Origin of the sequence: Paenibacillus pabuli NBRC 13638, assembly GCF_001514495.1 — a bacterium.
In the GTDB taxonomy this organism is placed as follows: domain Bacteria; phylum Bacillota; class Bacilli; order Paenibacillales; family Paenibacillaceae; genus Paenibacillus; species Paenibacillus pabuli.
On record NZ_BCNM01000013.1, the window covers coordinates 115,343 to 230,685 of the forward strand.

Consider the following 115,343-nt stretch of genomic DNA (forward strand, 5'->3'; position numbering starts at 1 on the left):
TAAGACGACAAGTACCCACCCATACTCCAATAATAATGATAACTCCAAAATTGACTCCCCCTTAGTATCCTTATGATGTACAAAAAAAAGGACCTTTACCATCGCTGGTAAGGTCCTTTATATTCACGAAAAGAGACCTTTACCCAGCATGAAAACTTGGTAAAGGTCTCGCTAACAACAAAATTGCTGCCAATAAAGCCGGGGATGTAATCCCGAACTGACGACTTTACTGTGAAAGCTACTCCCCTTTAACATCAGGAATATGTAGTTTTTAGTTGAAACGGGTTCAATAACCTGTTCTCATCATATTCATAACGATATGCAAAGTCAAGCTTTATTTGAATGTTTACGATCCAGTTTGCGAAAGACGAACCAATCATAGACGAAATTCCCCAGCGGGATAAACGAGACAAAAAATATAGCAATCGGACGGCGTAAACGCCACTTTTGCGTAGTATAAAGACTAACCATAAATAACAAATACATCAGAAATAAAAAACCGTAAATATTGCCAAACCATACGACCGCTTGAGGCATAATCCCCGCATCTCGTAATGGAAAAGCAACAAACAACAACAGCACATATGAAAGCCCCTGCAACCACAACATCAGTCGAAAACGCCCAAGTGGTGAATGTAACATCATTTTCCTCCTGCTTCTCATACACATGACAAATGACTTGCAACCTGTTCAGTATATCACAAAAAGGCAGTTCTCCCACGCTAACAGAGGTAGCATTTTATCCCTTCCATATGTTTTCCATTCAGACTCGTCGTTCTATTCAAAGATTTTAGTTCACGCCGATATTTCACAGGAGCCAAATCCACTCCAAACACATAGGATATATGACGAAGATTGTTACGAATGTGGGACAAGGAGGAGCCTGTTAATGAAAATAGCTATGGTAGCGCCTGAAAAACTGCCTGTGCCAGGTAACGGCTCAGTTGAAATCTGTATTCTGGGTATTGCTCGCGAACTTGCACTCCGTCATCAGGTGACGATCATCAGCCGTCAGATGCCAGACCTTGCTATGACAGAGCGAATCGATGGTATTACGATCAGACGCGTGCCTGCAACCAGCCCTGCCGAGTACACCAAGTCAGTCATCCGTTTGCTGAAAATTCACCCCTTCGATCTGATCCAGGTAGATAACAGACCTTATAGCATGGCTGCCGTTAAACGCGCTTTTCCCCACTTGCCTGTGGTCCTCTATCTTCACTCGTTAACCTTTGCACAACCCGGGTCTGCCAGATTAGCGCTGTTAAAACAAGCCAATTGGATTGGCATCAATAGTCAATCCCTGAAACAAAGGCTTGGTCGCAGATTTCCTTCCCTGAAAAGACGTATGGGTGTCATACCACTGGGCGTGGACCTGGGCCGCTTCTTGCCTGCAAATAAAGGAGAACAGCAGCTTCTGCAGAAACAATTCGGTATTTCGGGGCCATTCTCCATCCTTTATGTGGGCAGATTGATTCCCGGGAAGGGCGTGGATGTGCTGATTCGCGCAGTATCCCTTCTTCAGCGACATATACCCGTACAATTGATCGTTGTTGGCAGAGGACCTCAAGCATACGTCCGCAAACTTCGACAGCTTGCCAAAAAATTAAAGGTTGATACATCCTTTCGGGGCCAGGTCGCCCATGAACACATCGACGTTTTGTACCGGGCAGCCGATTGCCTGGTTTGTCCTTCACAGAAACATGAGGCCTTTGGCCTGGTTAATGTGGAAGCTATGGCTTCCGGACTACCCGTCATCGCTTCGGACAATGGAGGCATTCGTGAGATCATTACATCCGGAAGTAATGGATATCTGGTGAAACCGTATAACGATCCCCAAAGTTTCGCTTTCTACCTGTATAAACTGGCAGACAATCCTTCGCTCGCACGTTCTCTTGGAGAAGCGGGTCGTGTCCGTGCAGTTGAATATTTCAGTTGGGCCCGAACGGCCATCCAGCTTGAAGCGGCCTATACAAGGCTCATCCGCGATTAAATGTTGGTACATTTCGTGCATTTCGTACTTTTCGTCAGGCTTTTTCGCGTGACTGCCAATCTGAAATAAAGCGATCCATATGCGGAACAGGGACATACATCATTTCAATTAGCTCTACAATAATCATATCTTTCATGGCAAATTTCACTTTAGCGCAGGTCTGTTGGCGGAAAGCATCATAGATTGCTGAACCAGTCCAGCAGCCGTGTGGAGTAAGGTTTGGATGATTAACAATATATCCAACTGTCCCGATCGGAGGGACGACTACCTTAATCGCTTGACGGTCCAGCCGATTGTCGGGGTCTTTGACCAGAAACAGGGTATCACCTACATGTAAAGCTTCTACGCCATGATAATGTTCCATTCCATACATGGCTGCAAATAATTTGGTACTCATCACAAAAGCTCCTTTTACACATTTTTTCGAAATTTAGAAGGGGGCCGAAATTATTGATCCTCCTCATAGTGCTTCATCCACTCTATGAGTTGTTTACGAATTTCTTTCCGATATTCTCGGGGCTCAAGAACTTCCGCTTCGGGGCCAAATTGATATAACCATTTCAGAAATTCATGACTACTGTTCAGCGTAACTTCAAATAACAATCCACCATCTGCCATATCCGTCATTCGTGGACGAACAAACATCTCTTCTTCTTTTATGTAGGGGACCACTTTCTCTGTGAATCTTACTTTGAAATGAATAAGCTTATCCCCACGATCGATGGACCACGTGTTTTTCATGAACTGCGTTATATTGAAATCACCCTTAACAAAATGCGTATGGGTTGGTGTAACGTCCAGAAAGCGACTGACCCTAAACAAGTGGACTTTCTGCAGCAAGTGGCAATAACCAATTAAATAGAAACGCTGATCACGCGGAATGAGGTAATAGGGATCTATGTCCCTGACCGTTATTTCATTATTCATAAGTGTATGATACTCGGTTCGAATCGTTTGCTGGTCCAGAATGGCTTCAATAACTGGAATTAGCAGATTCGGATATCTTCCTTCTTCTCGATAGGCAGGAGTCCCCATACGAATAATACCCGCAATATTCTCTACAATGTCACTATTTCTCGTTTTTAATTTGGTATGAGCTGACATTACCTTATCAAAAGCTGAATCAAATTCAGCCGGAAGTTGTGAGGTATCCACTACGGATGGGAGCATAGAGAAGACCATCGCTTCCTGTTCTGTAAAGTCCAGAGGATACATGGCAAATTCGCCAATGAACCGATACCCTTTGCCATAACCCTCGTTCATAATAGGGGCAACCCTGTCCAAGATTCGGAGATCGCGATAAATCGTGCGCACAGTTGTACCGCATTTCACAGCCAATTCTTTGGCGGAAATTCCGGGATTCGCTTGTATAGCTTGAAGTATACGCAGCAGACGAATTAATTTCTCTGTCATGTAGTTTCTCCCCTTCGATATTTTATCGGCAAGGAAAACTAGTTCCTTTAGTACAGTACTAAATCTTTAGTCCCAAACTCATTTTCGCAATTTCACCTTATGTGTATAGTTCAATCGCACTTATTCGGCTTATTAAATATACATTCTCTTACTTGCTTGCGTAAAATATTAACCTCATGTCCTTATACCTACGTCTGAAAGCCTATGTAAATTTCAAATAAATAATAAAAAAAGCCTTGTCTCTTTGACCAGAGACAAGACTTTTTCGTTTGTTTAATGGTGCAGTTGCACTAATTCGTTCAACACATGGACCATATGATCACACAGATCAGGGATATCTCCCATCTGTTCTTCATTGACGCTTCGGTCAAAATGGACTTCAGCTGTGACATCGTACGTTGCTGGCTGTTCTTCAAATATATAATGAATGTGGTGCACCCTTCGTTGTTCCGGCCAGCTCTGCTGCAATACAGAGCTACGGCTCCTTAATAATCATGTTAAACCGCAGCCACAAACGACAACCCGCCTGCCCAACCGGTATCTCCAGAATCTCAGTTGCCAGTTCCTCTAGCGAGGTGCTCAGTACTACTTCACCTGTGACTTCTGGGCAATCTCTTAGGCAAAATTGCAACATGAACTCTCTCGACATGCCAGCCATCTCCAACCGATCCTTCCGATCCGTTATGGAAATGAGTTCATCCAGATTATCTAGATCATACAAGTGATTTTCAAAGCCTACTTTCAAATTGTCGTATATCGTTGGATCAAACATCAGCGAACCTGCTTTCTTGTGCAAATTGTACCTATAGCTATCATAACGAATAATACCGCTATGCAGCAATCTGTCATAACTCAAAACCACAATACATTCCATCGCATTGTCTTGGCTTCACGTAAGGAACATAAAAAGCCCGGTCGCCATGACCGGGCTTTCGTAAAAGTACAGAATATTGGACATTCTGATCCTCTATTCTTCTTTGGCTGTTTCTTCTTCTGGTGCCGGTACAGCTTCATCAGCAGAAGCCGTAGGCTCCTCCTCAGCTGCTTGTGGCGGCATCACGGAAGCGATGATGGAATCAGCTGACGTCACCAGAGTCAGGCCTTTATCCAGCTTGATATCTGCCGCCGTCAAGCGATCACCAATTTCCAATCCGCTAACATCCACCTCAATGGAGGTAGGCAGATCAGCTGGAAGCCCTTCGACCTCCAATTGCGTTTCCTGCGTCTGGAACACACCGCCTGCTTTGGAACCAGCTGCGGTACCTTGGAAGTCGATCGATACACTTACACTGATCGGCTTGTTCTTGGAAATTTGCAGGAAGTCTACATGCAATAGACGTCCGTTACGTTCTTGCTGATCCTTGATTAGAACCGGAACCGTTTTGCCACCCTCCACTTGGAGATTGAACATCTCGGAGCGGCCTGTACGTGCTACTTTCAGCATTTCCTTTTCATCCACATGTATCGCGGCGCCTTCCAGTCCCGGGCCATAAACGACAGCCGGAACGCGTCCGCCTTGTCTTAACAGGCGCAATGCTGCACCTTTCTTTTCAGTTCTTGGGGTTGCCGTAAGTTGAGCCATTTTTCCGTTGGATTTCATGATTGAACATCCTCCTTCAAGGGATCCTTACTTCATTTTTGTTAGAAGCTTAAGCTTCTCTTTTCGACCAGAATGGCCTTTGAATGCTGTGGCCGAATCTGGGGCCATATCTATATTTACCCCAATGATAGACCAATTCAAACACTGGCTTGTATCATTTTTTTATTTCCCCGGGCAAATGTATCATTTTTTTGAACAAAAAGGCAGCCGGAATACCTTCCGGCCACCTATAAATTATATACCTCTTAACCTCTGTATAAAGCTATTACCTAGCCAAATTTAAGCACTGTTACGATCTTCCTCTTCCTCGCTGTCGCGAATAACTTGCATCTGATCCGATCCACTATGAACGACAATCTGCACATCTCCGTCTTCAGGAATGATGTCTACATATCGATCGCCACAGGTATCCTTGGCCTCCCACTCGTTCAGCCGAATAATGAAGCCCAGATGTTGCAATCCTGGAGCCACGCGAAAGCGGGCTTCTGCTCCATGGCCCACTCGCTCCAGCGGAAAAGCTCCATCCTCCATGCCTGTGCCCCATACCCAGACATCCCATCCCTCATAACGCTGATCTTCCCGTTCATATCGGAGTGTGACAATACGCGAAATCGGTTTGTGGATCTTGATATACAGTGATGCCTGAATTCCACCAGCCTCCGCGATAATCTGAGTCGCCCCTGCTGCCAAAGCACGAACAATTCCTGCTGTACTCACAGCAGCACGATCTGGGTGAGTCGAGCTCCACCGTATATTCATGCCTTGCAAAGGCTGGCCGAATTGATCCAGAACCAGGGCGCGGAATCGACTGACACGTGTTGTGTACATCACAGATTCCCCAACGATCTCAATTCGTTCCGGATGGAGGTGGTCGACCTGCAGTGTACACTCTGTGGTGATCGTGCCGCATTGGACGCTAATGGTCGCTTCCCCGGTCTCCCCCGTGTGAATGGTTCCATCGGACTGAATCTCGATAACGTGCGGTTCCGAAGATCTCCAGGTCACAGAGGCGTTCTCCATCACATTACCGAAGCTGTCTTTTACCAATGCTCGCAACCCGGCAACCTCTCCGGAATTATATACTAGACGAGGCGCATGGATCTCAATTACAGCGGGCTCAGCACTCACAGCATACTCTGTGTCGTACAGTACCATCAAAGACCACCGTTCAACCAAAACAGCGCCCGTCACGGTCTCAATGAGGTCCGTACCCGCCTGATGATCATTCACCACGACATGCCAATTCCCTTCCGGCAGACTCACCTGCTGTTGCTGTCCTGTTCCGTTATAGATCACCACGATCTGATTCCAGGTATCCTGATTCGCTCCGTCCTTCAGGATAAATGCAATTACATTTCCTTCTGCACGCATGATGCGAAGATGATTCCGCACCTGCTCGGCGTTAATCATCCGAAAAGCAGGATGTGTGCGGCGCAGATGAATCAGGCCGCGATAATAGTCAAAAACAGGTCTGAAGCGAGCTTTGTTAGCCCAAGTGATCGTATTCACGGCGTCCCCGCTGCGATAGCTGTTGTGATCCCCGGCTTTGGATCTCAGCATCTCATCCCCTGCATGGAGGAATGGAATTCCCTGAGAGGTAAGCAAAATCCCTGTGGAGAGCAAGGAACGACGGACCATCTCATGATCAAGCACATCATCTGCATCAACATATCGATAGGGATCTGCTGCTTTTACCGCAGATTCGGCACTTCCGCCCTCTAGCGGCTGCCCGTCTCTCCATACGGGGAAGCCAAGAGCATGTCTGAGATTCATTGTTGTCGCGATTTTGTCCCAGAGATTTAGATTATCATGGGCTGTTACATAATTGACGGATTCCAGAGGAGAAGATGTAAAATCATCCAGCGCTCCGGCTACACCCATCGCAATCTCGTACTCCTTACCGCCTGCTCCGGTAACAAACCCTTTGCCAAAACCATCACTATCCCCTTTGATGGCACTGCGGAAATGATCATTAAAAACGGCAAATCCCTGGCCGCGCTGTGTTCCTTTTAACGTTTTCCGCTCCAGTGGTGAGTCTCCGCCTGTCCATGGTTCTCCGTAGATCATAAAAGCCGGATCAATCTGTTCCCGCAACTCGCGGGTTAGTTCATTCATCGTGTCCGTATCGATTAGACCCATCAGGTCGAAGCGAAATCCGTCCACATGGTATTCCTCTGCCCAGTACAAGAGGGAGTCCAGAATATATTTTCGCACCATCGGCCGTTCTGTAGCCAGTTCATTGCCTACACCCGAACCATTGCTCAGTGTGCCATCCTCGCGATAACGATAATAGTAACCTGGTACAATCCGTTCAAAAGGACCCTCATCTACGCCATACGTATGGTTGTAGACCACATCCAGCACGACGCGAATGCCTTGTCGGTGAAGAGATTGAACCAATGCCTTGAACTCTCTGATTCGGACCGCAGGATCACGCGGATCAGTCGCATAGGAGCCTTCCGGCACATTATAATGCTGCGGGTCATACCCCCAGTTGTATGGGACTCTGGCATTCAAGCCAACGTCCGTTGTTGTCGCCAATTCATCAACCGTCTGATAATCCGCTATGGGCAGAAGATGAACATGGGTGATGCCGAGTTCGACAAGATGGTCTACACCAATGCGGTTACCACCTCTGTCCGTCAGTCCCGAAGCGGTAAATGCTAAATATTTACCCTTATATGGAATTTCGGCATGGGGGTCGGAAGAGAAGTCACGCACATGCAATTCATATAGAACAGCATCTGCCGGACGCAGAAATACAGGCTTCACATCTTCTTCCCAATCCACTGGATGGGTTGTATTGGGATCGATTATAGCCATACGCTGTCCATTGGCCGATACTGCACGAGCATAAGGGTCTGGTGCCACTTCAACTTGCTGATCATCATGCATAATGTGATACATATAATAATGTCCTGCCCAATCCCCTTCAAGCTGTATACTCCATATTCCATCCGGGTCACGGGTCATCGACCTTTTCTGTCCGTCATCATGTTCGGTCACTTTCCCACTTGAATCGTAGCGGCCTTCGTTCTCAAAAATGAGTATGGATACCTGCTGTGCTGTAGGTGCCCACAGCTTGAATGTGCTTGCAGCACGAGTATATGATAAGCCAAGATCGTTGCCTTCATAACGAAAAGATGTCCATTCCGGCATCGTTCCCACCGCCTTTATATCCATTGATTTCGTGTTGTCCCGATGTTACGGAGCGAGACGTCATTTGTCAACACGGGGTTGTCTGTACTCAACATATCGGTTGAACAGAGGCTTTCAATTAGCATTTTAAATATACAATGCACATACTCATAGCAATCGCTTTCAAGATACAGCATATGTAAACAAGCGCCATAGATTGACAGCATTTGTACTGTCCTGATGAAAAAAAGATGCAGAACAGAAGAACACCCCTCGCTCCACAAGGGAGGAGGGGTTGAACAAAAAGAATCTCGTTACTCTACCAACTCATGTTAAGTTGGCAAGGTTCCCTATTATCTGTTCAGGCTTTAGTGCTGTACAAGTGATACAACTGTACAAGTGGTACGAATGATCATTCACCCGTGTACATAACCGTCATGGATAACGGGGGAACGCTGATCTGACTGTCATTGATCGTACGCAGCGTCTGTGTTCCTGCTTTTCCCTGCTCTACAACCACATTCCATGCACCACCGGAGGACACAGAGATTGTAACCGCCTCTTTGGCAGCATTGTAGATGATGACCAGCCGCTCCCATGAATCTCCGACAGCCTTGCCGGCCAATTCATAGGCCAACATCCCTTTTCCTTTTTCAAGCCATCGAACATGCTGCTCAATCTCTTCCCGGGTGCGAAGGCGAAAAGCAGGATGCTCGCGCCGGAGACGAATCAGACCACGATAATAATCGTATACAGGCTTAAACTGCTGCTTTTGCTCCCACCGAATGGCATTGACTGAATCCCCACTCTCATGACTGTTGGCATCGCCGTATTTGCTTCGCAGAAATTCATCTCCAGCCGCAAGCAATGGAACCCCATGGGAAGTCAATACGATGCCATTAGCAAGCAGACAGCGCCGGACCGTTTCGTTCTCCAGTATTCGATCCGGGTCAACGTGCAAATACGGCTTCGCCTGCTGTACAGCCTCTTCCACGTTGGCGCTGCCTTTCACACGACCATCCTCGCTATATGTGATAAATCCCAGCGTATCGTGCAATCCTTGTGTCTGGGCGACTTTGTCCCACAGGTTGAGATTATCATGTACGGTGACATAATTAATCGTTTCCGATGGGCCAGCCGTAAAATCGGTAATGGCTCCCCGTACGCCTGTCCATATCTCATCTTCCTTTCCCTCCGCTCCTGTAGCAAATCCGGTGCCCGTTCCATCGCTATCGCCTTTGATCGTTCCACGGAAGTTATCGTTAAATACAGCAAATCCGGCTTCACGCTGATCTCCCTTAAGTGTCATCTGATCCCCAAGTGGTGATTCCAGCGCTCCCCAGGGTTCACCGTACAAGAGGATGGAAGGAGAAACCTCGGCATGCAGTTCTGCTGCCAGCTCTTTCATCGTTGCCGTGTCAATCAGACCCATCAGGTCAAAACGAAACCCGTCCACATGGTATTCCTCTGCCCAGTACCGTACGGAGTCGATGATAAACTTGCGCACCATTGGGCGCTCCGTAGCCACTTCATTGCCTGTACCTGATCCATTGCTGTACGTGCCATCTGGATTCTGACGATAGTAATACCCTGGAACAAGTTTCTCAAATGAGCTCCCGGCGGTGTCATACGTATGATTGTACACCACATCCATGATGACTCCGATCCCCTTCTCATGAAGGGCGAGCACCATCGATTTGAACTCTCGAATTCTGGTCTCCGGCTCATCTGCACGTGAAGCATAGGAACCTTCTGGAACGTTGTAGTGGAGCGGATCATATCCCCAGTTATAACGTGAGCAATCGGAGGTCCCGTCATCTGCCTTCGATTCGTCCACTGTCGCAAAATCAAATACCGGAAGCAGATGTACATGCGTGATTCCCAGCTCAACCAAATGGTCGATCCCCAGCGTATTCCCGTATGAATCGCGCAGACCTGTCTCGGTAAAAGCCAAATATTTTCCTTTATGCCTCATGCCGGATGACTCATGGATCGAGAAATCGCGCACATGCAGCTCATATAAGACAGCATCTACCGGGCTCTCCAGTTCTGGACGAATATCCTCATTCCACCCCTTCGGGTGGGACTGTTCCAGCCTGACGATGACACCCATTTCTCCATTCATGGTCACTGCCCGTGCATAAGGATCAACTGCAATCTCCTGCCGTCCGTCATCAAAGGTGACCCTGTACATATAACGATAACTGTTCCATTCGCCTTCTAGCTTCAGGAACCAGATGCCCTGATCCTGCCTGTTCATAGGTATTTCTTGCTGTACCTCCTGATTCTTCGGTTCACTGGGAGTTCCCCCTGTTGAAGGTGGGTAGATCAGTACATCCACCTGCTTTGCGGCAGGCGTCCACACTTTGAAACTACAGGCTTGTGGTTCCATCGTGACACCCAGATCTCTTCCTTGGTATGTATCCTCCAAATCCCATGCTGCAGGCTTGTGATGGTCGTGAATCATGATGTGTACTCCCCTCTCGATGAGCAATATAATGGATGCGGAACGAATGCTCCTTACTTTTTATACCCCTTCTGTCCCCTAACCATAATCCCGGGGTGAAAAAGACCATAAAAAAACAAGCCATGCTTTACGTCGTTCTACGTAAAACACAGCTTGCTCCATTGTGCCCCTATCACTTTCCGTTCAGCTCCGCATACGATGCTTCCAATTCAGTGATGAGCTGGTCGCCACCCGATTTTCTCCAGTTTGCCACTTCCTGCTCCCAGCCGGCATCATCGATTTTGCCCATAATGTACTTGGTCTGCGCATCCCAGATCATCTGGTCCAGCTCCTGGCCTCGCTCGGTATAGATGGCAGAGGACAGGGTTAGCGCCGGATTTGGAATAGCATACTGCTCATTTTCACGCGCCATCTTCGTCCCCTTCATTCCAATCGGTACATCGACAAGCTCAGACACGTTATATCCTTCAACGCTTAGCAGATTGTCACGATAAGGCTTCACTTCACGCTGATATCCGTCGAAGTCCTTGAACTCGGTTTTGCCATCCGAAGTCTTCGTATAATGCACATCTTCGAGACCACGCAGCTGAAGCGTACTCAGCGGTTCGTCCATCAGTTGGTCCAGGAACGTCAGCACCTGTTTTAACTGTTCTTCGTCCGGTACGGAAGCTTTGGGAATGACGAGCATACCATAGTTCCCTGGTTCCCCGGCGATTCGAATGCCATCAGGTCCCTGGAATGGGGCCACATCAATCTCGCCATCAGCCACGTTTGGCGTCAGACGCTGCTGGAATGACTTTCCGTTCTGAGCAACACCGTTCAGCTTCATGGCTACGAGACCGGAGTCGATTTTTTTGTCCGCATCAGAAGGGTCCAGTGCCGGAAAATCACTGTTGATCAGCCCCTCACTGAACAGACGCTTGAACAGCTTCATCGTGTCCACATATTCTGTGGTCAGAAATTCAGGGGTAAGTTTGCCTGCATCGTCCATACCCCACTTGTTCACCCCTCCAATGCTTACAGCGATCCGTGTCAGCGGAGAGGATACACCTTCGTTGTACTTTTTGAACAGCACCGTTCCATACGTATCCTCTTTGCCATTACCATCAGGATCATCCTTGCGAACGGAGCGCATCACTTCATACCAGTCATCCAGCGTTTTCGGTACTTCCAGCTTCAGCTTGTCGAACCAGTCCTTTCGGTACACCATGGCTGTACGCCCGATGTCGCGGAAGTTGGGTACCCCGTATATCTTGCCTTCAATTTTGATATTGTCAAAATAAGCCTCGGATTGGGCAGACAAGTTTTTATAATCCTTCAGATAAGGTCCAATTTCCCAGAACAGCCCCGTTTTGGCTGCATTAAATGTTGTGGGCACATAATTCACGCGCATAATGGTTGGCATCTCGCCCGAAGCTACCATGACGTTCACTTTATCATCAAAAGCAGACTGCGGAATCCACTGTACACTGACATCCGTATTCGTATATTCCTCAATCTTTTGTTCAATCCCGTTCTCCTTGGCTGGCACATCACCAACCTGCATCAACGAAATCGAAATGGGAAGTTTGCCTTCCCCTGCCGCAGGCGCTTTTTCTCCCCCACACCCTGCAAGCAGTCCGGCGGACATTGCACCAACCACGACCAATCCGCCTAAACGGGACATCCGACCTTTTGGACTCATGAACCATCTCTCCTTTGGATAACCAAATTGTTCAGGGCGCATACCATGAATGCGCTCTCATAAATGTCTGAAGAAGGGAACTAGCGTATCGCCAGTTCCATCTCCACTCCTGCCAAAATAAATGGAGCTACCGATTTCGGATCATTAATCCGAATGGATTCAGTCACATAGTACTCGTATGACCCGTCTCGATACGGACTGCCACCCAGGCCTGCACCGCCGTTACATTGCGTCAGAGACAGTACGCCCTCCCGATCTGTTTGCAGCAGATGCTGCAGGAGACCCTGGTATCCCTTTTCTGCAATCGCCTTGAATTTGCCGCTCAGGTAACCCTTACGTACCCCCTTCGCCAGTGCATACACAAACATTGAGGTCCCCGAAGCCTCCAGATAGTTGCGTTCACGCCCGGGCTGATCGAGCAAATGAGGCCATAGCCCGGTTTGCTGATCCTGTACATGTACAAGCGCATTCGCTACACGTTCGAAAATCCCCACGATCTGACCCCGCTGCTCATGATCTACAGGCAGATGATCCAGTGTATCCACCACCGCCATCACATACCAGCCCATCGCTCGGCTCCATACATGCGGAGAGCATCCGGTTTCTCCCGAGCTCCAGCGCTGTTCCCTGCTTTCGTCCCAGGCATGGTACAACAGACCACTGCGTGAATCGCGTGTACGCTTCTCTACCAGCAGCAGCTGCAATGCCGCTGCGTCGAACCACTTCTCTTCGCCTGTTACCGCACCATACTGTGTAAGGAACGGAGTCGCCATGTACAACCCATCCAGCCACATCTGGAATGGGTAGATCTTCTTGTGCCAGAATCCGCCTTCACTCGTACGAGGCTGCCCCTTAAGCTGGATCATGAGCAAATCCGCGGCTTGACGATACTTCTCTTCCCCGGTTTTATCCAGCAACAGGAACAGCGATTTCCCCTGATTAATCTGATCCAGATTATATTCCTCGACTGCATAGGAGCGAATTGAGCCATCTTCTTGAATGAAGTTATCCATCAGTTCACGAATGTAATCGAAATATTTCTGTTCTCCGGTATGAGTGTGCAGCTCTTCCAGCGCTTTCAGCAGACAACCATTTTCATAATGCCAAGTAGGATACAACTCATGATTGCGATAACTTTCCATGAATTGTTCGGCCATCCGTACCGGTGTAAATTGTAAGGTTTCTTTCATGGAGTTCCTCCGCTTCCGGCTTTTTATTGAGCCTGTTTTTTGTAGTCTTCAGCATATTCCTCACGAATTTTGGTACCACCCGCATTAGCCCAATTCTCGATTTCCTGTTTCCAGCCATTTTCATCGATTTTGCCCATAATATATTTGGTCTGTGCATCCGCAATCATCTGATCCAGATCTGCTCCGCGATCGCCATAAGTAGGCGAGTATAATGTCAGCGCAGGGTTCGGCACAGCATGTTCCGCCAGCTCTTTGGCAAGATCCGTACCTTTCTCGCCGAGCTCAGTATCCTTCAGCTTCGGAACATTGTAGCCTTCAACATAAGGCAGGTTATCACGATAAGGCTTCACTTCACGCTGAAACGCATCGAAGTCGCTCATCTCCACCTGATCTTCGCCAGCTTTCTTGTAATGTTTGTCTTCAATGCCACGCATCAGCAGAGTCGCCATCTCAGGGTCCATTAATTTATCCAAGAAAGACAGGAGGTTCTTCAGCTCTTCTTCTGACTTTACCGTTGCTTTCGGAAATGCCAGAATACCGGAGTTACCCGTCTGTCCTGCCACACGATCTCCATTCACTCCCAGCAAACCTGCGATGTCTACTACGCCATCCGGGTCATTCTTGGACAGACGCTCTTGTTGGCTCTTTCCGTTCTGGGCAACACCGATACGCATGCCGACAACACCTGTATCATATTTCTTCTCCGCTTCTGTGGAGTCAAATACGGCAAAGTCCTGATTCAGCAGTTTCTCGCTATACAAACGTTTCAGCAAATCCAGTACCTGCATGTATTCCGGTGTCATGAATTCAGGCGTAAAGCTGCCGTCATCCTCTACCTTCCACTTGTTTGGTGCACCAAAACTTACGCCAAGACGCGTCGTGAAGGAGTATTGATCCTCATTATATTTTTTGAAAAGCATCAATCCGAACGTATTATCCTGACCATCTCCATCCGGATCGGAGGTCGACAGCGTTTTGATCGTTTCATACCATTCATCCGGCGTCGTCGGTACCTGAAGGTTCAGCTTTTCGAACCAGTCTTTACGGTAAATGACTGTCGCGCGAGCAATATCAGAGAACACCGGAACCCCGTAGATTTTGCCTTCCACCTTGATATTGTTAAAGAAACGCTCGTTCTGAGCCGACAGATTTTTATAATCCTTCAACAAAGGTCCAACTTCCCAAAATACATCATTACGCATGGCACTGGTCACGGTTGGGTTATACTGAACTTTCACAATTTTGGGCATATCGCTTGATGCAATCATGACATTAATTTTGTCATTGTAGGCCGAAGCCGGAATCCACTGAATGTCCAGTTTGGTGTTTGTGTACGCCTCAATCTTCTGCTGAACCTCATTGCCTTTGCTCGGCACATCTCCTACCTGTGCAATGGCGATGGACACATTCTGAACACCGCCCTCGGCAGCCTGACCTTCATCCGATCCGCATCCTGCCAGTAAGCCTGTTATCAGTGCAAGTGAGCTCAGGACAGCTACGGCTTTCTTTTTTGTTGCTTTCATCCAACGAAAACCTCCCTTTTATATGCAATGATGACCATTCTAAGATCCAAAACATGTGCAAACTAACCTTTTACCGAACCCAGCATCACTCCTTTGGCGAAGTGCTTTTGCAGGAACGGATACACGAGCATGATTGGAATAGTGGAGAACACGATTACGGCCATGCGAATGGTGAGCGGCTGAATCTCGGTCTCTTCGATACTGGTATCCCCGATCCGGCTCTGAGCCAGGATGACTATTTCCCGTAACCACACCTGTACGGGCCACTTTTCACTATCGTTGATATAAATGACTGCATTGAAGAAGCTGTTCCAGTGAGCCACCGCGTAAAAGAGAGAGAAGGTTGCCATTGCCGGCATCGACAAGGGCAGAACAATTCGGAACAATACGCCCACATCGTTACAACCATCTATTTTGGCGGCATCCTCCAGTTCGTCCGGTATGGCCTGGAAGAAGTTCTTAAGTACGATCAGGTTAAACGCGCTGATTGCGGTAGGCAGCATCAGGGACCATAACGTATCGGTTAGATGCAGGGATTTGACGACAAAGTAGGTTGGAATCATCCCGCCGCTGAACAGCATCGTGAACAGTACCCCCAGCAAGATGGGCTGACGTCCACGCAAATATCTTCTTGAGAGCGGATACGCCATGAGCGACGTGAACAACAAGTTAAGCAGTGTTCCAACTACGGTAATATAGATCGATACACCCAGGCTGCGAATCAAGGTGTCTGTTGAGAAAATGTAGCGGTAAGCGGCAAGTGAGAATTCTTTTGGGAAAAGAATGAATCCTCCCTTGGCCACTTCATGAGGGCTGGTAAACGATACCGCCAGTATATAAATGAACGGGATGACGGTTACGATTCCGATCAACAGCAGCAAGCCATGATTGACAATATCAAAGATTCGGTTGCCCCACGTTTTATCCTGTTGCATTTTAAGGTTCACTCCTGTCTGGTGAAGAACGTCCGCTGCCACGCGTTAGTAGACGCCTTCCTCCCCGAATTTTTTGGCCATCGTATTGGCACCCAGTACAAGCGCCAGCCCGACGACTGATTTGAACAAACCGACAGCAGCACTATAACTGTACTGTGCCTGTGTGAGACCTTTCGTGTAGACATAGGTATCAAATACCTCACCCACATCCCGATTGGTCGGCGTCAGCATCAGGAAGATCTGTTCAAAGCCTGTATCCAGGAAGTTGCCCAGACGCAGAATGAGCAAAATAATGATCGTGCTACGGATAGCAGGCAGCGTGATGTGCCAGGTCTGACGCCAGCGATTGGCGCCATCCATCCGCGCAGCTTCATAGAGCTGTGTGTCTACGCCGGATAGGGCTGCAAGGAAAATAATGGTTCCCCAGCCCACCTCTTTCCAGATGGATTGTCCGACAATCATCGTTCGGAACCAGCCAGGCTCAAGCAGGAAAGCCACTTTTTGTCCCGTCAGGTTATAGAGCAATTCATTAATGGCACCGCCTTCAGTTGTGAACAGCATGTAGAACACACCCACAACAACCACCCAGGAAACAAAGTGCGGAACATATACCAGCGTCTGTACAAAGCGTTTGAACCGTTCACGGCGAACTTCATTCATCATGAGCGCCAGCACAATGGGCAGCGGGAAGAAGAACACCATGTTATAGATGGCCAGTAAAAATGTATTCCGGAATAAGGTCCAGAACTGCGGTTCTCCGAAGAAACGCTGGAAGTGCTTGAACCCTACCCAGTCACTGCCCAGAATGCCCTTGTACGGCGTATAATCCTGAAAAGCCATCGTAATGCCATACATCGGTATGTATTTGAAGATAACAAAGTAAAGCACACCCGGTATCAACATAATGTAGAGCCACCGGTTTTTGATGATGTCCCTCCACAGCACGTTTTTGTCACTGCGGGTAGCGGGCCGTGTCCGAGCCGCCGTTTCGGCTTTCATAGTGTCTTCCTCCCCACTTTGGAAACGATTACAAAATATCACTTCCTGAATTCATGTCTTCATTGTGGAGGATAAACGGGTAACTGGCTATCGTCTCGTTTTAGCTTCTTAATTTTCCTTAAGCAGCAAGGGTTTAGAGCATTTTTGAATGGGGACAATCTCCTTCGATGAACCGTATTTAACCCCGATATTCCCGTCTTAACTCTGCTCCATTGATGCAACGTAGCGCCATCTGGAACATAGAAAAACCTGCCTGCCATAACAGGCAGAGCAGGCCTTTCGTTTAACGCTGCTGTTCCCGATATTTTCCGGGAGTCGTTCCTGTAATTTTACGAAATGTGCGGATAAAAGCGGTAGGGTTCGTGTAATTGAGTTTCTCGGCAATCTCCGATATTTTCAGGTTGGTCGTCTGCAGCCAAGTCTTGGCTTTTTCCATACGGTATTCGGCAAGGTATTCGGTAAAGTTCACTCCGGCCTCCTTCTTGAACACACGGCTCAGATAGACCGGATGAAAATTCAGTTCTTCTGCGCAGGCTTCCAGCGATAACTCGCGATCATATCGCTCCTCGATCAGACGTATCATGCGCCGGGCAATATTCAAATACTGTGATTCCTCCTGCTCGCGCCAGAATCGAATGACAGGTTGAAATAAACATTTGCGGAACCAATTCGTCATCTCATCCAGTGTAGACAACTTCAGCAGTCGTGCCATGGAGGCCTTTTCGCCCAATACTTCAGCGACATCCCCTCCCTGCTCCTGAACGAGCTGGTACACACGAGATAACAGTTGAACCATAATTACGGGGTACTCGCTGAAGTGCAGCTTCTTGTCTGCGAGCAGACCCAGATATTGCGTAAAGTACGCATTGGTTTTCTCCTCGTCTCCTTGCTTGAGCGCAGAAGCCAACTGATCTTCAATCATCCTGAGCTGTGTATATAAGGCTGCCTCCGTCTGACCTCGCGGTTGAATATCCTCATAATGCAAAATAATGCGGCTGCCCAGACTTACCCTGCCCTGAAGGGCCTCCCGGCTCTCCTGGTAAGCTCTTGGTGAATCTCCTATCTTGGCATAGGAGCGGCTAATGCCGATACTTACAGGCAGATTGAGATAGGTTACAACCCGTTCACGGATCAACTCGGCCTGGGTATGCATCCATTCTTTGACCTGTACTTCATCAACCAGCGCTGACGCAAGTACCGTAACCTGGGCATCATCAAGCATAACAGGGGCAAAACGAATCTCCGATGACAGCAGTTCACCCACCATATTGTTTAATGCAAACAACAGCAGGTCCCGGTCCTGCTCCTCATATCTTGTCCCTTCAAGCGTATCGATCTGAAGTGTCAGCACGCCCAGCCTGGCCCATGATGTAGGAAAATCGTACAGGTCACCCTGATACCTGAAGTCTTCTTCCGATATTTTGCCTGTAAGCAGTTTGGTCATAAAAAACTCCTGTAAATGAATATGCTGGCCCTTCATCTGTTCCCTCATTGTTTTCTCCGAACTAAACAGGGTAGACAATCTCTCTTCGATGTAGATAAATTCATCCTGGCGTCTTCCCGACGGAGCCAGTGGTGAATCCAGTCCCTTGGTAAACTGGAGCAGTCTGGATATCGGAGAATACATCCGGCGACTGCCGTAGATGGCGACCAGTCCCGTCATACATAACATGATTAGTGTGGCTACACCCGTAACCAATGCAATTTTTTGCGACTGAGCGGTAATCTGCCCCAGGGACACCACGGATACATATAACCAGCCGTTGAGCGGCGACTTTCTGTAACTCACCGCAACCTGACTTCCCTCCACCTCAGCGTTGAAGAATCCTTCCGCTAGACCTGTCGACTCCACTTTTTCATTAATTTCCTGGTTGAGCGTATCGTATTTCCCGTCTTGCTCCATGTCATTGAGAAAATACTTCTGATCCCGATCGAGTACATACATATCTCCCGAATTCGGATTTCGACTTAGAAATGTGCTAAGCTCCGCATCAGCCAGATCGATCACGAGCAGACCTTTAGGTTTCACATTCGTAGGCACCATCGGAATTTTGAACACCATGCTCACCACATTGTCTGATGAGATAAGGGTAGGTGCGGGTTCCTGTGCTGCTTCGCTCATCCCTGCAGACACCGGCACACTTTCTTTGGCTGAGCTCCTATTTTGAGTGACCCAGAATAAGCTGTTTGTATATTTTAAATAGGAGCCAATGCGGTCCCGAATACTGAAATCATCCACTTTCCCAAATGACCGCATGGAAACGACCCAATCTTCATCCAGATTGACAAGATAGGCCTGATCGATATTCGTAACCGCTTGCAGATTGTTGAAACCGGATGTCAGATCTCTTATTTCCTGAAATTCGCTACTATCCAGCGGTTTCTTCATCGCTTGTAATACCAGTGGAGAATTCACATATTGGATGGACGACAATTGCAGGCTGCGCAATACTTGTTCCACCCGCATTTGGGTCTGATGCAAAATCTGCAGATTACTCTCACGCACCTTCTGTTCAATATCACGCGAAGCAATGGAATACGAGACCGAACCAATCACAATTACCGGAAGGGCTCCAAGGATCATGGTAAAACAAAGCAGACGCAGCAAGTATTTAGGCAAAAAGAGCATCCCCCTTTGTATGTATTTTGCATTTATTTAAGCGAGAACGCTTTCGGAATAGACTTCCGGTGTAATGCAAAAAGGTTGTATAATATCGCTTTCATTGGATTAATTTACTATTGTTATTTTAAAACCCATTGTTATTCAAGTCCACTATTTATTCTTGAAGGTTGACTTCAAGGTAATTTCCAGTTTATATTGGTTGCATATTCCTCAATCAAAGGAGAGATTTTGATGTCGGTGAGCGTTCTTAACTAACCAAGTTTCATATTCAGGAGTTTGGCCTTCGATTCACTTGTGCCTTATGGCATACGTGTATTTCATGATGCGCCATAACCCTGTACTTAGTTAAGAACAGCGGATATCATAAATCGCCTCCGGGATTGTACGTGTCCGGGTCTATTTCCGCGCTGTGTTCAGCGTGGATTTTTTTGTATAGACCTGTAATGGGCCCTGCTTTCCCCTACGTTAAGGGCGGAGAATGAACGTTTGTTCATTCTCCGCCCTTTTTGCGTTTTCAGGAATATGCTTCATTGCTTAACCCGTACTTCCATCTTATTTTCCAAGGAGAGATCAAGCATGAATGAAAACACGTTAAACAGTCTAGGTTACCCCCAAATCCAAAAAAATCTTGCAGCCTGTGCGATAACCTATTTAGGCAAACGTTATGCAAGAGACATGAAACCGATGGTTGACGCCCATCTGATTCAAATGCGTCTGGAAGAGACGGCTGAAGCAGCAGCTTTGATTCGCTTTGGTGCCAGCGTACCCATTCCTTCGCTGGAAGGGATGGAAACCATTATGGATCTGCTGGGCACCGGTTATCTATTCAGTGAGCGTGACTTCAGCCACCTCGCCCAATTTCTGCGCAGCTGCGCACAGCTTATGAAGTACATGGAAGGGAAATCCGAAGCCGCTCCCACGGTCAGCCGTTATGCTTCATCGATGATGGGAATGGATTCCCTGTTAAGCGAAATTGAACGCTGCATCCACAGTGGACGCATACAGGATCAGGCCAGCAAAGAATTGGTTCGAATCCGCAAAAAAATGACAGTGAATGAAGAACGCATGAAGCGCAAGCTGGACTCTTTGGTAAGTAAACACCGCTCCATCATGCAGGAGAATGTCATTAGCCAGCGCGGCGGAAGAACCGTGCTCCCTATTAAGAAGGAATTCCGGAAGCACGTTAAAGGCAGTGTGCTGGATGAATCGGGAAGCGGTCAAACGGTATATATTGAGCCGGCTGAACTAGTAGGATTGCAGATGGAACTGGCCTCGCTGCAAGCCGAGGAATCACGGGAGGAAATGAAAATTCTGGGGGACTTAACCTCACTTGCAGAGTCCTATAGCCGCGAGATCGCACTAAATACAGAAACGATAGGGATTCTGGACTTCCTGTTTGCCAAAGCGAAATATGCAGCGACGATGGATGGTCGTATGGTATGTGTTAATGCTGACGGACGGGTTCGGATACAGAATGCCCGCCATCCGTTTATGGGTGCATCCATGGTTCCCCTTGATTTTGCAATCGGTCAAACGTATTCCTCCCTCATCATTACAGGGCCGAATACGGGCGGCAAAACCGTAGCCCTCAAAACCTTGGGTCTGCTCACCCTGATGATGCAATCCGGATTGCTGGTGCCCGTCGCTGAAGGTGGCGAGATGGCTGTGTATCATGAAGTCGCCGTTGATATCGGTGATGGACAGAGCCTGGAGCAGGCACTCAGTACCTTCTCTGCTCATATCCGCAATATGATCGGCATCCTGGAGCAAGCCAATTCAGCAACGCTTGTGCTTATCGATGAGATGGCTTCAGGCACAGACCCGGGTGAGGGTGTGGGTCTCTCCATCGCCATGCTGGAGGAGCTGCATCACCGCGGAGCTACAGTGGTTGCCACAACCCATTTTGGCGAAATTAAACACTTTGCGGCAGCTACGCCGGGTTTTGAGAATGCCCGGATGGAATTCGATACGGTCACGCTCCAGCCTCTCTATCGACTGCGGATTGGTGAAGCCGGGGAGAGCTACGCCTATTCCATCGCACTGAAACTGGGAATGCCACAGCGCATTATTGAACGCTCCAAAGTCGTTTCAGATCAGGGTGTCTCGCGGCATGTGTCTCCCAACCTCACTCCATCCGTGCCCATTGTGAACTCTACGCCATCACAAAAAAGCAGCACGACAGAGCAAGAGCACATGAATAAAACAAAAAACAGGTTGGGACCTATCAACTCGTCTATACAAACTGGCACAAGAAAACTGTCCGAGCAACCTGCAGCATCGGAATCCTCTGCCCCTGCCAAAGCATTCCGTAAAGGAGATCGTGTGTATGCTGCCTATCTAAACCAGTCAGGGATCGTCTGTGATCTGGAGGACAGTCGTGGAAACATCGGAGTTATGCTGCGAGGACGTAAAGTCAAAATTCACAAAAAACGCCTGACCCTGCATATATCCGCACAGGAACTTTATCCAGGCGACGACTATGACCTCGACATTGTACTGGAGACCAAGGAAAATCGGAAGAAACGCAAACTGATGAGCCGTAAACATGTGGAAGGATTGATGATTGAATTACCACCTGAAGAATAACTACAACATTGGTATAATGGGTTGAGTTGGAATAGCGTATTTAGTCTATCGATCGTTAGTGGTTGATTTATCACAAGGGGGAAGAAGGCTCGTATGTCTGTTGAGCAAAATACCAACAAGATGACTCCTGATGTTCTTGTATGTCCATTATGCGGAGAAGCCAATGGCTGTTCCTACGCCGCAGGCCGTCCTCATTCGGAGTGCTGGTGCAACCAGGCCGTGTTCCCCGAAGGGGTGTTTGACCCCATTCCAGCAGAACTGCGCAGGAAGTCCTGTATATGTAAGTCATGTTTGGATACGTATAAAAAGAAGACAGAACAAGAAGAAGAGCCCCACAGTTAACCCTGTGAGGCTCTTCTTCTATCGACATTGCATTGTATTGAAGTGAAGATCAGTTACTTCTGCATTTGATGATAGTGCTCTACAGCCTGTTTCAGTACAGGATGGTTCTCGTCCATGGACGTATACTGGCTGAGTGCTGCTTCAATCCCTTTTTGCTGGATCGTAGTCAGAAGTTCCACCGCTTCCGGGTCTTCGGAAACGTCAAACTTGCAGGCAGCTGCCATACCCATCGCCAAATGTGTCGTCTCCGTTCCATACTCGTAAGCCTGGAGAGCCGGGCGAACCAGACGGTCGTTCGGGGACAGTTTCCGCAACGGCGAACGTCCTACACGAGTTACCTCATCCGTCAGATGCGGGTTAACGAACCGTTCCAATATTTTGGCGATGTACAGCTGGTGATCATCCGCATTGAATCCAAAACGCTTCACCAAAACTGCTCCGGTTTCCTGCAAGGCCCCATATACAATGGATTTGACTTTTTCATCGGCAATGGCCTTCTGAATGGTATCATACCCGTTCACATATCCAATATAGGCTGCAATGCAGTGTCCCGTGTTTACGGTAAACAGCTTGCGCTCGATATAAGGCTCCAAATCATCAACATACATTACACCCTCAATCGGCTTGAACGCAGGAGCCATTTGTGAACGGTCAACAACCCATTCATAGAAAGGCTCTACCTGTACATGCAAGGGATCTTCATGATGCTGAATCGGAACAATCCGATCTACGGCTGAATCCGGGAAATACACATACTGATCCGCAAGCAGGCGAGTACGCTCATCAAGCAGACCATATACATGTTCTTTCAACTGAGTGCTGGCTCCAATTGCATTTTCACAGGCAATAATGTGAAGGGGCTGGAAGACATTGCCCGTTCCCAGTCTGGACGTAAGTCCTTTGGCAATACCGGGAGCAATATGTTTCAAAATGCCCACACCCACTGCGGTTGTGATCAGTTCAGCTTCTGCAACGTTCTGGGCAACGGTATCCAGATTGGTTCCATCGATCGCACTCACACCCGTAACTGTCTCCAGATCCTTGGCCTCGTTAGCCAGCTCAACCGTGTACTCTCCTCGCTGCTCTAGAGCCGTAACCAACTCCTGGTTAACGTCCGAGAAAACGACATTGTAGCCTGCACGGGACAGAATCAAACCGATAAAGCCACGTCCAATGTTACCTGCTCCAAAATGAAGGGCCTTCATAGTTCCATTTCACTTTCCAAAATAGTAATGACTTCTTCAGCGGTTTGAGCATGACGCAAAGCTTCCATGTTCTCTTCCTCGGCGCAGATGACTGCGATGCTGGTCAGAATCTCCATATGTTCTCCGCCCTGAGCGGCGATCCCAATCACCATATACGCTTTCTCTTCCCCAAAATCAACGCCCTGCGGGAACTGAATAACCGATATGCCTGTGGACAGGATAAATGATTTGGATTCCTTCGTACCGTGTGGAATCGCAAGTCCGTTGCCGACATATGTGGAAACAATTTCTTCACGTTCCAGCATTTTGTCAATGTATTCAGCAGTGATATGCCCCGCATCCTTCAAAATTTGTCCTGCCATACGAATCGCTTCGTATTTGTCCTGAGCCGTTGCATTCATGATGACTTTATCTTTCGTTAACATACTCATGTTTGTATACCTCCAATTTCTGTTTTGCTGCGGTAAAATCCCGCAAGCTCTTGGGATAAGTAATGAATAAGATCATCCCGGTTCCCTTTTTCAAGTAATGTAATCATTTCTTCCTGCAGCAATAGTGCACTGATCTCACTTAGTACCTCCAAGCTTTCCTTGGACAGCTCCCTGGGCCCAAGCATCAAGAGCACGTGACTGACACCTGCCGGGTCATCCGGCGTGCACAGAAGCGGCTCTGACAACTGGAAGAGCGTGATCGAAGGCCTGTAGATGCCATCACTGCGTGTATGGAACAGCGCGAGGGATGTCCCCGGAATTTTCTGGCTTCCAATCGCTTCACGCTCCTCCAGCAGCCTGGCGATCTCTTCTGGATTATTCAACACACCGGATTGATGCAAAACATTGCACATGGCGTAGGCCGTTTCCAAAAATCCAAACTCCTGATTATCCAGCGGGAACACCTGAAACTTGCCGATAATCTGTACAATTTCAATCAGAGTGGCTTCCAGTCCAACTGGATCGGAAATCCGTCCTGTTGTCCTTGAATCTGCTTTAGATGGGGGACTATGTTCCCGCTGAAGCGTCGTTGTCCTGATGAAGTGCCTTAAACGTTCACTTTCTTCAGCCGTTAGCAGTGGGCTTACCTTGTAGTATTGATGTTTATCCATTGGCAGATCCACAGTAGAAAGAACCAGATCATAATCCGTCTTCGGTATACGTGCGGCTTCATACCAGGACACGCTGTCCACAATCCGAATTTCGGGAATTTCCTTGGACAGACGGCTCGATAACATCCGTGAAGATCCGATCCCGCTGGTACAGACGACGACAGCCCTGATTTCACGTTTCAACACCCGCAGCCGTTCAATGGAAGCACCGAAGTGCATCACTAGAAATCCAATCTCCTCATCCGGCACATCCGTATTGGGCCAAGCAAAATGGACCGCTTCCTTTACATCCTCAAACAGTGATTCATAATCCTTGCGGATCTGCTGAAGCAGCGGATTACGGATTAGCTGCCGCCCCTTCATTCGTTCCAGCACCGGCTCCATATGGGCAATCAGACCTTCACGGAGCAGACGATCCTCATGGAACGAATAATGAGTTTTCTGCTGCATCCGATCTGTGAGGGAACGAACCATGTCGAGTAAGACCAGATCGTCTACGGGCAGCAGACGCGAGGAATGAATCGATTGCTCGATTTCAATCAGCAGCCTGTGAAAATAAGCCTGCTCTTCGCTCACAAACGCCATCCCAAGCTGGGCAGATAGAACACTGCACAAACGGGAAGCTAAATATTCCGGCACCTTCCGCTCGTCTTGCAGAGGCATTCCGACGTCTTTTTTGTCTTGTTGAGTACTCCGCCCTATGCCAAAGCCTTTGCGAATCCGCACAACCGCTACAGACAATTGGATCAGCAGCTTCATGTATTGGCGCTCCGGTATATTTTCCAACCACTCAATATCCGGCTGCCATAACGCGTTTTCGACCGTAAGTACATCCTCATGCCCTATCATTTCCAGAAGTTTGCTGCTTACTTTGGAAACTCCCTGCTCCGCCTGTCTACCGAACAAATCGGATTCATCCAGATATTCAAGAGCGAGCGCAGAGATAGCCATGCGATGAGCCAGCTCGCTTCCATTGATCTTGACCCCATATCCACGTCTGCGAACCAGCTTCAATCCCGCCAGCTGAATGCGTGGCTCCAGATCGTCCAGATCATTGCTTGCCGTAGACACGGTTACCTTCAGATCTGAGGCCAATGCAAGCAGCTTCACAGGCTCGGATTCATCAAGCAAAATACAAAGCATGAAGAGTTTACGCTCTTCAGGCGTAAACTCCACATATTCGTTAAGCTCAAGTTGTTGACGCAATACGGCCAAATCATCGGAACCGGGATCAATTCGAACCCCGGTTCCCGATTTTTTTTCCAATCTCATGCCAAGGGGCTCAAGCCATTGTTCAATCATCTGCAACTCTCGATGTACGGTACGAGTGCTTACTTTGACCGCAACAGCTATATCGCCAGCAGTTACCTCATGAGGATGCTCCAGCAGGAACTCCACGATCTCACGCTGTCTCCTTGTAATATTACTCATCAGGAGTCGGATTTGAGGCGCTCCACCAGTGCCTCATATTCAGGACTCTTCAGGAAGTTATCGATGGAAATATGCTCTGCATTTGGAGCCACGGATTTGGCCCGGTCTGTCAATGTTTTCTGTGTGATGACGATGTCGGCATCTTGTGGAATCTCACTGATCGCCGTGTTGGTTACAGCGACATCCACACCGGCTGCCTTCATTTTCTTCCGCAGAATCGAGGCACCCATGGCACTCGAACCCATACCTGCATCACAGGAGAATACAATTTTATTGATATCCGTTTTTACTGCCGAAGAAGCAATATCGGCTGCACGGTCAGCTTCACGATTGTCTTTATCAACGGTGAGGTTGCCCGTTTTGCCCTGATTTTTCATATCTTTCATGCGGTTGGAAGCACTGTCCAGATCTTCGTCGTCCTTCTGTTTACCCGTTTTGAGCAGTATGGATGCTACGAGGAACGAGATGATCGCAGCTACGGCTACTCCTGCAAACATGCCAAGGTATCCACCCCTAGGTGTTAACAACGAGTAAGCAATTATACTTCCCGGTGACGGTGCTGATACCAAACCAGCTCCAGTTAGCATAAAGGTCAATGTACCCGCTACACCACCAGCCATCGCAGCCAGAATCAGTATCGGTCTCATCAGAATGTAAGGGAAATAAATCTCGTGAATCCCGCCAAAGAAATGGATGATTACAGCACCTGGAGCAGAAGATTTGGCTGATCCGCGACCGAAGAAGCAGTATGCCAGCAAAATGCCGAGTCCAGGTCCTGGATTGGATTCGAGCATAAATAATACGGATTGACCCAATTCTCTTGCTTGATCCGTAGCAATTGGTGTCAGAATACCATGGTTGATCGCATTGTTCAGGAATAATACTTTTCCTGGCTCAATGATCAGATTGACCAGCGGGAGAAGACCGGCATTCATCAAAACTTCTACCCCGGCCGATAACACCTTGCTAATCGCTTCAACGAAAGGCCCGATCCCTTTAAGGGCCAGAAGGGCCAGAATCCCACCAATAATACCGGCAGAGAAGTTGTTAACCAGCATCTCAAACCCGGATTTGATTTTGCCATCGACAGCCTTGTCAAATTTCTTAATAACCCAGGCTCCCAATGGTCCGGCAATCATAGCGCCAAGAAACATGGGAATGTCACTGCCGACAATAACCCCGATGGTCATAATCGCACCGACTACACCACCACGTTGGCCGTGCACCATGGTACCGCCTGTGTAACCGATCAGCAAAGGCAGCAAATATTTGATCATTGGATCAACCAGCAACGCAAAATCTGCGTTAGGGAACCATCCTTTTGGAATGAACAATGCCGTAATTAGACCCCAGGCGATAAATGCACCCATGTTCGGCATAACCATACCGCTCAGGAAACGTCCAAACTTCTGAACGCCCACCCGTATTCCTCCGCTCTTTTCGGACTTTGCGTCCACTGAACTCATATCGAAAACCTCCTCAACATATTAAACCTTCATCCCACTGAATTTCTGAAAACGATGATCCAGACGAACAAAGTACAAATCTGAAATAAATCTTCATTTCACAACCATATCGTAAATGAAAACGGTATCTTCTACAACGAAATGAAAACCTACTTCCGTCATGAACGTTGATGACAAGATTTAAATTTGAAGGATAGTCTAATTGGCTTAACCTTGTAGAGGCAATGAAAAGTTATATCTCTTTCACGTATCATACCCACGAAGAACCGCTTTTTAATGACAAATAAAATGTAAATATATGCTATATCGTTGCTGCGTTAATAACAGCAAAAAAGGCGCAGTTCCTCATCTTGGTTCAGATGAAGCAATTGCGCCTTAACTATGGTTCAAATGATCAGTATCCCTACTCAGATATATATCAATTGATTTATTTTTTTGAAATTAAATAGACAATCGGATCAAGCTCTGACTGAGCTCCTCAGCCTGGAATTCGCAAAAATATTATTCCGTATGTTTGCGATACGCATCCGCATTCATCAGTGTGGATAGTGCTGCTGTCAGGTCGCCTTCAACTCGAATCTCAATCATCCAGCCTTCCTCATACGGAGAGTTGTTGACCAGCTCCGGGGAATCCTGCAATGCATCATTTACAGCAATAATCGTCCCGCTAACAGGTGAAAACAAATCCGAAACCGTCTTGACGGATTCAATCGTTCCAATGCTGTCTTCCGCTTTTACATCCGATTCAAGGTCAGGCAGTTCCACAAACACAATGTCACCCAGCTGATGCTGCGCGAACTCGGTAATACCAATTCGTACGGTATCCTCCCCTACGGTTTGCACCCATTCGTGCTCTTCACTGTACAGGAAATCACTTTTCAATTCGCTCATCGATATCCGCCTCGCTTTTCATTAATGAGTGCATGCGTTTCTTTGACCTTAACCTTTTTCCCAGAACATAGCGTATGATATTTTAGATTCAAATGTCAAGATACCTTACAATTTATTTAATATTCTTCCTTATATGCCTGTAACTCCAATGGACTCTCCCTACATATAATGGTGAATATTTGAAAAGTAAGCGCACCCTTTATAAATATACGAACATTATAAAATTAATTTAAAATATCATTCGTGTTTTTTATCAATTTCAATGATATCGTTCTTGACATCAATAGTCGATTCAGGCTTTAATGAGAGTAGTAAATGTTTATATTGGTGTATGCACTACCCGCGGATGAATGTAAAGGGAGAGATTACCCTTGACACCCGAATCAGGGTGACATGCGGTAACGCCGAAGGAGTAAACCACCGACAAGCGGAGGTGAATCTCTCAGGCAAAAGGACTTTTACGGGACGCAACTCTGGAGAGCATCTATTCGCCCTGTGCGGGCGTTATGATCACCCAAGGGGAAACCTGCTGCATCAGGCGGCGGGGTAACTCTCAGGTACCAAGGACAGAGCCTTAGAATACAGCGTGCTTCTGGCATGCCGGTTCTTTGGCCTGTCCTTTTCTTTTTTCCCAAAAAAACGAAAACAGGTTATAGAGCGGCGCTGCCTATAGCGTCCTTCCCATACTTTTATAATCAAATATGATGCCAGATTCATTGATCCACGGTTATACACTCGGCCGGTTGACGGCCTATGACGAGGTGATTGGATGTCCGATTTGCTTAGAACCCCACTCTTTCCACTCTATCAGCAATATGAAGGCGTACGATGCATTGATTTTGGCGGCTGGGAGCTCCCGGTACAATTCAGCGGAATTCAGAAAGAGCATGAAGCGGTGCGAGAACGTGCCGGATTATTTGACGTATCCCACATGGGTGAATTCACCGTACAAGGTGAACAGGCGGAAGCTTTTTTACAGCACATGACCACCAATGATGTAACAACAATCGTTCCTGGTCAGGCCCAATATACGTTAATGTGTTATCCGGATGGCGGCGTGGTCGATGATCTGCTGATCTATAAACTGAAAGAGCAGCATTATATGCTGGTGGTTAACGCCTCCAACATCGACAAGGACTGGGCATGGCTGCAACAGCACATGACGCCAGGCGTAACCATGACCAATGATTCGGAGCATACGGCGCTGCTCGCCCTGCAAGGTCCGCTGGCAGTGGACATTCTCGGAACAGTGACAGACACCGATGTATCTTCGATTGAGCCTTTCCGTTTTGTGCAGAATGCGAAGGTATGTGGTGTTACATTGCTGTTATCCCGCACCGGATATACCGGCGAAGACGGCTTTGAGCTCTACGTTCCTGCGGAACAGGCCGCTGCAGTCTGGAACGGATTGATGCAGGCCGGAGAAGGTCACGGACTCGTTCCGGCAGGACTGGGTGCCCGGGATACGCTGCGCTTTGAAGCCAAGCTTCCCCTCTATGGGCAGGAGTTGTCGGCAACCATCTCGCCGCTGGAGGCTGGTGTTGGCATGTTTGTGAAGCTGGATGCCGGGCCGTTTATCGGACATGAAGCCTTGTCGCAGCAAAAAAAGGATGGACCTGCTCGCAAGCTGGTTGGCATCGAAGTGCTGGAGCGCGGCATTCCACGCCCTCATTATCCGATTTACGCTGAAGGCGTACAGATTGGTGAAGTGACCACAGGCACCCAATCGCCTACACTCAAACGCAATCTGGGGCTGGCCTTGATTGACAGCCAATATGCTGCACTGGGTACCCCGCTGGAGATTGAAATTCGCGGCAAGAAACTGAAATCCGAGGTCGTGAAGACCCCTTTTCATAAACGGACACGCGCACCAAAGACACCTACTCAAGGAGCTGATCAAGCATGAGCAAGCATCGCTACATTCCCATGACCGAGCAGGATCAAAGTGCAATGCTGGCAACCATCGGCGTGGAAACGATTGAGGATCTGTTCCATGACATACCACAGGAAATTCGCTATCAGGGTGAACTGCCTGTTTCCTCCAAACTGGATGAATATGCACTGACACGTCATATGTCGAAGCAAGCGGCAGCCAATGCCAACTTCGAGACACACGCCAGTTTCCTGGGCGCAGGCATTTATGATCACCACGTTCCTTCCGTCATTAATCATGTCATCTCCCGTTCCGAGTTCTATACAGCTTATACACCTTATCAACCCGAGATCAGCCAAGGAGAATTACAGGCGATTTTCGAGTTTCAATCCTACATCTGTGAGTTAACAGGCATGGCTGTAGCCAATGCCAGCATGTACGATGGTGCGACTGCATTTGCGGAAGCAGGCAATCTGGCCGCTGCGGCAACCCGCCGCAAACAGCTGATTGTGTCACGTACCGTGCATCCCGAGTCCCGTCAGGTATTGCAAGCTTATGCTCATGGCCTCAATCTGGAAATTGTCGAGATTGGATATCAAAACGGTGTAACAGACTGGGATGCCCTGCAAGCCGCCGTGTCCGATGACACCGCAGCCGTCATGGTCCAGAGCCCGAATTTCTTCGGCGCCGTGGAAAATGTAAAACAGGCCGCAGACCTTGCGCATGCGCACAAGAGCCTGCTCGTGGTCAGCGCCAACCCGCTATCGCTGGGTCTGCTGGAAGCCCCAGGCAAGCTGGGTGCTGACATCGTCGTTGGTGACGCACAGCCCCTTGGCATCGCCGCTTCACTCGGCGGCCCAACATGCGGATATTTCGCCGTATCCCAGGCTCATATGCGCCGGATTCCTGGCCGAATTGTAGGCCAGACCACGGATCGCAATGGCAAGAGAGGTTTTGTACTCACGCTGCAAGCACGGGAACAGCATATTCGCCGGGAAAAGGCGACGTCCAACATCTGTTCCAACCAGGCTCTGCTTGCGCTGAGCGCCTCTGTCTATATGTCCATTATGGGTAAACAAGGCATGATTGACGTCGCTGATTTAAATTTGCAAAAGAGCCATTATGCCCTTAACACACTTACCGCAATTCCAGGCGTCTCTCTGACATTTACTGCACCTACATTCAATGAGTTTGTCATCCAGATGCCTGAAGGAACAAATATGGAACCACTACAGCTGAAATTGCTCGATGCGGGTTTCATTGGTGGCTATGAACTCGGACGTGATTATCCAGAGCTCGCCGGACATATGCTGATTGCGGTTACTGAACGACGCAGCAAGGAAGAGATCGACGAATTCGCACGTGTATTGGAGGGATCGCTGTGACTCAGGAAACGACAACAAAGACAACAAAGACAACGACGACAACTTCAGCAACAGGCCACTCGGAAACAGTAAACTCAGTCTCCACTTCGGGCCAAACTGAAACAGTTACGAACATCTCTGCCCAAGCTGCCTCTCCAGCACCGGTGCAATCATTGATTTTTGAACTCAGCAGTCCTGGTCGGGTCGCGTATTCCTTGCCAGAATGTGACGTTCCCCGGCAAGCTGTCGATTCGCTGATTCCCCGGGAAATGCTGCGGTCGGAAGCAGCAGCGTTGCCTGAGGTTTTTGAAGTTGATGTCATTCGCCACTACACTGCCTTGTCTCGTCGTAATTTCGGGGTAGATAACGGATTCTATCCGCTCGGCTCTTGTACGATGAAATATAATCCGAAGATTAATGAGGATGTCGCCCGTTATAACGGATTCGCGAAAATCCATCCATATCAGCATGAATCCAGTATTCAGGGTGCACTTGAACTGCTCTACACGTTGCAAAATGACCTTGCAGGCTTGACGGGCATGGATGCTGTTACGCTGCAACCTGCTGCTGGTGCACATGGCGAATGGACCGGGCTCATGATGATCCGTGCCTACCATGAAGGTCGTGGTGAACAGCGTACAAAAGTCATCGTTCCTGACTCTTCTCATGGGACCAACCCGGCAAGTGCAACCGTAGCAGGTTTCGAAACGGTAACGATACCATCCCGCGCAGACGGTCTGGTAGATCTGGACGCACTTCGCGCAGCAGTTGGTTCGGATACCGCAGCGCTGATGCTGACCAACCCGAACACACTCGGACTTTTTGAAAAAGACATTCAGGAGATTGCCTCCATCGTGCACCAGGCAGGCGGCCTGCTGTACTACGATGGAGCCAACTCCAATGCCATTATGGGCATCACCCGGCCTGGCGATATGGGCTTCGACGTGGTGCATCTGAACTTGCATAAAACAATGAGTACTCCCCACGGCGGAGGTGGACCTGGTGCCGGCCCGGTTGGCGTGAAGAGCCGCTTGATTCCATTTCTGCCGAAACCGATGGTCATCAAAAATGATGAGGGCATATATGCGTTGGATCGCGAAGGCGATCAATCCATTGGCCGGGTTAAAGCGTATTACGGCAACTTCGGTATTCTGGTGCGTGCCTATGCCTACATTCGTACCTATGGACCTGAAGGCTTGCGCCGGGTATCTGAATGTGCGGTACTTAACGCCAACTACATGATGGCCCGTCTCGCACCTTACTACGAGATTCCGTATCCTGGCGTGTGCAAACATGAATTTGTGATGTCTGGCCGGGGATTGAAGCAGTATGGTGTACGCACACTGGACGTCGCCAAACGTTTGCTTGATTTTGGATATCACCCGCCAACCGTATACTTCCCGCTGAACGTGGAGGAATGCATCATGATTGAGCCGACGGAAACCGAGAGCAAAGAAACACTTGATGGGTTCATCGATACGATGATTCGCATTGCCAAGGAAGCAGAAGAGACACCTGAACTGGTACTCAATGCTCCTTATGGCACACCGGTTACCCGTCTGGATGAAACTACAGCAGCCCGTAAGCCTGTTCTGAACTGTGCTTGCAGTTAAAACCTGACTATCACCGAATCGTCATTTTCAATAACAGTTTTACTCCTTTTTTGAACCCATACAGTCGATCATAAAGACAGAGCAGCAGACGTATAAAGTGTGTCTACTGCTCTGTCTTCTTTTATTGGTCCCGTCCGTCCGTCTGTTGTTTGCTCCTGCGCCAACTTTCCACCAAGTGAAGGTCTATTCCTTGATCTTCAATGCGATTCTCCCAAATAAGAACATCTATTCAAAAGCAAAAAAGCCGACATCTGCTGTAACAACAGATGTCGGCAACATGGCTGCACGACTGCAGCTTTTTTTATCGGAAAAAGAAACCCTTAAAATCGGGTGGAAACCCCATAAAATTACATTACGCTTGAATGCTTTGAACCAATTCAACGACTTGCTCAGCTGTTTGCATATCCAGTGCTTTGGCAGCGAGCTCTTGCATATCTGCACGAGACAGCTTGGTGATCTGACTGCGAGCTGGCAGAATGGATGTTGCGCTCATGCTGAACTCATCCAGTCCGAGACCGAGCAGCAATGGAATTGCTGTTGCGTCTCCGGCCATCTCTCCGCACATGCCAGCCCATTTCCCTTCACGATGCGCTGCATCGATGACCATTTTAACCAAACGCAAAATGGCAGGGTTGTAAGGTTGGTACAGATAGGAGACACGCTCGTTCATACGGTCAGCAGCCATCGTGTATTGAATCAGATCGTTCGTTCCGATACTGAAGAAATCAACTTCCTTGGCAAACTGATCCGCCAGAACTGCAGTCGAAGGAATTTCGACCATGATTCCCAGCTGGATGCTGTCTGATACCGCGATACCTTCAGCTACCAGTTTTTCCTTCTCTTCGAGCAGGACTGCCTTCGCTTCACGGAATTCGCCCAGTGTTGCAATCATTGGGAACATGACGCGCAGGTTACCATGTACACTCGCACGCAGCAAGGCACGCAATTGTGTACGGAAAATATCCTGACGGTCCAGACACAGACGAATAGCACGGAAGCCTAGGAATGGATTCATTTCTTTTGGCAGATCCAGATATGGAAGCTCTTTGTCTCCACCAATGTCCAGCGTACGAACAACAACAGGTTTGCCTTCCATTTTTTCCAGTACCGCTTTGTAAGCATTATACTGAATGTCCTCGGAAGGAAGCTTGTCTCTGCCCATGTACAGGAACTCGGTACGGTACAGACCTACAGCCTCGCCGCCGTTCTCCAGAACACCTGTAACATCATTAGGCGTGCCAATATTGGCAGCCAGTTCTACATGGACGTTGTCCACCGTTACCGTTGGCTCGTCACGCAGTTTTCTCCACTCTGCACGTTGTGCATCATACTGTTCCTGTTTGGCACGGTATTCAGCAATAACGTCATCTGTAGGATTAACCAGCACATGTCCATCCAGACCGTCAACGATAATCATATCGCCTTGTTTCGCTTGAGCCAGAATGTCCTTGGTTCCAACGACAGCCGGGATTTCAAGCGAACGAGCCATGATTGCCGAGTGAGAAGTACGTCCACCAATATTGGTTGCAAAACCTTTTACGTATTGACGGTTCAGTTGAGCCGTGTCGGAAGGCGTCAGATCCTCCGCAAGCACGATCACTTCTTCACTGATCTCAGCTGGACTCATGAATTCGATACCAAGCAAGTGATTTAGCACACGTTTGGTAACGTCACGCATATCCGCAGCACGTTCCTGCAGGTAAGCACTCTTCATGTTTTCGAACATTTCGATAAATTGCGTTGCAGTTTCGTTCAATGCGAATTCCGCATTAACCATATCATCGGCAATTTTCGCTTTTACCGGATCAATCAGTTCCGGGTCATTCAGGATGAGCAAATGCGAAGCAAAAATCTCAGCTTTTTTCTCGCCAAGCTCTTGTAAAGTACGCTCTTTGATCGCCTCGAGCTCAGCCTGGGACTTGCCCAGAGCCGAGTCGAGTTTCGCGATCTCTGCGTCAACGTCGTTGATTTGGCGTTTTTCTACAGAGTAATCGGGATGCTCCAAGATAAACGCCTTGGCGATAGCAATACCCGCCGAAGCCGCGATCCCGGAGACATTAAGCATTAATTTCGCCCAACCCTTCGTTAACCATAACATCAGTCAAAGCTTGAAGAGCTTCAGCTTCTCCTTCGCCTTCAACGATGATGTTGATGGTGTCGCCTTGTTCCAAACCAAGGGAGAGAACACCCAGGATGGATTTCAATGTTACTTTTTTACCGTTAGCTTCTGCAAAGGATTCTGCACCTTTAAATTTGTTTGCTGTATTAACCAGGGCTGTCGCCGGACGTGCGTGGATACCATCTTCGTCTGTAATTCTGAATGTTTGTTGCATTACAATCATCTCACTTTCAGTAGTTTGGTTTAGGCATTGCATATATTTACACTTGCTTGCCATTATGATTACACTTCTTATTTTATCTCAATAATTGGCTGATCGCCAACTTTGAGCACACCACTCTTCTTGAGGGTGACGGTTGAACCTTCTGGCAGGTTGGTGAAGATGACTGGTGAAATGATCGAAGGAGCGTTAGCTTTGACATACTCCAGATCCACTTCCATTATTGGCTGTCCAGCCGATACCAGATCGCCTTCCTGTACAAGCACGTTAAAGCCTTGACCTTTCAGCTTCACCGTGTTGACACCTATATGAACAAGCACTTCCTTGCCACCGTCAGACATAATGCCCACGGCATGTTTACTTGGAAATACATTAAACACTTTACCATACACAGGGGATGTTATTGTGCCATCATGTGGCAGAATTGCGAATCCGTCACCTGTCATTTTCTCGGCAAACACCGGGTCAGGAACGTTTGTGATATCCATCAATTCCCCATTTACTGGCATGACGATATCTTCAGCAATAATGCGCTCACCTTCTGCTCCCTGTGCTTTCTCCTCTTCAGGAGTTGGTTTTACATCGGCAGCTGGTGTCGGTGCCGGTGTTCGCCCTGCAATGATATCCTGCATCTGCGATTTGATTGTATCTGAACGTGTACCGAAGATGGCCTGAACATTATTACCCACTTCCAGTACGCCAGATGCACCCAATTGTTTCAAACGATCTTTATTTACATTGGATTTCTCATTCACTTCAATCCGCAAACGAGTAATACATGCATCCAGATGTTTGATATTCTCCTGTCCACCAAAAGCGGCCAGGATATTGTGAGGCAGATCATCTGTCGATCCTGAACTTCCACCAGATACTGTCTCAGGTGTAGCCTCTTCACGTCCTGGTGTTTTGAGATTGAATTTGCGAATAATGAACCGGAAACCGAAGTAATAGATCACCGCAAGAATTAAACCTACGATAATCACGTCCCACCAAGGTGTACGATTCGGAATGATCCCGAAGATCAGGAAGTCAATGAATCCACCGGAGAACGTCATCCCGATTTTGACGCCAAGAATTTGCATCGTCATGAAAGACAAACCTGCAAAGATACAGTGTACTGCAAACAAAATTGGTGCCACAAACAGGAACGAGAACTCCAGCGGCTCTGTAATCCCTGTCAGGAACGAGGTTAGCGCTGCTGAACCCATGATCCCAGCAACATATTTTTTGTGCTCCGGTCTTGCTTCATGGTACATCGCAAGCGCCGCTGCTGGCAAACCGAACATCATGAACGGGAATTTACCGACTTGGAATGTTCCCGCTGTGAGAGCAACGCCATCACGCAGCTGGCTGAAGAAGATCTTCTGGTCACCGCGAATAACATCTCCGGCCTTATTCACATACTCACCAAATTCAAACCAGAATGGGGAGTAGAAAATGTGATGCAAACCGAATGGAATCAGTGACCGTTCCACAACTCCGAAAATGAACGCCGATAACGTCGGACTTGTATCTACCATAAAGTGAGATATAGCATTCAGTCCATTTTGAATCGGAGGCCAGATGATCACCAGAAGTAACCCGATTAAGAGGGAAACGACTGAAGTGATAATCGGGACAAAGCGTTTACCTGCAAAGAAACCGAGGTAAGACGGCAGTTCGATTTTGAAAAATCGATTGTAACATAGCGCGGCGGCAATACCTATGATAATACCTCCGAACACGCCTGTACTCAATGTAGGGATACCCAGAATGCTGGCATAACCAGGTACATTGCCGATCATGGCAGGAGTAACACCTACCGCAGATCCTAATGTAACATTCATAACCAGGTAACCGATGATGGCCGCAAGACCTGCTACGCCTTCGCCTCCGGCCAGGCCTACTGCAACGCCGACGGCAAACAGCAATGCCAGATTATCAAATACAATCTGACCTGCGTTCATCATGATCGTGGCAATTGAATTTACCCAAGGGGTATCCAGTGCCGTTACATATTGCAAAAAGTCTGGATTAACAAGCATGTTGCCAATTCCGAGCAACAAACCTGCGGCTGGTAGAATCGCGACCGGCAACATAAGCGCCTTACCTACTCTTTGCAATACACCAAAAAGCTTTTTAAACATCGCTTCGTATTCACCCTTTCGTCTAAGATTATATGTTGTGATGCAAGCAAGGGGAAAAACAAAAAAGGCATGAATTAATAAAGTGAACTGTGCCAACCTTCGGGTATAGCATACCCTGTATAAGGTAAGAACAATCACACTCTAATAACTCATGCCTGATCGAATCAGTAACACGTCGCTTATGTTTATTCAGTTGCTTGATTACGGAAACCATTGTAGCACCACTTCAAATTCTGTGCAAGCCTTTACACAAAAAATCTTAAATTGAAATTCCACCTGTGGAAATATTTCACTTGTTGTCTTCTTCTTTCCTTTGATTCAGACGCTGCAAATGAATCGTCAGATACCCCACCTCGGCAGGATATACCGGAAGATTCAGTCTCTTCTCCATGACTTTCGTCAATTTCCATGCAAGCGAGTACATTTCAGGGTATTCCAGCTTCAACAGAGAATCCAATTTATGAAGTTCTTCGACTTTGTCTCCCCGACGTACACGCTCAAGGGCAAATCGAAGATGGGTCAACAGACGGGAGTAATCGAGAGATTCCGTTTCAAATGAATAGTCGAGCTGGTCAGAAACCAGATTCACCAAATCGGTGATTAATTGAGAGTGTTCACGCACTTGAGATATATTCTGATTGGTCATCGCACTATAAATATGGAGTGCGATAAAGCCAATCTCGTCCAATCCCAAATCCACACCCAATTTCTCCTTAATCAGTCGAACAGCGTACTCTCCCATCCGATATTCGTCTGGATATATCTCACGGGTCTCATATAAAAAAGGATTCTGTATGACAATTCCCTGTTCCTTGCGCTTTAAAGCAAAAGAAATATGATCAGTCAAAGCAATATGAATATGTTCGTTGAGCGGAACGTCCGTGCGCTCTGCAATATACGTAATGACTTCGTTAATAATCTCGATCAACGCCTCATCCACCTGTGGAAGAAGCTGTTTGTACTGCTCCTGCTCCTGCTGATTTCTCAAAATGAACATCTTTTCCACAGCCATCAGTGGAATAAGGTCATTGGTTTTCCGGTTGAAGCCGATACCTTTACCAATCACGACGACTTCCCCATGCTCAGGATGCTGTGCAATAATTACATTATTATTTAGCGCTTTGTTTACATGCAGGCTGCTCAATGTTTGCACCTCTTTTTTTCACACCATCATAGGCATGATTCACTCACACCCTAGTAAAAACGAAAAGACATCCGGAGCAGGCAAATCGCGCCGGACGTCTCGCTTAAAAAGTAACAAAAATTCGCCTTAAGGTCAATAGAGCATGAGTGCATGGTGAGACGATCTCTTACTCGTCAACGCCAGCTCTTTCCACAATCTTATCGATTATGGACGGGGTGGTTACAGGTTCACTTTGCTGAACGGCAACAGGGACTGTTGTTTTGGGCTTGGTCAGACCCTTAATCAATTGCTCCACATCAATGCCGGAGACGCTTTTGAGCATCTCTGGAGCCGTTGCCATGAGTTCGGTAACGTAGTTGCTTACACGGGCCGCGCCCTCACCCTTACCTGTGTCCACAACGGTCAACTTATCAATTGCGGAGATCGGTTCCGCAATTTTACCAGCAAGTTCAGGCAGCATTTTGACGATGATATCGAGTACGGCAGCTTCGCCAAACTTTTGGAACGCCTCGGCCAGTTTTTCCTTCGCTTCTGCTTCCGCCAGACCCCGCAAACGAATAACCTCTGCATCCGCTGTACCTTTGGCACGCTCTGCATCCGCCATGGCCTGACCTTCGAGACGCTTCTGCTCGGCAGTAGCCTTCGCATGCGTTTCGATGGAATATTGCACTGCTTCCGCTTCACGCATTCTTTTTGTTCTATCAGCTTCGGCTGCCTGCTCAACAGCATAACGATCCGCTTCTGCCTTTTTCTTCACTTCAGCATCATATTGCTTCTCACGTACAATAATTTCTTTCTCTTGCAGATCAATCTCACGTTCCTTACGAACGAGTTCCACCTTCATCTCTTCTTCCACCACGGTTTGTCTCGCACGTGCTTCGTGGATATGGTACGCCTGATCCGCTTCCGCTTTGGCTGTATCCTGATCCCGCTTAAACGTCGCTACTTTCAGTTCCTTCTCTTTTGCTGCTTCAGCGATATTCGTATCACGCAGCAGCTCGGCTTTTTGCCCCTGCTCTTCCGCATTGGCCTTCTGAATACGTGCATCCCGCATCGCTTCCGCTTCCGCAATCTCAGCATCACGCTTGACGGCCGCTATTCTCGGTTTACCGAGGGCATCCAGATAGCCTTGTTTGTCACGAACATCTTTGATGGTAAACGAGACAATCTGCAGTCCCATTTTTTTCAGATCTCTGGCTGCTACACCTTGAACCTCTTGTGCGAAGCGATCGCGGTTACGATATACTTCTTCTACCGTCATTGTTCCGAGGATGGCCCGCAAATGCCCCTCCAGAACTTCCTGCGCTTCGCCTCGCAACGATTCCACAGGCTTACCGATAAATTGTTCGGCTGCGGTAGCGACGTCTTCTATAGAGCTTCCGACCTTGATAATGGCGACCCCATCGGCAATAACCGGTACACCCTGTTCCGTGTATACTTCCGGTGTAGAGACGTCCAGCTTATGAGACAACAGTGAGATGAACTCCGATTGCTGGAACACGGGCAGAATAAATGCGCCGCCTCCACGAACAATTTTAATTTTTCGTCCTGAGTCATCATCGGAAATGTTTTTGCTTCCAAGGAATGAACCCGTCACGATCATCGCTTCATCCGGCCCAACCGTTTTGTACCTTGCCCAGAAAGCTAAACCCAGAATCAGAATAACACCTACCACAACTGCAGGAATCAACAATACATCCCAATCCAAATTCAAATCCATTCCACATCTCTCCCCTTATTCATTCATGAGTGTTTACACTGCTAACGGTTAAACTACCTTAAACATCTTTAAGTACATCTTCATCCCATTCCGACACACGCAGCACACCCTCTGTTACATCCACCACTACAACACGCGCTCCCACCGCAATGGGACGATGTTCAAAGCTGGATGCCGTGTGAACGGTATTACCGGAAGCAATTTTGATCATGACTTCACCAAACCCTTTTTCCGGCACCGGAATGGTGATCTCACCAATTTTCCCAGACAGCTCTTTCATTGAAAAGGCAATGGAGACATCACTGTTACGCATCGGTTTGATATAAGCAAAGAATACCAGCATGGCTGCAGCTATACCTATAAGCAGGGATAGTATCAGTGCCGACATGGCAGTCATAGAGCTGTAACGTGTCAGCATAATGCCAGCCCCGCCAAACGTTGTAATGGAACCGGCAAGCACAACGGGTTTGAAAAAATCAAGGCCCGGCAATTCAAAGGCCCCATCCAGCAAACCGTCAATCAAGTCACCTAGCACAAGGCTGACGACCGCAAATATTGCACCTCCGATTAGACACCCCCAATAGATGGACTCCATATCCCGTTCCTCCTCTCTTCTGCCGCAATTCCATACTCACTGGGCATTCCTCATGTAAATAAATACGTAGCAAATGCCAAAATGTTTCAAAATCTTTCCTCTAATGTATTCTCAGCCCGATAATGGTTATTTTCAATATATTCTTCACTTATTGCTTCGTTTTTCTTTATCTTGTGCGATTATGCCACGCAAAAAAAAACCGCAGGTTTCCCGGAAAGGAAACCTGCGGTTCCAAGACATGATAAGTCTCAATGTACTTGATGTTAGAGCGAAGCTTTATAGATGGATACGACATCTTCGCGTTGCAGTTTTTTGAAGTTACCAAACGGTCCGAACAGCATCGCTTTGTCTGCCATGACGTCGATTTGGCTGTCATCGATATCGTAGTCAGCCAAACGGTTAGGTGCCCCAATGGATGTCCAGAACCGGCTCAACGCTTCAATGCCTTCCTCTGCGATCTGTTTGTCCGATTTACCTTCTGGGTTCACTTCGAACACATTGATCGCCAGACGTTTGAAACGATCCACATTTACGTCCAGGTTATGTTTCATCCAGTGCGGGAACAGGATCGCCAGTCCTCCACCGTGTGGAATGTCGTACACAGCGGATACCGCGTGCTCGATGTTGTGTGTCGCCCAGTCCCCAGCAAGACCCATGTTCAGTACACCATTCAATGCCATTGTTCCGCAGTACAGAATCGTTTCACGCAGTTCATAGTTCTCGAGATCTTCGACCAGACGAGGTGCTGCATCCATGACGGTACGCAAAATTGTCTCACAGAACCCGAGTTGAACCGGTGTGTTGGCATCCAAGTGGAAGTAATGCTCCAATACATGGGACATCATATCCACCATACCGTATACCGTTTGGTCCAGAGGAACGGTATATGTATTTACCGGATCAAGAATGGAGAACGCAGGGAACGAATACGCGCTACCCCAGCCCAATTTCTCCTGAGTGTCCTGGTTCGTGATCACCGAACCCGAGTTCATTTCCGAACCCGTTGCAGCCATCGTCAAAACGGTACCGAGTGGAAGAGCGTCTTGTGCAACGGCTTTGCGCTGAGCAAAGTCCCACATGTCGCCATCATATTTGGCACCCACAGCAATCGCTTTGGAACAGTCCAGCACACTGCCACCGCCTACAGCGAGGATGAGGTCAATGTTGTTCGTTTTGCAGAGGTCTACGCCTTTATGCACAGTCGAAAGACGCGGGTTCGGTTCAACACCCGCCAGTTCCGTAACTTCAGCTCCGGCTTCCTTGAGCAAGCCGATCACCTGATCGTACAAACCGCTGCGTTTGATACTGCCGCCGCCATATACAAGCAGAACCCGTTTGCCGTATTTCGGTACTTCGGTTTTCAGTGCTTCCAGCTGACCTTTACCGAATATCAATCGGGTTGGATTGTAAAATTGAAATGATCTCATATCTATGTCGCCTCCAATGGAGTTTAGAATTTTTTAGTGCAGCTCCAATTATAGTACCCCGATTATATAAAAACAAATCGATAGCCACTCACTTTATATCAACCCGTTGATTTGCAAGTGGGCACGGAACATTTCGCTGGTGGAAGGCTGGTTTTCCTTATCGACCCTACGGTCTACGAACCGTTTCCATTTCACAGGTCAACACAAACGAAAACACCAGCCCAAGTAACGGGCTGGTGTTTGCTGTGTTACATGTTTATTCCGTATATCCCATGCTGCTTACAAAACGACGGAAAGCTTGGCGTCCTGCCTCATCATATTTATATACGCCTGCATGCTCCAGAATCTCGGCAAATTTCAAGCCGACTTCTTGCTGCACAAGCGCAACAGCTTGCTCCTTGTTGAGGTTGGGACCGAAACGTTCGATCATTTCCACAGCCCAGCCCAGATGTTTGTTCAATACATGTTCGGAAGCTTTGGCCGCCTCGGCAAGCTTGGTATCTCCAGCGAGAATATCCGCGATGCCGTCGAGTTCTTCTTTCAATCGACCTGGCAGAATTGCAAGACCCATCACTTCGATGAGTCCAATATTCTCTTTCTTCAGATGATGCATTTCACGGTGCGGGTGGAAAATCCCTTCGGGATGCTCATCATTCGTGCGATTGTTCCGGAGCACAAGGTCCATCTCATATCCACCATCCGCACTGCGACGAACGATTGGAGTAACCGTGTTATGCGGAACCTGTTCTCCATCAACCTCACTGAACGCCTCGATCTCCACTGTAGAATCGCTGTATATCTTCCACGCTTCATAAACGGCATTCCCCGCTTCGAGCAACTCGGCCGGATCATGTGATGCCAGGCGTAATACGGACATTGGCCATTTCACAAGACTGAGCGTAAGTCCCGGTGAATCAACGTGGCGGAATACCGCCTCCGGCTTCGCATTTTGAATGGCAAAGGTATGACGTCCACCCTGGAAATGGTCATGAGTCAGGATGGAGCCACCAACGATCGGCAGATCGGCATTGGAGCCAATAAAGTAATGCGGATACTCCCCGACGAAGGCCAGGAGCCTGCGCAGGGTGTCCTTGGTCAATTTCATTGGCACATGATCGTGATGGAAAATAATACAGTGCTCGTTGTAGTACACATACGGCGAGTATTGGAAGAACCACGGCTCGCCGTTCAATTCCAATGGAATGACACGCAGGTTTTGACGAGCCGGATGGTTGACCCGACCGGCATAGCCCACATTTTCACGACAGAGTTGGCATTTCGGATACACCGGAGGTGGAAGCAGTTTCGCCATCGCGATTTCTTTCGGACTTTTCTCCGGCTTGGACAGGTTAATCGTAATCTCCATATCGCCATAAGCAGTATCCTGTGTCCAGTACACATTCTTGGAAATACGGTCCATCCGAATGTAGTTGGATTGAATCGAAAGCTCATAAAATTGAGACGTAGCCGCCTCGATGCCTTCGGTCTGCTCCGTATAGCGGAATGCGCGCACCACCTCGGATGGACGGGCCATCAATTGCCCCATAATTTTCGCATCAAGCAAATCACGGTACGTATCGGTATTTTCAGGGATAAGACCAATTTCAAAGCCATAATCAATCAGGGTATCCAGCAACGTTTGGGGTCCGTCCAATACCGTCTCATTCAATACTCCTGCATAAGGCTCGGAGAATCCGAACTGTTCCAGCAGCAGATTACGGCTGTAATCCCGATCTGCTTCTTCAATCAGTTTGTTGTGCAAGGCAAATGCTACCAGACGTTCAATGGCATGCAGTGCTTCCTGCTGCTCCGGTGTCCGCTCTGTGGCACCTGCTGCAATATGAGTCTGTGACATATCGATGTTCGCCTCCTAGTTTTTTCCGTAGCCGTCAGGGTGAGACTGATGCCAGCTCCATGCGCTTTGAATAACATCTTCGAGATTCGTCCACTTCGGGTTCCAGCCCAGTACGGATCTTGCTTTGGCAGACGATGCCACCAGTACAGCTGGATCACCTGCACGACGTGGTTCCTGTACAACCGGGATATCGAGTCCGGTTACTTTCTTCGCTGTCTCGATTACCTGTTTGACAGAGAAGCCTTGACCGTTACCCAGATTGAACACGTTGCTGTTCTCGCCTTTGCGGAGATAATCCACGGCCCGCAAATGTGCATCCGCCAGATCACTTACGTGGATATAATCACGTACACAGGTTCCATCTTCCGTCGCATAGTCGTCACCGAACACAGCGATGTGAGGACGTTGTTTCAACGCCGTTTGCAGCACAAGTGGAATGAGGTGGCTCTCTGGCTGGTGATCTTCACCAATTTTACCCCTATCATGCGCTCCGGCTGCATTGAAGTAACGCAGGGACACGTATTTGATCTCTTGTACTTTATCGAACCACGACATCATGCGCTCCATCATCAGCTTCGTTTCACCGTAAACGTTCGTAGGCTCTGTACGATCACTCTCTTCAATGGGCACTTTCTCCGGCTCGCCATAGGTGGCAGCAGTTGAGGAGAAGACAATGCGACGTACATTCGCTGCATTCATCGCTTCCAGCAGGCACAGTGTGCCAAACACGTTATTGTCATAGTATTTCACCGGATCTTTCATGCTCTCGCCGACTAGTGAGTTGGCAGCAAAGTGAATGACTGCATCAATGGAGTTCTCCGCGAAAAGCTTGGCCAGCAGCTCCTTATCACGCAGGTCCCCTTCATACAATTTTCCGCCCAGCAGAGCTTCACGATGCCCTGTCTGTAAGTTATCCAGTACGACAACCTCTTCGCCCCGCTCCAACAGAGCCGCTACCGTATGAGAACCAATATATCCTGCTCCACCTGTCACCAAAATTGCCATCTTACTTCGCCTCCTTCAATTCTTTAACGCCGTCGCCTACTCCGCATACATAAAACTCGCCTTTGAGATTGGTACGTGCTTCATATGCCGCTCCCACTTCGCTTACAAAACGCTCCACATCGTCCTCGTGAACAAGGGATACCGTACATCCGCCAAATCCTGCTCCGGTCATGCGTGCACCAAGTGTTCCCGGAATTCGCTGTGCTTCCTCTACCATCACGTCCAGCTCTTCGCAGCTCACTTCATACAGATACCGAAGGGATTCGTGAGAAGCGTTCATCAGCTTGCCGAAGGTTTCCAGATCGTTAGCACGCAATGCATCCACCGATGCAAGTACACGTGCATTCTCTTCGACTACGTGCTGAGCACGCTGTCTTACCTTTTCATCCTTGATGTGATCTTGAAGTGTGATGAACTGTTCAGGTTTAAGTTGCGCCAGATAGTTCAGCGCAGGCAGTTGTTCTTTTAAAATGGCAAGTGCCTGCTCACATTGGGAACGACGCTCGTTGTAGGCCGAGTCCACCAAACCGCGCCGTTTGTTCGTATTGCCAATGACCAGCTTGTAGGCGCCGGTACGGAATGGAACTTTTTCATATTCAAGGGTGTCACACATCAATAGAATTGCATGATCCTCTGCACCATTCGCTACAGCAAACTGATCCATGATGCCGCAGTTGACACCAACGAACTCGTTCTCCGCCTTCTGGGACAGAAGCGCCAGCTGAACCGTATCAATATCCGTTACGCCTTCCAACGACTGGATGGCAAATCCGGTGAGAACCTCCAGCGATGCAGAAGAGGAAAGTCCTGCGCCGTTTGGAATCTCCCCGTGGTAGAGGAAGTCGTAACCTTTGGTTACCTTCACGCCTTTGCCTTGCAGCTCTACCATGACGCCGACAGGATAATCTGTCCATTCCCCTGTTTTCTCTTTGCCAATGGAGGACGTATCGAGCGATCCTTCATAAGACATATTGGTGGAAGCCAACTGCAACTTGTTGTCCTCACGCTCACGAATAATCAAAGTGGTACCGAATTCAAGTGCTGCCGGAAGCACGTATCCACCGTTATAGTCGATATGCTCACCGATCAGATTTACCCGCCCAGGGGCATGGAACACACGGATATCCGCTCCACTCTCTCCGTACTTGTCAATAAACTTTTGTTTCAATTCATTGATGTTCATTGCTGCTGCACCCCATCTCATGGTTGTTAGTTTTCTTAATGTTATTATACAAGAAAGCGGTCCCCCTTGAAATGAAGCCATGTGTGTTACATATGGATAAATGTGACCTTTCGACGTATAATGAATGGAACATCAAGGAAGGAAAGGAATGTCATCATGACTGAACAACGTATGGAAGGTATAACAGAACATCCGATAAAACATCATCCGGAAACCTCTGGCAAAAGTGGAGCACTCAGCTACTCGGTTGCCTCCAATCCCGTTTATTATGAAAAAGGGGCTTTGCATGTCCTCTTTGCAGGCGCAAGCCAGACCCTTCCCGGTCACGCCCTTGGACCGAAGCTATATGATTATTATCTGTTGCACTATGTTGAAAAAGGAGCCGGTACGTTCCGCACCGAACTGCATTCCTACGAATTGTCCGCAGGAGATTGTTTCCTCATTCAACCGGGCCAGCTCGTAAGCTACCAATCCCATGCCCGTCACCCTTGGCAATACCGCTGGATGGCCTTTACCGGCACTCAAGCTGCTCAGCATACGGAAGAAGCTGGATTTCGGCCAGAAAAATCCGTATTTCATGCCGGTCCATCCTGCGGAATTTCGGATTGGTTATCCGTGATGCAGACGGCTTTTGCCGAGCGGAAAGAGAGTTCTCATTTTACATCACTGGGTACGTTATATATGATTCTAGCCGAGGCACAAAATCACCTTTCTCAAGGTCAAACCTTAATACCGGGTGAATCTTCAATACGACGAACTGTGAAACAGATGATTCAATACATGTCTACCCAATATGCCTACCCTGTCTCGATCGAGCAAATGTCAGCCAGCCTTGGCTATAACCGTGCGTATCTGTCCCGCATTTTCAAACAGGAAACCGGGCTTTCCCCTGTCACCTACCTGCTTAAACTGCGGATCGATAAATCACGCCAGCTGCTGCGGGAACGTCCTGATCTGTCCATTGAACAGGTATCCGCCTCTGTCGGACTTCTGGATGCACTGTATTTCTCGAAGCAGTTCAAACGATTTCACGGCGAAGCTCCCAGTCTGTACCGGGAGAACATTCTTGCCAGACCGCAAATACAAGGGACACACAAAGCCCCCTAAACAATTGATGATCCCCATACCGAAAAAGGGAAGCTCTCTTTCCTTCATATAGATTTAGAACTTTGCATATACGTTTCAGTTTGCTGATTCAAAGACACGCACGCTTATGATTTATGCAATTGTTCTGAAAAGAAACGATAAAAAAGGCACATCCCGCCAATATGGCTAAGATGCACCTTTGTAACTTTATTTATTTGTTATTTATCCACAGGTTCCGGACTCAATATCGATTCGATCCGTTCCAGTTCCTCTGTGGAGAACTCCAGCTGGCTGAGTGCAGCCACATTCTCTTCAATCTGGGCAGAACGACTTGCACCGATCAGCGCAGAAGTTACCCGGCCATTACGAAGTACCCAAGCGAGAGCAAACTGGGCCAGACTCTGGCCGCGTGCCGCCGCAATCTGGTTGAGTGCACGAACTTTGCGCAGCGTCTCTGGCGAGATGTTGTTCTCATTCAGAAAGACAGAAGGTCCCTTGGCTCGTGAATCTTCTGGAATGCCGTTCAGGTACTTATTGGTCAGAACACCCTGCGCCAATGGGCAGAATGCGATGCTTCCTGTTCCATACTCATCAAGCACGTCCTGTAACCCATCTTCAATCCAGCGATCCAGCATCGAATATTTCGGCTGATGAATCAGCAAAGGTGTCCCCAGTCCTTTGAGAATTTCCGCTGCCTGCTTCGTCTGCTCAGCAGGATAGTTGGAAATCCCCACATATAGGGCTTTACCGGAACGAACAATATGATCCAGTGCCATCATCGTTTCTTCGAGAGGTGTTTCCGGATCATAACGATGGGAGTAAAAGATGTCCACATACTCAAGGCCCATGCGCTTCAGACTCTGATTTAGACTGGATACGAGGTATTTGCGGGAGCCCCATTCACCATAGGGTCCGGGCCACATATAGTAACCGGCTTTGGTGGAGATGATGAGTTCATCCCGGTATGGCTTCAGATCCTGTGCCAGTACCTGACCGAATAACTGCTCTGCTGAGCCTGCCGGTGGGCCATAATTGTTGGCAAGGTCAAAATGCGTAATGCCCAGATCAAACGAACGGGTAATCATGCTTCGGCCGTTCTCCGCGTTATTAATACCGCCAAAATTATGCCATAATCCGAGTGAAATCGCTGGCAGTTTCAATCCTGAACGCCCAACACGGTTATATTTCATTGTTTCATAGCGTGCTTCGCTGGCTACGTAGACCATCATGAATCCCTTCTTTCCCCAGGTTCCGCCTCTTGTACCCGGTCCGTATGCCGGAGAATGCGGTTATTCAGACAAACGTTCACTTCCATATTAATCAAGAAGCTGGTCCACCCTGTTCATTACCTCACCGATCGGGTCTGTAATCAGCAAATCAGCCTGCCGGTCGTAGGCCGTAGGCGTAGCATTAAGCAAGACCGTATGTTTTCCCTGAAAATACGTAATCAATTGTGCAGCAGGGTACACGGTAAGTGAAGTTCCTCCGACTAACAACAAATCTGCTGCAGACAGAGCGTCCACCGAACGATATAATATCGTCTGGTCCAGCTCCTCTTCATATAACACGACATCCGGCTTGATCACGCCACCGCATGCAGTGCAACGAGGAACCTTCTCTTTTGCCGTAATAATATCATTTAACGCATAGAACCTTTTGCAATCCATACAAGCGTTGCGATGGATCGAACCATGTAGCTCCAGAACATTGCTGCTGCCAGCCTTCTGGTGCAGCCCGTCGATATTCTGGGTGATGACCGCCTGAAGTCTTCCTTCCTGCTCCAATCTGGCGAGCAATTGGTGGCAGCCGTTAGGGACCGCATCGGGATGAAGCATTTTACCTCGATAAAAATCATAAAAAATATCAGCATGCTGGTCAAAAAAATGTCTGCTGAGCAGCTCTTCCGGCGGGTAGGGTGAATGCTGTTCAGTCTGGTACAAGCCAGCTGCAGAGCGGAAGTCGGGAATCCCGCTTTCCGTTGAAGTTCCGGCCCCTCCAAAAAAAACAATGTTGGAACTTTCCTGAATCCAGGCAGCCAGTTGTTCCGCTCCGTTCATCCTCTCTCCTCCTTTTGCGAGATCAACCCTGTGAAAAACGTTCAGAGGTGATCTTCAGCTCATGATAATTCTGAATGATAACATCGGCGTCATGTAAGTAGTCACTTCCCTCGACTAGTGGACAGAAACCAATTCGATAGGACACCCCAGCGTTTCGTCCCATCTGCATATCCCCATTGCTGTCACCGATCACGACAGCCTGCTTAGGATGAATATGTAACTCACTGCAAGCCAGAACTGCAGCCTCTCCATCCGGTTTTCCCCGGCTTACCCGGTCACTGCCTACGATGGATGTAAAATAAGATCGGATTCCCATCCAATCCATATGCTCTTCCGCAGCAATCGTGCTGTCCGAAGTAACAACTGCCAGAGGAATACATGCCTCCTGACAGCTCTGCAAAAAGGCAATAAGTCCGGGCATCGGTTCAGCCCTTTTTCGCTGTCTCACCTCATGCATGGCTGCACTGGAAAGATGGCGGATCGTAGTGATGGCTTCGTTCCATGGCATTCCCGCTGCGTACAACTGTCCAGCAAGCAGCCCGTTGCTCTCGTCTACTGTGGCAATGGCCAGCGGTCCCTGTAGATCATATCCGATAAGATGGCCTTCACGATCGCGAACGGTGCCCAGAACTTGCTCACGCTCCACCGTGAACGAGGCGCCGAGCTCTGTCAGCTTTGATTCCAACTGATTCAGCAAAGACTCTGCCCACGGGCCCCACAGCTGGAGGAAATCGAGCAGCGTGCCATCCTTATCAAACAGAATCCCTCCGCACGGTACCTGCTTACCACGAATGTGAAGCATGGTCATTCATATCCCCCCAGTTGCCCGATCCGTTATAGATAGGTGCCCTATAGCGTTAATGGGCCTTTACTTGATCGTGTTGAGCCAGCCTTGAATCGTCTTCACTGTCTGGGAAAGCTGCTGCTCCCCACTGACTCCAGCTTCGCCATCTCCACTCTGGAGACCATAATCACCAAATTGGGAGTGATTCCCGCCCTCAATGGTGTAATACACCGTATCTTCCGGCAGGTACGCACGGCCACTCTGGTACTTCGTTGCATTCACAACTTCATCATTGGTCCCCAGAATGGACAAGGCTGGAATTCCTAATGACTTCACACTGCCTTTTTCATCCGGATAGGATGCGAGGAAAAAGATGCCCTGAAGTGCATCCGGGTGGGCTGCGGCATAACGTGCAGCCATTGATCCACCAAGTGAATGACCTCCCATAACAAATGGTTCATCCGGATAGGCTTTAAAAATATCATCTGCCAGATTCTGCTTCAACACCGCGAGGTTAACCGGCATTTTAGCAATAATGGTATGGTGCCCGGCTGCTGCCAGTTCATGAGCAAGTGGTGCATAACTTTCAGGCTTAACCAGTCCGCCTGGATAGAATATAACACTTGGCCCCGCAGGTTTGTCTGGCACAAAGTCAATCCAATTTTCCTTCTCATCCACAGTCACCGGATTGGCTGTCTCCATGGCCGCCTGAGCCATCTCCTGTGGTCCGTAAGGGGTGAACAGCTTCCAGGCAACAAATCCACATCCAATGACAATGAGCGCCAGAAGAACGAGCAGGAATTTTCCGATGCCCCTCTTCTTGCGCCCTGTATTATATCGATTTCTCAACTTTCATCACCTTTCTACGCTTCCGCAGGTGCCACGGCTCGCAGAACGGGAGCCTTCATTCCTGAGGCTCCCCTTCTCACAACTTCATCGCTATTCGGCCTTGGCCTTGCGGTAAGCATCCATATATTGTTCCGCTTTGCGGCGGACACAGCTCAAGTCCCCCGTCTTCACAGCTTCCGTTGTCAGATCAGATCCGATACCTACAGCAACGGCGCCTCCTTTGATCCAGTCACCCAGATTGGACAGGGATACTCCACCCGTAGGCATAAAATTCGCTTGCGGCATAGGCCCCTTCATCGTTTTAATAATGGAAGGATCGTAGAGATTACCCGGGAAGAGCTTCACAATATCCACGCCAAGTTCCAGTGCTCGCTGCACATCCGCAATAGTCATCACGCCTGGCAATATCGGAATGCGGTACAGGTTGCAGATTTGCACCGTATCCGGATTCAGAGAAGGACCTACAACAAACTCGGCGCCAGACATGATCGCAGCCCGGGCTGTTTGAGGTTCAAGCACGGTTCCTGCCCCGATAATGGCAAATTTCTCTGGATCTTGTGTGTTCCAATGGTATACACGGCTTAATTTCTCAATGGCTTTGAGGGCACTTGGCACCGTCATGGTGATCTCAATGACCTTGATGCCGCCCGCAATGGCTTGTTCGGCCATGGCAATCACCTGGTCAGCGGAATCTGCACGCAGAACCGCAACGACCCCATTATCCGTTATTTTTTGCAGCAGCTGAAGCTTCTTCATTTCATTCTCTCCCTTGTCAATGTGGTTGTGTATTACAAGCCTTACATTAATGAACGAAGATGAGACATATATGATATCAGCAGCGACTAGCGCTCAACATGTGCTACATTGTTCAGCTTGGCCTCGACCTGCTTCCACGTCGGGAGCGCCTCCCAATCACCAACAGCCTGTATAACCATGGAACCGGTCAAATTTCCGAGCCGGGTCGCCTCCTGAGGAGAATACCCTTTGATAAGGCCGGATAAAAAGCCCGCACAGAATCCATCTCCTGCCCCCACCGTATCCAGGACATGATCCGCCTTGAAATACGGAACTTCCGTTAGGGTACCATTCACCAATACGTAGGTCAAATCAGGGCCACCTTTCACGATACAGACCGCATTCATGGCGGATAAACGCTCTAACACTTTTTGATCATTATCTTCGTTATACAGAAGTTTCATCTCATCCAGTCCCGGCAAGAAATAGTCTGCCTGCTCAGCCAGACGCAGCAGGACAGAACGTGCTTCCTCAGCAGACCACAGTTTAAGACGCAGATTGGGATCAAAACTCACTTTCACACCAGCCTGCCTGGCTATATGTATAGCAGCTTCAACCGTAGCAAGTCCCGATGCGCTGATCGCCGCGGTAATGCCTGTAACGTGGAGGATTTGAGCACCTGCAATATAATCCGCGTCCAGGTCTTCAGGCGTCATCGCACTTGCAGCAGATAACTTCCTATAATAATGTACCGAGGCTTTCCCGGAAGCGTTCTCACGAATCATCAGACCGGTCGGCTCCTTGTCGCTTATCCTTGCTCGTGATACATCTACACCTTCACCACGAATAGCCTTCATGATCATGTTTCCCATCGGATCATTACCCAGGCGCCCAAACCAGCCGCTGGTATGCCCAAGCCGGGCTACACCAATTGCCAGATTACTCTCCGCGCCACCAAATGACTTGTCTAATGTCGCCGCATATTCAAGACCTCTTGTATCCTTTGCTGTCAGCAAACCCATGCTTTCACCAAACGTAACGATTTCAGGGCTTCGGCGGGTATTCGTCGACATGACTTCTTCCCTCCTTATATTTACAAATTCTCATCTTCTTTAACCATTGTCATCCTCTATGCAACCGTTGTCAATCCCGGAGCGTTCATTTTGTTGTCACAGTTTTGAGAAAGGATAGCGCTTTCCTATGTGAAATATATCACAATGAGTGAGTCACATCCATATTACCCTTATTACAGATACAAACGACTCTTGCCAAGGGGTCAACAAGGGGGTTACAACATGACCAAACCGACAACCATTAGGGAAGATCAGGATTCATTTTTTTACAACCTGCGTTTTATGCTTATTGTCTGCGTACTTGTTGGTAATGCGCTGGAACCGCTTATTACACGTTTTGCAGGAGCGGAAGCTCTGTTCCTGTGGATATATACATTTCACATGCCGCTGTTTGTGTGGGTAACTGGTTACTTTGCCAGACACTCCCTTCAGGGTACAACCGGGCGCAATGTGCTTAAACAAATTGCCATGCAATATGTTCTTTTTCAAACCTTGTATGCATTAATGGATTATACGGTGTTTCACACACCCCATATGCGTTTGTCTTTTTTTGCTCCCTACTTGTTATTGTGGTTTTTGGCCAGCCATTTCTGCTGGAGACTGCTGCTCCGTCTTACGTTATCTTGGAAGCCATTGTATCGTTTGATTGCGTCTGTCCTGCTTGGTATCATCGCCGGGTATTTGCCGATCGACGGATTCTGGCTTAGTTTTAGCCGAACCTTTGTTTTCCTGCCTTTCTTTATGATTGGTTATGACTACGGAGGATCGATTCGCTCCCGATTGCAATCAGGCTTGGCCCGCAGCGTGGCAGCTTCATTATCCGCTGGACTTCTGATTTGGATTGCTCTCGGGGGGCTGGAAATTTCGGCTGGCTGGCTGATGGGCAGTATGACTTATGCAGAGCTTGGTCGTCATGAGTGGTATGCCGGAATCTACCGACTGGGGATCTACGCACTGGAAATCGGTTCAAGTGCATTATTTCTGGCCTGGGTTCCTTGCTTGACATCCAAATTGACAGATCTGGGACGACGCACCCTTTATGTTTTCCTGCTCCATGGATTTCTCATTCGTCTTACGATCTGGTCGGGAGTCTACAATTATATGGAAACCAGTTTATACATTCCGATCATTGTATCCATTGCGTTAATGTTTGCTATAGTACTCGCTCATCCAGCGATCCGCCATGCCTTCCGGCCTCTCATTGAACCAGACATCTCCCGCTTTCACTTTAATCGCCAAAGGGGGTTGAAACGTTCAGCATCCTGATTCAGATAAGCTGAGGCCCTCTCTTTCCCATCAAAACCGACTTGTTTCAGGCTGGAAATGTTGTGGTAAGTAGCATTACGCGTTACAACAAACAACTTATGATATAAGGAGTGATTTGTAATGGCACGTCCACAAACGTCTGAACGCAAAATGAGTCGCGAGGAAGCAGGCAGATTGGGTGGCAGGGCTACATCCAAAAATCATGATCGAAGCTTCTACCAGATGATAGGAAAAAAAGGTGGAGAAGCTACTTCAGATGCGCATGACTCCCATTTCTATAAGGAAATTGGACGCAAGGGCGGAGAAGCCACCTCTGAAACGCATAATAAGGAATTCTATCGAGAGATCGGACGTAAAGGCGGTAGCAGTTAGTATGTCTTGACTCTCAATGATGTAACAGTAGAATGGGTGCGTTAAACCCGGGGCTTCGTTCCACTAATGGAATGAAGCTTCTTTCTATTGATTGTAGAAATATGACGGCGGTTGTGATAGACTCTATAGAAAAACCGGGTTGTTCACGGGTTTAAAGCACCAAAGAACTTCACAAACTACGGGAAGCTCGAAGCCGGCAATGTCGGTCTATTTTTTAGAGTACGGATGAAAATAAACGACAGATGCACTGCCATTTATATTTCCATTCATGTTGCTCAATATTATATATTTGGGGGGAAATACACCATGTCAGCCAAGAAGATGCGTTCCGATATGATCAAAAAAGGTTTTGACCGTGCACCGCACCGCAGTTTGCTCCGCGCAGCGGGCGTTAAAGAAGAGGACTTTGGCAAACCGTTTATTGCCGTATGTAACTCATACATTGATATCGTGCCAGGCCATGTCCATCTTCAGGAATTCGGTAAAATTGTAAAGGAAGCTATTCGTGAAGCCGGCGGCGTTCCATTTGAATTCAACACCATCGGAGTAGACGACGGAATTGCTATGGGACACATCGGTATGCGTTACTCGCTGCCGAGCCGCGACATTATCGCGGATTCTGTGGAAACGGTTGTATCTGCACACTGGTTCGACGGCATGGTATGTATCCCGAACTGCGATAAAATCACGCCCGGAATGATGATGGGTGCACTCCGCGTGAACATCCCTACCGTGTTTGTCAGCGGCGGACCGATGAAAGCAGGTCGTGACAGCAATGGTAAAGCGCTGTCCCTGACTTCTGTATTTGAAGGTGTCGGTGCCTACCAAGCAGGTAAAATCGATGATAAGAGCCTGCTTGAGCTTGAACAATTCGGTTGCCCAACATGTGGCTCCTGCTCCGGTATGTTCACAGCAAACTCCATGAACTGTCTTGCTGAAGCGATGGGACTGGCTATGCCAGGTAACGGAACGATCCTCGCCGTTGCTCCTGAGCGTCGTGATTTTGTTAAACAATCCGCGACACAATTGATGGAACTTATTAAAATGGATCTGAAACCACGTGATATCGTTACTGTAGAAGCGATCGATAACGCGTTTGCACTGGATATGGCGATGGGTGGATCTACGAATACAGTACTGCACACGCTGGCACTGGCTCATGAAGCGGGCATCGAGTATCCAATCGAGCGCATCAATGAAGTAGCTAACCGCGTTCCGCATCTGGCGAAACTTGCACCTGCTTCCGATCTTCACATCGAAGACGTTCACAATGCAGGCGGCGTAAGCGCAGTGCTGAACGAATTGCTCAAGAAACCAGGCGCGATCCATGGGGATTGTATCACCGTAACAGGTAAAACTATTCGTGAGAACGTTGAGGGTCAAGAGATCCAGGATACCAACGTCATCCACCACCTGGATAACCCGCATTCGGAAAAAGGCGGTCTGGCTGTATTGTTCGGTAACCTTGCACCACAAGGCGCCATCATCAAGGTGGGTGCAGTTGATGCTTCGGTTGGTGGATATCACAAAGGTCCTGCCATCTGCTTTGACTCCCAGGAGCAAGCGCTCGAAGGCATTGCTAACGGCAAAGTAAAAGAAGGACATGTTGTTGTTATCCGTTATGAAGGACCAAAAGGCGGACCAGGTATGCCTGAGATGTTGGCTCCTACATCTCAGATCGTAGGTATGGGTCTGGGTGCCAAAGTCGGTCTGATCACCGATGGACGTTTCTCGGGTGCATCCCGCGGAATCAGTATCGGACATATTTCTCCGGAAGCAGCTGAAGGTGGTCCAATCGCCTTTGTTGAAGAAGGAGACATCATCGAGCTGGATCTGAACAACCGTATCATCGAATTGCACATCAGTGACGAAGAGTTCGAACGTCGTCGTGCTGGCTGGAAAGGTTTTGAACCAAAAGTAAAAACCGGTTACCTGGCCCGTTATTCCAAGCTGGTGACTAATGCAAGCAATGGCGGCGTACTGAAAATTTAATTCAAGGGCATACTATCCGGAATTTTAAGGGGTATGCTAACAATAAAGGGTTGCTCTTCGCCAATGACGGCTGAAGGGCAACCCCTTTTTTTTAGTTTCGTTCAGGTACGAGATCGTGTTCGGGAACCAGCAGCTCCTCGGGGGACTGCTCTATCGTCTCCACCGTCGCTGCTACCAGTGCATGCTGTCCGTAACGTTCAAGCAACACGTCCATGGGCATGGCAATCATTTTGGGAACCAATTGTTCGGAACGCTGCTTTAGACGTTTTGTCCCCGCTGGGTGAATTACACTCAGCAGAAGTTTCAGGTACACCTTAGATGCAGAGCTGAACGGCCCAGGAGCCAGTTCCTTTACCGTAAATCCGAACTTCTCCGGTCCGCGGTTAATCATGCTAACACCATACAGGGCCTTGGCTGATCTCAGTTCAGGGTCGAGTACGACCTTACTTGCCAAATCAGGCAATTGCTGTTCCATGGCCCGAATCATGCGAATAGCCAGATGCATACTGGATCGTGAAGTCATTCCCAGATCAAATAATTTTTTATTATCAAAATGAAGTTCAATTACTGGATCTCCGTTCTGAATCACATGACCATTATTCATTTCGACCAATGCTCCGTGATACACACGCGAGCGGAAATGAAGCATCGGATCATCTGGTGAAGCTGTTTGCAAATGGTACACCCAATGAAATAACTTTTCCCAGCCCAGCCATAAAGCGACTACCATTCGCTTCCAAAGTGACAAATGGGTCTGTGGCTGACTTGCGCTCTTAGGTTCGCTCACCGTAACGCCTCCCATCAACGTATCGACGCGCACACTGTGTAATCCCTGCCTGTCTGCTTCCTTCAATACGACTTCCAGCGCCTGAAGCATCTGCTCCGGCGCGTGTACATCAGCGCCGAGGGTAGTCCCTCGATCATGCAGTAACATGACCTCTCCGCCCCTTAGCTCCTTCAGCATTCGTTCAGTCAATTTCTCAGCACCGACACTGCTCCTCCAGTCCTCAAACATGGAAGACCACAGTACAATACGACGTTCTTTTTTACTAAAAAAATCAAACAGATTCATAATCCCCCACGGTGGACGATAATAACAAGTTCTTACCCCTGTAACCTCTTGTATAAGCTGCCCCGTCCGTTGGATCTGATCTTTCACCGTGCGTGGGCGCATTAACCAATTGGTTTTGTGAATATAATTATGAATTCCAATAAGATGACCTTCCTCATGTATGCGCTGAATGAGCTCGGGATGGCGGGCTGCGTGTTCCCCGACTACAAAGAACGTGGCCTTCGCTTCATGCTGACGGAGCAAATCCAGTAACCTGGGCGTGTATTCCGGATCTGGACCATCATCAAAGGTTAAGGAAAACTCCGTCTCACTTCTCCCTCGTCTGAACACACGAAAACCGAAAAGTCTGCTAACCAAACTTGGAATAAAGGCGTAAAAAGATGAAATGTACAATAACCACAGTAATATACTCTGAAGTAAATTTGTCATGCTACAAACTCCCCGCTTCTCTTGCTGAATTACCGTACCAAAGAGCACTAACCAAAATAAACCGCCTTTAATTTTATCACAATTCAAACTTTTCTTGAATCCTCTTTTCCCAAAAACTTAGCTATCGTGTACAATAAATGCATCCTAATCTTTATTGGATTTATGCAAACTGCTCACCTTAACGACGTATAAAGGAGCCCTGCCCATGCTGCCGCTTTACAAAAAATACGGGCGCACCGTCTTTGACATTGCGCTGCTCGTGTTAACTGTGTATTTCATCATGTACGGTTTCAGTCGATTATATCAATTGGCTGCACCAGTTTTTCTCTCATTTATAGTGTATTGGATGATCGAACCTCTGGCAAGATTTCTGCATCGCAAAGGATTGCCCAAAACCTTAGGGGCCGCCATTTCTGTTTTGTTGTTTCTAGCAACGATCGTTGCTGCTTTTTTTGGATTGGGACTAATCATCGTATCCCAGATATCTAACTTGCAGGATAATTTCCCTTATTATATTGAAATGGTCCAACGTGAATTCACCAATCTGGTTTATTTCATTCAGGATAAGTCGGATGCTTTGCCTGACGGAATTACCGACAAGGTTAATGACTATTTTGCAACTTTAACCGGATTTCTCTCCAAATGGGTAACCAGCGGTGCGCAAATCGTCATCGGTTTTCTGAGTTCATTTTCTTCATTTATTACCAACTTCGGGATTGCTATTATTCTCGCGTTCTTTCTTAGTATCGAAATTGAGTCCTGGCGCAAATTTGCCCGGGCCAAAACGCCAAAAACGTTGAAGCTGGCTCTTGAATTTATGCGTAATCACGTGTTCAAGACGATCCGCTCCTATTTAAAAGCCCAGATGATTATGATGCTAATTACATTTGTATTGATTTATGCAGGCTTGCTGATTCTGGGAACCTCTAATTCCTTCACCATCGCAGCAATCTGTGCTGTTTTTGATCTCGTGCCTTTGCTGGGTGTTCCTGTCATATTCATTCCATGGATTGTGTATCTGTTCATTGTGGGGAATAGCACTCTTGCGATTGGCTTAATCGTAGTACTTGCCGTAACCATGCTGACACGCCAACTCCTGGAACCGAAAATCTCGGGTAACTCGATCGGAGTATCATCCGCATACTTGATGCTTTCCTTTATGTTGATCTCACTCTCCGTCTTTGGTCTGGCTGGCGTAGTGCTGTCTCCGGTGCTGCTGATCCTGCTCAAGGAACTGCTGCAGCAAGGATACCTCCAGCAGTGGATTCACCTGCCAAAAGATGAATTTGAATCCTCCCCGTTAGTTATGGACACACCGGTTAGTACAACCTCTAGAAGGAATGCCGAGGCTCCGGTGCAGGAAGCTGTTCCTGATGAAAATCACGAGGATTCAGCCAAATAATCCATCACTTTCCTGAACATTTCGGTTGCTTGATGACGGCTGTTCGGAGCAACGTTTTGGACAAGGACAGCTACAGCATATTTCGGTTGATGCGTTGGTCCATACCCGATGAACCATTGATGATTCCGTTTCTCTCCGCGCTGCTGCACCTGTGCAGTACCTGACTTCCCTGCTACTTGCCATCGTGCATGTTGCAGGGATTTTCCTGTTCCCTCACTCACGACCTTCCTCATCCAGGACAACAGCTGATGTGCTGTTGCAGGAGAGATCTGTCCTGCTGCCGAGGGTGAGTCATGCTGCGGGATTTCCAGCATCGTATCACCGTCGGCATATCGGATACGCTGAACGAGACGCGGAGCACTTACCTTACCCTCATGAAGGAGTGTAACGATCAAGTTGGCCGCTTGCAACGGGGTCACCAACACGTCCCGCTGACCGATAGCTGTCTGTACCTTTGCACCTTCATTCTGAGGTGAGACTGAAGGAAGCCTTACTCGTCCTGCCTCTTCATGGTCGAAATGCTGTAATACCGACATTCCGGCGACCTGCTTCCCCTCCCAACCTACAGGACGCCCTAGCCCGAGTGCATCCGCCATACGCTCCAGCTGCTCCATACTGAGCCGGCGGGCCGTTTCAGCAAATACAATATTGCAGGACTCGGCAAATCCCTGCTCCAGATTTAATTCCCCATGCCCATGTTCCTTCCAGCAGGACAGGCCATATTTCCCCCACTCGCCACCGCAATGGAAGGTCTCCCCTTTGGATACTGCTTGATATTCCAGCGCTGCTGCGGCTGTAACAATTTTGAATATGGAGCCTGGTACTGCCCCTTTTACAGCACGATTCGCCCAAGCCGTTTGGTTGGGGTCCACATGCTGCGGATTGTAGAACGGAAGTGAGACCATAGCCCGTACATCGGCATTGGCCGCATCCAGTACAACGATTGCTCCTTCTTTCATATCGGAGTTTTGCACAATGTGCTCGATTCCCTGTTGAATCTTTGCGTCAATTGTCGTCTGTGCACGCAAGGGATAGTGTGTATTGGATGGTGCAATCACGCGGGGCTGGATCGTCGCAATAACCTCTCCTGAACCTGTAACCATACGTGATACCAGGGTAGGTCCTATACCCTTCAACAAAGGTTCCAATGTTCTCTCCAGCCCAGCTGCTCCTGATTTCATGGCAAAAGGCTGCTTCACCTCATCCTTATGACCTGCCTGCGTATTCAGAGACCCCGGCCGTTCAGCAAGATAACCTAACCATTGCATGCCGGTATCACCCTGTCCATAACGTGTCATCATGGGGTATATACTCGCTCCGTCTACCTGCAATTCACGCAGCCTGGCAACCTGAGAATCGGTCAACGTGACGGGCTGGCGTGCACCCGCTGTCCAGAAATGGGGTGTATCTCCCTGGTTCCATTCCTCTTGTAACAATTTCACATTTGTATGTAATAGTGCTGCCATTTTTTTAACTTCAGAATCCGCCCTTGTGGAGGGATATGAGTGACTCGATTGATTGGTATGTGGGAAAAAAACCAGCCCCCATTCCAGCTTGCCCGTTAAGGGCTGACCTTTGTAATCGGTAAATTGTCCCCGCCCAGTATCCAGTACAACCCCTCGTTCCCGCTGTAATACGGACATTTCACGGACGGTACGTTGGAAGCCTGGCATCGTACGGTTAACCTGAACGATCTGAACCCAAGCCAAACGAATCATAAGCAAAGTAAATATACCTGTCAGAAGAATACAAGCAATATAAAGCCGCCGTTTCAGTTGCAGATGCATAAGAACTCACCCTTCAACGTTTTGGCATAGTATTCTTCATTCAAGCTGGGATTATCCGGTAATGACAAGAAAACCTGTCCCATAAGGGGCAGGTTTCTCAATGGATCAGATTTGTGTGGTTTAGACCGTAAAGCGAGACAACGTATCTTTCAATTCCGTTGACACATTCTCCAGTTTTGCAGACAAGTTTACCAGTTGATTACTGATATTTTGCTGCTCACTGCTCAAAGAAGCAACTTCCTGGGATGTTGCTGAAGATTCTTCAGCTACTGCACTGACATTGCTCATCGCTTCGGACAACGTTCCTTGAGATTTATTCAAATCTTCGATTGAACCTGTGACCATGCTCAGGCTTTCTACAAATGCACCCATTTGCTGTTGTACTGAAGCGAATATGACGTTGGTATCTTTCACCGCATCCATCTGTTCTTTGAACAACGGATACGCTGCAGACAATTGATCAACCGTCTCATTCATCTCGGTCATGATCTTGTCCGTAATATCTCCGACCATATCAATGGATTGTCTGGATTGTTCAGCCAGCTGACGAACCTCATTCGCCACCACCATAAATCCACGGCCTGCTGCACCGGCACGAGCTGCTTCAATCGTTGCATTCAATGACAAAATGTTGGTCTGTTTTGTAATATTCTGCATGACATCAAGCACTTTCAGAACGGATGACGTACTCTCTTTCAGTGAATCAACTTTATTGACGAGGGCACCGATCATCTCTTCTGTCTTCTGCGTTTTGGTCATCAACTGATTCAGATGATGTGTTCCAGTCTGACTGGATTTCTCGACATGACGGGCTGAATCGCCCATCTGTTCGTTGGCAGTGACGACACTCTCCATCTGACGGGAGATATTGTCGGTCAATTCATTTCCACGTTCAGCCTCGGTTGCCAGACTGCTTGCACCGCCGGCAATTTCTTCTGTAGCCACGGCAATCTCGGAAGCAGAGACAGCTGTTTTCTTGGAAGCACTGCTAAGTTCAGAAGCAGTATCAAGTACTTCTTGCGCAGAACGGTTGGTTTGCTCAACCAGCTTCGTAATCTGTTCCATCATGAGATTGAATGCAGCTGATAATTGACCAATCTCGTCCTTGGATGTATAAGCTGTGCGCACTTTAAGATTTCCTTTAGCACCTTCCTGCATCAGATCTTTCAGGCTACCCAATGGACGTGCAATCATGCGTACCATCCAAATACCGATCAGTACTGCAATAGCGGCATCCACGAGTGCCATCCACAATGTCAGGGTCAGAATGCCTTTGGCATCTTTCACCAACATGGAAGTTGGAATCATTCCGATCAATTTCCATTCGGACGTATCCATAGTGCTGTATACTACCAGCATATCCGTTGAATCTCCATCCACAGTGTATTCTGTATTGGCACTGCCGGATTTTTCTGTTAACTCTTTGATAAATGCCAAGTCTGTGTCTTTTCCTGTATTATCAGCAATCGTTGATGCTACAACTTTATTGTCCGGAGCGATCAGTTGAAGTACTGATCCTTCTCCCAAATCAAGAGATTTCAATTGCTGCTCCAGAACTTCCAGCTTCAGTTCAATGATTAATACATAAGACTGGGTTGTCCCTTGCAAGTTTTTCATCGAACGGGCGATGCGGAACGTTGGTGTGCCACCATCTTCTTTGGCTTCAGTTGGAAGCCAGCGATATCCGCCTGATTGAATTAGCTCATCATACCAGGCCTCCTTACGAATATCGCCCATAGATGAACTGCTGCTTCCTGTACCCATAGTAGATCTTGTTTCGTCCGTGGGCACAAGATAAATCGCTTCCATAGATTTATTCGTAAATGCAATGTTAGACAATTGCTTATTGATCGAACTTGAATTGATAAACGTATCATAGGCCGATAAATTTGTATCAGACATCTTTTGCAGCAAAGACTGCATCTCTGGATCAAAGAAAATTTGTGTTGATGTATCTACAAACCGCTCCAGGATAATGTCCATTTTTTGCTTCGTTTGTTCAATCGTTTCCTGATTCGCTCGGGAAGCATTTTTCTCAATCGTACTTTTCGCTTTAGAATAGGATAATAGGCCTAAACTAACGACAAAAATCATAATGCCCGCAAAAAAGATCAAAAACAGTTTAACGCCTACCGATTTAATCGGGTTAGCCTTCTTAATTTGCTCTAACGTTGTTCCCCCGACATTCTTCCAGTTTCGATTTTTCCAATCGTTTTTGGTCTTGTTCCACCCCAACTTCAGCTTCCCTGAGTCCAATTTAAAGGACTTTCTGCCTGGAGTATCCCCTGTCTTACGTTTCTCTACTTTTTCTTTCTTTACTTTTTGAACCTTCTCGGGCTGTACCTTCTCAGGTTTTATCATTTCTTCCCCACTGTCTTTCTGCTTCTTTTGAACCAATCCCATTCACCTGCCAGTAATTTACTTGTTGGATTTTCTTTCTCTCCCCTATAAATATGTAGTATTCGACAGCTTTCTCCTTTCCCCTCTCAACTTTCCAAAATTTATTACAACTTTTTTCCTATTTTTCTATAAAAAAAAGACCCCCATATACCGATATACGGAGATCAAAATTCGATACTTTATAACATTATTTTGTTTATTCTTAACACTATTTTGTTGAAAACTAGGTATTAAAGCCTACTTCTTTTTTCTCATCATATCGAAATAGGAAACCGGTTGATCCACCTTCATTTTGATACGCTGTAGCGGGTGACGGGCTGCATCGAGTACGTTGCCTTCTTCATCCTGCAATTCCCCAACCACCTGTTTGAAAAAGTGGCCTCCGGGACCGAAAAATTCGATCTCCTGTCCTGGTTTGAAATGATTGCGTTGCTGAATGGTTGCCATTCCTGTAACTGCATCATAGTCCATAACCAATCCGGCAAAGTCGTAAGGTACCGCTTTTTCCTCCGGTTCATAGATATGATCCTCATGATCCGGTGTATCATAGAAAAATCCGGTATTTAGTGGGCGATTCGCTGCCTTGTTCATTTCCTCTACCCACTCAGGCTTCAATTCATAGTTCTCCGGATCAGCCATATAAGAATCAATCGCCTGACGATACACATTAACCACGGTAGCCACATAGTGGATCGACTTCATGCGTCCTTCGATTTTAAAACTGTCCACCCCCACATCAATTAGCTCCGGGATATGACCAATCATGCACAGATCCTTGGAACCCATCGAAAAGGAATTGTCCTGCTCCTCGAACAGAGGCAGCTGATTCTCTCCCAATTTGAATGGTGCAGGTGCCTGCATTTGCATTCCTTCTTCGCTGACCCAGACGTTATCTTCCCGGGCATCTTCAAACAGATCATACTTCCAGCGGCAGGATTGGCAGCACCCTCCCCGGTTGGAATCACGGTCGGTAAAGTGGTTGGACAACACACAGCGTCCCGAAAATGACGAACACATGGCTCCATGAATAAAAGCTTCGATCTCGATGTCCACGTTAGCCTTGATCTCTTCAATCTCTTCAAAGCTTGTCTCCCGTCCGAGAACCACCCGCGGAAGACCTTCATCCTTCCAGAACTTCACAGCTTGCCAGTTCAGGGTCGATTGTTGCGTACTCAAATGCACTTCCAAACCCGGGACAGCGCGCTGAGCCACTTCTATAATTGCCGGATCGGCTACGATAATAGCTGCGATTCCTGCATCATACAAGCTCTGGAGATAGGCTTGAATCCCCTCGATATCTTCATTATGAGCATAGATATTGGTTGCCACAAATACCTTGGCACCATACTTTTTGGCAAATTCCACACCTTCACGCATTTCTTCAAAGCTAAAGTTATCCGCATTGGAACGTAGTCCATATGCCTGTCCACCGATATACACTGCATCTGCACCATAATGGATTGCAAATTTAAGTTTTTCCAGATTGCCTGCCGGAGCAAGTAACTCCGGTTTGTCCAGACGGTTACGTTTACCCGAGAACTTCCGCTGTACCGCCACTGTTTCCATGTCGTTCACCTCGTTTATTAATACACCTGTTCTTTATAGAAAAATCCAAATGACAACTCCCGTTCAGGGTCCTGCAATTGGCGAACCTCATCCAGCCATTCTTCACAAAATGCATAAGCATCGGCATCAGCTGCATAACTGTCCAGAGATGTACGGTATGCACGTACAACAGCTTCGTTATACGCAAGCGGTTTTAATATGCCTTCAATTTTGAAGCTGTGTACCCCGGCCTCCATCAACAGATGAAGATCCTCGAGAATACAGATATCCTCCGAACTCATGATATGAGTTCCGTTCACATCTTCATAGATCGGAAACTTCTCATCCCGGCGTTCAGCCTCAATCAGAAATAAACCACGCTCTTTACCCAAGTTTCCTTCTACCGGACGCCCCTGATGGGCCATATAACTTTGTACCAAACTCCGTTTGGAATGATAAATGTTCGTCATCCCATGCACCTGCACCTGAGCTTCCACCTTTAGAAATGGAACCATCTCTGTCAGCTCGTCCATATTCAGCTCCCGAGCAAGCACAACACGACTCGCGCCTTTGGTTCCCCAGTAGTTGGCTGTTGCATAGTTGGTTGATGTCATCTCAGCGTTCCAGTGCAGCTGAATATGCGGAGCATACTCCTTAATAGCGGCGAGCACTGATGGGTCGTTGAACTCCACCCCATGAACACCGATTTTACCCAGTGCCTGAACATATTCCGGCAACTCTTTTAGCAGCTCGTTGGACATCAGATTGTTCATGGATACATAGACGCGAGCCTGATGCTTGGCTGCTATGGCAACCACCTCGGCTGTCTCTTCCATACTGAAGCTACCAGGAAGACGCATGCCGAAGCGATCATCCCCAATTAACAAAGCGTCTGCTCCTGCCTGCAGCAGCGCTTCCGCTTCTTTCACATTTGCCGCCGTAACGAGCAGTTCATGTTTCGTACTCATATACATCCCCTCCGCTTATTGCGCAGCCTTACTTTTGGCTATATTTTGCTGATGTTCCTTATACGTTTTGGCAAACAGATGTCCGAATGTACCATCTTTTTTGGTCACATAGAACAGATAATCTGAAGCTTCAGGTTCCAGTGCAGCCTCAATGGATGCCAGACTTGGACTTGCAATCGGCCCCGGTGGCAGGCCTTTGTTCAGATACGTATTATAGGGACTTTGCACCTTCAGGTCCTTGAACAGCAATCTGGCCTTGGGCTTATCCAACAAGTACTGGACTGTCGCATCAATCTCCAGTTTCATGTCCTGGTTGATCCGATTATAGATCACGCCAGCAACCAGCGCGCGTTCCTGATCCACCACAACTTCTCTCTCCACAAGCGATGCAATGGTTAACACTTCGTGCAAAGACAGATTTCTCTCCTTGAGTTTGGCCGCCAGATCAGGAATAGAATCAACCTTCGTCTGGAATTCCTCAAGCATTCGCTGCATGACCTCTTGAGTCGAACTTCCCTCTTTCAATTCATACGTCTCAGGGAACAGGTATCCTTCCAGCACATATCGCAGTTCTTCATCCACCGGAATGTCCTTCATCATGTCGATATCAAAAGCAGTTGGATCATTCGCAAGCTTAATAAATTCATCCCGATTCACAATTCCGTCAGCAGACAGTTTGTCCGCCATTTGCAGTACCGTGTATCCCTCAGGGATGGTAAACTTCACCATCGATTCCGGCACAACTTCACCGTTATTCAACTTATTAATCAGCTCATCGTATGTCACGCCTGGATTCAAGGAATATGTACCTGCCATAAAATTTGATCCTTGTTTCTTCCATTTCAGATATCCCTTAAACGCTAACCCACTTCGAATCAACCCTTCTTGCTCCAGCTGGTCCGCAATTTTGGAAGTGCCTGATCCGCTCTTGATCTCGAACACAACCGGTTCGGTGGATGCTTGTACCGGACGCATCATGCTCCAGACATATACCCCTGCTCCTCCGGCAGCAATCACAATGACTAGCAGAAGGACTACAATCGCTTTCCCTTTCAAAAAAGACACAACTCCTTTACACAACCAAAAAGAGCGGACTTCTCCGCCCTTCCGGTTTCTTCAATTTGAAGCTGATCAATCTTCGTCAATGGGTAGTGTACACTCGTCATACAATTCCGAAATGTTCTCCCACTCATCATCATCGTCAATCGTAACTAATTCCGGCATGATCTGGCCTTCACTTCCCGGCAAAACCCGCAGAAGTTCAACTTCGTCATACGGACGGAGTGAACTGCGGAGCACCGCATACTGCTGACCTTTCACTTCAAACTCGGCCAGTAAGTCATACGGATGTGATTTACCGTTCTCTTCTTCCAGCTCAACATGAGCACCAAAAGCCAGACGCAGCGAATCTGTCCATTTCAAGTCTTCGCGGCTATATTCTGTCATTTTAGTTCGCTTCCTCTTCATCTTCTGCAAGAAATGTATTAAACGTCTCCTCGACGATATCCCATTCGGCATCATCTTGGATGACGAAAAGTTTAATGTCATCGCCCTCTTCTTCATAACGGAATGCATAGACATCCGTCTCTCCATCTTCGGGTTCAACTGGAGCAACCATCATGTACTTGGCCTCCGAACCGTCCACTTCGAATTTCATGATGACTTCAAATTCCTCTTCATTACCCTCGTCATCCGCAATGTAAATAATCTCCGATTCTTCTTCCATACCCAGTTGATCTTCAGTCATTGTTGATCCCCCTCACCTTTTACTATTGGCATCCAAATAATTTTGCAAAATCAAGCTTGCGGCCATTTTGTCCACAACCTGCTTGCGTTTTTTGCGACTGACATCCGCTTCGAGCAGTGTTCGTTCAGCTGCAATGGTTGTCAGTCGTTCATCCCAAAGGTGAACAGGTAAATTCAGTTCGCCCCGCAGGCGTTCGGCAAAAGCGATGCAGATTTCACCACGCGGTCCTACGGTGCCGTTCATGTTTTTGGGAAGTCCGACCACAATCTCGCTGATCTCATGCTCACGCACAAGCTCCGCGATCCGAGCGAACTCACCTTCATCCCGGCGGCGTTCAAGTACTTCCAATCCCTGGGCAGTCCAACCGAAGGCGTCACTAGCGGCAACTCCGATTCTTCGGTCCCCATAGTCCAAACCTAATATTTTCATCCATGCTCTCCCATCCTCAAGCCTGCTCAGGTCGATTAATATTCGCCTTCTCAAGCTTCAGGCTGTCTTCTGTCGGTTCATTTCCCGCTGCCTGCATGGCTGCATCACAGCGGAAGCGATGTACATTACCGGTGATTGGCCAGATAAGAACGAACAAGCTCTTCAATCAGCTCATCGCGCTCTTTTTTACGGACCAGACTGCGTGCATTGTTGTGACGAGGGATATATGCGGGGTCTCCAGAAATCAGATACCCGACAATCTGGTTAATAGGATTATACTCCTTATCCACCAGTGCATCATATACCGTAAGAAGAATCTCTTTGGATGATGCTTCCTGCTCGTCGGCTTTCACATTAAATTTAACCGTCTTATCCATGGAGTCCATTGATGGCACCTCGCTCCTGCATGAACATGGGGACCATGTCCTGCCGAATTGATTTCTGCTTATATAATAACATATTCTGACTGCCACAAGTAAACAAAGGATAAGCCAATTGTGTTTTTTGCTTGTCCTTTACTGGCTTCCGCTTGCTGCATCATTCGATTCCACTCGCTCTTGGGTACAAAAATTGGACGGGAAGAAGCATCCCGATCCAATCTCCGTATAAACGAATAGAACCTTTTCGAACTACATTTTGGCTTTTAACCGCAACTCGTTCGATTTATGCAGTATGCTCACTAACCAGTGAAACCGCCAATTTCAGTGCTTCATCCAGCTTGGTCGCGTCCTTGCCTCCGGCTTGCGCCATATCAGGACGTCCGCCACCGCCACCGCCGCATACTGCCGCAACTTCCTTAACGATTTTTCCTGCATGCAGCCCTTGTTTCACCTGTTCAGCAGGTACAGCCACTACAAAATTCACTTTGCCATCGGCTGGAGCACCCAATACGAGTACAGCATGAGGCAATTTCACTTTTAATTCATCAGCTACTGTACGCAGGGCATCCATGTTCGGAGCATCAACACGTGCGGCAAGCAATTGTGTATTTCCTGCTTGTACCACTTGATCTGTCAATGCGCCTGCTTCCATGGCACTCAGCTTGCTTTGCAGTGATTCAGTCTCTCTGGCTGCTTCCTTCAATTGCTGATTCAGACCTTCGATGCGTTTAGGCACGTCAGCCACATTCGCTTTGAGCAGAGATGCTGATTGTTTCAGCAATTCAAGTTGACTTTCTACATACAGATACGCGCCACGGCCAGTAACAGCCTCGATCCGGCGTACGCCGGAGCCAATTCCGCTTTCGCTCACCAGCTTGAAGATACCGATCTCTGATGTATTGTTTACGTGACAGCCGCCACAAAGTTCCAAACTATAGTCTCCAACTTGAACCACACGTACGATATCGCCGTATTTTTCACCGAATAAGGCCATTGCGCCCATTTCTTTGGCTTCATCAATAGCTTTCAGTTCAATATTCACATTCAGACGATTCCAGATCTGTTCGTTTACCTGACGCTCGATCTCTGTTAGTTCTTCAGGCGTAATGCTGCCGAAGTGCGAGAAGTCAAAGCGCAGACGTTGAGGCTCTACAAGTGATCCTGCCTGATTGACGTGCGTTCCTAGCACATCCTTGAGCGCTTTGTGCAGCAAATGGGTAGCGGTATGGTTTTTGATAATATCGCCACGTTTGGATGCATCCACTTCAGCATTAATCACTTCACCCACACGCAGCTCTCCGGACTCTACCGTCACCAGATGCACGTGTTGCCCCAGCGGAGCCTTGAACAGACCTTGTACTTTTGCCGTTACCCCAGCTCCTCGCAGCAAGCCCTGGTCACTCACTTGTCCGCCACTTTCCGCATAGAACGGAGTCTTGTCCAAAATGACCTGGCAGGTCTGACCTTCGCTTACGGAGTCTACCAGCGCATCGCCGGCAACAATGGCTACCACTTTCGCTTCCGTCAACAGGTCATTATAACCAACAAACTCGCTTTTAACCTCCAGATCGGCAAGTGGTCCACCTTGAACCTTCATGCTTTCGCTTTCCTGACGGCCAGCACGTGCACGATCACGCTGCTCTTGCATGGAAGCATCGAATCCTTCACGATCTACGGTCAAGCCATGCTCTGCAGCGTAATCTTCGGTCAGGTCAAATGGGAAACCGTATGTGTCATACAGTTTGAACGCTTCCGGACCACTGATTACCGTGCGACCTTCGGATTTGGCTCCAGCACTGATGTCTGCCAGAATAGCCAGTCCGTCGCTAAGTGTTTCGTGGAAGCGCTCCTCTTCCGTTTTGATCACTTTGGCGATAAATTCTTGCTTGTCCACCACCTCTGGGTAATACACTCCCATCACTTCACCAACGGTTGTTGTCAGTTCATACAGGAATGGACGGTCGAGTCCCAGTACTTTTCCGTAACGTACTGCACGACGGAGCAGGCGGCGAATCACATATCCGCGTCCTTCATTGCTTGGCAGAACGCCATCACCTACAGCAAAGGCTACCGTACGAATATGGTCGGCAATCACTTTCAGTGCAACGTCAATCTCTACGCTGTCATTATATTTCACACCGGCAAGAGCCGCTGTTCTTTGAATCATCGGTTGGAACAGATCGGTATCAAAGTTGGAATCCACATTTTGCAGAATGGATGCAAAGCGCTCCAATCCTGCGCCAGTATCAATATTTTTGTTTGGAAGCGGTGTGTAGCTGCCGTCCTTGTTATGATTGAACTGGGAGAACACCAAATTCCATACTTCCAGGTAACGTTCGTTTTCTCCACCTGGATACATCTCTGGATCATTCATGTCATTGCCATAAGCTTCGCCGCGGTCATAGAAGATTTCGGTACAAGGTCCACAAGGGCCTTCGCCAATATCCCAGAAGTTCTCATCCAGTTTGATGATACGCTCAGCAGGCAGTCCCACTTTTTCGTTCCACAGTTTGAAAGCCTCTTCGTCTTCTGGATATACCGTCACCGAGAGACGTTCCGGATCGAAACCGATCCATTCTTTGCTTGTGAGAAATTCCCATGCCCAGGTAATGGTCTCTTCCTTGAAGTAATCTCCGATGGAGAAGTTGCCGAGCATTTCGAAGAACGTGTGGTGACGGCGAGTTTTACCGACATTTTCAATATCGTTTGTACGAATACATTTTTGGGAGTTTGCCAGACGCGGATTCTCTGGTTTCTCCCGACCGTCAAAATACGGTTTCAACGGGGCCATGCCCGCATTAATCCACAGAAGGGATGGATCATTATGAGGTACGAGCGATGCGCTTGGCTCAATTTTGTGACCTTTACTTGCAAAAAACTCGATCCATTTAGACCGGATTTCACTGGCTTTCATACGTAGTGCCCCCAATTAATTATAATAGTCCGGTGCATATTGCCCCGGGGTTGATAACAAAGTAAAAACAAACACAAAAAACGCCCCTGAATAGTCAGGGACGATTATAATCGCGGTACCACCCTGGTTACTGCTGCTCATCCCTTGCTGCGCGGATAAACAAACAATCTCCTCGTTGATGCGAAATAACGGTCGCTCCCGGCAGGGTTGTCCTGCACTCCGAAATCAGCTTTCCGCCGCTTCCACTTTCAAGACTCTTCCAGCCATCGGGCTCAGATTACATCTGATCCGAAGAAGTCTATTCTCTGAGGAAAGGAACCCTCGGCGTACTTCATTTCATCATCGATTTTTCATTCTAAACATACCCCTCCATTATATCGATATGCCTGTAGGGTGTCAACGCAACCTCGCGGATTGCAGCACTGCATCATTCAGTCGGTTCTTCGTTTGATGTAATACGCAAAAAAGTGCTGCACAATAACTTTCAGAACAGCAAAGACCGGCACCGCCAGGATCAGACCCACAATGCCCGCCAGTTCACCTCCCACAAGCAGCGCGAAGATAATCGACAATGGATGCAAATGCAGTGTCCGCCCCACCACTTGTGGGGAGATGACGTTACTCTCCAGCACTTGGCAGAGTGTGTTCACAATGACAACAAAAAGCACCATTTTAAACGATACTGTCGAAGCCATAATCACTGCAGGAGCAGCTCCAAGAAACGGGCCCAGATAGGGAACGATGTTAAACACGGCGACAATGCTGGCAAGCAGCAGTGCATAAGGCATATCAATGACGATGTAACCAATGTAGGCAAAGATGCCCACAATCACACAGACAATAAATTGTCCGCGAATATAGTTTCCCAAGGCTGTATCAATCTCTTTCATTACGGAGACAATGGCTTTGCGCCGTGAGCGAGGAAGATAAGCCACAATCGTACGCTCGAACACCTCAAAATCTTTTAACATATAAAAAATGAGAAATGGCACGATAAATACGTTGAACAGGACATTAATGGTTGTCCCGATATTATCCATCAGCGTCGTTATCCCCTGGGTAAGCCGATCCTCCATCTGAAAAAACCAGCTGTTCATGCCTGTGCGCACACTTGGCGGCATTAATTTGTGATCCATATTGTTCATCAAACTCTGGGCACGCATCGACAGCTCAGGCATATGCTCGTTCAGTTCCTCCAGCTGTTCAATCAACACCGGAATGACATTCATCAGGATGACCCCGATACAAGTGAGAAAGAAAGCATAGATTAACAGCACAGCGATAGTCCGAGGGACTTTACGCCCTCCCAGCATGCTTACAATTGGATTGAGCACATAGGATATGATGAGAGCCACGATAAAAGGGGCCAATACGGTTTTCAAAAATCCATATATATGAAGCAGCAATGGCCGCAGCAGCCAGATAAAATACAGGATAATCAATCCGAGTAGCAGCCAGATGGCATAACGGAACAGCTTGTTCTTGGTTAATTGCTCCACTTGTATCTCTCCCTTTTGGACTGGCTCTGAAAGTCAGTATATGTAAGGAAGAGAATATTTATTAACGATTTAAAAAAGCGCCCCCTTCATCATGAAGGAGACGCATCTTGTGATCCGAGATCGCATATATTCATACAAGTCCCTTGAACCACTATGTAACCGCAGCTATATACATCAGCCATCTTTTCATGACAGCATTCCATAACAGATTTTGTCATGAAACCGCATATAGAAGAAGTTATGCCGCTTACTAAGAAGAAGCATGAAGATGTGGAAAGTCTTGCGGCAGCTCTTCCCCGAAGAACAGATCATCAAGGGAACTAAGCGTGCCGTCTTCCTCCACTTGGTACACGGACATTTTCTCACCGTTCACTGTTAGTTCGATAAAGCATCCCCAGCAATAAAACTGGTGAGAACCGATTTTCCCAATATCTTTGGAACTACAATTTGGACATTTCATATTCATTCACCTATCCATTAACAGAATGAATGGCATTTTCCAAGCGTTGTTCACTCAGCGGCGGCACCATAATGGCACTTTCTCCGATGGACATATCACTTGTACATGGCAGCCATTTGCGGCCCTCAATCAAATCGGACACAAAACCGTCCGTAATTTCAATCCCTATTATTGTATTTCCCAACTCCTGGTCAAAATAAACATCCGAGACACGTCCGAGCAGCAAACCTTCTTCGGTGAGCACGGACATCTCCTTCAATTTAGTCTGGCCGAGGAGGTACGTGTGTTTTATGTCGTCGGCTCCCGTCTTGCGGACAGCCTGTTGATTACGGATCATGACGGCATCTTCGCCGTAGGCAACGATATCTTGCCACTGCACGATTTTGACATGACTGGTAAACAGGCCTTTGTTTTCAAGTTCAATGCCTTCAATTTTCCAATCGTCATTCACAATGAAATCCTGGATTTTACCGACCTGCTTCCCATCCTCAACGTCAAAAACGGCAAGTCCGATCATTTCCTGAAGCTTCATCGCAGGGTCCCCCTCATCTTCTTATCATTAAATAGTCGCGGCGCTATTGCTAGGTATGCCCAAAGTTGATGAGTGGCAATCAGGCGCCGTCCATCAAAACCGCTTCTATCCAACCGATGAAATGGAACTGCTTCCCTCCTTCTGTTCCATGTGCAAAGAGCCCCTTAGGGTCTATTACGCAGTCGTCCAAGAATGGTTCCAATTTTTTCGGCGGTTATCATGATTTCTTCCGTAGTATTACCCAACCCCCAGCTAAAACGAATCGCCGAATGTAAAAATGTCTCAGGCAGATCCATCGCTTTCAGCACATGGGATACTTCAAGGGAACCGGAAGTACATGCCGAACCGCTCGCAACAGCGATACCTTCCATATCCAGGTTCATGAGCATCGTCTCAGTGGACACTTCCGGAAAGCTGATGTTCAGGATATTGGGCAGCGTATATTGTGGATGTCCGTTGACGTGGAAACAGTTCGCTCCTACCTGCTTCTCCAGTTGTTCCAGCAGCAATGATCGTAAAGCCAGATCATGTTCACGACGCGCCCCGAATTGCTCTCCTGATATTTTCAATGCCTCCGCAAACCCCGCGATGCCCGCGATGTTCTCGGTACCTGCCCGGCGTTGTCGTTCCTGAAGGCCACCGTGTGATCTGGCTTCCAGTACGATTCCGCGCCGCACATAGAGTGCACCCACACCTTGAGGCCCATTAATTTTATGAGCAGAGAAACTGATCAGATCCACAGGCAGTTCCTTGCAGGAAATGCCCTGGGTGCCTAGAGCCTGAACAGCATCGGTATGGAACAAAATATCATGCTGACGGGCAAGCTCACCCACCTCGCGTATAGGCTGAATCGTGCCCACTTCGTTGTTGGCATACATCATGGTAATCAGTACTGTATCTGGCCGAATGGCATCTTCCAGCTCTTCCAGACGTATTCTTCCGTATTCATCTACAGGCAAATAAGTTACGTCATAGCCTTGTCTCTCCAGCTCCTGGCAAGTATGCAGTACCGCATGATGTTCAATGGCCGTTGTAATGACGTGCCGTCCCCGTTCTTTTCTCGCTGAAACTGCGCCAAATATCGCCAGATTGTCACTCTCCGTGCCGCCTCCGGTGAATACGAGTTCATCAGGGAAACAACCCAAAGACGCCGCAATGACATCCCTTGCTCCGCTGACGGTCCGTTTGGCTTCCCGCCCGAAGGCATGGATACTCGATGCATTGCCATATTGCCCTGTCATAACCTTCATCATCGCTTCCGCGACTTGTGGGTGCATAGGTGTCGATGCGGCGTGGTCCAAATATATTCTTTTCATTGATTTCACCCCGTTATATGTTGGAATTCTATCTTTTCATGATGTGTAAATTGGAAATCAAAACGGATGCTCAATTGTCGCATCTTCGTGTATAATGTTATATATCCATTTCCAAAAGGAGAGATAGACATGAGCGATCCCGTTCTCAGTCAGATTCTGAATCAGCTTCAACAAATGGACAAGCGTTTCGACAACATTGATGGCCGTCTTGAAAAGATCGAAGACAGGCTTGACACTATGGATGGCAGACTCGATACCATGGATGGCAGACTCAATACCATGGACGGCAGGCTCAACGTCATCGAGGAACAAACCAAAAATATTCCACTACTGCAACAGGCCGTTCTGGAGACACTGGAAATTTCCAAACGTCTCGAAACTTCACAATTTTCTTATGAACGTAAAGTAACTACTGAATTGAACATTCATCAGCACAGCATTGATATTTTGAACCGTCGTCAATTGCGTATAGAAGCAGATATAGAAACACTCAAACATCGTTAGAATCTTGAACTTCTGACTACATCGTTCCCGTTCTCAACCTCGAAAACTGTGTATTCTTAAGTTCATTATTACATACGCCTATTCATTTCAGGTTATCGTTTAGAAGTGGAAGAATTACAAAGTAGCTTGTTGCATGGCTAAAGCCCCCAATATGGGGGCTTTAGTGTGTCATCTGTGATGCTCATCATCAACGATGTTAAATATAGAACATGTAGGAGTCTTTTTGCTCCTGATCCTGGAATGTAATCAGATCCTTCAGCGTTGTTGAATCCAGTACTTCTGCAATGCTGTCACGGATGCGCAGCCACAAGTCACGCTTCGCTGGATCATCTTCCTCCGTGAAATCCACTGGAGAGATTGGACCTTCCAGTACACGAATGACATCCCCAGCAGTTACGGTAGCAGGATCCCCTGCCAGGATGTAGCCCCCGTAGGCGCCCCGAATACTTTTAACCAGTCCTGCATTACGCAGGGGAGCAATCAATTGCTCTAGATAATGTTCCGAGAGCTGGTTGCGCTCGGCAATACTTTTCAAAGATGTAGGGCCTTCGCCTATTCTGGCTGCCAGCTCCATCATGATTGTGAGGCCATAACGGCCTTTTGTCGATATTTTCAAAGGAGGCACCTCTTTCCATTTTCAAAAAAACAAGTTGTAAAATATTAAATAACAGGATGTGGTCCAAGACTGCTTTCCAGAAATCCGCCACAGCGGGATATGAAAAATACAGACCAAGTCCTACTAATCCTCCGTATTCCGATCATAACCCTCAGCTAATGTTAACATATCTGCATGCTTTATGGAAAAGAAAGATTGACGATATTCCAAAAATGTACGCCTGGAGTGGACACTATCCAAAGTTGGCCGGGTGTATCGTAACTTGAGTCCGGTTATGCTAGAATAAGAAACGAAACACATTTATATATAGAAATGGTGATAACGATGTCCAAAACAATTGAAAATACACGGGTCGTCGTTGGCATGTCCGGAGGTGTCGATTCTTCCGTCACGGCACTGCTGCTGAAGGAGCAGGGTTACGATGTCATCGGCATTTTCATGAAAAACTGGGATGACACAGACGAGTTCGGCCACTGTACCGCTGAAGAGGATTCAGAGGACGTACGCCGGGTTTGCGAACAGATCGGCATTCCATACTACACTGTCAACTTCGAGAAAGAGTACTTTGATAAAGTATTTACCTATTTCCTTGATGAATATAAGTCCGGTCGGACTCCAAATCCGGATGTCATGTGTAATCGCGAAATCAAATTCGGCGAATTCCTGAACAAGGCACTGGATCTCGGCGCTGACTATGTGGCTACAGGCCACTATGCCCGCCTCATTGAAGAAGATGGAACGTTCAAGCTGCTGCGCGGTGTGGACAGTAACAAAGACCAAACATACTTCCTCAATGCACTGAATCAGAACCAGCTGTCCAAAGCCATGTTTCCGATTGGTCACCTTCCGAAACCGGAAGTGCGCAAGATTGCAGAAGCAGCTGGCCTCTACACCGCGAAGAAAAAGGACAGCACAGGTGTCTGCTTCATCGGCGAGCGCAACTTCAAAGAGTTCCTGAGCAACTACCTACCTGCCAAAGGTGGAGACATGGTTGACATTGCGACCGGTGAAGTCAAAGGCCGTCATGACGGTCTGATGTACTACACACTTGGACAACGTCAAGGGCTTGGCATTGGCGGTTCCGGTAATGGTGAACCTTGGTTCGTGGCTGACAAGGATCTGGAGAAAAATCAACTGCTTGTCGTTCAAGGCGATGCACATGCCAGTCTGTACTCCACCGGTCTGACTGCAACAGGTGTAAACTGGATCGCAGGTGCAGCACACATGCCTAATGTGCCATTCCGTTGTACCGCAAAATTCCGCTATCGCCAGCCGGATCAGGGTGTAACCCTGACATGGCAGGAAGATGGCAGTGTAGATGTACAGTTTGACCAACAGCAAAAAGCGATTACGCCTGGTCAAGCCGTTGTGTTTTATGATGGAGATGTATGTCTCGGCGGCGGAACGATCGATCAGGTTCAAAAAGTGCCTGTGCCGGCGCTGCAATAGATTCAATAACAGAAATGAATCCATCCCCATATGGATTTTGCACAATACCCTGTATTCCTATAACAAAAGCCATCTTTCATGTATACCATGACGGATGGCTTTTTTCCTTCTTTTCCCTGCAAAAAAAATAATTATTTTCACTTATGCAGCCAGCCACACCCCTGCAAAAGAGGCTGCAACCCCCATCAGTACCGAACTGGTGACGTATATAACTGCTCTTAAGTAACGTTCCTGCCCCATCAAACCAATGGTTTCATATCCAAACGTAGAGAATGTGGTATACGCTCCGCAAAATCCAGTACCCCCTATCACCCAGAATACGTCCGGGATTGAAGCTGACTGATGCCAGCCATAGAGCAATCCAAGTAACAGAGAACCACTGATATTAATGACCCACGTCCCCCAGGGGAAGGCCGCTCCTAGCGAACCGGATATCCATCGCCCCAGACTGTAGCGAAGCACCGCACCCAACATTCCTACAAGACCTATCCAGATAATCAAGGTGCAGCACCGTCCTGCATCGGTTTATTCAGCATTCGCTGTCCAACCTTAATCCCCAATGCACACAGCAGCAGCCCTGCAAGTAAACTCACAACGAGGTATATAGCAGCCTTACCCCACATCCCTCCTCCAGATAAACGGACCATATCCAGAGTAAAGGTGGAGAATGTGGTAAGTGCACCAGTAAACCCCGTACCAATCGCAAGGCGAAGTTGAGGCGTTATTTTGCCTGGAACAGCTATGGTGAAGAACCAACCCAAAAACAGGCTCCCGATCGCATTGATCAGCAGCACTGCCCAAGGGAAGCCATCATTAGCAGCTGGCATCGATAACTGTACCCCATATCGGCATAACGTACCCAAAAGTCCACCGATTCCAATACAGAATATTTCTTTCATCGTTCAAGCATCTCCCGGGTCATCGATCTTACAGCTCTCTGCGCCGCTGCTGATTTAGACGAATCTTGGATTCATTGCCTTGTTCCGTTGCTTCATAGAAAATGCGGCGTGAGAGCTGTTTCGGTAAATATTCCTGCTTCACGTAATGGCCCGGATAATTGTGCGGGTATTGGTAGCCTTCATGTCCCAGCTTCACTGCACCGGAATAATGGGTATCTCTCAAATGAAGAGGGACCTCAGCCGATTTCACCTCATCAATGGCATTCATCGCTTTCGAGATCGCAGTGTACACCGCATTGGACTTCGGACTTTCAACAGCAAACAGGATTGCTTGAGCAATGTTCAGCTTGGCTTCAGGCCAGCCATTATTGCGATAAGCATCCAGTGCCCCAATGGCTTGGGTCATCGCCTGCGGATTCGCAAGCCCAATATCTTCACTGCTGGCCGCAATCAGACGACGGATAAACGTCATCGGGTCCATGCCTAGCCTCTCTACCGCATACAAAAACCAGAACAGTGCCGCATCACTGGAACCCCGGATGCTTTTATGAAATGCCGACAATACATCATATTGCGTCGATTCATCTGCCTTTACAATCGGACGACGGATAGATTCTTCAGCTACACCGAGTGTAATGTGAATCGAGCCATCCTTCTCTGGCGGTGTAGTCAGTGCAGCAAGTTCCAAGGCGTTCAGCGCACGCCGAATATCGCCATTCGCCATCGTCGCAATATGCTCCAATGCCTCGTCGTCTGCCTGCAGATCCATGAAACCCAAACCTTTATCTGCATCCGTCAGTGCCCGGCGCATCGCAATCAGCGAATGCTCTTTGTTCAAAGACTCCAGTTGAAACAGCGTGGAACGGCTCATCAGGGCCCCATTCACATAATGAAAGGGGTTCTCTGTCGTAGCGCCGATAAAAATAATCGTGCCCTTCTCTACGGCGGGCAGCAGCGCATCCTGACGCGAACTATTAAAGCGGTGCACCTCATCAAGGAACAAAATGGTTTTTGTTCCGTACAACTGTTTGTTCGTTTGCGCCTGCTCGATGACTTCACGTACATCTTTGACGGAAGCATCCACCGCATTCAGACGGACGAACTGCCCTTGGGTATGCTGGGAAATGATATGTGCCAGGGTCGTCTTGCCGCATCCCGGAGGACCATATAACAATATGGACGAAATCTGATCAGCCTCAATAGCGCGCCGAAGCAATTTTCCCGCTCCTATAATGTGCTCTTGCCCAATATATTCATCAAGCCGCTCTGGCCGCATACGGTCAGCAAGCAGTCTTGCCTGAGGTTCTGAATCTTGCTGAAACGAAAATAAATCCATTGCTCATCACTTCCTTAACGGATTGCCTTAACTTGTTCCTTCATCATCCTGATTAATTGCTGTTCTCTATCATATCATACTCCCGCGGCAGCATACCCATAAATGCGCCAAGCGCACTGCTGACAAAGGCATCCTTGCGAGTAATAAAACGAGTCATCATACGATTCATGCCGACCGGGAGTGTGTGCTTGCGCAGTAATCCATTTTCGATCTGATGCCGAATGACAATCTCGGGTAACAGCGAAATTCCCATGCCGGACGTGACACCGCTAATAATCGCTTCTAGGGTTCCAAATTCCATTATGACCGGACGGCTTACCCCGCTGACCGATAACCACTCCTCCAAAATCTGACGATAGGAACATCCCATGCTGTAGACCAGTATGGGTTTGCTTGTGAGTTCTTCATCCATAGGACCCATTCCGGAGGAGACAATGTATAGTTCCTCGTCGAATACGGGAGTAGAAGCAAGATCAGGGTGATCACATGAACAGCCTATAAAAGCCCCTTCCAATTCATACCCAATCACCTGGTCCATAAGCATTTGGGAATTGCCTGTAGTCAAAGATAAGGAGACCGCCGGGTGTTGTTTATAATATTTTGCAAAAAGCTCAGGTAAGCGTACCGCTGCGGCAGTCTGTGTGGAGCCAATGCGTAGTGACCCAGTAGGTTCAATGGTAGAACTCAACGCTTTACCAGCCTCATCGAGCAGGCCTACAATTTTATCCGCGTACGTTAGCAGCATCTCACCTGCTGGCGATAAAGTCATTCCCCGATTATGACGGATAAACAATCGTGTTCCTACCTCAGCTTCCAGATGTCTGATCCTTGCTGTGACATTGGACTGAACGTAACCGAGGCGCACCGCAGCCCGGGTCAGATTCCCTTCCTGTGCAACACATTGAAATATTCTTAAATCCCCGCTCTCCATTGTAAACCTCCCAACTAGGACTGTATCCATTCAGATATCATTTGAAATGATGGCTAATCCATTAACAATCATTATACAGTACAGCTGCTGCGAGCTACAATCGGGGTAGATCAGAACATAGCCAAACACAGTAGCTTCCTATTCGCTGAGTTTATTGAAGGAGTGTTAATAATGATGAACTGGATGAACACCGTGGCTTTGGTAACCGGAGGCGGTACGGGTATAGGTCGAGCTACCAGTATACTGCTCGCTAATTATGGAGCTACCGTTGCCGTTAATTACTCTCGTTCCCAGGATGAAGCTGAAGAAACTGTGCAGCATATTTTGGATGCGGGAGGTTATGCTTTTGCAGTTCGGGCTAATGTGGGTTCCGATGTCGAGGTTCGCCAGATGATTGCCGCTATTACTGAAAAAGTCGGACCTGTAACTGCACTTGTAAATAACGCCAGCATTACGCATCATATCCCGATGAAGGATCTGGAATCTGTTACGGATGAAATATGGAATGAGCTATATGACGTCAATGTAAAAGGCATGTTTTACTGCGCACGAGCAGCCGCAAAAGGAATGCAGCAGGCAGGCCAAGGAGCAATCGTTAACCTCGGCAGTATTGCTGGCAGCACAGGATCAGGGTCCTCCCTTCCTTATGCAGTTTCCAAAGCAGCAGTGCACGGCTTAACCAAGTCTTTGGCACATGCGCTATCTCCCGATATCCGGGTTAACGCCATCATTCCGGGTGCGGTCGCGACCCGTTGGTGGGCAGGAAAGGAAGAACAGATGCATCGTCTGGGCGGTGAGTTATTGTTGCAGCGAATAGCAACTAGCGAAGACATCGCACATATGATATGCGCCGCACTGGATCAGCCGTCCATGACCGGACAACTGATTACAGTAGATAGCGGTCAGACGTTATGAGCATGTCGAGAAGTCAAAGGGAGGAAGCCTGATGAAGCCTTTAAAATATACGTTCCTGATCATCGTCACCACGCTCATCATGGGAACCTCTTTTCCCGTAGGCAAAATCGGTATGATGTATGCACCTCCCTTTTTATTAATGGGACTTCGCTATATATTAGCTGGAGCATTACTTGCCTGGATCATCAGAAAACGCCCCATGCCTGTGGGCTGGAAACAGTGGATGCAAATCGCCGTAATCGGTCTGTTCCAGTCGGCGGGAGTGATGGGCTGTGCCTACTACAGCATGAACTGGATCAGTTCGGGGGAATCTGCCATTATTACGTTTACCAACCCCTTGCTTGTCATCATCCTGAGTGCTGCTCTATATGGTGTTTCCTATCGTTTTAGCCAATGGACCGGCGTGATTCTCGGATTTGTCGGAGTGGCATTGACCTTTGGTTTCCATCTGAGCTTGAGTCCTGGGACGTGGATTGGGTTTGGCGGCGCTGTCTGCTTTGCTGTATCCACGCTGCTCATTAAGCGCTGGGGAGCTGCTCATGATACGTTTGTGCTCACCGCTTACCAGATGCTCGCTGGTGGCACGGTACTGCTTATACTGAGCCTCTTTACAGAGCAACCTCATTTTATCGTCAATACCACGTCCATCGTTGTCCTGGTATGGCTGACGATTTTCTGTTCCATCATTCAGTTCACACTTTGGTTTTATTTGCTGCAAAACACAGATCCCGCTAAAACCAGTTCCTTTCTTTTTCTGGCGCCGCTGTTTGGACTGCTGTCGAGCTTCGTCTTGTTGAAAGAGCATGTCGGCTGGATCGTCGGTGCTGGGGGGATAATGATCTGTCTGGGCATTTTCCTGGTTAACCGTCATCCCGCAAGTCATAACTCAGCTTTGGATAAAGCAGGTGTCACCACACACCGATCTGCATCTTAATCCGGCAGACCGAGCAGCATCCAACCGCAACCAAAACTGCAAATACATCGGGTTAGGAATTCACAACAGACCGCACAAAAAAAGCATGGCACTAACTTTATAAGCGCCATGCTTTTCTCATATTGAAGCTATGTTCCACAAACAAGTGTTCACTCTGCCTCGCTGTCAGGCCAACCCTGAATGGCAACGGACTCGCCCTCCGAATTGTGAGTTGCAGCAGCATAGCCCGGCAATGGGCCGTCGTGGAATAACCACAGTTCGTGCAATGCACGTGTACAGCCAACGTACAGCAGTTTCGCATCACCCGCATTGCCCAAATAATGCTTCTCATCGGCATCCGCTACAATAACTGCATCAAACTCCAGTCCTTTTGACAAATAGACAGGTAAAACGGAGTGTCCGCCGGTGTACTGTTTTTTGCCGCCATCAATCAAGTTCAGATCCCAGCCTGCCGCCTGGAGTTCATGATGAAGCTCCTTTGCCTCATGGAGGGTACGGGTCAGAATGGAGACTGTGCGGTAGTCTTTAACCGTTAACAGCTTCAGAGCCTGTTCAAGGCTGGCTGTGCGCCCTTCACTACTGTATGCCAACGTCCGTACAGGATCACCACTCCGGAATACCGGAATCGCCGTAATCCCGCTCTTGACGCCCCGCTCCAGAATCGTATTGGCATAATCGATAATTTCCATCGTCGAGCGATAACTCCGGGTCAATGCAAAGTATGCATTCTGTTCTTCGGGGAACAGTGCACTCATCTCTTCCCACGCATGAACACCACGGTACTCATGAATACCTTGGGACAGATCCCCTAATATAGTGAAGGAATGACCTTTGACGAACTGATCCAATAATGCCACATGAAAAGGAGAAAAATCCTGCGCTTCATCAATAACGACGTGATCGAATCGCTCGGGGCCCTCAATATCATGAACCAAGGTATGAATGTACACCAATGCAGGCAAATCCTCTTCACGGATGATATCCTGCTTCAGATCTGCTGCCGTCTGCTTCATTACCAATTTGGGAATAAGCCCGGTGAGCGAGGCAGGTACCGAACCGCCTTTAACAACCTTGAACAGCTGTTTGTACAGCGTAAGCGGTTCATATTGAGGCCATTTTTTGGCGTAAGCCTTCTCACGGGTTGCTGCTTTCTTTTTACGCTCTTTGCGAACGGCTTCAGGGGAAGGTTTCTTGAGTTCCATCTCAATCCAGCGGTGAATACGCGCCATCACCCGCTCTTTGCGTTTCGCCAGCGGATAATGTTTGTATTCTTCCCCGAACCAATTCTCAATCTCGGCTTTGCTGAGCACGGCACCATCCCATGGACTGAAGTCCATATCAGGCACGGATTCCTCTTCCATCCCCGACAGCCACTCCCGGATCAGTTCCATGAAGCGGATCGAGCCTTTGTAACGCCCAGGCACATCATCATTGAGTTCAGGACGTGCATCCGGCTTTTCAAACCAGGTGTTCAATGTCTCCGACGGGTCTGCCAAAGGCAGGTCGAGCCCCAGCAGGTTCATCGCCCAATCCGGGAATGTACGCTGCTGAATATCCCCCACACCGAGCTCCGGGAGTACATCCGATATGTAATCCAGGAACATGTGGTTGGGTGCGAAAATAACCATTTTCTCCGCTGATACCTGCTCCTTGTACTGATACAGTAAGAAGGCAAGGCGATGCAGTGCGACGGTTGTTTTACCCGAACCGGCCACACCCTGAATGATCAATGCGGTGTTTCTCGCCGCACGAATGATCTGATCCTGCTCCGCCTGAATGGTGGATACGATATCACGAAGCTTATTATCCTTGTTCTCTCCCAATCGATACACGAGGAATTCATCTGATACGGCTGGCTGGTCGCTGTCCCGATTGTACGTGTCTGCCACACGTTCCAATATACGCTGCCGAATGACAACGTTTCGTTTCAGATAAACCAGTCCTTCAATGAGTCCCTCCGGGGCTTCATACGTTGCGGAGGCTTCCCCTCCGGTAAATGAGTAAAACAGGCTTGCGACAGGAGCACGCCAATCGATGACGAGCGGATGCTCTCCCACCTCTTCGCGGTCTACGCCGATTTTACCAATATACAGCGGTTTCCGTGCACCACTGCCCTGTTCTTCGAAATCCAAGCGTCCGAAATAGGGTTGCTGCGCGCTCTTGGACAAGGCGGTGCGGCGCTCTTCGCGTCCCGCTTCCAGCACTTGCTCTGTGAAGTCGTGGCCGGTATACACCGGAGTATTCTGCAGCCGTTCCAGCTGACGATCCACTTCCTCCATCGTTCGCTCTAACCTGTACTCTTCTTCTTGATAGGCACTTTGAAAGCTGTCTGACATGTTTCAGTTACCTCCTAAGAATATGTTTTGCTCTGCATAGTCAATCACTGACGACACAAAAGGATACCCACTATATCATATTGATGTACAAAAAGCTACAGTAACCCGGATAGCCAAATGAAAGAAACCGCTGTTCCTGTTCGCAAAGAACAGATGAACAACGGTCATCCTTTTACATCATTCCAGTCCAGAATCCGACTTCCCTTCCTGTGCCACAAATTGCTTCTGAGCCAGCTCACGGTACACCGGATGTGTACTGATCAGCTCCGCATGAGTTCCGGTTCCTGTCACATGGCCCTGTTCCAGAACAACAATCTGATCGGAATCGACGACAGTGGACAATCGGTGGGCAATGACAACCGTTGTTCGGCCTTCCATCAGGTTAGTCAAAGCCTGCTGCACTTCAAATTCCGAAGTACTGTCCAGACTGGAGGTTGCTTCATCCAACATCAAAATATCCGGGCTGCGTAGCAATGCACGCGCAATGGCAATCCGCTGACGCTGCCCCCCAGACAGCTTAATTCCCCGTTCGCCCACTTCCGTATCATAGCCTTGAGGCAACTTGTCGATAAAGTCGGCAGAATAGGCCATCTCAGCAGCTCGACGGATCTCATCCTTCGTGACTTCACGGTCCAATCCGTACGTGATATTGTCTTTGATCGTGCCCGCCATAAGCGGACTTTCCTGAGATACATACCCGATTTTGCTTCGCCAGGAGGCTAATGAATAATCGGTTATAGCTTGTCCACCATACGTTATACTGCCCGACCCAGGAAGATAGAACTGCTCCAACAGAGAAAACAACGTTGATTTCCCGCTGCCACTCGGACCGACAATCGCCGTCACTTTTCGTGCCGGAACGGTCAGATTAATGCCGTGCAGCACTTCTTCCCCTGTGACATAGGAAAAATGCAGGTTGTTGAATGCAATTGTCTCATTGCCCTTTGGAGCAGACGTTGTACTGTGACGTGGTTCTTCCTCATGTGCAAGGATAGCCTGAATGCGTTCGGTTGCACCGACAACTTTTTGCAAACGGGAATACAGTGTCGTAAATTGCCCCATCGGCATAATCACCTGAAACAACAGCAGAATGAAGGCTACCAGTTCCCCTGGAGATAGCAATCCGGAGGCCACCCGCATGCCACCAACACCTAGAATTACAACCAGTACAGCCGTCATGACAAACGTAAAGAGTGGACCAATCAATGCCAGAATCCGAGCTTCCTGTAGTCCAAAAGCAAACATCTTCCCTATACGGGAATCTCCCGCATCCGCTTCCCGTTTCTCTGTGCCATACGCTTTTACCAATCGAATCTCGCCAATCACTTGGCTGAGCACGGATGTAAGGCCTGCCATTTCGTCCTGCTGCTTTTTGGAGATTTTGTACATTTTACGTCCGACAGGCAGCAGGATCAGCAGCGTTAACGGCACCAGACTCAGGATAATGAGTGACATAACCCAATCCAGATAGAAAAGTAGCGCCACGCCGCCTACAACCGCAACGATGTTGGATACAAAAGAAACGAGATAATCCGCAATTAACGTCATAATCTGACTCGTATCATTTGTAATTCGACTCATCGTATCCCCCGTACGATTTCGGTCGAAATAGGGCATCGGCAGGGACAACACCTTGTTCCATAGCTTTGTTCGCAGTGTTGCAACCACCCGCTGACCTGCATAGTTCAACATATAGATGCTGATGCCTGAAGCGATGGCCTGAATAACAAATGCCCCCAGCAGCAGAAAAATAACGGACTTGTTCAGCGCGGACATCGTAAGCCCGTCTATGAGGCCTTTGGTCATCAGGGGCACAATTAGACCCGCTGTCGTCTGAATAAGTGTCAAGATTAAGGCTATAACCAGAATAAGCTTCGGTGGATCTGTGGCAGCAATCAGCTTCACAAAATCCTTAAATCCCTTTTTCCCTACTTTTGATTCAGCTTGACCCGCTTGCTCTTGTCGCTGCTCTTCCATTTCAGTTCCCCCGTTCTACCCTTGTTCACCAGAGATCATACGTATGAACTTACATGACGTTGCCTTTTGTTTTTTCACAAAACTCCATGCAATACAAAATTGGCTAAAAACAAGATGGCAATGCCGTACATGACCTTGGGCACCTGCTTGCCCTGACCTGCCGCCAGCTTCGCTGCAGGATACGCAATGAATCCAAATGCCATACCGTCCACGATGCTATAGGTAAATGGAATCATGACCATAATCAGAAAAGCCGGGAAAGCCTCCGTAAAATTACTGAAATCCATATCTTTTACACTCTGGACCATCAAGCCGCCAATAATGATCAAAATAGGAGCAATCGCGCTGTCTGGTATGTAGCCGAGCAGCGGGATAAAGAAGAACGTGGCTCCGAACAGCACTGCGGTAACCAATGGAGTCAATCCTGTACGCCCACCTGCGGCTATGCCCGCTGTTGTCTCAGCCGCAGCAACAGGAGGGCTACTTCCGAATACACCTGCGAGTACGGTACTGATGGATAGTGCACGCAAGCTTCCCTTGAACCGCTGGGGACGACCAATGAGATGAGTCTGAGCCGTAATTAGCCCGATATTTTCAAATACAACAATTAGCAATAACAGGAATACTGCGATCCAGAACGCCAAATCGGCCAGCTTCACCAAAGACAACTCTGCAAACAAGCCCCCATACTGACGCAATGCTTCTATGGCTGACACGGGTTCACCTGGATTCACGGCACCGAGTACATATGCAAGGCCTGTCCCTGCGAGAATGCTGATCAGGAGCCCGCCCTGTACATTGCGTATAAATAAAACCAAGGCGATCACAAGAGTGACACAGGCAGTGATCACTCCAGGATCATTAAAATGTCCGATAGCCACAAATGTGGTCTGGTGTGCAATGACGATTCCGCTTTTTTGCAAACCGATGAACGTCAGAAACAGACCAATTCCCACCGTAATACCATGCTGCAGGTTTTTCGGAATAGCCTCGCTAATCATTCTATATAACGATGTAAAGGCGACGACCGCAAACAGCACACCTGTGACGGATACAACCGCCAAGGCTTCCTGCCAGCTCAATTTCATCGAATGTACGAGTGTGTAAGTGAAAAATGCATTGATGCCCATGCCAGGTACAACGATAATCGGCGACTTACCGCCAAATGCCATCAGTAAACAACCTGCAATGGACGTCAGCAGTGTGCCCACCATAGCAGCCTGTAACGGCATTCCTGCATCGGCCAGAATTGTTGCATTGACCATCACAATATACACCACGGCAAAATAGGAAATGGCCCCCGCCACAATTTCCTTCTTCCACTGGTCTCCCGGCTCCATGCCAAGACGTCTGGTCATCCATCCTTGTTTCATCCGTTCCGTTCCCCTCTCTCAGACGCTGCCGTTTCTCTATGTATTTATCATCATTTCGCGCAGCACCACATATCATACACGGTTTTGGGATTGAAGTACATCACGTAACCCTGACATTTGTTACGGTTTTGGGCCTATTTTTATGGCGGCTTTGATCTACTTTTTTTGCACTCTACCCACATGTGATGATCATGAAAAAAAGCATAGATACCTTGTCGGTACCTACGCTTTTCTATTCACAGCAGATTACTGCTGCTTATTCTCTGCAATTTCGATCAGTTCTTTGACAGCCACACTGACCATGATCAGTCCGGCTACCGGAGGAACAAAGGCGTTACTCGCTGGCGGCTGTTTGGCCTTGCGAATTTCCGGCGCATTCTCAGGAACGATTTTCTGCGTTACATCTGCGCGCGGTTTCAACGGTTCTTCGGTGGAGAAGACCACTTTCACACCTTTTTTGATACCTTCTTTCCGCAGTTTGGTGCGGACCACCCGAGCAATTGGGTCCATGGTCGTTTTCGAAATATCCGCAACCTGGAATTTCGTCGGGTCCATTTTGTTCGCCGCACCCATGCTGGAAATGACCGGAATTTTCCGTTTCAGGCATTCCTTGATGAGATGGATTTTGTAAATAATCGTGTCGGAAGCATCCAGCACATAATCCAGCTCATACTTGAACAATTCCTCATACGTTTCTTCCGTATAAAACATATTCAGTGCAATTGCGTCGCACTCCGGATTGATGAGCTTCACCCGCTCCACCATCAGATCTGCTTTTTTCTGACCCACGGTCGTGGTCAAAGCATGAATCTGACGATTGATGTTGGTGATGTCCACTACGTCTTTATCAATCAGAATGATACGGCCAACACCGCTGCGTGCGAGAGCTTCCACGGCAATACCGCCCACACCGCCGATGCCGAGCACAGCTACTGTACTATTTCTCAAAGCGTTCAGACCTTCAGGTCCGATAGCCAGTTCTGTTCTTGAAAATTGATGGAGCATTGAGAATCGATGCCTCCTTTATTTCTTTTCCGCCACCGGTTTACGGGCTACGCGGATGTGAAGTTGTTCCAATTGGGAGTTATCCACTTCAGAAGGTGCATTCATGAGCAGATCCGTTGCACTTGCCGTTTTCGGGAAGGCAATCGTTTCACGCAGATTCGTGCGGCCTGCCAGCAGCATCACCAGACGGTCGAGACCAAAGGCGATTCCGCCGTGTGGTGGCGTTCCGTATTCGAATGCTTCGAGCAGGTATCCGAATTTCTCATTAGCTACTTCCTGAGAGAGTCCCAGAGCAGTGAACATTTTCTCCTGCACATCACGTTTGTAGATACGCATCGAACCGCCACCTACTTCATAACCGTTCAGAACAAGGTCATAGGCCTGAGCACGAATGGCACCCGGATCTGTGTCAAACAGATGTACATCTTCGTCTTTAGGACGTGTGAACGGATGATGTTCTGCTACATAACGTTTTGCATCTTCATCGTACCCGAGTAATGGGAAGTCCACAACCCATGCAAATTTGAATTTGCTGTCATCGATCAGGCCCAGTTGACGACCGATTTTCAGACGCAATGCGCCTAGAACGTCAGCAACCACTTTTTTGGTGTCAGCAGAGAAGAGCAGCAGGTCGCCTTCTTCTGCACCCGTACGTTCTTTGACTGCTTCGATCTCTTCTGGAGTAAAGAACTTCACGATTGGGCCTTTGAACTCGCCATCTTTGACTTGAATCCATGCCAAACCTTTTGCACCGTAACGCGCTGCGAATGGTCCGAGGTCATCAATCTCTTTACGGCTCCATGTGCCACAGCCTTTGGCGTTCAGCACTTTTACTTCTCCACCTTTTTCGATGACAGAAGCAAAGACTTTCACACCGCTGTTCGCTACGATATCGTTCATTTCCACCAGTTCCATGCCAAAACGCAAATCCGGTTTGTCTGAACCGTATTTACCCATTGCATCTGCATACGTAATCCGTTGGAAAGGCAGTTCCAGCTCAATGCCCTTCGTTTCACGAAGCAATTTGGCCATCAGGTCTTCCATCATTGGCAGCAGGTCATCCTGCTGAAGGAAGGAAGTCTCGATGTCGACCTGGGTGAATTCCGGTTGACGGTCCGCACGCAAATCTTCATCACGGAAACAACGTGCGATCTGGTAGTAACGCTCCAGTCCACCGACCATCAACAATTGTTTGTAAATTTGCGGGGATTGCGGCAGGGCGAAGAATTCACCTTCATGCACACGGCTTGGTACGAGATAATCACGCGCACCTTCCGGGGAGCTCTTCGTCAGGATTGGTGTTTCCACTTCAACGAATTCTTCTCCATCCAAATAATCGCGGAACACTTTGGATGCTTTGGAACGCAATTTCAATGTTTCAAACATTTCCGGACGACGCAGGTCCAGGTAACGATATTTCAAACGAAGGGACTCGTCGACTTCCACACCATCTTCAATGAAGAATGGAGGTGTTTTTGCCGCATTCAGTACTTCAATCTCGGTAATTTGGACTTCGATTTCGCCTGTAGGCAAGTTTTTGTTTACGGTCTCTTCGTCACGTTTAACCACTTTACCCGTTACTGCGATAACATACTCGCTCCGCACTCTGTCAGCGATTTGCAATGCTTCGCCAGAGTATGCCGGGTTGAAAACAACTTGTACAATTCCGCTGCGGTCACGCAGATCGATAAACAGTACGCCCCCCAGGTCACGGCGGGTCTGTACCCAGCCGTTCAGTGTTACGGTTTCACCGATGTGTGCGGTTGTTAATGCGCCGCAATGATGACTTCTTTTCATAACCAAACTCCTCATTATGTGAATTTCCGTTCTGTATGGGCGGGTAGAACCCGCTTTTCAACAGCGCGGTTGTGTGAAGATGCTTTTATCGAAAAGGCTTGCGCTTACTGGAGTCTGCAACATTCCTAGATACAATATGAATTGCTTGCAGCCCCCTGCAACGCTGCCCAATCATTCCATTGTTGAATCAACTTGTTTTACTTCGGGCTGTTTCTGTTTTGCTCTTATTTAACTCCCTGAATGGTTGTAATCAGCTCTTCCAGTTTCACGGTTTGCTGTTCACCTGTGTCCATCGCTTTAAGCGCAATCTCTCCGCGTTCCAACTCATCGTCGCCAAGAATTGCTGTGTAGCGGGCTTTATATCGATCCGCCGACTTCATTTGAGCTTTCATCTTGCGACCCAGATAGTCACGTTCACCGGACAGACCGGATTGACGAAGTTTAAACAACTGACGGTTGACTTCACGATCGGCTGCTTCGCCGAGGGCAACAAAGTACACATCAAGCGGAGCGAGGGCACTTACATCAATGTTTTGGTGCTCCAGAATCAGCTGAATGCGTTCCAGACCTATACCGAAACCAATGCCAGGTTGATCCGGTCCACCAATGTCCCCAACGAGGCCGTTATATCTGCCGCCGCCACCCACCGTATCAATGGCACCAATACCCTGAGCTTTCAGTTCAAATGCCGTCATCGTGTAATAATCAAGTCCACGCACCAATCTTGTGTTCACTGTGTAATCTACGTCAAAATCCTTCAGAAGACTTTGAACTTTCGCAAAGTGATCCGTTGCTTCCTCGTCCAGGCTATCCAGAATAGATGGTGCACCGACAAACTTGTCCTGATCCACCTTGCAGTCCAGCACGCGAAGCGGATTGCGTTCCATGCGGTTTTGGCAATCCTTGCACAGGGTGTCTTTCATCGGTCTGAGGAAACCAAGTAATTCTTCACGATAAGCCGCACGACTCGCGGCATTACCAACCGAGTTTACTTCGACAGTGACATCTTTCAGCCCCAGCTCGACACAGAACTGATAACCGAGTGCAATAACTTCTGCATCGATCGCCGGATCCACTGCTCCGAATGCCTCAACGCCGAACTGGTGGAACTGACGCTGACGTCCTGCCTGCGGACGTTCATAGCGAAACATCGGGCCTACATAATAAAGTTTTGTTACATCTGGCTCCCCGTAGAGCTTATTTTCTACAAAAGCGCGTACAACGCCAGCGGTTCCTTCCGGACGGAGTGTCATGCTGCGATCTCCCTTGTCCTTGAACGTGTACATCTCTTTCTCAACGATGTCTGTTGTTTCTCCTACACCTCGCTCAAACAATGTTGTCTGTTCGAAGATTGGTGTACGAATTTCACGATAATTAAACCGACGACACAGGTCTCTTATTTTCTCCTCTACAAACTGCCACTTCTCCACAACCCCAGGCAGCAAATCCTGTGTTCCCGTTGGTTTCTGAAAAGCCATCTTTCATCCCTCCAGCATCTATTTTTTCTCTATATAACAAAAAAATCCCTCGCCCTGTCGCTGTATATACAGCAAACAAGGGACGAGGGATTGTGTTTACACATTCACCCGTGGTACCACCCACATTCCGGAACCCCTGATACTTAAGCCGTTCAGGTTATCATGTGATGATCTAAGGTTGCTCCAGGCAATCCGATCAAACAGATTATTCCGCTCTACGTATAACGCACGTCCTGCGCAGGCCGGCTAATGGCTATCAGATGATTAGTCTGATGTGTTCGCCGTCTGTTCTCGGGGAAGTCATTCATCCGCTCATCAAGAGAATCCTTACAGCCTGGGGATTCCTCTCTGTTCATGTGGGTACGGAGTACTTGGTCCCGTCATCAAATCAGTAATATATTCAAAAAACGACTTGTATTGACTAGAGTCAACGTATTATTTTCTGATTGTAATGAACCGCAGTACTAAAGTCAAGGGATAACATGAAAGATTGAATAAAAAAGTGAAGCGCTGTTCCATCCAGCGCCTCATTTTTAATATGATTAAATTCAGGGTTTGATTGGCAAGGTGTAGTAACCAAAAGCTTTATCAAGCAGGGCGCTAGCTTCTTGGCGACTCAACGTTTGTGTGGACCGGAAATCAACATTCCGATTCGAATTAATCTTCGTATCCGGGTCTACAATACCTTGAGAAACAAGCGCAGTGATCGCATCAACCGCCCATGAATCCGTTTTGCCGATCAGTTTAACATTCGTTCCAGGCGCTGCATGCTTAAGATTTTGAATCATAACTGCCGCCATTTGTCTTGTAATCAAGGACTTAGGGTGATAATGGGGAATTCCCGCTATCATCCGTTTCTTATTTTCACGGAATTCATCCGGAAACGTATGCATACCATGGGCGCGCAGCAATACGTCCGCAAATTCTCCCTGTGTCATCTTTCCTTTAGGATCAAAGCGATTACCTGATTTGGCTCCCATAATGTCTAAGCTGTTTAGATTATCAATATACGATTTATATACACTGCCATTGGGCACATCGGAGAATCCTGTTTTCATCTTTACTTTTTGGGCATGGGCAACGAAATCCATTCCTTGGGGATTCGTATAATAGAAATAGGTGATATCACCGGATTTATCTTTCTTGAATGCCATTTTATTACCGGCTTCATCTTCAAATAGAAGCGGATGAACCATTCTCAGCGTATGCTTGCCGGTAGTTCCCGTTTCCATCAACAAATTCCCATCCGCATATGAAATTTTAGTCCTTACTCCATATAAACGCGTGTTTCTGTATAATCCAACGTAGGCTTGGGCGGTTTGTTTGCTTATTTTTGAATAGGTGGATGGCTGTGTTTTTACAGTCTTAGGAAAATAGTGATTCATAAATGCCTCGTACACACCTAAACTCATCATTGAATCGTTATTATAAGACAAGTAAAAGGCAGTTTTCTTCTCTGGCAAGATGGCAATTAACGAGGAATGACCCGGAACATTTCCTCCCTTGAGTATTACATGCTGACCATTCATGACATTGTTGAAATACCCTTCGAATCCAACGGTTGTGATAGGAATTGTAGGATCAGCGTAAAATTGATAGGTTTGCATCAAATCGACGCTTTGTTTGCTGACGATTTCTTTGCCTTCGAATTCTCCTTTGTTTAAGTGCATAATCAAGTACTTAGCCATGTCTTCACCTGTTGAATTCATACTTCCCTCAGGCTTCACGGAAGGCGCAGTTCCCATTGTCGGCTGAAGCTCACCGCTCGGTCCATAGTGTGCAGCCATATTGGATAGTACCTCAGGAGTTAATCTAACACTGGTCTTGTTCATTCCTAATGGTTTGAATATATTTTTCTCCATATATTGAGAATAAGGCATGCCGCTCACGTTCTCTACTGCATATCCCGCCAACATAAAACCAAAATTGTCATACGTATAAACTTCTCCCGGAGGTCTTACCACAGTTGGCATGTTCTTATTGAGATACCCCTTCATTGAAATGTCCTTATTCAAATACTCCACCGAATAATCAGTGACGATATCTGGCAAGTCTACCCCGCTGGTATAGGTAAGCAGATCAAACATCGTCAGCGGTTTTCCGGTTTTGTTCGGTACCTTCATTCCACCGAGATATTCTTGGATGTCATGCTTAAGATCAATTTTTCCTTGATCGACAAGCTGCATAGCTGCCAATGCTGTAAAAGACTTGGTAACAGATCCAATTTGGAAAACAGTATCTTTATCAACGGGTATCTTCTTTTCTCTATCTGCATAACCGTACCCTTTACTTAAAAGCACTTTCCCGTCCTTAACGACTACAAAATTGGAGCCAACGGTATTGAATTCCTTCATCTTATCCGCAAATACAGCGTTAGCGAACGCCTCTACTTCCTTTGAATCTTTTGGCCCTTCCAAGCTGACTTTCTCTATTGATTTCTGATCTGATGCAGCTACACCATTAGCAGCTGTACATGCTGTTACGATACTCGCAGATAATAGTAGAACTGCAAGACTGGCATTGCGAATTGCTTTTCTCATGGTTCCTGTCTCCCTTTATCATATTTGCCTATGACCACTAGGCCTAACCGAGTATTGCAAATTTCCTGTCATACGAACAAGTTGCATTTCGTCACCACCTTCTCTGGGTTCACTAATCATGTCACATGACATTTTCACACTGGATGAAGTGACACGAGAATCGGTATGATACGTCTATTACATTGAAGGGACGATGGAACATTCATGAATAAAACGATCCGTTGCTTTTTCCAAAATGGGTACTTCCTATTGCTCACTTTTGCTACAGGATTATTTTACTTTTGCTTTTACTTGGTTACTCTGACATTAGGCATTGGCCTTTCTTTTACAGTCGCAGGCATTCCCCTCCTTACACAAGTATTGCGAACCACGCTAACCTTCGTGCAATACGAACGTATACAAACGAAGATCTACACCGATATCACCACTCAGCCTTACGAACGGAGTAGAAGAACAGAGCAACCTCTATGGGTGCAAGCTAAAGAGGAACTTATGGATATACGTAACTGGGTCGCGATCTGTTGGTTGATGTTGAAGTTATGGATTGGTATTTTCTGTCTCCTATGTGCTGCTTTGCTCTGCCTGATGCCTCTTTTGTTAATGCTAACTCCGCTGTTCTTTCCTATCTTTGAAATCCACTTTTTCGGGATACAGATAGATACCTTCATGAAATCACTATTTATTATGGTTATCGGGGTTGTTTTTGCTTTTATTAGTTCCTGGCTATTAAAGGTTTTGGTTCGTTTCATCGGTGGCTACACGCGTCATATGACAAAAAGGTTAAACCGATAGTTTCTGTGGTACAATTTATATTTGTCCAAAGCTTATTGCAGAAATTATCGCTTAATCGAGATTACATCAATATTGTAAATAAAAAGATATAGAAGATTAGTAAGGGGTGAGGCACTTGTTTGAAACGGTAAAACAATGGTTCTGGTATGAGTGGATCATGTTCATATTTCGGCTTATTTTAAGTATTTCTCTCATGTTCACAACCGTACAGTTTCATGCTCAGATCTCCCTGCCGCTTTGGGCTTTGATTTTTTGGCAGGTTTTCGCTTTTTCCGTTCCCTGGCTTTGTTTACAGCTCAGCTATAAATATTATCTGCTTACAGAAATTATTTTTTCGGGCGGACTATGCTTGTATTTAACATCTTTTTTTCCGGAAGCTTATCTCGCGTTTCTGACCTATGCTTTTCTGATTGCGGTGAATAGCGCTCGTAAATCCTATCGTTGGACAGGGCCCGTAACGATCCTGCTCTTGCCGATTTTGATTAATGTGTTATCCCATCAGAGCAATTATTGGGTCATGATGATCCATATCGGACTCGCTTATGCCATTGGGTTTGCCTTTCATTTGCTGGTGGTCAATCATCGACAGAGTGAACTCATCCGGGAACAGAATACGGTTCTACAACAGTATTTTTCCCAAATTGAACGTATCACGCTAGCCGAAGAACGTGACCGGCTGTCCAAGGATCTCCACGATACTGTCGGACATTCCTATACTTCTATCATCATGGGGTTAGAAACATTGCGTCCTGAACTTTCTACAGAGGCAGGGAAACAGAAGGTCAGTTCTTTGTTGAATCTAGCCCGCAGAAGTCTAAAAGAAATCAGAGGATACTTGCATCAGGTAGAGTCCCCGCAGGAGATCCAGCCGATGCTTCAATCATTGCAGCAATTAGTTGAAGATTTTCAAGCACAAGCAAAAGTAAACGTTCATTTCCGAACTTTTGGAGAGGAATACCCATTACCCAAAATGGCCAAGATGGCCTTCTATCGTTGTTTGCAGGAATCGTTAACTAACGCCGTACGGCATGGGGAGTCCACGGAAATCACCGCTACCCTAAAATTTGAGCACCGTCAAGCTAGACTGGAGATACAGGACAACGGTAAAGGAATGGAAGAATGGCAGGATGGCTTTGGCTTGAACGCGATGAAAGAACGCGCCATGAATCTGCAAGGGCAAGTGTCTGTTTATTCCGAGCCTGGGGAAGGAACGCTCGTGACTTGCACATTGCCAAGACAAGTGGAATTATCGGATGAGGTTATTCGCTTACTGATCGTGGATGACCAAGCTTTCATTCGGGAAAGCCTACGGACCATTCTGGAGGGGCACAAGGATCTGAACGTGGTCGGATTGTCTGAGGATGGCTTACAAGCCATTGAGAGATGTGAGCAGGATCAGCCCCAGGTGATACTCTTGGATTTGGACATGCCCAATATGGATGGAATTTCAGCAACCAAAATCATTAAACAAAAATGGCCGCACATTCGAATTCTGATTCTAACCACGTTTCAGGATACGGAACAGGCCCTTGAAGTTCTGCGAAGCGGAGCAGATGGCTACTTATTGAAATCTATTGAACCGCGTGAACTTGCTGAAACGATTCGTCTTGTCCATCGTGGGGGCACACTGATTAATCAGGAAATGTCCCATAAATTGTTTGATAAGCTCGAAATGGACAACACTGGAACCGGAGTGTTGAAACCAACAACAACGGAGAATCTCGGCCTGACTACAAGGGAAATGGAAATATTACAGCTGGTTTGCAAAGGTCTACGCTATAAAAGCATCGCCGCCAAATTATATTTATCTGATGGCACAGTGAGGAATTATGCCTCCGCAGTCTATATGAAATTGGGCGTTCGAAACCGTGAAGAAGCTGTACAGAAGGCAATGGAAGCTGGATTCATCAAATGAATTCCAACTTCCATTGCCTTCTTATACCTCTATTGTTTCAGCATCCACTTCAGCAGATCCGGCACACTCGCCCATAGACGGGAGTGCATAATGACATATTCAATCGCTTCGTCGGAATCGCCCATTCCGACAAAATCAGGAAGGTTATGCGGCAGCCGCTTCAAACCCAGCAGGTAATCAGGCACATGGTTGTTCACACCCCGGGCCGCACGATACAGCATTTTGAGCCGGGAGGTGATTCCGTTCTTCTTATACTCCAAAATGATCTGGTCATAGGCAAAGGCGGCTGCGGCGTCATTTTTCCCATAATTCTCCAGCAGTTGCTCTGCCTGCTTCAATTGGTTGCTATACAAATACACAGCAGCGAGCAGGTAACGCGCTCCGGTATTGTCTTCCGTATTTAACTCCAAAATATGCTCCAGGATTTGTGCCGCTTCTTTGGCATCTCCGCCAAACCAGCAGGATTCAGCGTAGCTTTTGCATATCCGGATATATGGACGGGTCTCATGAAGCCCCCAGAAGTCCCCCTTGTTCTTCTCAAAAAACAGTTCGCCCAGTTCGCGTTCGCCAGCAGCGATTCCGGCCTTGAGGTAAGCTCGTGCATCAGTCTCATTGTCCGATTCCTCAGCCAGGATAAGATACGCATCAGAGCTGTCAGAATACATCTCCAGCGCCGTTTCCGCCAGATGTACTCTGCGTTTGGAAGAACCGGCTTCCATCGCCTTTTGCAGCAGAGCCTGCGCTTTGTCCTTCGATGTGCCTGGGCTATTCACAATCATCAGCTCGTCCGTTTCGCCGCCCATGCCGTATTCTTCGATGTAATTGAACATCTCCTTAACCTTTCGGGAGATCGTTGCTGTCGTTACCTCATATTTAACGGCCAGCTCAGCCTTCGAAACATTGAAGCCGTATTCCTCGGACAGCACATACTCGATTGCGGCACAGAACGAACCTGTCTTCTTCACAGTAGGACGGGTCTGCCGGGAATAGCCATTCCATAGCACCAGAGCTTCCAAAATCAGCTCCCGCTCGTATTGGTTCCTCATGTCCTCAATAAGCTGCAGGGCCAGCTGTTCGTGAGCCGGGTGCTCCCATTTCAGTTCGTGCGCCACCATCTTTTTCAGCTTGGTCAAGGTCAGTTTGCTCTCAGGCTGAATCGTGGCTTCCTGAACAGGCTGCTCCGTTGATATTAGCCGCAGTACGGATTCTACCGCAGAGGGCTCCTTGCCCAGACAGCATTTCTTATATTTTTTTCCACTTCCGCATGGACATAAATCATTTCTTCCAACCTTACTCAAAACTAATTCCCCCTTAAATCTATCACTAGCCATTCGCATAAGAACACTGTTGCTTTAGCATTATAGGTGTCGTTTCTCAAACGAGGCATTCTCTATATAACTGACAATTTTCATCGATCAAGCAAAACGGCTGCCCGTTCTTATAAGGGCGGGGCCGTTTCAGCGAGTATCTGTTCATCTGGAATATGACGGATCACTCTGGCGATGAATTCCTTACACTCTCTATCATAGGATTGGATTCGCCTGAGCCCAATCGCTGGAAGCTTGATTTACCGTCCAATGTAGCCCCACTATGAAAACAAATCGCTTTAAAAATTCAAATCCATTTCTCTATTCTAACAAAAATTTAAATACGGGGTAAACTTCACCTAAAACAAATAAATTCTCATCTCAAAAAAAAACCTGCACACGGTGTGCAGGCTCAAAGGATATATAAAAAAAGGGGGTCATGTGTGTTATTATAAACGCCCTATGTTAAAGGCTTATGTAACTAATATTACAGTAATATTACAAAAATGATAGCGCTTTATAATTGGTTGTTTTATCTATTATAAAAGCCCCTGCAGATTGTCTCCGACATTGGAGTCAGGCACTGCAAGGGCTTCATTTCTACATATTAATTCAATTCTTCCACATAAGCTTGGTTGGAACGAAGTTTATGAACGATCTCCTCATAATCCTCATCCCTTACTTTGGCAGACAAAACATAATGCAGATCGTCATAGTCAGTCGAGGACACATCTGCAGCATTCAACAGATCGCCATCCTCATTCACATTATCTCGGGAACCTCGCTCGGCATCGCGATCCACATTGCTGACGACCGGAATTACATTTTCACTGGCGGGAACCCCAGGTGCAGCACCCACACCCATGGCTCCATTGGTTCCTACGCCACCCGCTGTGTTGTATGGCACCAGAGGTACCATAATCCGTCTGTCTCTGCCAACCGCACTGTCCAGTTGCCCTACTTCCAAATGCTCTGTACGGAACGTCTGAAGGGAAGTTCTCGCTCCCTCTGCCTCGTCCTCGGTCCGAAAATACGCCTGAATATGTTTTGTCATGTCAAACCCTCCTTTATCGGATTAAATGCATGGTGTAACGAAAACATAGAAGCTTTGAGCTCCAACCTAATTTTATTTACGTACGCACCGCTCCAAGTGATTAAATGACTTTTAACAACTCGCGGACAAATGCCGGTTCATCGGCAGGCGTACGGGAGGTAATATAATTGCCATCTACTACTGCTTCATGATCCTTGAATTCTGCCCCTGCGTTCACCATATCATCCTTGAGCGGTGGATAGGATGTAATCGTACGGCCTTTCAACAGATTCGCACTTGCCAGAATTTGCGGGCCGTGGCAGATCGCAGCGATTGGTTTCTTCGCACTGTTGATCTCCGTTACGAATTTCAGAATATTTGCGTCCGTACGCAAATTTTCAGGAGAAGATCCACCCGGAATGACAACTGCGTCATAATCCGAAGCCGAGACCTCAGCGATTGCTTTGTCCGAAGTATAGGAGGCTTTACCACCTTTACCCTTCAGCGTTTCTCCTGCTTTCAAGCCGATAATTTCTACGTCGTGTCCGGCTTTTTTAACCTCATCATATGGAACCTGCATTTCCGAGTCTTCAAAATCATTCGCCAATAAAAAAGCAACTTTACTCATAACGTATGTTCTCCTTTCCGTGTTCGAAATTTCTTGAAATCGGGTATTCGCAGAAATACATGGTGTACTTTTCTTGTTCATTGCCCGTAATAAATACTGAACCTGGCACGCCATCGTGCCTCGTTCTGTTATTACCCTAACCAGAGCCGTTTATAACATGACGAACCTGTATTATTTTGACTTTGATCAAACCATCCAATTCAGGAACAATTAAGTTTCAGAATAAAAAAAGCCCTGATTCGATGATCGAATCAAGACTTTTCATTCATTCCAATTGGTCAGCACTCAGTCACGCGGAAGACGGCTCTGCTCCCCTTTGTTTGAAGCCTGAAGGGCCCAGATGGTAGTTGCGCACTCTGTAGCAGCACGGGCAAGCTTCAGGGACTCATACAGGTTTCCAGGCAGAAGCAAAGGTTCTATTTGGGAACGTGTTTCCTTGACGGATTGGCGCATAATGGGTGGGATACTCCTTTGATCATCTTATGTTAATGAACCGAATTATCCCTCATTATGGCCTGTTCCCCAACCAATTATGCATGCGTTTCTTGACGAATAGGGCTTTCGAGCATTAAAGTCACAGGTCCCCAATTCGTGAAAGTCACATCCATCATCGCTCCGAAACGCCCGGTTTCAACCTGAATGCCTTTATCCCGTAACAGTTGATTAAACGTTAAATATAACAATTCTGCTGCTTCAGGTCTGGCTGCCGCTGCAAAGCTCGGCCGTTTCCCTTTGCGGCAATCGCCGTACAATGTAAATTGTGAGACTGATAATACAGCTCCACCTACATCCATCAGACTAAGATTCATCTTTTCCTGTTCATCCTCGAAGATTCGAAGTCCAGCGATCTTGTCGGCCAGATATATGGCGTCTTTCTCCGTATCCTCATGTGTAATCCCCACGAGTAACATCAAACCGGATTCGATTCTCCCTGTCAGTTCATTTCCCACGGTAACTTGAGCCTCTTTACAACGTTGTACCAGTACTCTCATCCTACAGGCTCCTTACTGCATGATCCGATGCACCGAATAGACATCTTTCACCCGTTTGATCCGTTCTACAACCGAATGCAGATGCTCTGTGTTGCGAATCAGAATGGTGACGTGCACCAATGCTAATTTATTTTTATCTGTGCGTCCGGTGACGGCAGATATATTGGTTTTACTTTCGGAAACAGCTTGAAGCACTTCGTTGAGCAAGCCATTGCGATCGTGGCCCGTAATCTCAATATCCACACTGTAGTTGGCTTCAATATTCTCTTCCCACTCCACTTCGATGACGCGAGCAGCTTCTTCCCCATCTGTACTGGACGGAATATTTGGACAGTCACTGCGATGCACGGAAACCCCACGTCCTCGTGTAACATACCCAATAATAGCATCCCCAGGTACTGGGTTACAGCAGCGAGCAAATCGAACAAGCAAATTGTCTATACCTTTGACACGGATGCCATTGGTCGGACGGTTCTTGCGTTCAGGCGCGGGCTTCAGTTCACGCATCTCGGAATTCAGTTCAAGCAAGCTGGATTCTTCCTGCTCCTTGCGTAGTTTCTCCGTTGCTTTGGTCACGATCTGAGCAGCTGTAATGCCACCGAATCCGACAGCTGCGAGCATATCCTCAATATCATTGAAAGCATACTTTTTGGCAGCTTCCTGCAACTTATCGTCCGTCATCCAGGCAGAAGGATCAAGTCCCATCCGCTTGAGTTCACGTTCGCAACTTTCGCGTCCTTTTTCAACGTTTTCTTCCCGCCGTTCCTTCTTGAACCATTGCTTGATCTTCGCTCGTGCGTGAGAGGATTTTGCAATTTTAAGCCAGTCCTGACTCGGTCCGTAAGAATGTTTGGACGTCAAAATTTCAATGATATCGCCCGTCTTGAGATGATAATCGAGCGGAACGATACGACCATTCACTTTGGCACCAATGGTCCGATTGCCTACTTCTGTATGGATTCTATATGCAAAATCCAATGGTACGGAGCCAGTAGGCAATTCAATAACTTCACCTTTTGGTGTGAAAACAAACACCAGATCTGAGAAGAAATCCATTTTAAGGGATTCTACAAATTCAGACGCATCCTGGGCTTCATTTTGAAGCTCAAGAATCTCGCGGAAAAACGTAATTTTATCTTCAAAATGGTTCCCATTGGCGGCGCCTTCCTTATAGGCCCAGTGGGCAGCAATCCCGAACTCAGCAGTGCGGTGCATATCCCATGTCCGGATCTGAACTTCAGTCGGTTCACCATTGGGACCCACGACTGTAGTATGCAGAGACTGATACATATTCGCCTTCGGCATCGCGATGTAGTCCTTGAAACGTCCAGGCATCGGTTTCCATAACGTGTGTATAATGCCGAGAGTCGCATAACAATCCTTAATGTTATCCACAATAATACGAATCGCAAGCAGATCATAAATCTCGTTAAACTGTTTGTTTTTCGTTGTCATTTTTTTGAACACGCTGTAGATGTGCTTGGGACGACCCGACAGATCTGCCTGTATTCCCATCTCATCCAGCTTGCTCGTAATACCGTCCATAACCGTATCAATATATTGCTCACGTTCCGCACGCTTTTTGTGCATCAGGTTTGCAATTCGGTAATACTGCTGCGGATTCAAATAACGGAGGGCGATGTCCTCCATTTCCCATTTGATCGCAGAGATACCCAAACGGTTTGCAATCGGACAGAAAATCTCCAACGTTTCATATGAAATCCGGCGCTGGCTTTCTTCCGACTGAAACTTGAGTGTCCGCATATTATGCAGACGGTCAGCCAATTTGATCACGATGACACGGATGTCCTGCGCCATGGCGATGAACATTTTGCGGTAGTTCTCGTTCTGCTGTTCTTCCTTGGAGCGGAACTGAATACGTTCCAGCTTCGTCAAGCCGTCAACAAGCATGGCACACGTATTGCCGAAATGATTGCGGATTTCTTCAAGTGAAACCGTAGTATCTTCTACTACATCATGAAGAAGCGCTGCAATTATGGAGATGGTGTCCATCTGCATGTTTACAACAATATCGGCAACCGCAAGCGGATGCAGAATATACGGTTCTCCCGATTTTCGCGTCTGTCCATGGTGGGCCTGATCAGCAAATTCGTAAGCTTCACGTATGCGCACCAGATCGGGTTCTTTGATATATGCCCCGGCCTTCTCGAGTAATTGCTCTATGCCCATTCTGATCTGTTCCGTGTCCTTTCTATACAAAATGGAACCCGTGACATGATATCAACACAGGTTCCCCGTAAAAGTAATTTCCTATAATTATGACGCTTCGCCCGTTTCCCGTCAACTACTGACGAATAAGAGCATATATCCATTTATCTTAAACGTTATGTATCATTTCTGAAAGATGCTGCCCCATATACGACACGGGGTGGGAATTGTCCTCATGTACTACGCATTATTGCCGTTATTTACCGTTTTACCCTGCTCAACAGAAAAATGTTATTGCTTAATTATGAGAAACTCTGTACTATATTGAAGATTTGTGTTTCGGAAAAAGGAGATGAATATGCTTTGGAACGTGAAATTCAGGTAAATCAAAAAATGCCGCTTGGCTCAGGCTCACTGCTGAGTCTCCAGCATTTATTCGCCATGTTTGGCAGCACGGTACTCGTGCCGAACCTGTTCGGTGTCGACCCAAGTATGATCCTGCTTATGAACGGCATTGGAACATTGTTGTACATACTTATGTGTAAAGGAAAGATTCCTGCTTATCTTGGCTCAAGTTTTGCTTTTATCGCACCTGTTTCTTCCGTGCTACTCGAACACCCTAACAACGGATACTCCATGGCACTTGGAGCGTTCATCATAACAGGAGTTGTTTTCTGCATTGTAGCTCTTATTATCAAGTATGCGGGGACAGGCTGGATTAACGTGGTTTTCCCTCCAGCGGTTATGGGTGCCATCGTTGCACTGATTGGCCTGGAGCTTGTACCGGTGGCAGCAGGAATGGCTGGTCTGATCAATTCAAGCCCTGCTGAGAACCCCAACTGGATACCTCAAGCCAAACCGATTATTTTAGCCATGGTTACTCTTGGTATCACTGTTATTGGTGCAGTAACCTTCCGTGGGTTCCCCAAGATCATTCACATTCTAATCGGGATTGTATCCGGTTACGTGCTTGGATACTTTATGGGTGAAGTAAATACCGGGAATATAGCGAACGCTGACTTTATCTCGCTGCCTACCGTAACAACGCCGTCATTTGACTGGTCTGTCATCTTTACCATTTTACCTGTCGCCCTTGTTGTCATTGTTGAGCACATCGGACATCTGCTAGTAACGAGCAGCATTGTGGGCAAGGATCTGTCCAAGGACCCGGGTCTGCATCGCTCCCTGCTCGGAAACGGCGTTTCAACCATTCTTTCCGGTTTTGTAGGGTCAACACCGAATACAACTTATGGTGAAAATATTGGTGTTATGGCTCTGACCCGGGTTTACTCGACGTATGTTATTGGCGGCGCAGCCGTCATTGCGGTTGTGCTTTCGTTTTCCGGTACGTTCTCGGCCCTTATAGCTAACATTCCCGTTCCGGTTATGGGCGGTGTATCCCTGCTTCTGTTCGGAGTTATTGCGGCATCCGGTTTGCGTATTCTGGTCGAACAGAAAGTGGATTTTGCCAAACCAACCAACCTGCTGCTAACTACCCTTGTACTTGTCATCGGGCTCAGTGGTACTGAGATCACGTTTTACGGTGTTCATCTCAAGGGAATGGCTCTGGCAACCATCGTCGGAATCTTGCTAAGCTTGTTATTTAAATTGTTTGAAGTACTTGGCTGGTCGAATGATCAAACGGAGAAACAGCCTTTAACCGAGAAAACTCCAGATTGATTTCTAGTTTCAATTGCCTGAACGAACCGTTTTTATTCTTCTTCGCATATACAATGGATATAGCGTACCATGCAAAAAGCCTGCTCTCTAACCTTTACGGGTTGAGAACAGGCTTTTTTTGAAAATAGTTAATGCTGTATATTATTTCCCGGGAAAAGGGATAATCCAGTTCACATGATTTCACAGCAACACATGCCGAAATCCTAGTAATTCATCAATGTAAATACATCAATTCCAGGCAATTTCGCACGTCCATTCAAATCGGACAGCTCAATCAGGAATGCTGCACCTGCAATCTTGCCACCCAATTGTTCAATCAGGTTAATGGAGGTAGCAATAGTTCCGCCTGTCGCCAGCAGATCATCCGCAATCAGGACATTTTGTCCTTTTTCGATCGCATCTGTATGCATAGCAAGCGTATCTTTGCCATATTCAAGATCATAACCGACTTCGATCGTCTCTCCAGGCAATTTTCCGCTTTTACGAATCGGAGCAAAACCGACACCCAGAGCGTACGCCAGAGGAGCGCCCACAACGAATCCACGTGCTTCAGGTCCAGCAATAACGTCAATTTTGAGATCCGAAACCATTACTTTCAGCTCATTGATCGCCTTGCGGTACATTTCTCCATCCTTCAACAATGTCGTAATGTCTTTGAAGCTGATTCCCGGTTGTGGAAAGTCAGGAATGACACGAATATACTCTTTAAAATCCAAAATAATCTCCTCCTAAAATAAATAGCACAACTTCTATCTAAGATACGCCCTTCATCCGGGATATCATCCATTGAGTCAGCTGAGGGGTGGGTGCATCCAGCATCACCTGCTCTGTCTCGGCCATACTTTCCAGTGCCTGATAGTGACGCGAAGCGGTTAGCTCACGCTTGGGCGGGTTATCCACAAACGCTATCTTCCCATTGTCTCTGGTAATGAACGATAACTCTTCAAAAACATTCAGCATCATGGTTATCATGCGTGTCGAGCATCCACACTGACGACTGAGCAAAGGAGTAATCTCTTGTTCATCCACCGGCTCAGCTCTCCATTTAGACACCAGCATATAAATACGCTTAAAAAGTTCTCTGGAAGGCATCTGAAGGCGATCTCGGTGGTTGCCTGATCCGTGCAGCAGGATGATATTCTCGGCTCCGCTAAATAAGGACAGCATGGCATCAAGTTGTTCCGGGGTTTCCGGCGTATCAAACACAAATAACGTCCGGATCTGTTCCTGTCCATAATGCTGCGCAGCAGCATTACACGGAAACAACCCGACCTTTCTATCATATACCCAAAGGCCCGGTTCATACAATGAATTTCCCTCGGAAACATTCGTTTCTTTGCGGACGATGGCACCGATAGAGCCTGACTTGTATCGTAAATGTACATCAAGCGCACTCAGGAACTGTTTCATCGCGTTCAGCGGCTCCGTATTGCCTCGCAGATCGAACACTTGCGCCTGCGGGACGTGGATGTCCTGCAGCATCAATTGTGGCTTTCTCATTCCATTCCACTCATTAATGGACAATTCCCCCATCACATCTATGATGGACCCTGGCGGCAAAAACTCAGCCAATGCTCCCTTGCCAAAAGCGACTGTCTCCAGCTGCTGTCCGTCCTGTTCCAAAACCAGTTTCAGATGACGTTTCTCACGTCCCATCGTCCGTGTTTCTTTTACAGTTACATGGCGAAATACAAAGCGAGGGGAAGGATTGCTCATGCCAAACGGTTGCAACCTGTCGATTTCTTGAATGACCTGTAACGGCACATCACTGATTCTGCATTCATCATCAGCAAGACGATGGGGAACAAAATCTTCTTCCTTCAATACATTTGCAGCAAACTCGTTCAGTCCTGCTTCGAGCTCTTTAAGTTGATCACGATGAAGACTCATGCCTGCTGCAGCTGGGTGACCCCCATAATGGTCCATCATGTGTTTACAAGCCGTTAATGCCTCATAGATATCCAGTCCTTCTATAGAGCGTGCTGAGCCTTTACAAGCGCCGCTCTCCGGATCGATGCCCAGGATTAGCGTTGGCCGATAGTATCGTTCAAGTAACTTGGAAGCTACAATACCTACAACTCCGACATTCCAACCTTCTCCCGCCAAAACGATGACATCCGGGACGGCCCCTGAGTTAAGCTCCATTTTCTGCTCCAACTGGGCTGTCGCTTCCAAAAGTATGCCCTCAACAACCTGTTGCCTTTCACGATTCAGCAAGTCCAGTTGGCCTGCCAGAGTATGTGCCTCATCCAGATCCTCGGTTGTAAGCAGCGACACTGCCCTTCCAGCGTGATCCAGACGTCCGCTGGCGTTAATGCGCGGAGCCATGGCAAAGGCAATATTGATTGAAGTAACCTGACTTTGATCCACGCCACTAATTTCAAGCAGAGCACTTACACCAGGCAGACGTGTGCCTCGCATGGACTCAACACCATAACTGACGATAACCCGATTCTCACCTTCCAAAGGCATCAAATCGGCAACCGTACCGATCGCGGCAATCTCCATCCATTCTCCAGGCACTTCTCCAATTAATGCCTGAGCCAGCTTTAAAGCTACACCCGCACCAGCCAATCCTTTAAAAGGATAAGGACAGTCCGGAAGCTTGGGATTAATGAGCGTATAGGCCTCAGGCAAAACTTCAGGTGGTTCATGATGATCCGTCACAATGACTTCCATTCCCAGTGTTGCCGCATAGGCGATCTGCTCTACGGCACTGATTCCGGTATCTACCGTGATAATCAGCGTGACCCCCTGTTGATGGGCCCAATCCAGCGCATGATTGTGCAGACCGTATCCCTCATTGGAACGATGGGGAATATAAATGTCGTAGGATGCGCCAAGATGGCGCATTAAATGAATCATCAGCGATGTACTGGATACTCCGTCCGCGTCGTAGTCCCCATATATTAAAATATGTTCTTCCCGCTCAATGGCCTGCTGGATTCGGGGCACAGCTTCTTTCATGCCTAGAAGCAGATAAGGATCATGCATCTGATTCAGATCAGGATGCAGAAATTGCTCAGCCTCTGATTCATTATGAACCCCCCGACTGACCAGTAAACGTCCAACAAGTGATGAAACGGAAAGCGCCTGCGAGAGTCCCGCAGCCGCCTCCAAATCGATATTCGGTGTGTTCCACCGGTATTGCGAATAAAGCAATGATAACGCTCCTTTCCTGATCTACTGGACCAAGCTTCATTACTGAATTAATGTCGCTTCAGGATCTGGCAGTTCATGATTGGATTTATAAGGATATCCGGGATCATAAGGTATGGCTTGAATCTGTACTTCTTTGACATGACTGAACCGGGTCAGGAGCAGTGTCTTCGCCCGATTTGCAATTTCCTGTGCCTCAAGCACGGAAATTCTGGGGTTCACACTAATGACCAGTTCAATCGTTACATCATGTTCTTGTTCACGAGCAACCAGATGTTCAATCGTAATGATGCCATATACACGCTGCACCGTCTCTTTGAAATCATGTGCCTCTTCTTGTTCCAGTTCCTGAACGAGTGAACCATACACCGTATCCACAATCATTCTATACCCTTTGTGAAGCACAAAACAGGAAGCAATCAAGGCAGCGGCAGGGTCCATGTATCGAAGAATGCTCCACCCCGTGGTCTCCCCTGCCATGGAACCTATAATGCCGACCAATACAACAAGTGAACAGTAAAGCGACCGCCGATGCTGCTGGGCATAAGCCAGAGCCTGCGATTGATTTCGTTTACGGAAATACCGATACTGGTATTGAAAGATCGCTTCCTTGACAGCTAACGCTGCAAAAGCCACCACTAGTGCATGAGTGTACTTCTCCAGCGATTCGGGTTCATCTCCAGACAGACTAGTCAGAGCGGAGATAGCAATTTGCAAGCCACCCATAAGAATGAGCACAGACAATAATACCGAAATCCCAGGTCTCGCGATACGTGAATGTTCCTTTGACCGCTCCCTACGAGCCTTGCTTTTCGTTTGTACAGACTTCGAGGGAAAGAGACCGGACAATGAAGAAGCAGCTTCTGAGGCTGAGTACAGGCCGTCTGCAAGCAGCGATTTGCTGTTTGCCATATAACCGAATCCAGCCTTAATTACTGCAAGTGTCATATTCCCGGCGATCCCGCTCCACGTGGCAGCGTGAGCAGAAGGGATACGTTCTCTGGTCATGGATATGCCCCCTTTATTACTCACCTAAAGTTGCAAAACCGCGCCTGGCAGACGCGGCTTTACTATAACATATTTAGTTGGATGCTTTGACAGCTGCTTTAGGTTTCTCTGTTTGTTTACCTTTGAGCGCCAGCCACAATGGAGCGGCGATGTAGATCGAAGAATATGCACCGAACAACGTTCCGATGACCATGGCAAGTGAGAACATGCGAATGGATTCCCCACCAAAAATAAACAAGCAGAGCGAAGCGACAAATACGGTGAACGTCGTATTCAGGGAACGTGTCATCGTTTGCGCCAAACTGCGGTTGACTACTTCACGCAAGTCGGCTTTCGTAGTCTTTTTGGCAAAACGCAAATTCTCACGAATCCGGTCAAAGATAACGATTGTATCATTGATCGAGAATCCGACAATCGTTAGTACAGCCGTAATGAAGGTCAAATTAACTTCCAAACGGAAGATGGAGAATACACTAATGACTACAAACGCATCATGGAAAAGCGCAATTACAGCAGCCAATCCAAACCGCCATTCAAATCGGATGGCTACATAGATCATAATCCCGACACTTGCGATAAGAACCGCGTATATGGCATTGCGTTCAAGCTCTTTAGCCATCTCCGGGTCAACCGTATTGACTTCATAAGAAGCGGTTGAATCCAGTTTGGTGAACTCTTGCTTAAACTTACTTTCCTGAGTTTCATCCAAAACATTCGAAAACCGAACGTTCACCCGATCAGCACCAGGAGTAATATGAACATCGTTTGCGTCAACGCCAAGCTCCGTCACAATCGGCTTGATTTGCTCCGTCGTGATTGCTTTGGATACAGTAATATCCACATTTGAACCTGAGCGGAAATCAACTGCATAATTTAACCCCAGAGCTAGAATACTTATAATCCCGGCGATGGTCAAAATAATAGAAAAAATATAGGCAATTTTACTGCCCTTAACATAATCAAAATTCCAATTAAAGCGCACGAATTTCACTCTCCTTCACTCCGAAGTACTTAGGCTTCTTCAATACGTTAGCCCGCACAAGCAGGGTCAACAGGAAGCGGGAGAAGAAAATGTTCGTGATAATACTGGTCACGATGTCAAAAATCAGCACGAGTGCAAAACCTTTAACTGCACCAGTACCCAAGAAGAACATAACTGCGGCAGCAATAATGGTCGTAATGTTGGAGTCAATAATGGTACGGAATGAACTTTTACCACCAGCCCTAACTGAAGACAGAATCGACTTGCCGCTGCGCATTTCTTCCTTGATCCGTTCATACGTAATGATGTTAGCATCCACGGCCATTCCAATACCCAGGATAAATGCCGCAATCCCCGGAAGGGTAAGCACGAATTCTCCCATATAGAAGATCGCAAGTACCAGCCACGTATGTGTAATCAGGGCGAAGCTCGCAATAATCCCCGGAATACGATACAAACCAATCATGAACACCAGGATAATTACGGAACCAATTAATCCCGCTTTAATCGTCTGATCCAGAGAAAGCTTACCGAGCGTTGCACCAACGCTTTGAGAGTATTTCTCTGTCAGTTTCAGTGGCAACGCACCCAAATTAATGGTATCCCGAAGCTGATTGGCTTCCTCACGTGAATAGTTACCTGTAATTTGTGCGGAACCATCGCTCAGCTGCTGCTGCACGGTTGGAGCTGACAGCAATTGATCATCCAGATAGATGGCCAAAGGTTGTCCAATCAAACGTTTGGTGACTTCAGCAAACTTGGCTTTGTCTTTAACCTGGATATCGATCATCGGCTCGTTGAGTTGGTTGAATACCACTTTGGCACCATTCTCAACAAACTCATTTCCCCGAAGCTCGATTTTGGTGTATTCGCCTTCTTTGTCATTCTTCGCCTTACTGCGGAAGGTCATGACAGCAGGTTCTTTCATTTTGGCTCTAACCTCAGCCTCGTCAGTAACCCCTGCCAACTTCAAGCGGATCCGGTTCGTTCCTTCAGTTGTTACTTCCGGCTCACTTGTTCCGAGCGCATTGGCACGGCTCTCCAGACTTTTGGCTGTTTGCACCAAAGATGCTTTGGTGACTTGTTGTCCTTGTTCCAGCGGCTCTGCTTCATATAAGATCTCGTAGCCTCCCTTTAAATCAAGGCCCAAGCGTATATTTTTGAGCAGCCCTGGACTTGTGCCCAACATTACTCCTGCGGTCACAAGCACGACCAAAATGAAACTGACGATTCTTTTCATGCCGTTCCTAGATCCCCTTTCGTTCTCAATATTCCTATTATAGCGATGCCGTAAAAAGCAGTCAATTTCCAACAAAAAAGATCCCTTTCGCTAGAAAGAGGACCCCCGGTATGCAGACACGGTCATAAAGTTCATAAAGCTTGTTGCTTTCAGCGACAATATGTCGTTCACCAGCTGGTGAAGCGGTGGAATGCCCTGCTTTTCATATTTATGACTAACGCAATTCCAGACATCTTTGCTGGTGACATATTCGTAACCGACAAGCCTTAATTCCTCTGCCTTGCTGCGGCAGAGCATCTCTATAGACTGTTCCAACTCCACATCATTCATATCTTCCAACGGGGAGCCTCCCTTCGTACATCCAAGCCTTTATGCGGCATCAATATTACATCATTCGACTTTACCCGATCATATTCCTTCTTGTGGATGATGGATCTTTTTGTTAATTGTGTCCAAGTTGTCATGAGAAGATAAAGGACTGGCATAGGATGAAGAACGACGGCTTTGTCCCGTTTATGAAAACCTGTACTTTTCAACCGGGAAAGAGGGGTATTCTTGAAGAAACAGACATTTATCCAGGGAGCCATGATCCTGCTCGCGGCAGGTATTATCAATCGGATTCTGGGCTTCATCCCGCGCATTGCGCTGCCACGGGTTATCGGTGCAGAAGGTGTTGGCATCTACCAACTGAGCTACCCCTTTTTCATCGTGCTCGTCACATTAATTACAGGCGGTATCCCACTAGCCGTAGCCAAGCTAGTTGCTGAGGCGGATACAGGTGCCAACCGCTATTCACCCCAGCGAATTTTGCAAATCAGCTTGAGCTTTACACTAACTCTTGGTGTTGTGTTTATGTTTTTGTGTATCATCTTCGCTCCTTGGGTCACTCGTTATGTTCTGACAGATGAGAGAGTATATCATACGTTTGTCAGCATGAGCCCCATGATTGCCATCATCGCCGTATCTGCTGTCTACAGAGGTTATTTCCAGGGGAAGCAGAACATGATGCCTACTGCCATTTCATCCATCGTTGAAACCATCATTCGTATCGTCTGTGTGATCTGGTTTGCGTGGCTCCTTTTGCCCCAGGGTATTGCCCAAGCTGCCGCAGGCGCCATGCTCGGAGCGCTTGTCGGCGAATTCTTCGGCATGCTCGTATTATTGTGGAACTATGCTAGACAGAAAAAGGAATCAGGACCTGATTTACTTCATTCCACTCGCACTTCTCACATGGAATCCAAGTCTAAGGTGATTAAACAGTCAACCGGATCACAGCCTGGACTACTACGTCGCTTACTCGCCATTTCGGTTCCGGTTACTGCTGGGAGATTGGTCGGTTCTCTGTCCTATTTGGCTGAAACAATTGTTACCGCCCAGAGTCTCGCTCTTGCCGGTATCTCCAAAGGACTCGCTACAGCTCAATATGGTGCGTTACAAGGCATGATTATTCCACTGCTGTTATTACCTGGTGCATTGACGTCCTCTTTAGCCACATCACTTGTGCCTTCCTTGTCAGAAGCTTCCGCTCAAGGTGATCGTGCCCTGATTCATAAACGAATGCACCAGGCCTTGCGGCTGGCACTCGTAACAGGTGCTCCATTTTCTGTATTTATGTATGTGCTTGCCGAACCGATGTGTCTCATGCTGTACAATGATGCATCGATCGGAAGCATGCTCAAGCTCATGGCTCCTTTTGCTTTGTTTATCTATATCCAGGCTCCGCTTCAAGCGGCTCTTCAGGCACTCGATCGTCCGGGAAAGGCACTGCTCAATACGTTTATTGGTGCTGTTATCAAAATTACGTTAATTTTAATGCTAGCATCCCGGCCGGAATATGGCATTTTTGGAGCGGTCATTGCCATTTGCGTGAACTCAACGGTAGTTACTCTGCTCCATGCAAGAAGTGTGCGCAGCCTGCTTCAGTTCCGTTTCAAAATCATGGATTGGGTCAAAACAGCGACGGGTATGCTCATCATGGGTGGTGCGACTCTTGTGATTTACGAGCAAACTGCGACTTTGCTTCCGTTTTGGCTACGAATGATCCTCGCTCCTTTGGTTGGTTTGATCGTTTATTTCATCGTTATGGGCTGGACTAAAATGATTGATTTTCACGATCTTTCCCGTGTTCCCATTATCGGTTCCTGGTTTAAGCGCCGTTCCCGTAAATAAAATTTACTTTTCATCTTTCAAACTTACGTATACTTTCCCGTTATGGTCGATGGAACATAAAAACACATCTTTGAAATCCAGAATTCCCTTCCCCTGCATCTGATTTTTAAGCCAAAATCTTGTTTTCTGAATGAGCTCAAGGTTCTGGTCCTGCACTTTACCATCCATGATCAGAGGCAGGGGCAGCCCTTCATACTTAATATTTTGGAAGCCATCGACCTTTTCTTTTCTTGCTTTTTGTATGCTATTCGTAGAT

General features: G+C 47.6%; 95 protein-coding genes, 1 pseudogene and 2 riboswitches (2 of these 98 running past the window's edge). Of the genes and pseudogenes, 19 read left to right on the forward strand and 77 right to left on the reverse strand.

The window, feature by feature from the left end; all coding sequences use genetic code 11:
* On the reverse strand, positions 1-48 hold the start of the coding sequence (locus PPA03S_RS18340; protein ID WP_062324921.1) for a TerC family protein. Its footprint begins 771 nt before the window's first position; only the first 48 of its 819 coding nucleotides appear in the window; it begins with the start codon at positions 46-48; the stop codon falls past the left edge of the window.
* A gap of 279 nt (positions 49-327) precedes the next feature.
* Positions 328-645, reverse strand: coding sequence for a DUF3817 domain-containing protein (locus PPA03S_RS18345; protein WP_167666070.1), 318 nt, complete (start codon positions 643-645; stop codon positions 328-330).
* A 244-nt stretch (positions 646-889) separates the two neighbouring features.
* On the opposite strand from PPA03S_RS18345, the gene PPA03S_RS18350 reads away from it, so the two are divergent.
* Positions 890-1,990, forward strand: a complete 1,101-nt coding sequence (locus PPA03S_RS18350; RefSeq protein ID WP_062324925.1) for a glycosyltransferase family 4 protein — start codon at positions 890-892, stop codon at positions 1,988-1,990.
* Positions 1,991-2,024: 34 nt separating this feature from the next.
* On the opposite strand, the gene PPA03S_RS18355 is transcribed toward PPA03S_RS18350, so the two are convergent.
* The 13 genes from PPA03S_RS18355 to PPA03S_RS18410 form a co-directional block, all read right to left on the reverse strand.
* Complete coding sequence (locus PPA03S_RS18355; RefSeq protein WP_062324927.1) at positions 2,025-2,387, reverse strand: HIRAN domain-containing protein; 363 nt, start codon at positions 2,385-2,387, stop codon at positions 2,025-2,027.
* A gap of 50 nt (positions 2,388-2,437) precedes the next feature.
* Entirely contained in the window at positions 2,438-3,403 is a 966-nt protein-coding gene (locus tag PPA03S_RS18360; RefSeq protein WP_062324929.1) for a helix-turn-helix transcriptional regulator, read from the reverse strand.
* 273 nt (positions 3,404-3,676) lie between these two features.
* Positions 3,677-3,871 carry a hypothetical protein gene (locus PPA03S_RS33970; protein ID WP_245683659.1) on the reverse strand — a complete coding sequence of 65 codons (195 nt, stop codon included), beginning with the start codon at positions 3,869-3,871 and terminating at the stop codon, positions 3,677-3,679.
* Positions 3,872-3,878: 7 nt separating this feature from the next.
* Positions 3,879-4,259, reverse strand: a complete 381-nt coding sequence (locus PPA03S_RS33975) for a hypothetical protein (protein ID WP_245683660.1) — start codon at positions 4,257-4,259, stop codon at positions 3,879-3,881.
* 111 nt (positions 4,260-4,370) lie between these two features.
* Positions 4,371-5,003, reverse strand: a complete 633-nt coding sequence (locus PPA03S_RS18370) for a 50S ribosomal protein L25 (protein ID WP_062324931.1) — start codon at positions 5,001-5,003, stop codon at positions 4,371-4,373.
* Between the two features lie 279 nt (positions 5,004-5,282).
* Positions 5,283-8,162, reverse strand: a complete 2,880-nt coding sequence (gene pulA / locus PPA03S_RS18375) for a type I pullulanase (RefSeq protein WP_062324933.1) — start codon at positions 8,160-8,162, stop codon at positions 5,283-5,285.
* Between the two features lie 391 nt (positions 8,163-8,553).
* Complete coding sequence (pulA, locus tag PPA03S_RS18380) at positions 8,554-10,608, reverse strand: type I pullulanase (RefSeq protein WP_062324935.1); 2,055 nt, start codon at positions 10,606-10,608, stop codon at positions 8,554-8,556.
* A gap of 172 nt (positions 10,609-10,780) precedes the next feature.
* Positions 10,781-12,292 carry an extracellular solute-binding protein gene (locus PPA03S_RS18385; RefSeq protein ID WP_082704219.1) on the reverse strand — a complete coding sequence of 504 codons (1,512 nt, stop codon included), beginning with the start codon at positions 12,290-12,292 and terminating at the stop codon, positions 10,781-10,783.
* An 80-nt stretch (positions 12,293-12,372) separates the two neighbouring features.
* Positions 12,373-13,482 (reverse strand): glycoside hydrolase family 88/105 protein, encoded by a 1,110-nt coding sequence (locus PPA03S_RS18390; RefSeq protein ID WP_062324937.1) that lies wholly within the window; start codon positions 13,480-13,482, stop codon positions 12,373-12,375.
* Positions 13,483-13,505: 23 nt separating this feature from the next.
* The gene (locus PPA03S_RS18395; protein ID WP_062324939.1) at positions 13,506-15,005 is read right to left on the reverse strand and encodes an extracellular solute-binding protein; all 1,500 of its coding nucleotides are present in this window, start codon (positions 15,003-15,005) and stop codon (positions 13,506-13,508) included.
* A 62-nt stretch (positions 15,006-15,067) separates the two neighbouring features.
* A complete protein-coding gene (locus tag PPA03S_RS18400; protein WP_062324941.1) occupies positions 15,068-15,940 on the reverse strand; it encodes a carbohydrate ABC transporter permease in 873 nt (290 codons plus the stop codon).
* A gap of 45 nt (positions 15,941-15,985) precedes the next feature.
* On the reverse strand, positions 15,986-16,939 hold the full coding sequence (locus PPA03S_RS18405; protein WP_062324943.1) for an ABC transporter permease: 954 nt from the start codon (positions 16,937-16,939) through the stop codon (positions 15,986-15,988).
* Positions 16,940-17,222: 283 nt separating this feature from the next.
* Complete coding sequence (locus PPA03S_RS18410) at positions 17,223-19,559, reverse strand: helix-turn-helix domain-containing protein (RefSeq protein WP_062324945.1); 2,337 nt, start codon at positions 19,557-19,559, stop codon at positions 17,223-17,225.
* Between the two features lie 579 nt (positions 19,560-20,138).
* Between PPA03S_RS18410 and PPA03S_RS18415 the strand changes: the two genes are divergently transcribed.
* A complete protein-coding gene (locus PPA03S_RS18415; RefSeq protein ID WP_062324947.1) occupies positions 20,139-22,148 on the forward strand; it encodes an endonuclease MutS2 in 2,010 nt (669 codons plus the stop codon).
* Positions 22,149-22,241: 93 nt separating this feature from the next.
* Positions 22,242-22,490, forward strand: coding sequence for a cysteine-rich CWC family protein (locus tag PPA03S_RS32395; protein ID WP_245683661.1), 249 nt, complete (start codon positions 22,242-22,244; stop codon positions 22,488-22,490).
* 53 nt (positions 22,491-22,543) lie between these two features.
* Here PPA03S_RS32395 and PPA03S_RS18420 read toward each other — a convergent pair whose 3' ends face one another.
* From PPA03S_RS18420 to gcvH, 5 genes are all read right to left on the reverse strand, one after another.
* Positions 22,544-23,695, reverse strand: a complete 1,152-nt coding sequence (locus PPA03S_RS18420) for a mannitol-1-phosphate 5-dehydrogenase (RefSeq protein WP_062324949.1) — start codon at positions 23,693-23,695, stop codon at positions 22,544-22,546.
* Positions 23,692-24,126: a PTS mannitol transporter subunit IIA gene (locus tag PPA03S_RS18425; protein ID WP_062324951.1), complete on the reverse strand. Its 435-nt coding sequence runs from the start codon at positions 24,124-24,126 to the stop codon at positions 23,692-23,694. The genes PPA03S_RS18420 and PPA03S_RS18425 overlap by 4 nt, the downstream gene beginning before the upstream one ends.
* Positions 24,123-26,228 carry a BglG family transcription antiterminator gene (locus PPA03S_RS18430; RefSeq protein WP_062324953.1) on the reverse strand — a complete coding sequence of 702 codons (2,106 nt, stop codon included), beginning with the start codon at positions 26,226-26,228 and terminating at the stop codon, positions 24,123-24,125. The genes PPA03S_RS18425 and PPA03S_RS18430 overlap by 4 nt, the downstream gene beginning before the upstream one ends.
* Positions 26,228-27,694 (reverse strand): PTS mannitol transporter subunit IIBC, encoded by a 1,467-nt coding sequence (locus PPA03S_RS18435; RefSeq protein ID WP_062324955.1) that lies wholly within the window; start codon positions 27,692-27,694, stop codon positions 26,228-26,230. Before PPA03S_RS18435 ends, PPA03S_RS18430 begins: the two co-directional genes overlap by 1 nt.
* A gap of 501 nt (positions 27,695-28,195) precedes the next feature.
* The gene (gene gcvH, locus PPA03S_RS18440) at positions 28,196-28,585 is read right to left on the reverse strand and encodes a glycine cleavage system protein GcvH (RefSeq protein ID WP_062324957.1); all 390 of its coding nucleotides are present in this window, start codon (positions 28,583-28,585) and stop codon (positions 28,196-28,198) included.
* Positions 28,586-28,931: 346 nt separating this feature from the next.
* Positions 28,932-29,053: riboswitch (glycine riboswitch) on the forward strand.
* A 3-nt stretch (positions 29,054-29,056) separates the two neighbouring features.
* Positions 29,057-29,157: riboswitch (glycine riboswitch) on the forward strand.
* A gap of 197 nt (positions 29,158-29,354) precedes the next feature.
* On the opposite strand from gcvH, the gene gcvT reads away from it, so the two are divergent.
* The 3 genes from gcvT (at position 29,355) to gcvPB (ending at position 33,435) form a co-directional block, all read left to right on the forward strand.
* Positions 29,355-30,491 carry a glycine cleavage system aminomethyltransferase GcvT gene (gcvT, locus tag PPA03S_RS18445; protein WP_062324960.1) on the forward strand — a complete coding sequence of 379 codons (1,137 nt, stop codon included), beginning with the start codon at positions 29,355-29,357 and terminating at the stop codon, positions 30,489-30,491.
* Entirely contained in the window at positions 30,488-31,843 is a 1,356-nt protein-coding gene (gcvPA, locus tag PPA03S_RS18450) for an aminomethyl-transferring glycine dehydrogenase subunit GcvPA (RefSeq protein ID WP_062324962.1), read from the forward strand. Before gcvT ends, gcvPA begins: the two co-directional genes overlap by 4 nt.
* 113 nt (positions 31,844-31,956) lie before the next feature.
* Complete coding sequence (gene gcvPB, locus PPA03S_RS18455; RefSeq protein ID WP_062325109.1) at positions 31,957-33,435, forward strand: aminomethyl-transferring glycine dehydrogenase subunit GcvPB; 1,479 nt, start codon at positions 31,957-31,959, stop codon at positions 33,433-33,435.
* Positions 33,436-33,787: 352 nt separating this feature from the next.
* Here gcvPB and ptsP read toward each other — a convergent pair whose 3' ends face one another.
* The 10 genes from ptsP to PPA03S_RS18505 all read right to left on the reverse strand — a co-directional run bounded on the left by ptsP (position 33,788) and on the right by PPA03S_RS18505 (position 46,829).
* Entirely contained in the window at positions 33,788-35,500 is a 1,713-nt protein-coding gene (ptsP, locus tag PPA03S_RS18460) for a phosphoenolpyruvate--protein phosphotransferase (RefSeq protein WP_062324963.1), read from the reverse strand.
* Positions 35,493-35,768, reverse strand: a complete 276-nt coding sequence (locus PPA03S_RS18465; protein WP_024633102.1) for an HPr family phosphocarrier protein — start codon at positions 35,766-35,768, stop codon at positions 35,493-35,495. The genes ptsP and PPA03S_RS18465 overlap by 8 nt, the downstream gene beginning before the upstream one ends.
* A gap of 77 nt (positions 35,769-35,845) precedes the next feature.
* The gene (ptsG, locus tag PPA03S_RS18470) at positions 35,846-37,900 is read right to left on the reverse strand and encodes a glucose-specific PTS transporter subunit IIBC (RefSeq protein WP_062324966.1); all 2,055 of its coding nucleotides are present in this window, start codon (positions 37,898-37,900) and stop codon (positions 35,846-35,848) included.
* Between the two features lie 289 nt (positions 37,901-38,189).
* On the reverse strand, positions 38,190-39,044 hold the full coding sequence (gene glcT / locus PPA03S_RS18475; RefSeq protein WP_062324967.1) for a glucose PTS transporter transcription antiterminator GlcT: 855 nt from the start codon (positions 39,042-39,044) through the stop codon (positions 38,190-38,192).
* A 166-nt stretch (positions 39,045-39,210) separates the two neighbouring features.
* Positions 39,211-40,764, reverse strand: coding sequence for a flotillin lipid rafts scaffold protein FloT (gene floT / locus PPA03S_RS18480; protein WP_062324969.1), 1,554 nt, complete (start codon positions 40,762-40,764; stop codon positions 39,211-39,213).
* A gap of 58 nt (positions 40,765-40,822) precedes the next feature.
* Positions 40,823-41,359: an NfeD family membrane protein gene (locus tag PPA03S_RS18485; RefSeq protein ID WP_062324971.1), complete on the reverse strand. Its 537-nt coding sequence runs from the start codon at positions 41,357-41,359 to the stop codon at positions 40,823-40,825.
* Between the two features lie 263 nt (positions 41,360-41,622).
* Complete coding sequence (locus PPA03S_RS18490) at positions 41,623-42,786, reverse strand: iron-containing alcohol dehydrogenase (RefSeq protein WP_062324974.1); 1,164 nt, start codon at positions 42,784-42,786, stop codon at positions 41,623-41,625.
* Positions 42,787-43,042: 256 nt separating this feature from the next.
* Positions 43,043-44,641: a UDP-glucose--hexose-1-phosphate uridylyltransferase gene (locus PPA03S_RS18495; protein ID WP_062324976.1), complete on the reverse strand. Its 1,599-nt coding sequence runs from the start codon at positions 44,639-44,641 to the stop codon at positions 43,043-43,045.
* A 15-nt stretch (positions 44,642-44,656) separates the two neighbouring features.
* Positions 44,657-45,646: a UDP-glucose 4-epimerase GalE gene (gene galE, locus PPA03S_RS18500; protein ID WP_062324978.1), complete on the reverse strand. Its 990-nt coding sequence runs from the start codon at positions 45,644-45,646 to the stop codon at positions 44,657-44,659.
* Position 45,647: 1 nt separating this feature from the next.
* On the reverse strand, positions 45,648-46,829 hold the full coding sequence (locus PPA03S_RS18505; RefSeq protein ID WP_062324980.1) for a galactokinase: 1,182 nt from the start codon (positions 46,827-46,829) through the stop codon (positions 45,648-45,650).
* Positions 46,830-46,985: 156 nt separating this feature from the next.
* On the opposite strand from PPA03S_RS18505, the gene PPA03S_RS18510 reads away from it, so the two are divergent.
* Positions 46,986-47,936: an AraC family transcriptional regulator gene (locus PPA03S_RS18510; protein WP_082704220.1), complete on the forward strand. Its 951-nt coding sequence runs from the start codon at positions 46,986-46,988 to the stop codon at positions 47,934-47,936.
* Positions 47,937-48,133: 197 nt separating this feature from the next.
* Here PPA03S_RS18510 and mgrA read toward each other — a convergent pair whose 3' ends face one another.
* The 6 genes from mgrA to PPA03S_RS18540 form a co-directional block, all read right to left on the reverse strand.
* A complete protein-coding gene (gene mgrA / locus PPA03S_RS18515) occupies positions 48,134-49,141 on the reverse strand; it encodes an L-glyceraldehyde 3-phosphate reductase (protein WP_062324982.1) in 1,008 nt (335 codons plus the stop codon).
* A gap of 90 nt (positions 49,142-49,231) precedes the next feature.
* Positions 49,232-49,972 (reverse strand): NAD-dependent protein deacylase, encoded by a 741-nt coding sequence (locus PPA03S_RS18520; protein WP_062324984.1) that lies wholly within the window; start codon positions 49,970-49,972, stop codon positions 49,232-49,234.
* 22 nt (positions 49,973-49,994) lie between these two features.
* Complete coding sequence (locus tag PPA03S_RS18525) at positions 49,995-50,780, reverse strand: HAD family hydrolase (protein ID WP_062324986.1); 786 nt, start codon at positions 50,778-50,780, stop codon at positions 49,995-49,997.
* A gap of 60 nt (positions 50,781-50,840) precedes the next feature.
* Positions 50,841-51,605, reverse strand: a complete 765-nt coding sequence (locus PPA03S_RS18530; protein WP_062324988.1) for an alpha/beta fold hydrolase — start codon at positions 51,603-51,605, stop codon at positions 50,841-50,843.
* Between the two features lie 90 nt (positions 51,606-51,695).
* Positions 51,696-52,361, reverse strand: a complete 666-nt coding sequence (locus PPA03S_RS18535) for a bifunctional 2-keto-4-hydroxyglutarate aldolase/2-keto-3-deoxy-6-phosphogluconate aldolase (RefSeq protein WP_062324990.1) — start codon at positions 52,359-52,361, stop codon at positions 51,696-51,698.
* A gap of 86 nt (positions 52,362-52,447) precedes the next feature.
* Positions 52,448-53,413, reverse strand: a complete 966-nt coding sequence (locus tag PPA03S_RS18540) for a sugar kinase (RefSeq protein ID WP_062324992.1) — start codon at positions 53,411-53,413, stop codon at positions 52,448-52,450.
* Positions 53,414-53,635: 222 nt separating this feature from the next.
* On the opposite strand from PPA03S_RS18540, the gene PPA03S_RS18545 reads away from it, so the two are divergent.
* From PPA03S_RS18545 to ilvD, 3 genes and pseudogenes are all read left to right on the forward strand, one after another.
* The gene (locus PPA03S_RS18545; protein ID WP_062324993.1) at positions 53,636-54,679 is read left to right on the forward strand and encodes an acyltransferase family protein; all 1,044 of its coding nucleotides are present in this window, start codon (positions 53,636-53,638) and stop codon (positions 54,677-54,679) included.
* Positions 54,680-54,799: 120 nt separating this feature from the next.
* Positions 54,800-55,048: pseudogene (locus PPA03S_RS18550) on the forward strand (KGG domain-containing protein); the annotation flags it as partial.
* Positions 55,049-55,357: 309 nt separating this feature from the next.
* Positions 55,358-57,043, forward strand: coding sequence for a dihydroxy-acid dehydratase (ilvD, locus tag PPA03S_RS18555; protein ID WP_062324997.1), 1,686 nt, complete (start codon positions 55,358-55,360; stop codon positions 57,041-57,043).
* Between the two features lie 91 nt (positions 57,044-57,134).
* On the opposite strand, the gene PPA03S_RS18560 is transcribed toward ilvD, so the two are convergent.
* Positions 57,135-58,544 carry a polysaccharide deacetylase family protein gene (locus tag PPA03S_RS18560; RefSeq protein ID WP_062324999.1) on the reverse strand — a complete coding sequence of 470 codons (1,410 nt, stop codon included), beginning with the start codon at positions 58,542-58,544 and terminating at the stop codon, positions 57,135-57,137.
* 205 nt (positions 58,545-58,749) lie between these two features.
* Between PPA03S_RS18560 and PPA03S_RS18565 the strand changes: the two genes are divergently transcribed.
* Positions 58,750-59,946 (forward strand): AI-2E family transporter, encoded by a 1,197-nt coding sequence (locus tag PPA03S_RS18565; RefSeq protein ID WP_062325001.1) that lies wholly within the window; start codon positions 58,750-58,752, stop codon positions 59,944-59,946.
* On the opposite strand, the gene PPA03S_RS18570 is transcribed toward PPA03S_RS18565, so the two are convergent.
* The 15 genes from PPA03S_RS18570 to PPA03S_RS18635 form a co-directional block, all read right to left on the reverse strand.
* Positions 59,925-61,733: a peptidoglycan D,D-transpeptidase FtsI family protein gene (locus tag PPA03S_RS18570; RefSeq protein ID WP_062325004.1), complete on the reverse strand. Its 1,809-nt coding sequence runs from the start codon at positions 61,731-61,733 to the stop codon at positions 59,925-59,927. The two genes, PPA03S_RS18565 and PPA03S_RS18570, sit on opposite strands and share 22 nt — an antisense overlap.
* Before the next feature lie 120 nt (positions 61,734-61,853).
* Entirely contained in the window at positions 61,854-64,136 is a 2,283-nt protein-coding gene (locus PPA03S_RS18575; protein ID WP_062325007.1) for a methyl-accepting chemotaxis protein, read from the reverse strand.
* A gap of 234 nt (positions 64,137-64,370) precedes the next feature.
* A complete protein-coding gene (locus PPA03S_RS18580) occupies positions 64,371-65,699 on the reverse strand; it encodes a peptidase U32 family protein (RefSeq protein ID WP_062325009.1) in 1,329 nt (442 codons plus the stop codon).
* Between the two features lie 17 nt (positions 65,700-65,716).
* On the reverse strand, positions 65,717-66,646 hold the full coding sequence (locus tag PPA03S_RS18585) for a peptidase U32 family protein (RefSeq protein WP_062325011.1): 930 nt from the start codon (positions 66,644-66,646) through the stop codon (positions 65,717-65,719).
* Positions 66,647-66,661: 15 nt separating this feature from the next.
* The gene (mltG, locus tag PPA03S_RS18590; RefSeq protein ID WP_245683662.1) at positions 66,662-67,702 is read right to left on the reverse strand and encodes an endolytic transglycosylase MltG; all 1,041 of its coding nucleotides are present in this window, start codon (positions 67,700-67,702) and stop codon (positions 66,662-66,664) included.
* 75 nt (positions 67,703-67,777) lie between these two features.
* Positions 67,778-68,092: a DUF1292 domain-containing protein gene (locus PPA03S_RS18595; RefSeq protein ID WP_024633076.1), complete on the reverse strand. Its 315-nt coding sequence runs from the start codon at positions 68,090-68,092 to the stop codon at positions 67,778-67,780.
* Position 68,093: 1 nt separating this feature from the next.
* Positions 68,094-68,393 (reverse strand): DUF1292 domain-containing protein, encoded by a 300-nt coding sequence (locus tag PPA03S_RS18600; protein ID WP_062325013.1) that lies wholly within the window; start codon positions 68,391-68,393, stop codon positions 68,094-68,096.
* A gap of 12 nt (positions 68,394-68,405) precedes the next feature.
* Positions 68,406-68,822, reverse strand: coding sequence for a Holliday junction resolvase RuvX (gene ruvX / locus PPA03S_RS18605; protein WP_024633074.1), 417 nt, complete (start codon positions 68,820-68,822; stop codon positions 68,406-68,408).
* A gap of 16 nt (positions 68,823-68,838) precedes the next feature.
* The gene (locus tag PPA03S_RS33720) at positions 68,839-68,979 is read right to left on the reverse strand and encodes a hypothetical protein (RefSeq protein WP_157284245.1); all 141 of its coding nucleotides are present in this window, start codon (positions 68,977-68,979) and stop codon (positions 68,839-68,841) included.
* On the reverse strand, positions 68,948-69,208 hold the full coding sequence (locus PPA03S_RS18610; protein ID WP_024633073.1) for an IreB family regulatory phosphoprotein: 261 nt from the start codon (positions 69,206-69,208) through the stop codon (positions 68,948-68,950). Before PPA03S_RS18610 ends, PPA03S_RS33720 begins: the two co-directional genes overlap by 32 nt.
* 277 nt (positions 69,209-69,485) lie before the next feature.
* The gene (gene alaS, locus PPA03S_RS18615; protein ID WP_062325015.1) at positions 69,486-72,116 is read right to left on the reverse strand and encodes an alanine--tRNA ligase; all 2,631 of its coding nucleotides are present in this window, start codon (positions 72,114-72,116) and stop codon (positions 69,486-69,488) included.
* Positions 72,117-72,547: 431 nt separating this feature from the next.
* The gene (locus PPA03S_RS18620) at positions 72,548-73,615 is read right to left on the reverse strand and encodes an AI-2E family transporter (protein WP_062325017.1); all 1,068 of its coding nucleotides are present in this window, start codon (positions 73,613-73,615) and stop codon (positions 72,548-72,550) included.
* Between the two features lie 250 nt (positions 73,616-73,865).
* Entirely contained in the window at positions 73,866-74,075 is a 210-nt protein-coding gene (locus tag PPA03S_RS18625) for a YrzR-like zinc ribbon domain (RefSeq protein ID WP_024633070.1), read from the reverse strand.
* 10 nt (positions 74,076-74,085) lie between these two features.
* Positions 74,086-74,607 (reverse strand): PRC-barrel domain-containing protein, encoded by a 522-nt coding sequence (locus PPA03S_RS18630; protein WP_062325019.1) that lies wholly within the window; start codon positions 74,605-74,607, stop codon positions 74,086-74,088.
* 164 nt (positions 74,608-74,771) lie between these two features.
* On the reverse strand, positions 74,772-75,923 hold the full coding sequence (locus PPA03S_RS18635) for a cysteine desulfurase family protein (protein WP_062325020.1): 1,152 nt from the start codon (positions 75,921-75,923) through the stop codon (positions 74,772-74,774).
* Positions 75,924-76,052: 129 nt separating this feature from the next.
* Here PPA03S_RS18635 and PPA03S_RS18640 point away from each other — a divergent pair, with 129 nt between their 5' ends.
* Entirely contained in the window at positions 76,053-76,427 is a 375-nt protein-coding gene (locus PPA03S_RS18640; protein ID WP_062325022.1) for a hypothetical protein, read from the forward strand.
* 196 nt (positions 76,428-76,623) lie between these two features.
* On the opposite strand, the gene cymR is transcribed toward PPA03S_RS18640, so the two are convergent.
* Complete coding sequence (cymR, locus tag PPA03S_RS18645; protein ID WP_062325025.1) at positions 76,624-77,043, reverse strand: cysteine metabolism transcriptional regulator CymR; 420 nt, start codon at positions 77,041-77,043, stop codon at positions 76,624-76,626.
* Between the two features lie 324 nt (positions 77,044-77,367).
* Here cymR and mnmA point away from each other — a divergent pair, with 324 nt between their 5' ends.
* Positions 77,368-78,492: a tRNA 2-thiouridine(34) synthase MnmA gene (gene mnmA, locus PPA03S_RS18650; protein ID WP_062325027.1), complete on the forward strand. Its 1,125-nt coding sequence runs from the start codon at positions 77,368-77,370 to the stop codon at positions 78,490-78,492.
* A gap of 141 nt (positions 78,493-78,633) precedes the next feature.
* Here the strand turns inward: mnmA and crcB are convergent, their stop codons facing one another.
* The 4 genes from crcB to PPA03S_RS18670 are packed head-to-tail and all read right to left on the reverse strand — an operon-like array spanning position 78,634 to position 81,658.
* On the reverse strand, positions 78,634-78,993 hold the full coding sequence (gene crcB / locus PPA03S_RS18655; RefSeq protein WP_082704221.1) for a fluoride efflux transporter CrcB: 360 nt from the start codon (positions 78,991-78,993) through the stop codon (positions 78,634-78,636).
* Complete coding sequence (locus PPA03S_RS18660; protein WP_062325029.1) at positions 78,990-79,391, reverse strand: fluoride efflux transporter FluC; 402 nt, start codon at positions 79,389-79,391, stop codon at positions 78,990-78,992. The genes crcB and PPA03S_RS18660 overlap by 4 nt, the downstream gene beginning before the upstream one ends.
* Positions 79,392-79,419: 28 nt before the next feature.
* Positions 79,420-80,727, reverse strand: a complete 1,308-nt coding sequence (locus tag PPA03S_RS18665) for a replication-associated recombination protein A (protein WP_062325031.1) — start codon at positions 80,725-80,727, stop codon at positions 79,420-79,422.
* A gap of 52 nt (positions 80,728-80,779) precedes the next feature.
* Entirely contained in the window at positions 80,780-81,658 is an 879-nt protein-coding gene (locus PPA03S_RS18670) for a LysR family transcriptional regulator (protein ID WP_062325033.1), read from the reverse strand.
* A 174-nt stretch (positions 81,659-81,832) separates the two neighbouring features.
* On the opposite strand from PPA03S_RS18670, the gene PPA03S_RS18675 reads away from it, so the two are divergent.
* Both PPA03S_RS18675 and PPA03S_RS18680 read left to right on the forward strand, forming a co-directional pair.
* A complete protein-coding gene (locus tag PPA03S_RS18675) occupies positions 81,833-82,573 on the forward strand; it encodes an SDR family NAD(P)-dependent oxidoreductase (RefSeq protein WP_062325123.1) in 741 nt (246 codons plus the stop codon).
* Positions 82,574-82,604: 31 nt separating this feature from the next.
* Positions 82,605-83,507, forward strand: a complete 903-nt coding sequence (locus tag PPA03S_RS18680) for a DMT family transporter (protein ID WP_068964162.1) — start codon at positions 82,605-82,607, stop codon at positions 83,505-83,507.
* Positions 83,508-83,656: 149 nt separating this feature from the next.
* On the opposite strand, the gene PPA03S_RS18685 is transcribed toward PPA03S_RS18680, so the two are convergent.
* The 7 genes from PPA03S_RS18685 to PPA03S_RS18715 all read right to left on the reverse strand — a co-directional run bounded on the left by PPA03S_RS18685 (position 83,657) and on the right by PPA03S_RS18715 (position 96,013).
* Entirely contained in the window at positions 83,657-85,843 is a 2,187-nt protein-coding gene (locus tag PPA03S_RS18685; protein ID WP_062325035.1) for a HelD family protein, read from the reverse strand.
* A 177-nt stretch (positions 85,844-86,020) separates the two neighbouring features.
* Positions 86,021-87,820, reverse strand: coding sequence for an ABC transporter ATP-binding protein (locus tag PPA03S_RS18690; protein WP_062325037.1), 1,800 nt, complete (start codon positions 87,818-87,820; stop codon positions 86,021-86,023).
* 74 nt (positions 87,821-87,894) lie between these two features.
* A complete protein-coding gene (locus PPA03S_RS18695) occupies positions 87,895-89,193 on the reverse strand; it encodes an NCS2 family permease (RefSeq protein WP_062325039.1) in 1,299 nt (432 codons plus the stop codon).
* Between the two features lie 246 nt (positions 89,194-89,439).
* Positions 89,440-90,198, reverse strand: coding sequence for a tRNA threonylcarbamoyladenosine dehydratase (locus PPA03S_RS18700; RefSeq protein WP_062325041.1), 759 nt, complete (start codon positions 90,196-90,198; stop codon positions 89,440-89,442).
* Between the two features lie 18 nt (positions 90,199-90,216).
* Positions 90,217-91,995, reverse strand: a complete 1,779-nt coding sequence (aspS, locus tag PPA03S_RS18705; protein WP_062325043.1) for an aspartate--tRNA ligase — start codon at positions 91,993-91,995, stop codon at positions 90,217-90,219.
* A 224-nt stretch (positions 91,996-92,219) separates the two neighbouring features.
* Positions 92,220-93,473: a histidine--tRNA ligase gene (gene hisS / locus PPA03S_RS18710; protein WP_062325045.1), complete on the reverse strand. Its 1,254-nt coding sequence runs from the start codon at positions 93,471-93,473 to the stop codon at positions 92,220-92,222.
* Between the two features lie 548 nt (positions 93,474-94,021).
* The gene (locus PPA03S_RS18715; protein ID WP_062325047.1) at positions 94,022-96,013 is read right to left on the reverse strand and encodes a serine hydrolase domain-containing protein; all 1,992 of its coding nucleotides are present in this window, start codon (positions 96,011-96,013) and stop codon (positions 94,022-94,024) included.
* A 204-nt stretch (positions 96,014-96,217) separates the two neighbouring features.
* On the opposite strand from PPA03S_RS18715, the gene PPA03S_RS18720 reads away from it, so the two are divergent.
* Together PPA03S_RS18720 and PPA03S_RS18725 are read left to right on the forward strand one after the other, a co-directional pair.
* Positions 96,218-96,805: a sensor domain-containing protein gene (locus PPA03S_RS18720; RefSeq protein ID WP_062325049.1), complete on the forward strand. Its 588-nt coding sequence runs from the start codon at positions 96,218-96,220 to the stop codon at positions 96,803-96,805.
* 115 nt (positions 96,806-96,920) lie between these two features.
* The gene (locus tag PPA03S_RS18725; RefSeq protein ID WP_062325051.1) at positions 96,921-98,720 is read left to right on the forward strand and encodes a helix-turn-helix transcriptional regulator; all 1,800 of its coding nucleotides are present in this window, start codon (positions 96,921-96,923) and stop codon (positions 98,718-98,720) included.
* Positions 98,721-98,749: 29 nt separating this feature from the next.
* Here the strand turns inward: PPA03S_RS18725 and PPA03S_RS18730 are convergent, their stop codons facing one another.
* The 6 genes from PPA03S_RS18730 to PPA03S_RS18750 form a co-directional block, all read right to left on the reverse strand.
* Positions 98,750-100,018: an SEC-C metal-binding domain-containing protein gene (locus tag PPA03S_RS18730; protein ID WP_062325053.1), complete on the reverse strand. Its 1,269-nt coding sequence runs from the start codon at positions 100,016-100,018 to the stop codon at positions 98,750-98,752.
* 616 nt (positions 100,019-100,634) lie between these two features.
* Complete coding sequence (locus PPA03S_RS18735; RefSeq protein WP_062325054.1) at positions 100,635-101,081, reverse strand: hypothetical protein; 447 nt, start codon at positions 101,079-101,081, stop codon at positions 100,635-100,637.
* 100 nt (positions 101,082-101,181) lie between these two features.
* Positions 101,182-101,688 (reverse strand): type 1 glutamine amidotransferase domain-containing protein, encoded by a 507-nt coding sequence (locus PPA03S_RS18740; RefSeq protein WP_062325056.1) that lies wholly within the window; start codon positions 101,686-101,688, stop codon positions 101,182-101,184.
* A gap of 285 nt (positions 101,689-101,973) precedes the next feature.
* Positions 101,974-102,141 (reverse strand): hypothetical protein, encoded by a 168-nt coding sequence (locus PPA03S_RS32960; RefSeq protein WP_157284247.1) that lies wholly within the window; start codon positions 102,139-102,141, stop codon positions 101,974-101,976.
* 77 nt (positions 102,142-102,218) lie between these two features.
* Complete coding sequence (dtd, locus tag PPA03S_RS18745) at positions 102,219-102,680, reverse strand: D-aminoacyl-tRNA deacylase (protein ID WP_062325058.1); 462 nt, start codon at positions 102,678-102,680, stop codon at positions 102,219-102,221.
* 12 nt (positions 102,681-102,692) lie between these two features.
* Complete coding sequence (locus tag PPA03S_RS18750) at positions 102,693-104,870, reverse strand: RelA/SpoT family protein (RefSeq protein ID WP_062325060.1); 2,178 nt, start codon at positions 104,868-104,870, stop codon at positions 102,693-102,695.
* A 342-nt stretch (positions 104,871-105,212) separates the two neighbouring features.
* Here PPA03S_RS18750 and uraA point away from each other — a divergent pair, with 342 nt between their 5' ends.
* Positions 105,213-106,529 carry a uracil permease gene (uraA, locus tag PPA03S_RS18755; RefSeq protein ID WP_062325062.1) on the forward strand — a complete coding sequence of 439 codons (1,317 nt, stop codon included), beginning with the start codon at positions 105,213-105,215 and terminating at the stop codon, positions 106,527-106,529.
* Between the two features lie 203 nt (positions 106,530-106,732).
* Here uraA and PPA03S_RS18760 read toward each other — a convergent pair whose 3' ends face one another.
* The 6 genes from PPA03S_RS18760 to PPA03S_RS18785 all read right to left on the reverse strand — a co-directional run bounded on the left by PPA03S_RS18760 (position 106,733) and on the right by PPA03S_RS18785 (position 113,248).
* Positions 106,733-107,245 carry an adenine phosphoribosyltransferase gene (locus tag PPA03S_RS18760; RefSeq protein WP_062325064.1) on the reverse strand — a complete coding sequence of 171 codons (513 nt, stop codon included), beginning with the start codon at positions 107,243-107,245 and terminating at the stop codon, positions 106,733-106,735.
* 37 nt (positions 107,246-107,282) lie between these two features.
* Positions 107,283-109,691, reverse strand: a complete 2,409-nt coding sequence (gene recJ, locus PPA03S_RS18765; protein ID WP_062325066.1) for a single-stranded-DNA-specific exonuclease RecJ — start codon at positions 109,689-109,691, stop codon at positions 107,283-107,285.
* 39 nt (positions 109,692-109,730) lie between these two features.
* Positions 109,731-110,696 (reverse strand): cation diffusion facilitator family transporter, encoded by a 966-nt coding sequence (locus PPA03S_RS18770; protein WP_062325068.1) that lies wholly within the window; start codon positions 110,694-110,696, stop codon positions 109,731-109,733.
* 73 nt (positions 110,697-110,769) lie between these two features.
* Entirely contained in the window at positions 110,770-111,678 is a 909-nt protein-coding gene (gene secF / locus PPA03S_RS32400; protein ID WP_062325070.1) for a protein translocase subunit SecF, read from the reverse strand.
* On the reverse strand, positions 111,668-112,918 hold the full coding sequence (secD, locus tag PPA03S_RS32405; RefSeq protein ID WP_062325072.1) for a protein translocase subunit SecD: 1,251 nt from the start codon (positions 112,916-112,918) through the stop codon (positions 111,668-111,670). The genes secF and secD overlap by 11 nt, the downstream gene beginning before the upstream one ends.
* A gap of 90 nt (positions 112,919-113,008) precedes the next feature.
* On the reverse strand, positions 113,009-113,248 hold the full coding sequence (locus PPA03S_RS18785) for a post-transcriptional regulator (protein ID WP_036617497.1): 240 nt from the start codon (positions 113,246-113,248) through the stop codon (positions 113,009-113,011).
* A gap of 225 nt (positions 113,249-113,473) precedes the next feature.
* Between PPA03S_RS18785 and spoVB the strand changes: the two genes are divergently transcribed.
* On the forward strand, positions 113,474-115,087 hold the full coding sequence (spoVB, locus tag PPA03S_RS18790) for a stage V sporulation protein B (protein WP_062325074.1): 1,614 nt from the start codon (positions 113,474-113,476) through the stop codon (positions 115,085-115,087).
* Between the two features lie 3 nt (positions 115,088-115,090).
* On the opposite strand, the gene PPA03S_RS18795 is transcribed toward spoVB, so the two are convergent.
* On the reverse strand, positions 115,091-115,343 hold the 3' portion of the coding sequence (locus tag PPA03S_RS18795) for a DUF421 domain-containing protein (RefSeq protein ID WP_062325125.1). The gene runs 452 nt beyond the window's last position; the window shows 253 of its 705 coding nt (coding positions 453-705); the start codon falls outside the window, past its right edge — the gene reads right to left on this strand; the stop codon is at positions 115,091-115,093.

Coding starts and splice junctions, on each gene's coding strand:
- PPA03S_RS18345 (WP_167666070.1), bottom strand. CDS start 645: ATGATGTTACATTCACCACTTGGGCGTTTTCGACTGATGTTGTGGTTG.
- PPA03S_RS18350 (WP_062324925.1), top strand. CDS start 890: ATGAAAATAGCTATGGTAGCGCCTGAAAAACTGCCTGTGCCAGGTAAC.
- PPA03S_RS18355 (WP_062324927.1), bottom strand. CDS start 2,387: ATGAGTACCAAATTATTTGCAGCCATGTATGGAATGGAACATTATCAT.
- PPA03S_RS18360 (WP_062324929.1), bottom strand. CDS start 3,403: ATGACAGAGAAATTAATTCGTCTGCTGCGTATACTTCAAGCTATACAA.
- PPA03S_RS18370 (WP_062324931.1), bottom strand. CDS start 5,003: ATGAAATCCAACGGAAAAATGGCTCAACTTACGGCAACCCCAAGAACT.
- pulA (WP_062324933.1), bottom strand. CDS start 8,162: ATGCCGGAATGGACATCTTTTCGTTATGAAGGCAACGATCTTGGCTTA.
- pulA (WP_062324935.1), bottom strand. CDS start 10,608: ATGATTCACGACCATCACAAGCCTGCAGCATGGGATTTGGAGGATACA.
- PPA03S_RS18385 (WP_082704219.1), bottom strand. CDS start 12,292: ATGAGTCCAAAAGGTCGGATGTCCCGTTTAGGCGGATTGGTCGTGGTT.
- PPA03S_RS18390 (WP_062324937.1), bottom strand. CDS start 13,482: ATGAAAGAAACCTTACAATTTACACCGGTACGGATGGCCGAACAATTC.
- PPA03S_RS18395 (WP_062324939.1), bottom strand. CDS start 15,005: ATGAAAGCAACAAAAAAGAAAGCCGTAGCTGTCCTGAGCTCACTTGCA.
- PPA03S_RS18400 (WP_062324941.1), bottom strand. CDS start 15,940: ATGCAACAGGATAAAACGTGGGGCAACCGAATCTTTGATATTGTCAAT.
- PPA03S_RS18405 (WP_062324943.1), bottom strand. CDS start 16,939: ATGAAAGCCGAAACGGCGGCTCGGACACGGCCCGCTACCCGCAGTGAC.
- PPA03S_RS18415 (WP_062324947.1), top strand. CDS start 20,139: ATGAATGAAAACACGTTAAACAGTCTAGGTTACCCCCAAATCCAAAAA.
- PPA03S_RS32395 (WP_245683661.1), top strand. CDS start 22,242: ATGTCTGTTGAGCAAAATACCAACAAGATGACTCCTGATGTTCTTGTA.
- PPA03S_RS18420 (WP_062324949.1), bottom strand. CDS start 23,695: ATGAAGGCCCTTCATTTTGGAGCAGGTAACATTGGACGTGGCTTTATC.
- PPA03S_RS18425 (WP_062324951.1), bottom strand. CDS start 24,126: ATGAGTATGTTAACGAAAGATAAAGTCATCATGAATGCAACGGCTCAG.
- PPA03S_RS18430 (WP_062324953.1), bottom strand. CDS start 26,228: ATGAGTAATATTACAAGGAGACAGCGTGAGATCGTGGAGTTCCTGCTG.
- PPA03S_RS18435 (WP_062324955.1), bottom strand. CDS start 27,694: ATGAGTTCAGTGGACGCAAAGTCCGAAAAGAGCGGAGGAATACGGGTG.
- gcvH (WP_062324957.1), bottom strand. CDS start 28,585: ATGAGCGAATTGAAAAGTGATTTCCTGTACAGTGAAGAGCACGAATGG.
- gcvT (WP_062324960.1), top strand. CDS start 29,355: ATGTCCGATTTGCTTAGAACCCCACTCTTTCCACTCTATCAGCAATAT.
- gcvPA (WP_062324962.1), top strand. CDS start 30,488: ATGAGCAAGCATCGCTACATTCCCATGACCGAGCAGGATCAAAGTGCA.
- ptsP (WP_062324963.1), bottom strand. CDS start 35,500: ATGCTTAATGTCTCCGGGATCGCGGCTTCGGCGGGTATTGCTATCGCC.
- PPA03S_RS18465 (WP_024633102.1), bottom strand. CDS start 35,768: ATGCAACAAACATTCAGAATTACAGACGAAGATGGTATCCACGCACGT.
- ptsG (WP_062324966.1), bottom strand. CDS start 37,900: ATGTTTAAAAAGCTTTTTGGTGTATTGCAAAGAGTAGGTAAGGCGCTT.
- floT (WP_062324969.1), bottom strand. CDS start 40,764: ATGGATTTGAATTTGGATTGGGATGTATTGTTGATTCCTGCAGTTGTG.
- PPA03S_RS18485 (WP_062324971.1), bottom strand. CDS start 41,359: ATGGAGTCCATCTATTGGGGGTGTCTAATCGGAGGTGCAATATTTGCG.
- PPA03S_RS18490 (WP_062324974.1), bottom strand. CDS start 42,786: ATGAGATCATTTCAATTTTACAATCCAACCCGATTGATATTCGGTAAA.
- PPA03S_RS18495 (WP_062324976.1), bottom strand. CDS start 44,641: ATGTCACAGACTCATATTGCAGCAGGTGCCACAGAGCGGACACCGGAG.
- galE (WP_062324978.1), bottom strand. CDS start 45,646: ATGGCAATTTTGGTGACAGGTGGAGCAGGATATATTGGTTCTCATACG.
- PPA03S_RS18505 (WP_062324980.1), bottom strand. CDS start 46,829: ATGAACATCAATGAATTGAAACAAAAGTTTATTGACAAGTACGGAGAG.
- PPA03S_RS18510 (WP_082704220.1), top strand. CDS start 46,986: ATGACTGAACAACGTATGGAAGGTATAACAGAACATCCGATAAAACAT.
- mgrA (WP_062324982.1), bottom strand. CDS start 49,141: ATGGTCTACGTAGCCAGCGAAGCACGCTATGAAACAATGAAATATAAC.
- PPA03S_RS18520 (WP_062324984.1), bottom strand. CDS start 49,972: ATGAACGGAGCGGAACAACTGGCTGCCTGGATTCAGGAAAGTTCCAAC.
- PPA03S_RS18525 (WP_062324986.1), bottom strand. CDS start 50,780: ATGACCATGCTTCACATTCGTGGTAAGCAGGTACCGTGCGGAGGGATT.
- PPA03S_RS18535 (WP_062324990.1), bottom strand. CDS start 52,361: ATGAAGAAGCTTCAGCTGCTGCAAAAAATAACGGATAATGGGGTCGTT.
- PPA03S_RS18540 (WP_062324992.1), bottom strand. CDS start 53,413: ATGTCGACGAATACCCGCCGAAGCCCTGAAATCGTTACGTTTGGTGAA.
- PPA03S_RS18545 (WP_062324993.1), top strand. CDS start 53,636: ATGACCAAACCGACAACCATTAGGGAAGATCAGGATTCATTTTTTTAC.
- ilvD (WP_062324997.1), top strand. CDS start 55,358: ATGTCAGCCAAGAAGATGCGTTCCGATATGATCAAAAAAGGTTTTGAC.
- PPA03S_RS18560 (WP_062324999.1), bottom strand. CDS start 58,544: ATGACAAATTTACTTCAGAGTATATTACTGTGGTTATTGTACATTTCA.
- PPA03S_RS18565 (WP_062325001.1), top strand. CDS start 58,750: ATGCTGCCGCTTTACAAAAAATACGGGCGCACCGTCTTTGACATTGCG.
- PPA03S_RS18570 (WP_062325004.1), bottom strand. CDS start 61,733: ATGCATCTGCAACTGAAACGGCGGCTTTATATTGCTTGTATTCTTCTG.
- PPA03S_RS18575 (WP_062325007.1), bottom strand. CDS start 64,136: ATGGGATTGGTTCAAAAGAAGCAGAAAGACAGTGGGGAAGAAATGATA.
- PPA03S_RS18580 (WP_062325009.1), bottom strand. CDS start 65,699: ATGGAAACAGTGGCGGTACAGCGGAAGTTCTCGGGTAAACGTAACCGT.
- PPA03S_RS18585 (WP_062325011.1), bottom strand. CDS start 66,646: ATGAGTACGAAACATGAACTGCTCGTTACGGCGGCAAATGTGAAAGAA.
- PPA03S_RS18595 (WP_024633076.1), bottom strand. CDS start 68,092: ATGACAGAATATAGCCGCGAAGACTTGAAATGGACAGATTCGCTGCGT.
- PPA03S_RS18600 (WP_062325013.1), bottom strand. CDS start 68,393: ATGACTGAAGATCAACTGGGTATGGAAGAAGAATCGGAGATTATTTAC.
- ruvX (WP_024633074.1), bottom strand. CDS start 68,822: ATGAAAATATTAGGTTTGGACTATGGGGACCGAAGAATCGGAGTTGCC.
- PPA03S_RS18610 (WP_024633073.1), bottom strand. CDS start 69,208: ATGGACTCCATGGATAAGACGGTTAAATTTAATGTGAAAGCCGACGAG.
- alaS (WP_062325015.1), bottom strand. CDS start 72,116: ATGAAAGCCAGTGAAATCCGGTCTAAATGGATCGAGTTTTTTGCAAGT.
- PPA03S_RS18625 (WP_024633070.1), bottom strand. CDS start 74,075: ATGAAATGTCCAAATTGTAGTTCCAAAGATATTGGGAAAATCGGTTCT.
- PPA03S_RS18630 (WP_062325019.1), bottom strand. CDS start 74,607: ATGAAGCTTCAGGAAATGATCGGACTTGCCGTTTTTGACGTTGAGGAT.
- PPA03S_RS18635 (WP_062325020.1), bottom strand. CDS start 75,923: ATGAAAAGAATATATTTGGACCACGCCGCATCGACACCTATGCACCCA.
- PPA03S_RS18640 (WP_062325022.1), top strand. CDS start 76,053: ATGAGCGATCCCGTTCTCAGTCAGATTCTGAATCAGCTTCAACAAATG.
- mnmA (WP_062325027.1), top strand. CDS start 77,368: ATGTCCAAAACAATTGAAAATACACGGGTCGTCGTTGGCATGTCCGGA.
- PPA03S_RS18660 (WP_062325029.1), bottom strand. CDS start 79,391: ATGAAAGAAATATTCTGTATTGGAATCGGTGGACTTTTGGGTACGTTA.
- PPA03S_RS18665 (WP_062325031.1), bottom strand. CDS start 80,727: ATGGATTTATTTTCGTTTCAGCAAGATTCAGAACCTCAGGCAAGACTG.
- PPA03S_RS18670 (WP_062325033.1), bottom strand. CDS start 81,658: ATGGAGAGCGGGGATTTAAGAATATTTCAATGTGTTGCACAGGAAGGG.
- PPA03S_RS18675 (WP_062325123.1), top strand. CDS start 81,833: ATGAACTGGATGAACACCGTGGCTTTGGTAACCGGAGGCGGTACGGGT.
- PPA03S_RS18680 (WP_068964162.1), top strand. CDS start 82,605: ATGAAGCCTTTAAAATATACGTTCCTGATCATCGTCACCACGCTCATC.
- PPA03S_RS18685 (WP_062325035.1), bottom strand. CDS start 85,843: ATGTCAGACAGCTTTCAAAGTGCCTATCAAGAAGAAGAGTACAGGTTA.
- PPA03S_RS18690 (WP_062325037.1), bottom strand. CDS start 87,820: ATGGAAGAGCAGCGACAAGAGCAAGCGGGTCAAGCTGAATCAAAAGTA.
- PPA03S_RS18695 (WP_062325039.1), bottom strand. CDS start 89,193: ATGAAACAAGGATGGATGACCAGACGTCTTGGCATGGAGCCGGGAGAC.
- PPA03S_RS18700 (WP_062325041.1), bottom strand. CDS start 90,198: ATGCTCCATCAATTTTCAAGAACAGAACTGGCTATCGGACCTGAAGGT.
- aspS (WP_062325043.1), bottom strand. CDS start 91,995: ATGAAAAGAAGTCATCATTGCGGCGCATTAACAACCGCACACATCGGT.
- hisS (WP_062325045.1), bottom strand. CDS start 93,473: ATGGCTTTTCAGAAACCAACGGGAACACAGGATTTGCTGCCTGGGGTT.
- PPA03S_RS18715 (WP_062325047.1), bottom strand. CDS start 96,013: ATGAGAAAAGCAATTCGCAATGCCAGTCTTGCAGTTCTACTATTATCT.
- PPA03S_RS18720 (WP_062325049.1), top strand. CDS start 96,218: ATGAATAAAACGATCCGTTGCTTTTTCCAAAATGGGTACTTCCTATTG.
- PPA03S_RS18735 (WP_062325054.1), bottom strand. CDS start 101,081: ATGACAAAACATATTCAGGCGTATTTTCGGACCGAGGACGAGGCAGAG.
- PPA03S_RS18740 (WP_062325056.1), bottom strand. CDS start 101,688: ATGAGTAAAGTTGCTTTTTTATTGGCGAATGATTTTGAAGACTCGGAA.
- PPA03S_RS32960 (WP_157284247.1), bottom strand. CDS start 102,141: ATGCGCCAATCCGTCAAGGAAACACGTTCCCAAATAGAACCTTTGCTT.
- dtd (WP_062325058.1), bottom strand. CDS start 102,680: ATGAGAGTACTGGTACAACGTTGTAAAGAGGCTCAAGTTACCGTGGGA.
- PPA03S_RS18750 (WP_062325060.1), bottom strand. CDS start 104,870: ATGGGCATAGAGCAATTACTCGAGAAGGCCGGGGCATATATCAAAGAA.
- PPA03S_RS18770 (WP_062325068.1), bottom strand. CDS start 110,696: ATGACCAGAGAACGTATCCCTTCTGCTCACGCTGCCACGTGGAGCGGG.
- secD (WP_062325072.1), bottom strand. CDS start 112,918: ATGAAAAGAATCGTCAGTTTCATTTTGGTCGTGCTTGTGACCGCAGGA.
- PPA03S_RS18785 (WP_036617497.1), bottom strand. CDS start 113,248: ATGAATGATGTGGAGTTGGAACAGTCTATAGAGATGCTCTGCCGCAGC.